Annotated in this window: 99 protein-coding genes, 4 tRNA genes and 6 pseudogenes (2 of these 109 cut by a window edge); 61 read left to right on the forward strand and 48 right to left on the reverse strand. The window is 71.8% G+C overall.

All coding sequences use genetic code 11. The features are described 5' to 3' along the window. The 3 genes from ACWD3O_RS00250 to ACWD3O_RS00260 all read left to right on the forward strand — a co-directional run. A protein-coding gene (locus tag ACWD3O_RS00250) for a DEAD/DEAH box helicase (RefSeq protein ID WP_451414374.1) crosses the window boundary here: on the forward strand, positions 1–4,356 show its 3' portion. It extends 537 nt beyond the left edge of the window; only the last 4,356 of its 4,893 coding nucleotides appear in the window; the start codon falls outside the window, past its left edge; it ends in the stop codon at positions 4,354–4,356. 90 nt (positions 4,357–4,446) lie between these two features. Beyond that, the gene (locus tag ACWD3O_RS00255; RefSeq protein WP_451414634.1) at positions 4,447–6,066 is read left to right on the forward strand and encodes a relaxase/mobilization nuclease domain-containing protein; all 1,620 of its coding nucleotides are present in this window, start codon (positions 4,447–4,449) and stop codon (positions 6,064–6,066) included. Between the two features lie 103 nt (positions 6,067–6,169). After that, a complete protein-coding gene (locus tag ACWD3O_RS00260; protein ID WP_451414375.1) occupies positions 6,170–6,562 on the forward strand; it encodes a hypothetical protein in 393 nt (130 codons plus the stop codon). A 90-nt stretch (positions 6,563–6,652) separates the two neighbouring features. Here the strand turns inward: ACWD3O_RS00260 and ACWD3O_RS00265 are convergent, their stop codons facing one another. The 8 genes from ACWD3O_RS00265 to ACWD3O_RS00300 form a co-directional block, all read right to left on the reverse strand. Next, on the reverse strand, positions 6,653–7,519 hold the full coding sequence (locus ACWD3O_RS00265; RefSeq protein ID WP_451414376.1) for a DUF317 domain-containing protein: 867 nt from the start codon (positions 7,517–7,519) through the stop codon (positions 6,653–6,655). A gap of 75 nt (positions 7,520–7,594) precedes the next feature. After that, complete coding sequence (locus ACWD3O_RS00270; RefSeq protein WP_451414635.1) at positions 7,595–7,948, reverse strand: DUF317 domain-containing protein; 354 nt, start codon at positions 7,946–7,948, stop codon at positions 7,595–7,597. A 177-nt stretch (positions 7,949–8,125) separates the two neighbouring features. After that, the gene (locus ACWD3O_RS00275; protein ID WP_451414377.1) at positions 8,126–8,941 is read right to left on the reverse strand and encodes a hypothetical protein; all 816 of its coding nucleotides are present in this window, start codon (positions 8,939–8,941) and stop codon (positions 8,126–8,128) included. Positions 8,942–9,114: 173 nt separating this feature from the next. Then, on the reverse strand, positions 9,115–10,137 hold the full coding sequence (locus ACWD3O_RS00280) for a glycosyltransferase (protein ID WP_451414378.1): 1,023 nt from the start codon (positions 10,135–10,137) through the stop codon (positions 9,115–9,117). A gap of 1 nt (position 10,138) precedes the next feature. Continuing rightward, on the reverse strand, positions 10,139–11,431 hold the full coding sequence (gene serS, locus ACWD3O_RS00285) for a serine--tRNA ligase (RefSeq protein WP_451413017.1): 1,293 nt from the start codon (positions 11,429–11,431) through the stop codon (positions 10,139–10,141). After that, complete coding sequence (locus ACWD3O_RS00290) at positions 11,424–12,140, reverse strand: histidine phosphatase family protein (RefSeq protein WP_451414379.1); 717 nt, start codon at positions 12,138–12,140, stop codon at positions 11,424–11,426. Before ACWD3O_RS00290 ends, serS (ACWD3O_RS00285) begins: the two co-directional genes overlap by 8 nt. Then, complete coding sequence (locus tag ACWD3O_RS00295; protein ID WP_451414380.1) at positions 12,137–13,018, reverse strand: aminoglycoside phosphotransferase family protein; 882 nt, start codon at positions 13,016–13,018, stop codon at positions 12,137–12,139. Before ACWD3O_RS00295 ends, ACWD3O_RS00290 begins: the two co-directional genes overlap by 4 nt. Before the next feature lie 50 nt (positions 13,019–13,068). Beyond that, the gene (locus tag ACWD3O_RS00300) at positions 13,069–14,319 is read right to left on the reverse strand and encodes a methionine adenosyltransferase (RefSeq protein ID WP_451414381.1); all 1,251 of its coding nucleotides are present in this window, start codon (positions 14,317–14,319) and stop codon (positions 13,069–13,071) included. A gap of 212 nt (positions 14,320–14,531) precedes the next feature. Here ACWD3O_RS00300 and ACWD3O_RS00305 point away from each other — a divergent pair, with 212 nt between their 5' ends. The 5 genes and pseudogenes from ACWD3O_RS00305 to ACWD3O_RS00325 all read left to right on the forward strand — a co-directional run. Beyond that, positions 14,532–15,305: an aminotransferase class IV family protein gene (locus ACWD3O_RS00305; RefSeq protein ID WP_451414382.1), complete on the forward strand. Its 774-nt coding sequence runs from the start codon at positions 14,532–14,534 to the stop codon at positions 15,303–15,305. A gap of 65 nt (positions 15,306–15,370) precedes the next feature. After that, a complete protein-coding gene (locus ACWD3O_RS00310; protein WP_451414383.1) occupies positions 15,371–16,315 on the forward strand; it encodes an SUMF1/EgtB/PvdO family nonheme iron enzyme in 945 nt (314 codons plus the stop codon). 296 nt (positions 16,316–16,611) lie between these two features. Beyond that, entirely contained in the window at positions 16,612–17,967 is a 1,356-nt protein-coding gene (locus ACWD3O_RS00315; RefSeq protein ID WP_451414384.1) for a hypothetical protein, read from the forward strand. Positions 17,968–18,081: 114 nt separating this feature from the next. Then, positions 18,082–18,466 (forward strand): annotated as a pseudogene (locus ACWD3O_RS00320) (XRE family transcriptional regulator); the annotation flags it as partial. Beyond that, a pseudogene (locus tag ACWD3O_RS00325) lies at positions 18,453–18,574 on the forward strand (NUDIX hydrolase); the annotation flags it as partial. The pseudogenes ACWD3O_RS00320 and ACWD3O_RS00325, both read left to right, overlap by 14 nt. Before the next feature lies 1 nt (position 18,575). Here ACWD3O_RS00325 and ACWD3O_RS00330 read toward each other — a convergent pair. From ACWD3O_RS00330 to ACWD3O_RS00340, 3 genes and pseudogenes are all read right to left on the reverse strand, one after another. Then, positions 18,576–18,920: pseudogene (locus tag ACWD3O_RS00330) on the reverse strand (HD domain-containing protein); the annotation flags it as partial. 74 nt (positions 18,921–18,994) lie between these two features. Next, on the reverse strand, positions 18,995–19,552 hold the full coding sequence (locus tag ACWD3O_RS00335) for a hypothetical protein (RefSeq protein WP_451414385.1): 558 nt from the start codon (positions 19,550–19,552) through the stop codon (positions 18,995–18,997). Between the two features lie 25 nt (positions 19,553–19,577). Next, positions 19,578–20,498, reverse strand: coding sequence for a hypothetical protein (locus tag ACWD3O_RS00340; protein ID WP_451414386.1), 921 nt, complete (start codon positions 20,496–20,498; stop codon positions 19,578–19,580). Positions 20,499–21,050: 552 nt separating this feature from the next. On the opposite strand from ACWD3O_RS00340, the gene ACWD3O_RS00345 reads away from it, so the two are divergent. The 6 genes from ACWD3O_RS00345 (at position 21,051) to ACWD3O_RS00370 (ending at position 25,789) form a co-directional block, all read left to right on the forward strand. Beyond that, the gene (locus tag ACWD3O_RS00345; protein WP_451414387.1) at positions 21,051–21,920 is read left to right on the forward strand and encodes an AraC family transcriptional regulator; all 870 of its coding nucleotides are present in this window, start codon (positions 21,051–21,053) and stop codon (positions 21,918–21,920) included. A gap of 174 nt (positions 21,921–22,094) precedes the next feature. Then, positions 22,095–22,580, forward strand: coding sequence for a cation:proton antiporter regulatory subunit (locus tag ACWD3O_RS00350; RefSeq protein ID WP_451413026.1), 486 nt, complete (start codon positions 22,095–22,097; stop codon positions 22,578–22,580). A gap of 4 nt (positions 22,581–22,584) precedes the next feature. Then, positions 22,585–23,850, forward strand: a complete 1,266-nt coding sequence (locus ACWD3O_RS00355) for a cation:proton antiporter (RefSeq protein ID WP_451413027.1) — start codon at positions 22,585–22,587, stop codon at positions 23,848–23,850. A 137-nt stretch (positions 23,851–23,987) separates the two neighbouring features. Continuing rightward, the gene (locus ACWD3O_RS00360) at positions 23,988–24,584 is read left to right on the forward strand and encodes an HhH-GPD-type base excision DNA repair protein (protein ID WP_451414388.1); all 597 of its coding nucleotides are present in this window, start codon (positions 23,988–23,990) and stop codon (positions 24,582–24,584) included. A gap of 147 nt (positions 24,585–24,731) precedes the next feature. After that, positions 24,732–25,028 carry a type II toxin-antitoxin system VapB family antitoxin gene (locus ACWD3O_RS00365; protein ID WP_003949502.1) on the forward strand — a complete coding sequence of 99 codons (297 nt, stop codon included), beginning with the start codon at positions 24,732–24,734 and terminating at the stop codon, positions 25,026–25,028. Between the two features lie 92 nt (positions 25,029–25,120). Further along, positions 25,121–25,789 (forward strand): LytR C-terminal domain-containing protein, encoded by a 669-nt coding sequence (locus tag ACWD3O_RS00370; RefSeq protein ID WP_451414389.1) that lies wholly within the window; start codon positions 25,121–25,123, stop codon positions 25,787–25,789. Between the two features lie 379 nt (positions 25,790–26,168). Here ACWD3O_RS00370 and upp read toward each other — a convergent pair whose 3' ends face one another. Next, positions 26,169–26,804: a uracil phosphoribosyltransferase gene (gene upp, locus ACWD3O_RS00375; RefSeq protein WP_356132399.1), complete on the reverse strand. Its 636-nt coding sequence runs from the start codon at positions 26,802–26,804 to the stop codon at positions 26,169–26,171. Between the two features lie 149 nt (positions 26,805–26,953). Between upp and ACWD3O_RS00380 the strand changes: the two genes are divergently transcribed. The 5 genes from ACWD3O_RS00380 to ACWD3O_RS00400 all read left to right on the forward strand — a co-directional run bounded on the left by ACWD3O_RS00380 (position 26,954) and on the right by ACWD3O_RS00400 (position 29,259). Beyond that, positions 26,954–27,463 carry a response regulator gene (locus tag ACWD3O_RS00380; protein ID WP_451414390.1) on the forward strand — a complete coding sequence of 170 codons (510 nt, stop codon included), beginning with the start codon at positions 26,954–26,956 and terminating at the stop codon, positions 27,461–27,463. Between the two features lie 208 nt (positions 27,464–27,671). Then, on the forward strand, positions 27,672–28,220 hold the full coding sequence (locus ACWD3O_RS00385; RefSeq protein WP_451414636.1) for a tRNA adenosine deaminase-associated protein: 549 nt from the start codon (positions 27,672–27,674) through the stop codon (positions 28,218–28,220). Between the two features lie 96 nt (positions 28,221–28,316). Further along, positions 28,317–28,748, forward strand: coding sequence for a tRNA adenosine(34) deaminase TadA (gene tadA / locus ACWD3O_RS00390; protein WP_451413053.1), 432 nt, complete (start codon positions 28,317–28,319; stop codon positions 28,746–28,748). A gap of 67 nt (positions 28,749–28,815) precedes the next feature. After that, a tRNA-Ser gene (locus ACWD3O_RS00395) sits at positions 28,816–28,900 on the forward strand. Positions 28,901–29,013: 113 nt separating this feature from the next. Then, entirely contained in the window at positions 29,014–29,259 is a 246-nt protein-coding gene (locus ACWD3O_RS00400; protein WP_451414391.1) for a hypothetical protein, read from the forward strand. On the opposite strand, the gene ACWD3O_RS00405 is transcribed toward ACWD3O_RS00400, so the two are convergent. The 3 genes from ACWD3O_RS00405 to ACWD3O_RS00415 are packed head-to-tail and all read right to left on the reverse strand — an operon-like array spanning position 29,210 to position 32,214. Beyond that, positions 29,210–29,743 (reverse strand): hypothetical protein, encoded by a 534-nt coding sequence (locus tag ACWD3O_RS00405; RefSeq protein WP_451414392.1) that lies wholly within the window; start codon positions 29,741–29,743, stop codon positions 29,210–29,212. The genes ACWD3O_RS00400 and ACWD3O_RS00405 overlap by 50 nt on opposite strands. Beyond that, the gene (locus tag ACWD3O_RS00410) at positions 29,740–31,776 is read right to left on the reverse strand and encodes a hypothetical protein (RefSeq protein WP_451414393.1); all 2,037 of its coding nucleotides are present in this window, start codon (positions 31,774–31,776) and stop codon (positions 29,740–29,742) included. The genes ACWD3O_RS00405 and ACWD3O_RS00410 overlap by 4 nt, the downstream gene beginning before the upstream one ends. A 39-nt stretch (positions 31,777–31,815) precedes the next feature. Next, a complete protein-coding gene (locus tag ACWD3O_RS00415) occupies positions 31,816–32,214 on the reverse strand; it encodes a hypothetical protein (RefSeq protein ID WP_451414394.1) in 399 nt (132 codons plus the stop codon). 248 nt (positions 32,215–32,462) lie between these two features. On the opposite strand from ACWD3O_RS00415, the gene ACWD3O_RS00420 reads away from it, so the two are divergent. The 4 genes from ACWD3O_RS00420 (at position 32,463) to ACWD3O_RS00435 (ending at position 35,400) form a co-directional block, all read left to right on the forward strand. Continuing rightward, positions 32,463–32,645, forward strand: coding sequence for a hypothetical protein (locus ACWD3O_RS00420; RefSeq protein WP_451413035.1), 183 nt, complete (start codon positions 32,463–32,465; stop codon positions 32,643–32,645). A 40-nt stretch (positions 32,646–32,685) separates the two neighbouring features. After that, entirely contained in the window at positions 32,686–32,979 is a 294-nt protein-coding gene (locus ACWD3O_RS00425) for a Dabb family protein (protein WP_451413036.1), read from the forward strand. Between the two features lie 483 nt (positions 32,980–33,462). Next, positions 33,463–34,269, forward strand: coding sequence for an RNA polymerase sigma factor SigF (locus tag ACWD3O_RS00430; RefSeq protein WP_451414637.1), 807 nt, complete (start codon positions 33,463–33,465; stop codon positions 34,267–34,269). Between the two features lie 243 nt (positions 34,270–34,512). After that, a complete protein-coding gene (locus ACWD3O_RS00435) occupies positions 34,513–35,400 on the forward strand; it encodes an RNA polymerase sigma factor SigF (RefSeq protein WP_451414395.1) in 888 nt (295 codons plus the stop codon). A gap of 146 nt (positions 35,401–35,546) precedes the next feature. On the opposite strand, the gene ACWD3O_RS00440 is transcribed toward ACWD3O_RS00435, so the two are convergent. Continuing rightward, positions 35,547–35,741 carry a hypothetical protein gene (locus ACWD3O_RS00440; protein ID WP_451413039.1) on the reverse strand — a complete coding sequence of 65 codons (195 nt, stop codon included), beginning with the start codon at positions 35,739–35,741 and terminating at the stop codon, positions 35,547–35,549. A gap of 306 nt (positions 35,742–36,047) precedes the next feature. Here ACWD3O_RS00440 and ACWD3O_RS00445 point away from each other — a divergent pair, with 306 nt between their 5' ends. From ACWD3O_RS00445 to ACWD3O_RS00460, 4 genes are all read left to right on the forward strand, one after another. Further along, positions 36,048–36,497: a MarR family winged helix-turn-helix transcriptional regulator gene (locus ACWD3O_RS00445; RefSeq protein WP_451413040.1), complete on the forward strand. Its 450-nt coding sequence runs from the start codon at positions 36,048–36,050 to the stop codon at positions 36,495–36,497. Between the two features lie 39 nt (positions 36,498–36,536). After that, the gene (locus tag ACWD3O_RS00450; protein WP_451414396.1) at positions 36,537–39,035 is read left to right on the forward strand and encodes an MFS transporter; all 2,499 of its coding nucleotides are present in this window, start codon (positions 36,537–36,539) and stop codon (positions 39,033–39,035) included. 87 nt (positions 39,036–39,122) lie between these two features. Further along, the gene (locus tag ACWD3O_RS00455) at positions 39,123–39,944 is read left to right on the forward strand and encodes a YceI family protein (RefSeq protein ID WP_451413042.1); all 822 of its coding nucleotides are present in this window, start codon (positions 39,123–39,125) and stop codon (positions 39,942–39,944) included. A gap of 134 nt (positions 39,945–40,078) precedes the next feature. Further along, entirely contained in the window at positions 40,079–40,552 is a 474-nt protein-coding gene (locus ACWD3O_RS00460; protein WP_451414397.1) for a PPOX class F420-dependent oxidoreductase, read from the forward strand. Between the two features lie 403 nt (positions 40,553–40,955). Here ACWD3O_RS00460 and ACWD3O_RS00465 read toward each other — a convergent pair whose 3' ends face one another. Both ACWD3O_RS00465 and ACWD3O_RS00470 read right to left on the reverse strand, forming a co-directional pair. Then, positions 40,956–41,801, reverse strand: a complete 846-nt coding sequence (locus tag ACWD3O_RS00465; protein ID WP_451414398.1) for a DUF2797 domain-containing protein — start codon at positions 41,799–41,801, stop codon at positions 40,956–40,958. A 38-nt stretch (positions 41,802–41,839) separates the two neighbouring features. Continuing rightward, positions 41,840–42,751, reverse strand: coding sequence for an NAD(P)-dependent oxidoreductase (locus tag ACWD3O_RS00470; RefSeq protein WP_451413045.1), 912 nt, complete (start codon positions 42,749–42,751; stop codon positions 41,840–41,842). Between the two features lie 129 nt (positions 42,752–42,880). On the opposite strand from ACWD3O_RS00470, the gene ACWD3O_RS00475 reads away from it, so the two are divergent. Next, positions 42,881–43,438, forward strand: a complete 558-nt coding sequence (locus tag ACWD3O_RS00475; protein WP_451414399.1) for a hypothetical protein — start codon at positions 42,881–42,883, stop codon at positions 43,436–43,438. Positions 43,439–43,508: 70 nt separating this feature from the next. Here the strand turns inward: ACWD3O_RS00475 and ACWD3O_RS00480 are convergent. Next, positions 43,509–43,581, reverse strand: a tRNA-Arg gene (locus tag ACWD3O_RS00480). A 300-nt stretch (positions 43,582–43,881) separates the two neighbouring features. Further along, positions 43,882–43,972: transfer RNA gene (locus ACWD3O_RS00485), tRNA-Ser, on the reverse strand. Positions 43,973–44,162: 190 nt separating this feature from the next. Between ACWD3O_RS00485 and ACWD3O_RS00490 the strand changes: the two genes are divergently transcribed. Together ACWD3O_RS00490 and ACWD3O_RS00495 are read left to right on the forward strand one after the other, a co-directional pair. Beyond that, the gene (locus ACWD3O_RS00490) at positions 44,163–44,693 is read left to right on the forward strand and encodes an SSI family serine proteinase inhibitor (RefSeq protein ID WP_451414400.1); all 531 of its coding nucleotides are present in this window, start codon (positions 44,163–44,165) and stop codon (positions 44,691–44,693) included. Positions 44,694–44,863: 170 nt separating this feature from the next. Further along, on the forward strand, positions 44,864–49,594 hold the full coding sequence (locus ACWD3O_RS00495) for a PAS domain-containing protein (protein ID WP_451414401.1): 4,731 nt from the start codon (positions 44,864–44,866) through the stop codon (positions 49,592–49,594). A gap of 106 nt (positions 49,595–49,700) precedes the next feature. Here the strand turns inward: ACWD3O_RS00495 and ACWD3O_RS00500 are convergent, their stop codons facing one another. Beyond that, positions 49,701–51,359 (reverse strand): long-chain fatty acid--CoA ligase, encoded by a 1,659-nt coding sequence (locus ACWD3O_RS00500; RefSeq protein ID WP_451414402.1) that lies wholly within the window; start codon positions 51,357–51,359, stop codon positions 49,701–49,703. Between the two features lie 80 nt (positions 51,360–51,439). After that, positions 51,440–51,979, reverse strand: coding sequence for a SigE family RNA polymerase sigma factor (locus ACWD3O_RS00505; protein ID WP_451411436.1), 540 nt, complete (start codon positions 51,977–51,979; stop codon positions 51,440–51,442). A 760-nt stretch (positions 51,980–52,739) separates the two neighbouring features. Here ACWD3O_RS00505 and ACWD3O_RS00510 point away from each other — a divergent pair. Then, entirely contained in the window at positions 52,740–53,060 is a 321-nt protein-coding gene (locus ACWD3O_RS00510) for a hypothetical protein (protein ID WP_451414403.1), read from the forward strand. A 53-nt stretch (positions 53,061–53,113) separates the two neighbouring features. On the opposite strand, the gene ACWD3O_RS00515 is transcribed toward ACWD3O_RS00510, so the two are convergent. Continuing rightward, positions 53,114–53,527 carry a hypothetical protein gene (locus ACWD3O_RS00515; protein ID WP_451414404.1) on the reverse strand — a complete coding sequence of 138 codons (414 nt, stop codon included), beginning with the start codon at positions 53,525–53,527 and terminating at the stop codon, positions 53,114–53,116. Between the two features lie 481 nt (positions 53,528–54,008). Further along, positions 54,009–54,503: a hypothetical protein gene (locus tag ACWD3O_RS00520; RefSeq protein WP_451414405.1), complete on the reverse strand. Its 495-nt coding sequence runs from the start codon at positions 54,501–54,503 to the stop codon at positions 54,009–54,011. 228 nt (positions 54,504–54,731) lie between these two features. On the opposite strand from ACWD3O_RS00520, the gene ACWD3O_RS00525 reads away from it, so the two are divergent. Then, the gene (locus ACWD3O_RS00525) at positions 54,732–55,073 is read left to right on the forward strand and encodes a hypothetical protein (RefSeq protein ID WP_451414406.1); all 342 of its coding nucleotides are present in this window, start codon (positions 54,732–54,734) and stop codon (positions 55,071–55,073) included. 237 nt (positions 55,074–55,310) lie between these two features. Then, positions 55,311–55,460: pseudogene (locus ACWD3O_RS00530) on the forward strand (transposase); the annotation flags it as partial. Here the strand turns inward: ACWD3O_RS00530 and ACWD3O_RS00535 are convergent. From ACWD3O_RS00535 to ACWD3O_RS00545, 3 genes and pseudogenes are all read right to left on the reverse strand, one after another. Next, a pseudogene (locus ACWD3O_RS00535) lies at positions 55,437–55,539 on the reverse strand (IS481 family transposase); the annotation flags it as partial. The pseudogenes ACWD3O_RS00530 and ACWD3O_RS00535 overlap by 24 nt on opposite strands. A gap of 271 nt (positions 55,540–55,810) precedes the next feature. Beyond that, positions 55,811–55,897, reverse strand: a tRNA-Ser gene (locus ACWD3O_RS00540). Between the two features lie 61 nt (positions 55,898–55,958). Then, positions 55,959–57,530, reverse strand: coding sequence for a S1C family serine protease (locus ACWD3O_RS00545; protein WP_451414407.1), 1,572 nt, complete (start codon positions 57,528–57,530; stop codon positions 55,959–55,961). Positions 57,531–57,753: 223 nt separating this feature from the next. Here ACWD3O_RS00545 and ACWD3O_RS00550 point away from each other — a divergent pair, with 223 nt between their 5' ends. The 3 genes from ACWD3O_RS00550 (at position 57,754) to ACWD3O_RS00560 (ending at position 60,482) form a co-directional block, all read left to right on the forward strand. Further along, positions 57,754–58,581, forward strand: coding sequence for a glycerophosphodiester phosphodiesterase (locus tag ACWD3O_RS00550; RefSeq protein WP_451411461.1), 828 nt, complete (start codon positions 57,754–57,756; stop codon positions 58,579–58,581). Between the two features lie 95 nt (positions 58,582–58,676). Beyond that, positions 58,677–59,324, forward strand: a complete 648-nt coding sequence (locus ACWD3O_RS00555) for an ATP-binding protein (RefSeq protein WP_451414408.1) — start codon at positions 58,677–58,679, stop codon at positions 59,322–59,324. A 174-nt stretch (positions 59,325–59,498) separates the two neighbouring features. After that, the gene (locus ACWD3O_RS00560; protein ID WP_451414409.1) at positions 59,499–60,482 is read left to right on the forward strand and encodes a DUF5926 family protein; all 984 of its coding nucleotides are present in this window, start codon (positions 59,499–59,501) and stop codon (positions 60,480–60,482) included. A 207-nt stretch (positions 60,483–60,689) separates the two neighbouring features. Here ACWD3O_RS00560 and ACWD3O_RS00565 read toward each other — a convergent pair whose 3' ends face one another. Further along, positions 60,690–61,433, reverse strand: a complete 744-nt coding sequence (locus ACWD3O_RS00565; RefSeq protein WP_451414410.1) for a bifunctional DNA primase/polymerase — start codon at positions 61,431–61,433, stop codon at positions 60,690–60,692. Between the two features lie 667 nt (positions 61,434–62,100). On the opposite strand from ACWD3O_RS00565, the gene ACWD3O_RS00570 reads away from it, so the two are divergent. Beyond that, positions 62,101–63,558: a SpoIIE family protein phosphatase gene (locus tag ACWD3O_RS00570; RefSeq protein ID WP_451414411.1), complete on the forward strand. Its 1,458-nt coding sequence runs from the start codon at positions 62,101–62,103 to the stop codon at positions 63,556–63,558. A 149-nt stretch (positions 63,559–63,707) separates the two neighbouring features. Then, positions 63,708–65,198, forward strand: a complete 1,491-nt coding sequence (locus tag ACWD3O_RS00575) for an aminopeptidase P family protein (protein ID WP_451414412.1) — start codon at positions 63,708–63,710, stop codon at positions 65,196–65,198. 138 nt (positions 65,199–65,336) lie between these two features. Here ACWD3O_RS00575 and ACWD3O_RS00580 read toward each other — a convergent pair whose 3' ends face one another. Then, a complete protein-coding gene (locus ACWD3O_RS00580; protein WP_451414413.1) occupies positions 65,337–65,789 on the reverse strand; it encodes an ATP-binding protein in 453 nt (150 codons plus the stop codon). A gap of 180 nt (positions 65,790–65,969) precedes the next feature. On the opposite strand from ACWD3O_RS00580, the gene ACWD3O_RS00585 reads away from it, so the two are divergent. The 9 genes from ACWD3O_RS00585 to ACWD3O_RS00625 all read left to right on the forward strand — a co-directional run bounded on the left by ACWD3O_RS00585 (position 65,970) and on the right by ACWD3O_RS00625 (position 76,086). Then, positions 65,970–66,833 carry a hypothetical protein gene (locus ACWD3O_RS00585; protein WP_451414414.1) on the forward strand — a complete coding sequence of 288 codons (864 nt, stop codon included), beginning with the start codon at positions 65,970–65,972 and terminating at the stop codon, positions 66,831–66,833. A 205-nt stretch (positions 66,834–67,038) separates the two neighbouring features. Further along, on the forward strand, positions 67,039–67,794 hold the full coding sequence (locus ACWD3O_RS00590) for a YcnI family copper-binding membrane protein (protein ID WP_451411469.1): 756 nt from the start codon (positions 67,039–67,041) through the stop codon (positions 67,792–67,794). 89 nt (positions 67,795–67,883) lie between these two features. Then, positions 67,884–68,537: an SCO family protein gene (locus ACWD3O_RS00595; protein WP_451414415.1), complete on the forward strand. Its 654-nt coding sequence runs from the start codon at positions 67,884–67,886 to the stop codon at positions 68,535–68,537. Next, positions 68,534–69,010 carry a copper chaperone PCu(A)C gene (locus tag ACWD3O_RS00600; RefSeq protein WP_451411471.1) on the forward strand — a complete coding sequence of 159 codons (477 nt, stop codon included), beginning with the start codon at positions 68,534–68,536 and terminating at the stop codon, positions 69,008–69,010. The genes ACWD3O_RS00595 and ACWD3O_RS00600 overlap by 4 nt, the downstream gene beginning before the upstream one ends. A gap of 12 nt (positions 69,011–69,022) precedes the next feature. Then, positions 69,023–71,167, forward strand: a complete 2,145-nt coding sequence (locus ACWD3O_RS00605) for a copper resistance CopC/CopD family protein (protein WP_451414416.1) — start codon at positions 69,023–69,025, stop codon at positions 71,165–71,167. Positions 71,168–71,174: 7 nt separating this feature from the next. After that, positions 71,175–72,494, forward strand: coding sequence for an iron uptake transporter deferrochelatase/peroxidase subunit (efeB, locus tag ACWD3O_RS00610; RefSeq protein WP_451414417.1), 1,320 nt, complete (start codon positions 71,175–71,177; stop codon positions 72,492–72,494). 154 nt (positions 72,495–72,648) lie between these two features. Further along, entirely contained in the window at positions 72,649–73,587 is a 939-nt protein-coding gene (gene pheA, locus ACWD3O_RS00615) for a prephenate dehydratase (RefSeq protein ID WP_451411474.1), read from the forward strand. 418 nt (positions 73,588–74,005) lie between these two features. Beyond that, a complete protein-coding gene (gene serS / locus ACWD3O_RS00620; protein ID WP_451411475.1) occupies positions 74,006–75,286 on the forward strand; it encodes a serine--tRNA ligase in 1,281 nt (426 codons plus the stop codon). Then, positions 75,283–76,086, forward strand: a complete 804-nt coding sequence (locus ACWD3O_RS00625) for an HAD family hydrolase (RefSeq protein WP_451411476.1) — start codon at positions 75,283–75,285, stop codon at positions 76,084–76,086. Before serS (ACWD3O_RS00620) ends, ACWD3O_RS00625 begins: the two co-directional genes overlap by 4 nt. Before the next feature lie 698 nt (positions 76,087–76,784). On the opposite strand, the gene ACWD3O_RS00630 is transcribed toward ACWD3O_RS00625, so the two are convergent. From ACWD3O_RS00630 to ACWD3O_RS00650, 5 genes are all read right to left on the reverse strand, one after another. Beyond that, positions 76,785–77,012, reverse strand: a complete 228-nt coding sequence (locus tag ACWD3O_RS00630; RefSeq protein WP_356132517.1) for an SGM_3592 family protein — start codon at positions 77,010–77,012, stop codon at positions 76,785–76,787. Positions 77,013–77,140: 128 nt separating this feature from the next. Next, positions 77,141–77,869: an ABC transporter permease subunit gene (locus ACWD3O_RS00635; RefSeq protein WP_451411477.1), complete on the reverse strand. Its 729-nt coding sequence runs from the start codon at positions 77,867–77,869 to the stop codon at positions 77,141–77,143. Between the two features lie 19 nt (positions 77,870–77,888). Beyond that, positions 77,889–78,800: an ABC transporter ATP-binding protein gene (locus tag ACWD3O_RS00640; RefSeq protein WP_451411478.1), complete on the reverse strand. Its 912-nt coding sequence runs from the start codon at positions 78,798–78,800 to the stop codon at positions 77,889–77,891. Continuing rightward, on the reverse strand, positions 78,797–79,747 hold the full coding sequence (locus ACWD3O_RS00645; protein ID WP_451414418.1) for an ABC transporter permease: 951 nt from the start codon (positions 79,745–79,747) through the stop codon (positions 78,797–78,799). The genes ACWD3O_RS00640 and ACWD3O_RS00645 overlap by 4 nt, the downstream gene beginning before the upstream one ends. Next, a complete protein-coding gene (locus ACWD3O_RS00650; RefSeq protein ID WP_451411570.1) occupies positions 79,734–80,669 on the reverse strand; it encodes an ABC transporter ATP-binding protein in 936 nt (311 codons plus the stop codon). The genes ACWD3O_RS00645 and ACWD3O_RS00650 overlap by 14 nt, the downstream gene beginning before the upstream one ends. A 284-nt stretch (positions 80,670–80,953) precedes the next feature. Between ACWD3O_RS00650 and ACWD3O_RS00655 the strand changes: the two genes are divergently transcribed. The 3 genes from ACWD3O_RS00655 (at position 80,954) to ACWD3O_RS00665 (ending at position 83,488) form a co-directional block, all read left to right on the forward strand. Then, the gene (locus tag ACWD3O_RS00655; protein WP_451414419.1) at positions 80,954–81,526 is read left to right on the forward strand and encodes an RNA 2'-phosphotransferase; all 573 of its coding nucleotides are present in this window, start codon (positions 80,954–80,956) and stop codon (positions 81,524–81,526) included. A gap of 50 nt (positions 81,527–81,576) precedes the next feature. Continuing rightward, complete coding sequence (locus ACWD3O_RS00660; RefSeq protein ID WP_451411481.1) at positions 81,577–82,479, forward strand: LLM class flavin-dependent oxidoreductase; 903 nt, start codon at positions 81,577–81,579, stop codon at positions 82,477–82,479. 118 nt (positions 82,480–82,597) lie between these two features. Next, entirely contained in the window at positions 82,598–83,488 is an 891-nt protein-coding gene (locus ACWD3O_RS00665; protein WP_451411482.1) for an HAD-IIB family hydrolase, read from the forward strand. Between the two features lie 162 nt (positions 83,489–83,650). Here the strand turns inward: ACWD3O_RS00665 and ACWD3O_RS00670 are convergent, their stop codons facing one another. From ACWD3O_RS00670 to hisC, 5 genes are all read right to left on the reverse strand, one after another. Next, positions 83,651–84,715, reverse strand: coding sequence for a peptidoglycan DD-metalloendopeptidase family protein (locus ACWD3O_RS00670; RefSeq protein ID WP_451414420.1), 1,065 nt, complete (start codon positions 84,713–84,715; stop codon positions 83,651–83,653). Between the two features lie 214 nt (positions 84,716–84,929). Continuing rightward, positions 84,930–88,577 (reverse strand): thiol reductant ABC exporter subunit CydD, encoded by a 3,648-nt coding sequence (gene cydD, locus ACWD3O_RS00675; RefSeq protein ID WP_451414421.1) that lies wholly within the window; start codon positions 88,575–88,577, stop codon positions 84,930–84,932. A 15-nt stretch (positions 88,578–88,592) separates the two neighbouring features. Beyond that, on the reverse strand, positions 88,593–89,594 hold the full coding sequence (gene cydB / locus ACWD3O_RS00680) for a cytochrome d ubiquinol oxidase subunit II (RefSeq protein ID WP_451411571.1): 1,002 nt from the start codon (positions 89,592–89,594) through the stop codon (positions 88,593–88,595). A 25-nt stretch (positions 89,595–89,619) separates the two neighbouring features. After that, complete coding sequence (locus tag ACWD3O_RS00685; protein ID WP_451411485.1) at positions 89,620–91,134, reverse strand: cytochrome ubiquinol oxidase subunit I; 1,515 nt, start codon at positions 91,132–91,134, stop codon at positions 89,620–89,622. A 306-nt stretch (positions 91,135–91,440) separates the two neighbouring features. Continuing rightward, positions 91,441–92,520, reverse strand: a complete 1,080-nt coding sequence (gene hisC / locus ACWD3O_RS00690) for a histidinol-phosphate transaminase (RefSeq protein ID WP_451414422.1) — start codon at positions 92,518–92,520, stop codon at positions 91,441–91,443. A 393-nt stretch (positions 92,521–92,913) separates the two neighbouring features. On the opposite strand from hisC, the gene ACWD3O_RS00695 reads away from it, so the two are divergent. The 3 genes from ACWD3O_RS00695 to ACWD3O_RS00705 all read left to right on the forward strand — a co-directional run bounded on the left by ACWD3O_RS00695 (position 92,914) and on the right by ACWD3O_RS00705 (position 97,035). Continuing rightward, complete coding sequence (locus ACWD3O_RS00695) at positions 92,914–94,026, forward strand: LacI family DNA-binding transcriptional regulator (RefSeq protein WP_451411487.1); 1,113 nt, start codon at positions 92,914–92,916, stop codon at positions 94,024–94,026. A 521-nt stretch (positions 94,027–94,547) separates the two neighbouring features. Further along, positions 94,548–95,966, forward strand: a complete 1,419-nt coding sequence (locus tag ACWD3O_RS00700) for a metallophosphoesterase (RefSeq protein WP_451414638.1) — start codon at positions 94,548–94,550, stop codon at positions 95,964–95,966. A gap of 262 nt (positions 95,967–96,228) precedes the next feature. Further along, positions 96,229–97,035 (forward strand): hypothetical protein, encoded by an 807-nt coding sequence (locus ACWD3O_RS00705; RefSeq protein ID WP_451414423.1) that lies wholly within the window; start codon positions 96,229–96,231, stop codon positions 97,033–97,035. A gap of 343 nt (positions 97,036–97,378) precedes the next feature. Here ACWD3O_RS00705 and thiC read toward each other — a convergent pair. Beyond that, positions 97,379–99,136: pseudogene (gene thiC, locus ACWD3O_RS00710) on the reverse strand (phosphomethylpyrimidine synthase ThiC); the annotation flags it as partial. A gap of 249 nt (positions 99,137–99,385) precedes the next feature. On the opposite strand from thiC, the gene ACWD3O_RS00715 reads away from it, so the two are divergent. Then, entirely contained in the window at positions 99,386–100,822 is a 1,437-nt protein-coding gene (locus ACWD3O_RS00715) for a YibE/F family protein (RefSeq protein WP_451414639.1), read from the forward strand. Positions 100,823–100,956: 134 nt separating this feature from the next. On the opposite strand, the gene ACWD3O_RS00720 is transcribed toward ACWD3O_RS00715, so the two are convergent. The 4 genes from ACWD3O_RS00720 to ACWD3O_RS00735 form a co-directional block, all read right to left on the reverse strand. Then, on the reverse strand, positions 100,957–101,394 hold the full coding sequence (locus ACWD3O_RS00720; protein WP_108956397.1) for an SsgA family sporulation/cell division regulator: 438 nt from the start codon (positions 101,392–101,394) through the stop codon (positions 100,957–100,959). 101 nt (positions 101,395–101,495) lie between these two features. Further along, the gene (locus ACWD3O_RS00725; RefSeq protein WP_451411489.1) at positions 101,496–102,389 is read right to left on the reverse strand and encodes an IclR family transcriptional regulator; all 894 of its coding nucleotides are present in this window, start codon (positions 102,387–102,389) and stop codon (positions 101,496–101,498) included. 182 nt (positions 102,390–102,571) lie between these two features. Further along, entirely contained in the window at positions 102,572–102,790 is a 219-nt protein-coding gene (locus tag ACWD3O_RS00730; RefSeq protein ID WP_451411490.1) for a DUF5326 family protein, read from the reverse strand. A gap of 121 nt (positions 102,791–102,911) precedes the next feature. After that, entirely contained in the window at positions 102,912–103,229 is a 318-nt protein-coding gene (locus ACWD3O_RS00735) for a cupin domain-containing protein (RefSeq protein ID WP_451411491.1), read from the reverse strand. Positions 103,230–103,289: 60 nt separating this feature from the next. Between ACWD3O_RS00735 and ACWD3O_RS00740 the strand changes: the two genes are divergently transcribed. From ACWD3O_RS00740 to ACWD3O_RS00760, 5 genes are all read left to right on the forward strand, one after another. Then, entirely contained in the window at positions 103,290–103,667 is a 378-nt protein-coding gene (locus ACWD3O_RS00740; RefSeq protein ID WP_451411492.1) for a phage holin family protein, read from the forward strand. Between the two features lie 170 nt (positions 103,668–103,837). Then, positions 103,838–105,040 carry a cystathionine gamma-lyase gene (locus tag ACWD3O_RS00745; protein WP_451411493.1) on the forward strand — a complete coding sequence of 401 codons (1,203 nt, stop codon included), beginning with the start codon at positions 103,838–103,840 and terminating at the stop codon, positions 105,038–105,040. Between the two features lie 229 nt (positions 105,041–105,269). Beyond that, a complete protein-coding gene (locus tag ACWD3O_RS00750; RefSeq protein WP_451411494.1) occupies positions 105,270–106,226 on the forward strand; it encodes a LysR family transcriptional regulator in 957 nt (318 codons plus the stop codon). Between the two features lie 154 nt (positions 106,227–106,380). Next, entirely contained in the window at positions 106,381–106,863 is a 483-nt protein-coding gene (locus ACWD3O_RS00755; RefSeq protein ID WP_451411495.1) for an NUDIX domain-containing protein, read from the forward strand. A gap of 40 nt (positions 106,864–106,903) precedes the next feature. Further along, positions 106,904–107,356, forward strand: a complete 453-nt coding sequence (locus ACWD3O_RS00760; RefSeq protein WP_451411496.1) for an N-acetyltransferase family protein — start codon at positions 106,904–106,906, stop codon at positions 107,354–107,356. 12 nt (positions 107,357–107,368) lie between these two features. Here ACWD3O_RS00760 and ACWD3O_RS00765 read toward each other — a convergent pair whose 3' ends face one another. After that, positions 107,369–108,763 (reverse strand): serine hydrolase domain-containing protein, encoded by a 1,395-nt coding sequence (locus ACWD3O_RS00765; protein WP_451411497.1) that lies wholly within the window; start codon positions 108,761–108,763, stop codon positions 107,369–107,371. A 148-nt stretch (positions 108,764–108,911) separates the two neighbouring features. Here ACWD3O_RS00765 and ACWD3O_RS00770 point away from each other — a divergent pair, with 148 nt between their 5' ends. Beyond that, positions 108,912–110,132 carry a GNAT family N-acetyltransferase gene (locus ACWD3O_RS00770; RefSeq protein WP_451411498.1) on the forward strand — a complete coding sequence of 407 codons (1,221 nt, stop codon included), beginning with the start codon at positions 108,912–108,914 and terminating at the stop codon, positions 110,130–110,132. Between the two features lie 122 nt (positions 110,133–110,254). On the opposite strand, the gene dnaB is transcribed toward ACWD3O_RS00770, so the two are convergent. Then, positions 110,255–111,736 (reverse strand): replicative DNA helicase, encoded by a 1,482-nt coding sequence (gene dnaB, locus ACWD3O_RS00775; RefSeq protein WP_451411499.1) that lies wholly within the window; start codon positions 111,734–111,736, stop codon positions 110,255–110,257. A 458-nt stretch (positions 111,737–112,194) separates the two neighbouring features. Here dnaB and ACWD3O_RS00780 point away from each other — a divergent pair, with 458 nt between their 5' ends. Beyond that, positions 112,195–113,532 (forward strand): MATE family efflux transporter, encoded by a 1,338-nt coding sequence (locus ACWD3O_RS00780; protein WP_451411500.1) that lies wholly within the window; start codon positions 112,195–112,197, stop codon positions 113,530–113,532. A gap of 120 nt (positions 113,533–113,652) precedes the next feature. Here ACWD3O_RS00780 and rplI read toward each other — a convergent pair whose 3' ends face one another. Next, on the reverse strand, positions 113,653–114,099 hold the full coding sequence (gene rplI, locus ACWD3O_RS00785; protein ID WP_356132570.1) for a 50S ribosomal protein L9: 447 nt from the start codon (positions 114,097–114,099) through the stop codon (positions 113,653–113,655). 18 nt (positions 114,100–114,117) lie between these two features. After that, on the reverse strand, positions 114,118–114,134 hold the end of the coding sequence (gene rpsR / locus ACWD3O_RS00790) for a 30S ribosomal protein S18 (protein ID WP_006381652.1). Its footprint extends 220 nt past the window's final position; the window shows 17 of its 237 coding nt (coding positions 221–237); its start codon lies beyond the right edge, outside the window — the gene reads right to left on this strand; the stop codon is at positions 114,118–114,120.

The following is a 114,134-nucleotide window of genomic DNA, read 5'->3' on the forward strand; positions in this document are numbered from 1 at the left end:
GATGTCTTCGCCGGCTTCGCTGAGCACGACCGTGGCAAGCTGATCATGGCTTGCGGTACCGGCAAAACCTTCACGAGCCTGAAGATCGCCGAGAGGCTGCAGCAGGAGCGCGCTCAGGCAGGCCAAGGTGAGCACACCACGGTGCTCTTCCTGGTGCCCTCTATCGCTCTGCTCTCGCAGACTCTGCGCGAGTGGTCCTCAGAGGCTCAGGTGAAGTTGCGCCCATTCGCCGTCTGTTCCGACGTCAAGGTCGGGAAACAGCAGGCCGCCAACGACAGCGAAGACATGGCGACCCACGACCTGGCATTGCCGGCCACGACCGACCCTGACAAGCTGATCAAACAGATTTCCAGCGTGGAGTCCGGTGCCGGCCTGACCGTGGTCTTCTCCACCTATCAGTCCATCGACACCATCGCCGCTGCCCAGAAGAAGGGCTTGGACCGGTTCGATTTGGTCCTCTGCGACGAGGCCCACCGCACAACGGGTGTCACCATCGCAGGCGCCGACGAGTCTGCGTTCGTGCGCGTCCACGACGACAGCTACATCGGCAGCGATCGTCGGCTGTACATGACCGCCACACCGCGCGTCTACACCGAGGACACCCAGCAGCAGGCCAAGGACTCCAGCGCCACGGTCGCCTCAATGGACGACGAGGAACTCTACGGGCCCGAGTTCCATCGCCTCGGCTTCGGCAAGGCCGTTGAAGAGGGACTCTTGGCGGACTACAAGGTCCTGATCCTTGCCGTGGACGAAGGCGTAGTCGCCAAGACGCTTCAGCAGGGCTTCGCTGGTGGGCAGCCCGAACTGAATCTGGATGATGCCGCAAAGATCATCGGCTGCTGGAACGCCATGGCCAAGCGGACAGGAACCTTCATCGACGGCGTGAGCTTCGGCAAGAACGAAGCTCCGATGAAGCGAGCCGTCGCCTTCGCCCGCTCCATCGCCGACTCCCAGGCCATCGCAGACAACTTCAACGCCATCGTCGATGCCTACGACGAAGGCGATGACGAAGTACTGCACTGCGAAGTCGAGCACGTCGACGGCACGTTCAACACGCTGCAGCGCAACCAGCGACTCGACTGGCTGAAGGAGGACCCCGGGCCCGCGAACGCGCGGATCCTGTCCAACGCCCGCTGCTTGTCCGAGGGAGTTGACGTCCCCAGCCTGGACGCGGTGCTCTTCCTGCACCCCCGCAACTCCGTGGTGGACGTCGTCCAGTCGGTCGGCCGAGTCATGCGTCGCGCCGACGACAAGGCGTACGGGTACATCATCCTGCCGGTCGCCATCCCGGCCGGCATGCCAGCGGCACAGGCGCTCGCCAACAACGACCGCTTCCGCACGGTCTGGCAGGTCCTGCAGGCACTGCGTTCTCACGACGAGCGCTTCAACGCCACCGTCAATCAGATTTCCCTCAACCAGCAGCCCCCTCAGAACATCGGCATCGGGATCGTGGCACCCGGCGATGAAGCTATTGGCGACGAGGACGGCTCCACCACCTCGACAGACGCCCAGAACGTGCAGCAGCAGGAATCCCAGGGTGTGCAGTACGTTCAGGATGAACTGCTCAAGCTCGAGAACTGGCGCGAAGCCATCTACGCCCGCATCGTGGAGAAGGTCGGGCAGCGGCAGTACTGGGAGCTGTGGGCGAAAGACGTTGCAGCCATCGCCCAAGCGCATGTCACTCGGATCAAGGCTGCGCTGGAGCTGAGCGATAAGCGGGCCGCGTTCGATGATTTCCTCAACGAACTCCGGGCGACGATAAACCCCGGCGTTACCGAGAGCGACGCCATCGACATGCTGTCCCAGCACATCGTCACCAAGCCTGTCTTCGACGCTCTCTTCAGCAGCTACGCGTTCGCCGAGCACAACCCGGTGTCCCGAGCCATGCAGAGGATGCTCGATGTCCTCGATGACCAGGGCTTGGAGTCCGAGACCAAGACCCTGGAGGACTTCTACGACTCGGTGCGCGTACGCGCCAAGGGTATTGACAACCACGCGGGCCGCCAGCAGGTCATCGTCGAGTTGTACGACAAGTTCTTCAAGGAGGCGCTGCCGAAGACCGCCGATGCACTCGGCATCGTCTACACCCCGATCGAAGTTGTCGACTTCATTGTCCGATCAACGGAGCAGGCCCTCAACAAGCACTTCGGCCGCTCCTTGACCGATGACGGAGTCCATGTGATCGACCCCTTCGTCGGCACTGGGACCTTTCCGGTCCGGCTCCTTCAGTCCGGTCTGATCCAGCCCGACGATCTGCTACGCAAGTACACCTCCGAACTGCACGCTAACGAGATCGTGCTGCTGGCGTACTACATCGCCGCCGTTAACATCGAGGCCGCCTACCACGAGTTGACTGGCGGTGAAGCCGACTACCAGCCTTTCGAGGGCATTGTCCTGGCCGACACCTTCCAACTGGCAGAAGGTGGGGCCGCGAAGCTCGACGGCATGGATGTCTTGGAGGGCAACAGCGAGCGGGCAAAGAAGCAAAAGGCTCAGCCGATCACGGTGGTCATCGGAAATCCGCCGTACTCGGTGGGGCAAGATAGCGTCAACGATAACAACCAAAACCTCAAGTACGAGACACTTGACCGCCGCATCGCAGAAACGTACGTCGCCAAGTCGACTGTAGGCAACAAGAATAAGCTGTACGACTCTTATATTCGTGCCATTCGTTGGGCATCAGACCGTCTCCAGGACGAAGGAATCGTGGCCTTCGTCTCCAATGGAGGCTACATCGATGGCACTAGTGCAGACGGACTCCGAAAGTCACTTACGGAGGAATTCGACGCCATTTACTGCTACAACCTGCGCGGAAATCAACGAACCGCCGGGGAGCAAGCAAAGAGGGAAGGCGGCAAAATCTTCGGCTCTGGAAGCCGCAGTACCGTCGCGATCCTCCTTCTCGTCAAGAACAGCAAGACAACTGCACCCAAGGCAGGTTGCACGCTGCACTACCGCGACATTGGCGACTACCTCAGTCGCGACGACAAACTCAAGATCCTTAGCTCCAACAGCCTCGACACAATTGAATGGCAAGAACTCACCCCTAACTCAGATGGCGACTGGATCAACCAACGATCGGAGGACTACGCAGCACTCCAGGCTATTGGAGACAAGGACAAGAATGCGGCAGAGAAAGCAGTGTTTGCCACCTACTCCGGCGGCCTGAATTCTGCTCGCGATGCATGGGTGTACAACTCCTCTGCGCAACGCGTGCGAACGAGCATGGAATCGATGATCGACTTCTACAACAGTCAGGTCGCAGGTTTCCATAAGCACTGCAAGGATGAGGGAATTACGACCCCAACGACGCGCGACGTCGATCACTGGATCAATACAGACCCGAAGAAGATCAGCTGGAATGTCGCCGACAAGTCCAGGATGATCAAGGGGCAGACATACAGCTTTGATGCCGACTGCGTGGTCACCTCAACCTATCGACCCTTCACCAAGCAGCGTCTCTATTTCGACCCTGCCTTGATCGAGAGGGTGTATCAACTGCCCCGCGTGTTCCCTACTGCGCAACACAAGAACTTGGGCCTGTACATCGTGGGAAGCGGTTCAGCTGTCCCGTTCTCCGTCCTCGCTCTAGACACTCTGCCCAACCTCCACGTCACGGGCGCAGGTAGCGGTGGCACCTTCTTCCCCCGCTACATCTATCGTGAACTCGGCCAGGGAGATGACCTCTTCGCGGCAGCCGAGGCCGAATCCGGTATTGACTACGAGCGCGTCGACAACATCAACGCCACTACACTCGCCGCCTACCGCGAGGTGTACGAAGACCCTGATATCACCGCGGACGACATCTTCTTTTACACCTACGGCCTACTCCACTCCCCGACGTACCGCGAACAGTTCGCTGCCGACCTCAAGAAGTCCCTGCCGCGCATTCCCAAAGTGCAGGACTTCCGCGGCTTTGCCACTGCCGGCCGCGCTCTCACCGAGCTCCACCTCGCTTACGAGCAAGCAGAACCGTTCCCGGGGATCGTCGAGCAGGTGTTGGGGGCGACATCGGCGACGCCTCCGAGCGAGCTGTACCGAGTCGGCAAGAAGATGAAGTTCCTCCGGGTGAAGAGCAAGGTCGACCGCACCGCCATCGTCTACAACCATCGGGTGACCCTCACCAACATCCCGGAGGAGGCGTACCGCTACCAGCTTGGTGCCCGCTCAGCGATCGAGTGGATCATCGACCGGTACTGGGTAAAGACGGACAAGGACTCGGGCATCGTCAACGATCCGAACGACTGGTCCGAGGATCCCCGCTACATCATTGACCTGCTCAAGCGCATCGTCACAGTGAGTCTTGAGACGATGAAGATCGTCGACGCGCTGCCGCCTCTGGACATCATCGAGTGACCCGAGTGCGTGTGCAGTGGGCGTGATCGCAGGGTCCGGGCCACCCGCGAGGAACACGTTGACCCCCACTTGGTCGCTTCGTTCGACGACATGGCCCCGGATCCCGGCCGCGATGCCTCAGCCACGAAGAAAGACCTCCAGCACCTCCTCGACCAGCCCCTCGCCCTCCTCGCACCCGATCAGCGTCCCGACCGGCACGTCTGGCACTGCTCCGTGCGGGCCGCCCCCGACGATCCGGTCCTGTCCGACGAGCAGTGGGCCGACATCGCCCGCCGCACGGTCGCCGCAACCGGCATCGATCCCGGAGACGGAGCCGGATGTCGCTGGGCGGCGGTACGCCATGCGGACGACCACATCCACATCATCGCGACCCTCGTCCGCGAAGACGGACGCCGCCCTGACCACCATCGCTCCGGACAGCGCGCCCAGGCGGAGTGCCGCCTGATCGAGAAGGAACTCGGCCTGCACCAAGTGGCCCCCGGCGACGGCACCGCCGCCAGGCGAGCCACCAGTGCCGAGCGGTACAAGGCCGAACGCCAGGGCCGCGGGCGTCCGGTGCGCGAGGAACTTCGGGAATCGGTCCGGCAGGAGGTTGCCGGCGCTGCCGGAGAGGAGGAGTTCTTCGACCGGCTGGCGTCCGCTGGTGTGCTGATCCGCAAGCGGATCGCCCCGTCCGGGGACCTGCTGGGCTACAAGGTCGCCCTCCCCGGTGACCGCAACAAGGACGGTGACCCGGTCTACTACTCCGGCTCCACCCTGGCCCCGGACCTGTCGCTGCCTCGCATTCGCATCCGCTGGACACTTCCCGGGGGAACAATTACTTCGTCCCACCGCGACCGGCCGAGGCGCAGAGCCCTGCCGCCCGCAGCAAGTCCCGCGTTCGCAAGGCGTCAGGCTGCCGCCGCGACGTGGCAGGCTCTGTTGATCGTCGACCATGCCGACAACGGCACGGTGGCAGCGCAGATCGCCGCAGCGGGTGAAGTTCTGGACGCACTCGCCCAGTCATCCGCCGCCCATACTCGCGCCGAGCTTCGCGCGGCAGCACTCGCGTTCGAACGGGCAAGCCGCTCCCACGTCAAGGCCGCACACGAGAACGCCCAAGCCCTGCGCCAAGCAGCCCGCGCTCTCGTCACCAGCGGCCCGGCTCTCGGCCGTGGAGAGGACGGGGCCACCACGGCCATGGTCATCGACATGACCTTCTTCTTTGCCTTGGCTGCCGCGAACTGGCACGCCAGACGGCAGCACAGTCAGCAGGCTGCCGCAGCCCGGCAGGCCGCTCAGCACCTCCGGGCCGCACACGAGACCGCCGCGGCAGAGCCCCTTGCCGTTCTTCGACAGCACGGCCAGCTCCTGCCTCCGCACATCAGGCAGCAGCAAACAGACCTGGTCGGCGAAGTGCTGCCCGAACTGGCCGCACGGGTACGGGCCGAAGCCGGTTGGCATGCCCTCGCAGCCACCCTCCACCATGTCGCAAGAGCCGGCCACAACCCGGCCACCCTCCTCGCGGAAGCCGCCCGGCGAGGGGAACTGGGCACCGCCCGTTCCATCAGCGACGTGCTCGTCTGGCGCCTGCGCCGCAGCGCCCATCTACCCGCCCTGGCCGAGATTCCGGCGGGAACGTCTACACGCAGGTCGCTGCGCACGCCCGTGGCAGCCCCCGCCAAGCAGCCGGCTCCCGGGAAGACTGGCCACCCCGGACACCGGCGCTGACGTGAGGAGCGGGGCAATATAGCCGACGATCGCCGGTTAGCCAAACCGGCGATCGTCCGGACCATCGGTGTCTCCACTCACCCACCCCGTGAGGAGCACCCTCATGCCCCAGGCCCGCACCCGCACCCGCACTCGCGCCGAAGCCCTCACCCGCGTCTGCGACGCCGGCGTCAAGCCACGCTCCGATGCCCGCACCTGGAGTCACCTTGACGGTCGCCCGCTCAGCAAGGGCGAGCTGGACCCCGTGTTCTCTGCCGCAGAGGGCGAACCGGAGGACCTGTACGGGCAGATCACCCGCTACGAGGAATACCGGCGTGCCAAGGAGGAAGCGCCCGAGGCCATGACCCGCTTCCTGGCCCCGTTCTCGGAGCGGCTCACCGAGAAGAACCTCAGCAACGCCATCAGCCTCATGAGCCCGGAGGAACGGGCCGAGTTCAACCGGCTCCTCGACCTGTTGCTCGAACCGCTCCGTCCCTACAGCCTGAACGCCTTCTGACGCGGCCGCGCACCGGGCCACCCCTCAGTGCTCAAGCCACGAAGCCGGGCCTCCCTCTGGGGAGACCCGGCTTCGTGGCATGGAGATCGCTCACACGGCTGGTGCGCACAGGAGCCGGTCCCGCGTGGCCTCCGGAAGCACGCGGCGCAACACCGGCGCGGTCGAGCTCAGAGCGCCGGCGAAGACCGCGACGAGATCGTTCGGCACGCTGGAGCTGAACGACGCGGCCCAGAGATAGCCGCCGCCAGGCACCGGCTCGGCCCACGCCTGCCATCCGACCGGACCAGCTTCGCCGGCCTCGGCTACCAGCGTGCGCGGATCCGCGTCCTGAATCAGCGGCGGCAGCTCACCGAGTCGGACGTGGGTGGCGACGGTCGGGTCCAGCGCCCCGGCATCGGGATCGCCGAAGTCGCGGGGCCACCCGTGCGCCCCAACAGCGTCGAGTACCAACTCGGGTTCCCCGCGAGGCTCGGCGGGCTGGTCGCGTGCGTCGAGGGCCGTGAGGAAGTCGACGAGGACCTCCCCAGGCACGTCGGGCGTGAAGTAGGCGGACCACTGGGCGAGCGAGTTGGCCAGCTCTGCACGAGCAGACACCTGCCAGGCGATCGGCAGGCCCCCCAGGTGGAACGGCTCGTCCGGAAGTATCCACTGGACCCACCGGAGCATGTCGGGGCTGATGTGGAGAACGGTGCTCCGTAGAACTTCGCGTTCTCCTTCCGCGTCGCCCAACTCCTGGCGGCCACGAACGATGGTCAGCCCCGTCCAGCCGAGGCTGTCGAGAGCTTCGGCGACGGTTTCGTAGAGCCGGCCGTCGTCGCCGGCCAGGTGCCGAGGGCCGACCCAGCAGGCGGGCCGGGCACCGGCTGCGGCGGGTCGATCGAAGGGATCTTCGGGATACAGGGGCGCCTCCTGAGGCAGAGGAATCGCCGCGAAGCATCGCGGCGCTGAGGAAGACATTGGGATGGTGCGTGTGCGCGTTGAACGCGCGGAGGGGTGCAGCACTGCCCGACGGCACAACGCTGGGCCCTTCGGTCACACCGGCCGGGAGGTCTCCAGCACGCGAGCGACGGTGGCTGCAACAAGATCCGCGGGCGTCTCAACAGCGAACGAGATCTGGTAGCCCGGCACCTTGGCAGTGCCGGTGACCGCGATCTTCCAGCCCTCGCGTGCGCCGCCCGGCCTCCCGTGAGGGAACCAGCCGATGTAGAAGCGGTCGTCCTTGGAGTTCACGTGCACGTCCGCCCGGTCATCGACGACCACATGGAACGCATCGGCCGAGAACTGGTCCATCACGAGCGCGGGCTGTCCTGGGCCCAGCAGCCACTCACGCAGCGGCAGGGCCTCGACAGCGGTTGAGAATCCGGGACGCCGACGCGCCGTAGTCAGGGACGATCACCTCTCTGACCTGGGGTTCTGCAGAAGGTCGTCTACGTTGACATGCGTTGCGGCCGATGGCCACTCGTCCGCGACTCTTCTCCGTCTGCCCCAAGCGAACTGTGGAGCGCCTTGCCGCCCCTCGGTGATCGAATAGCGCTGCCCCACAAGTTGCCGTGAGCCAGCCGGTCACGGAGGGGCTTCTTCCTCTATCGCCTGCGCGATCTCGAACCACGGCGCCTTCAGGGTGCCGAAGAGCGACCAGTAGCCGTAGAACTCTCGGACCAATGATCCAGCACCGAGACCTACCGAACTCCGACTGATGGTTCCGATGACCCGCCGAGTGATGCCGCCCGCCCCCCGGGCGCTTGGGGTGATGCCGTGCCCCAGAAGAAGCGTGGCGGTGCGGATGGCGTCCAGCGTCGACGGTGCGGCCTGCCGGGTGAAGCGGCCGAAGACCAGCGGTAGCCAGCTCGTCCTCGTGCGCGCCCAGGCCAGTCGTTCGAGTCCGGTGCCCAGGTCTACGGCCATCCGCTCCGGGCGGTCCGCGTTCCACAGGAGGACGATGTCGCCCAGGGGGAGATCAAGGTGCCGGAACCGCAGGGTGATGCCTTCGACCTGTCGTCGACGCCACGGCTCGACCGTTCCGTAAACGCTCAGATGACGGGCGTGGAAGCCGAGCTGGGACAGGACCGTCAGCCACCCGTCGAGTATGGAGCCGTACTCCTCCAGCTTGCCGATGGGCTGGACTCGGGAGACGTTGACGAAGGAGGTCAGAAAGCCGTCCTTCAGCCGACCGCCTTCGTCTCGCTCACCGGTGAACCGGACAACCGGCTGCGGAAGAAACCCGCGCCGGTACGGCTGCAGGCGGCCGCTCTTGAGGACGGGATCCAGCGCCTGGACCGCGGAGATCGTCAGCTCGGTCTCCCGGCCCCACCGGATGGGGAGGCAGTCGTCCCTCGGTGCTCCGTCCCGGGCGAAGCCGGCGTCCAGGGACACAAGCATTTCCCTCCACGTGGGAGGTCTTCGCGGCGGTCGGTAAGGGCTGCCCCGGTGCGGATGGAGCACCTCCAGACGTGGGCCGTCGACCGTGAACTGCCAGTGGTGGCCCAGAGTCTTCTTCAGCACTCCGGGTAGTTGCCGGGCCAGGTCGTGGCCGACGCTGCTGGGCGCACGGGTCAGCACGACCGTGCCGCCATCGCCAGGAAGTGGCGCGCGGGATCGAAGCGCTGCATGCCGAGCGCTTGGACCTGCCGATGGTCGAGGGTCTCGGCTTGCTCAATGGCGTCGGCGAGCCTCCGCGCTGCGGCCTCATCGTCCTCGCGCGGGTCGACGACCGTGACAGCGCCCGTCTCCTCGCACAGTGCGGCCTGGGCACATGTGCCCTCGCGCCAGGTCAGGGCCGCCATGGGTGTCCCGGCGCGGAGGGATTCTCCGAAGACCGCTGCGCCGGCCTCGACGTAGGTGCGGGCGTAGGTGTAGACGAAGACGGTGGCGTCGCTGATGGCGGCGGTCTTGGCGGGACCGCCGAGTTCACCGGTCCACTTCACGTGGTCGGAGCTGAGGAGCCTCTCGTGGCGTCGTACGTACGCCTGGTCGAAGACGGGGCCGACGAGCTGGATGCGGCGGCCGAGGATCTGGGCGGCCCGTACCGCGAGGTGCGGTGCCTTCTCCTCGTCGATCCGGCCGAGCCAGACCAGGTCGGTGCCCGCGGTGGCAGGTGGCTCCTCCTCGTCGAGGCCGAGGTGGACGGCGAGTTCGGGGATCGGTTGGTGCTGGGAGTAGCGCTCGGCCATCTCCGGCGAGTAGCAGTACAGCCGCGACCGCCGGCCGTCGAAGGCGGTGGCTCTGTGCTGGAAGACCGGCGAGTGCTGGAAGGTGGCCACGTCGCAGCGGAGCTCGTTCCAGGTGCGTGCCCAGGCCGGGAGCGAGGGGTATTCGTGGCCGACGACCAGGAGGTCGTACCCGCTGTCGCGGAGATCGGCCTCGGCAAGTGAACCGGGGGTGATGTCCTCCAGCCGGACCGGCTTGCGGACCCAGTCGTGCTCCAGGTCCGTGAGCCAGCCCGGCCCGAGGAGGTGTACGTCGGCGCCTGCGGCTCGGGCGCCTATGGCGACCGCCCACAGCCATCGTTCGATCCCGCCGTACCCGGCGGGCGGAAAGGCGTAGCTACCAGGGAAGTCGCAGACGCCGACGAGCACGTTATGCCTCCGGTGTTCCGTCCGCCGAGATCCGGCGGAAGCCGAGGTACGGGAAGAGAGATTCGGGAAGGACGATGGAGCCGTCCTGCTGCTGGCCCTGCTCGAGGAGAGCGGCCAGGGTGCGGCCGACGGGCAGGCCGGAGCCGTTGAGGGTGGCGACCAGCTTGGGCTTGCCGTCCTCGCCTCGGGTCCGGATGTTCGCCCTGCGGGCCTGGAAGGTGCCGAAGTTGGAGACTGAGGAGATCTCCCGGTAGGTCTTCTGGCTCGGGATCCAGACCTCGAGGTCGTAGGTGAGCTGGGCCGAGAAGCCGGTGTCGCCGGCGGGCAGCTTGATAACGCGGTAGGCGAGGCCCAGCTCCTTCAGGCATGCCTCGGCGTGACCGACCATGGTCTCCAGCTCGGCGTCGGCGGTCTCCGGGTCGACGATCTTGACCATCTCGACCTTCGCGAACTGGTGCTGGCGGATCAGCCCGCGGGTGTCCCGCCCGTACGAGCCGGCCTCGGAGCGGAAGCACGGGGTGTGCGCGGTCATGGCCACGGGCAGTTCGGCGGGCGGGATGATCTCGTCCGCGAAGAGGTTGGTCAGCGGGACCTCTGCCGTCGGGATCAGGAAGAGATCACGGTCGGCCACGCCCGTCTTGAACAGGTCCTCCTCGAACTTCGGCAGCTGACCGGTGCCGGTCATGGTCTTGCGGGAGACCAGGTAGGGGACGGCGTACTCGGTGTACCCGTGCCGACGGGTGTGGATGTCGAGGAAGAGCGTCGCCAGGGCCCGCTCCAGAGCCGCGCCGGCTCCCCGGGAGACCGCGAATCGGGGACCGGACAGCTTGGTCGCCCGGCCGAAGTCGAGGATGCCGGTGGCTTCGCCGAGATCGACGTGGTCCTTCGGCTCGAACGGGAACGCGGGAGGCGTGCCGACGCGCCGGATCTCCACTGCGAACTCTTCCGAGTCGCCATCGGGTGCGGAGTCGTCCGGAAGGTTCGGGATGCTCAGGAGCAGGTCACGAAGCTGGGCCTCGATCTCTTCCTGCGCGGCTTCGATGTCGCGCACCTGCTCCTTGATCTCGCGGGCGCGCTCCTTCAGCTTGGTGATGTCGCCACCCTGCTTGGCGGTCTGCTGGACGTCACTCGCCACCCTCTTGGACTCGGCCCGCAGCTCGTCGGCCGAGCGGATGTTCTGGTTGCGACGAGACTGAAGGGATTCCAGCTCGGACAGGTCCAGGGTGTAGCCGCGACGAGCGAGCCGACGAACCGCTTCGGCACCCATTTCGATCAGGGCGCGGGCATCATGCATGAGGAAGATCCTTCTGATCCGGCGAGTGGTGGAATTCGGGACCGACGGTAGCAACCGCGGCCCCTTCACCCACCCGCATTACGTCCCCGTCACCGCATTCAACGGCAGGGCGCTCCAGAACGCCGGTTTCAAGATCCTTGATCAGGGCTCCGACACATCGCGGCAAGTCGTCGTCGGAAATGGCGACCGGCTCGGCGTAAGGAGCCTCGGGGAAGAACAGAGGTGGGGCCTCACCAGGCACCCTGTCGCTGTTCCACAGGAGCACCGAGAGCAGCAGGCCGTGGGAGACCAGAACCCGAGGGCCCTGGTGGTCAAGGGCTGCGAGCACCCCGGTGAGCATTCTGCGGATGCCCTCGGTCTGTGACTCGCGGCTACCGGGCGGACGTCGGTGCGCGCCCTGGCCCTCGAGCCAGGCGGCGTATTCGAGAAAGGGTCCGCCCTCGAATTCGCCGTAGTCGAGTTCGTTCAGCCTCGGCTCGACGACCAGTTCCGGTCCGGGAACTCCCATCAGCAACTGAGCCGTCTGCCGAGCTCGGGGAAACTCGCTGGCCAGCCACGTCTTCACACCGTGGAGAGGAACGCTGCTCCATCCCCCGCCCAGCGACCGCCGGCCCTCTTCGTCCAGCAGGATCGGCTTGGCCGGATCGCCGTTGACCAGGTAGCGACGGCTGTGGTCCGTCTGCCCATGCCGAAGCACGTAGGTGATCATCGCGACTGACTCCTTGAATACGTCGTCTCCGCCAGCCACGTGAGGACGTCGGCCATGGCCGCTGCTCGCGGATCGTCGGTTTCCAGGTAGAAGAGGAGGCCGTCCAAGGCCAGCGCCCGGCACCACGGCACCAGGGCGAGTGCGGGGATGCGGGAGATCCGAGCGGCAGTGGCCAGGCGTGCCGAGGTGCCCCGGCCGAGGTCGTAGTAGACGGTCCAGAACGCCCAGTCGAATGCGGCATCACCCACCATCGGGAGGGGGTCGGCCAGGCAGGGGTGGCCCAACTGGTTGAAGAGGACGTTCTCCCGGTAGAGATCCGCATGCAGGACTGTGGTCCGGTCGCCGTCCTCCTCCAGAGCCGCAAGATCTGGAAGAGCTGCGTCGACAAGACGCAGCCACTCGCCGGCCTCGACCAGCTCCAGGCGGCGGCGCACCCTGGGACGCACCTCTTGGCGCAGGTACGACGTCAGCGAAGGAAGCTCGACCGAGCCGACCTGCCGCCGCCCCGCGGTGTGGACGGCACGAAGAGCGGCAGCGACAGAAGGCAGCTCCCAGGCAGGGCGCCGACAACCGCCGGGGCGGCCCCCGATCATCTCCAGGGCCGCCACCGCCAAGTCGTCCGCCACCTCCACGACTCCTGCTGCCGGACCACCCGCCCACACACGCAGGGCGGTGACTTCGCTACGGAACCGGGCCGGATCGACCCACGCCTTGAGGATGAGCGGACGACCGTCGAAGTCCTCGGCCGTGGCCACCACCGAGGCATGGCCGGTGTCGTGATAGGCCCCGAGTGTGAGCTTCCAGCGTTCGGCCGCCGAGTTCATCCGGCCGGGGACCGAGTCGAGCCACCCGGAGATGTCACTGCCGTAGTGCGTCACCAGCCGGCGTCTGCATGCCGGGGAGACCTCTGCGAGCGCCCGCCTGTTCATCAGCTCAGCACGATCCCGTCGGAGACCAGCTCGTCGGTGAGCGCCGGGAACTCACCGAGCGCCTCCTCCACCAGTGCCCGCGCCTTGTCCACCTCGGCATCCGGGGACGACAGGCGGACGAGGATGCGCCACGGCCGATCCAGGCGCTGCCCGGTCGTGCTCACCAGGTGGACCTCGGCGTGCCCGCCTGTGGCCTCGTGGAGCCGCTGGGCAAGTCGCCGTGCGGCGATGTTGTAGAGCTTGCCCACGTGGTACACCGGGTTCTTGCCGTTGGCTCCTTCCAGGTTCATCGGCCGGAGGGGCGTGATGAGCCCGTTGACGCGGTTCCCGCGGCCGACGACGCCCTCATCGCCGGACTCGATCGAGCTCCCGGAGTAGGTGAGGTACAGCTCGTCCTTCTCCGGCACGTCGCGGGCGTTGAGCCGGAAGCTCGCCTGCGCGCCCGGCAGGCGCAGGCCGGCGAGCCGGTAGCACTCGGCCAGGACGCTCTCCGTGTTCCGGACGTACTCCGCCCGGCTGGCGACGAGCCGTGACTTCTGTGGCACGCAGAGCACGACGTCCGCCCGCTCCCCGTCCCAGTAGCCCATGAGCTTGACGTCCGACCCGCACCAGGGGTTGGAGCGCGTGAAGTCGCTCTCCCCGGAGAAGTGGTCGACCAGGTCCCGGGCGAACGACTCGAAGACGTTCTCCGGCGCCCAGCCCGTGCCCAGCGACGTGTCGTTGGACAGCCTCACCCGCCTCTCCCTCAGGTCCTCGATCGAGCGCGGGTTGAACCAGCGGGTCCGGTCGGGCACCCCGTCGCCCGTGAGAACCGCACCGGGGCTGGAGTTGCTCGTGATGTGGAAGACGATGTCGAGATGGTCGGAGACCTCGGGGAGCCGGCGGGCGAAGAACGCCCGCACCTCGGCCTCCACGAGCTCCTCGACGGGAATCCGCTCCCCGCCGCACATCGGCGCGGCACGGCCGTTGACGAGCACGCGGACCGGAGCGGTCATCCGGCCGGCGCCGTACCGGACCTCGCTCGCTCCGCCGAGCAGGGCGAGCTTGTCGAAGTTGTGATGCAGGACCGCGCCGAAGTGCTCCACGGTGTAGGCGCTGTACGCGCGGGACAGCCCTTCCGCCAGGTGATCGGCGAGGGTGTCCGGATGGCCGAGGCCCTTGCGCTCCACGATGGTCGTGGCGTCCGGGGCGAACCCACCGGTCTCGATGACCAGGTGGCTGTTGTCGATGGTCGTGCTCGTACGGGGCACCACGCACTTCCTCTCGCAGGACAGGAACGGGGCAGAGACGAGCGTCGGCGCACCTGCCGAACAACGGGTCTCGTTCTCACCACAAGGCTGCTGGCCTGGCTCGTTCGCCAGAACGTCCTCCCACCGCCCCAGGACCGAACTTTCACCGAACTTGTGCCCCTGGCCAGGCCGTTCGCGGCTGGACCACGCGAGCGAGGTGGCACTCTGGCCGCATGGCAGAACTCAACGGAGAACCGGTCACGGCGACCCAGCTTCAGAACCTGGCCCTGACCAACTACGGCCACTTCACTTCCATGCGGATGGACGACGGGCGCGTCCGTGGCCTGAGCCTGCACTTGGAGCGCCTCGAACGCGACTGCCGACAGCTCTTCGGCGTTGCCCTCGACCCGGAGCGCGTCCGCGCACTGGTCAGGCGTGTCGCTCCCCCCACAGGATCGACGACGATCCGCGTCACGGTCTTCGATCCCAGCCTCGACCTCGGACAACCGAGCAAGGCAGATGACCCGCACATCCTGGTGACCTCCCGGCCGGCCGGCGCCCTTCCCCTCCCGCCCCTCGCAGTGGGGAGCAGGACCTATGTGCGCGACGTGCCGAGCGTCAAGAGCGTCGGCCTCTTCGCGACGCTGCACCACCGCCGCCAGGCACAATTGCAGGGCTTTGATGACGCGCTCTTCGTCGACCAGGAGGGCGTGATCTCCGAGGGAGGCACCTGGAACATCGGCTTCTTCAACGGGAGCCGTGTGATCTGGCCGAATGCCGACTGCCTGGTCGGGGTGACCATGGAGCTTCTGAAGGCCACCCACGGCCATGAGACCCGCTCGGTCCGGCTGAGCGACCTGACTGACATGGATGCCGCATTCGCGACCAACGCGGCGATCGGTGTCCGTTCCATCCGCTCCATCGACGGCATCCCGCTGCCGGAGTCCCACGCGATCATCGACACGCTCCGGAAGGAGTACACGGAGATCGAAGGCGACTTGCTGTAACGCTCCGAAGCCGGGTGCACACTGGCTAGGCTGAGCAGGGCCGACCCGTAACAAGGAGTCCTGCAGTGGCGACAGTTGAGCGGTGGTCCGGGCTGGAGGTCCGGGCCTTACGCGAGGCATCGCGGATGAGCACCGAGGAGTTCGCAGCCCGTCTCGGCGTCAGCGACCGCATGGTGTCCAAGTGGGAAGCACGCAAGGACACGATCCGGCTCAGGCAGGTGAACCAAGCGGCCCTGGACACTCTCCTCGCCGGCTCACCGCCCGAGGTCCACGAGCGGTTCGCCAGCCTCGCCCGCTCACTGGGCACGGTGCTCCCCACGCAACAGAGCCCAAGCCCCGGGTTCGAGCCGCAACACCACCAGGTCCGCCACCCCCGCGACGGCAAGAAGATGGCATTGGTGGAGGCGGGCACGTTCTTGTACGGCGAGAGGAACGAGCCGGCCTGGCTCCCGTCGTTCTACATCGACGTCTTCCCGGTCACCAACAGCGACTACGCGCGCTTCGTGACGGCTACCGGTCATACTCCGCCTCAGCATTGGAACCGCGGCACGCCTCCCGAGGCCATCCTCGACCATCCCGTCGTCTTCGTGACCTGGCACGACGCCGCCGCGTACGCCGCATGGGCGGGCAAAGAACTGCCGACCGCCCAGCAATGGGAGAAGGCTGCCCGAGGCACACGCGGCGACACTTACCCGTGGGGCAACAACGCCACCCCGGCCAAGTGCAACTCCCGCGAGAGTGGCATCGGCTCCACCACTCCCGTGAGCCGATACCACAGCGGAGTCTCCCCGTACGGGGTCTACGACCTCTGCGGCAACACCTGGGAGTGGTGTTCCACCCGCTCCGGGCCTGGCCGCTACGAGCTCAAGGCCGGCGCCTGGACCAGCCCCTTCGTCCGCGCCACCCCCGCCATGTTCAACGACGCCTCCGCCGAGATGCTCGACGACGACACGGGGTTCCGTTGTTCGGCGCTTGGGACCGTCATCGACGCCGTGATCGGCAAGGTGTGAGGGTCAGTGTCACGACGCTGGGCAGTCAGCTCTGCCAGGGCCGTGCACAGGCCCGTGGTGTCCTCGGGTGCCCGGCGACAGTCCTACACCGCGGCGGCCACCTACCTGGACTGCACCACTCTTGAGATGTGGGTGCCCGACAGGTAGCGGGCCTCCTCATGAGTGAGGGCGGGTTCGTTGCCGTCGGATTTGGTCGAACCCCGGCGTGCGCCTCTCCTGCGTACTTGTTTGCGCCCCCCTGCCCCGTCCTACCGTCCTCCGGCTCACGCCACACGACGTCGACGGAAGGACTGCAGGTGAACGAGGGCGATCCCAAAGCTGTTGCCGAGATCCTCCACGAGCTCAGCACCACCTCCCACGTCCAGGTCCGCTCATCCACCGAACTCGCTGCCCAGGTCACCAAGGCTGCGGCGGAAGAGGACGAAAAGCGCATCGACGATGGGCGTGGTCCGCTGCGCCGACGCACCGACTACCGAGCCGTCGCGAGGGCACCGCGATCACTGGGGCTCACCCCCTGGCAGGTCATCCACGCCATCGGCCTCGGTGCTGCTTCGGCCCGCCAGGGCGCGGGGCGGGGACTCGCCGAGCATTGGGGCTGTCTCCGCTACGTCCAAGCCCTGGAAGCCAACCGAGGCCGCTACCTGCAGCTGTCGTCCGAGGGCCGTGATCTTCTGCGCTTCTACAAGGCCACCCAGTCCGGAGAAATCGGCACCGGCTTCGCCTCGCTGTTGGCCGAGAAAATCGTGAGGTCCCGGTACCCCGACCACTCGGTCTCCGTAATCCCGGCGGACATCGCCCTGAAGGCGGGCTGGGCGCTGACCGGGTCGGGCAACGGCCGGCGTCCGGAGCCTCTCCAGCGACGGCCGCACTTCTTCGTCGAAGCCTGGCAACCGGGGCAGCCGTCCAAGGTCCTCCTCCTCGCCTCGAAGGGCACGCACAGCAGCGCCCATCAGGTACACAAACAGCTGAGCACGGCCAGTGCCCACGTCGAGTCGGTGCACATCGGGCCCTACGGCACCGTCCCGTACCTGCTCATAGGAACCGAGATCCCCGCCACGGAGTCCCTCGCCCTGCACGCCCTCGAGAAGCCAGGCATGTCCCTTCTCCAAACTCCCGGAGAGGAATCCGGAGCCGACCTGGACCTGGTACTGGAGCAGGACAATCGCGTGCCCGACGTCGTGCGATCCACTGACCGCGGCGAGGCGACCGTCCCAGGCTTTCAGGTGCTGCCGAACTCCTACGCGTGGTTCAGCATTGTGCTCGCACGGACGGAAGCAGCCACGCTCACAGCCTTCACCGGAGGCGGCAGGCCCACCGCCCAGTACCTGACCAAGGAACAAGGACACCGCCACTTCCTGCACGACGCCCGCACCGACACGGTGAAACTGCGAGATACGAAGCACGCCATCCACGGCATCGACTTCGTCGGCACCGACCACATCTACCGCCTCAACGGCACCCGTGTGGAGGCGTTCTCCGGCCTCGAGAGGAGTCTGTACGAGCACCTCCACCACGGCCGCGTCAACGAATACCGCCGCGAGGTACACGACCTCCGCGGGCAATGGCCCGATCGCAGCACGTCTGGGCAATGGAACGTGGTGTCCATCCGCGCTGACGGGACCGTGATGGCAATCCGTCTTGTGGAGGAGTGACCCAGGAGATCAGCGGCAGCTGCTGAACGGCTCGGGTAGACGCCTACGCTGGCACGCCCACTCAGCGGCGGGGCGTGCCGGCTGGGCGCTCGTACCCAGGCCGCCCGGGATGTTGTCCGGCTGTGCTTCGGTGCCCCGGTCGGCGGGGCGGTCGCCGTCCGGGGCCGGGAGGAAGGCATCGGAGACACTCTCGCGGCGAAGATCCGCGCGTCCCCTCACCTACTACCGCCCCCTTCTCGGCACTCCGGGATGCGAGGTACGGCTGCACGACGCGACCTTGTACACGTCGCTGTTCCTGTACGACGAGAACCTTCTGGCCAACCCACATGTCTGGGGGCGCCCCGCCAGCGCCAACCCCCTTCTCCACCTCAGGAAGAGCGTCGAAGGCGGCTGGTACGACAACTACGCTCAAAGCTTCGACGCAGTCTGGGCCAGCGCGAAGCCGTGGACGCCCGAGACACCAACCCAGGAGGGGTACGCCACGTATGGGCAGAACTGAGTACTACAACGATCCCGACGCGCCCAAGGCTAACCCCTCATCCCTGCCAGCAACCTGCTGGTGGTCGACGACAGCGGAGCCATCCTCCTCCAGCGCCGCCGCGACACTAGCGGCCCAGGATCTCCGCCACGCGCTCCTGGGCAGTCGTCCTGTCTCCGTCGGGTGTGGTCGTCATGTCGTACACGAGCGCGTCCACCAGAAGCGGCTCATCAAGCAGCGGGAATTCCACCACGAGTTCGTCCTGCAGCCCACGTTCCTCGGACTCCAGCAGGGCGAACGAGTGGTTCGCGACCAACCTCGTGAGCCACTCGTCGGCCTTGTGCTCGTCACGGAGGAACCGTGCCCTGACCAGCGGGTGGAAGCCGGTCACCGCGAGCCGGGGCGCGTAGCCGACGTCGTGCAGCGTGGCCGCGGCGACGAGCAGGTCGGCATCAGCGGAGCGAGCAACTCCCACTCCCGGTGAGTGAGTTCATGACGACGTACCACGACACCATGGTCTATCACCCAGATGATCTTTGAGAACGGACCCTAGATGACATAGCGATTTTGACGCCGCTCAGCCCATCTCGGATCCCGCACTGGCATAGGTGGCGGGTCCGGTTCCGTCAGGTCAGCGTCTGCTAGGCCCATGATGCTGTTGAAGAGCCAGATTAGCCGCGCGAACCTGAGAGCAGCGAAGGCCAGAGTGAACTCGAAGACGAAGCGGACGGACAGTGGGTCACCGTCTCGATCCAACGACAGGGCCATCAGCAGAAGAACGCAGCACAAGGCAGTCGACTGAAGCATGCTGCGCCAGCTACGCCTCAGCTCAGCGTGGTGCTGTATGCGCACCGCACGGAGTCTCTCGCCGTTGGCAGCCGTGTACAGGGAGATGGCGATGGCGCTAAGTCCCCCGATGGCCGACATCACACCAGCCGCTGCCGCGTAGAGATCAGTGCGCTGCGAGGAATCGATCCAGCTCAGCCAGTCTCCTGAGTCCGTGCTCCGTACCACGAGAAGATGGGCACCAAGAGCTGCTCCGGCGACCAGATAGTCCAGCCACAGATGGCTGGCCCAGACGTCCTCGATCGTGTCGCGTACGCTCACGTTGCCCCCATGGTCCGCGCCGCGATCACCTGTCCCCTGCGTCCACCGCCATCCGCAGAGCGTCCTGATGCTCGGCCGCCGCCACAAGGATGGCATCCACTGCTGACACGATCCTGATTGAGTTACCTTCTTCATCCGTTGCAGGTACGCGCTTCTTGGCCGTGATGTTGTGCTCGACCAACTCAACGAGCTGCGTCCGCTCTGGACCGCCTGGATCGCTGTACACGAGCCTCGCGCGTGCCATCTCTGCGCCCGTCACAACGTCCGAGATCTCTTCAAGATCAGCAAGCAGAGCCTGCCGGTTCCCCTCGTGCTTCTTGCCCCGAGGCACCGAAATGATCATCGTCACGTTGATCTCTCCGTAGGACTCGCCAGCAGTACGGAAAGTCCGGGCAAGGCGCCCAGTGCGCTGGCTCAGCGCTCCCATCTTGTTGCCCATCAACTTGATCTCGACGCGGCTGGCGCTCGTGGCGGTCTTCAGACGCTCGATCTCAGCGTGAGCAACGACGGGCCGTACTGCGAACTGAGTATCCGGGAAAATGGCGAGCCCGTTCAGCCACGCCTCCAGCCCTCGGTGACTCGGCGCGGAACGGCTGCCCGGCATGATTCCGACGATGTTGCCGAACGGCAGAAAGCAGATGACCGAGGTGTCCAGGTAGCCCTCCTGAGCATTCTGCTCCAGCTCCCGGAGGTCACCAGTCACCCAATTCACCACCGAGAGCCACTCACCTGCGTCCTTAACCCGGTGCAACAGGAGGTGGTCCTGTTCGTTGTGGGTGGCGATAGTTCCGACCAGACGCGCTTCACCCTCGTAGGTGCGCTCCCCGACAGGCGCCCTGGACAGCTCCGCCAAGGTCGCGTCCCAGTCGAGCTGCTGAGGCAGTCGCCTGCCTTCACCATTCCTGACGACTACCACTTCGTAGAAGTAGACCGTCCGTTCTTTCATGTGCGCAAAAGTGGCCAAAACATACCCCCTCGCAAAAAAATCACCGCTGACCCGCCCAGAAGCCGGCCACTCCACCCTCGGTGAAGAAACGATCGTATGCCCCAGCCCCTGCAAGCGCTGCCGCCTCGGCAAGAGGGGTGGAGATTCACGTCTACTCACCCAGCCGCAGCCGCGCCCCTGGTACGGTTCGCCGCCCTCCAATCGCTGGACCGACTGGTCTCAGTTCTGGTCTCATTCACCCACGTCCGGGCCAGTCCGGACGAGTCCGGACTGAGTACTCCGCCGCAGGTCAGGATTCCTGTGACCTGCCCCGAACCCCCGGACGAACATTTGGAAAGCGTGTTGGGGGCAACCCCTCACGAGTTCGAATCTCGTATCCTCCGCCAGTGCCTCACCGGGCACGATGTCGAAGGGCCCCACCGTTCGCGGTGGGGCCCTTCGACGTTCACCGGCCGGTGGTGGCGCGGAACCGGCAGGCTGATCGGACCGGACCGTAACGATCGGGCGGCGGCCGGGCGCGCACCGGCAGGGTGGTTGCCGGAAGGAGGCCTCGTGATCTCGGCACTCAACAAGCTGGTCGACCTGGTCGAGGAACACCTCACCGAGGACCTCGACGTGACCGCCGTCGCCCGCGGGCTCGGGACGACGGAGTACCACCTGCGCCGGATGTTCTCGTCGCTGGCCGGCATGCCGTTGTCGGAGTACGTCCGGCGCCGCCGCATGACGGTCGCCGCCGCGGACGTGATCCGGGGCGGCGAGGACCTGCTGGGCATCGCCGTCCGGCACGGCTACGGCTCCGCCGAGGCGTTCGGGCGGGCGTTCCGGGCGGTGCACGGCGCCGGTCCCGGTGAGGTCCGCCGCGACGGAGGCCCCCTTCGGACCCAACCCCACCTCAGGTTCCGCCTGACCGTCGAAGGGAGCACCCCCATGGACACCCGCCTCACCGACCGCCCCGCGTTCCGCCTGATCGGCCACGCGGCCCGGGTCCCGCTGATCCACCAGGGCGTCAATCCGCACATCCAGCGCCACATCGCCTCGCTGCCGGTGGAGGAGCACGGGCGGCTCAAGGCCCTCGGCGCCACGGAGCCGGAGGGCCTGTTGCAGGTCACCGCCGACGTCGCCCCGGACGCGGCGGAGGGCAGCGAGCTGACCTACCTGCACGGCGTCGCCGTACCCGAGGACGCCTCCGTCCCCGGAGACCTGGACGTGATCGACGTCCCGGCCGGCACCTGGGCGGTGTTCCGCAGCTCGGGCCCGCACCCGCAGGCGCTGCAGACGACCTGGGCGGCGACCGCGACCGAGTGGTTCCCCTCCAACCCGTGGCGGCTGCGGCCGGGGCCGTCGATCGTCGCCGTGCTGGAGCGGGCGGAGGACTTCTCCACCGCGACCTGCGAGCTGTGGATGCCGGTCGAACCGGCCTGACCCGACGGAACCCCCGCCCCGCGGCCCCGCCCGCGGGGCGGGGGCGGTTCGGCCGCGGCCCGGACCAGACCCGGCTTCGCGTGCGGTCACCTAAGGTGGCTGGGCAGGCTTTACCTGCCTATTACACATACCGTCCGGTACGAAACCGGACGAACGTACGCGAAAGGGACTGCCGTGGGTATTCCACGCCTCAGCAGCACGCCCCTCCCAGGAATCGGGGTGCGGTACGACCTGACCACACGGGAGCACCGCTGCATCTCGGTCGTGGCCCAGCGCGACGGCAGCCGCACGCTCACCGCCTACCGCAAGGACGACCCGGACGCCGCCGAGGTGTCGCTCCACCTCACCCCGGGTGAGTCCACGGCGCTGGTCGACGCGCTCATGCCGACCCACCACAGCCCCAGCCTGCTCTCCGCCAACGACCTCGGCCTGGTCGCCGAGCGCATCGAACTCTCCGGCACCGCCCGGTGGAACGGCCGGTGCCTGGGCGAGACGCAGATGCGGACGCGCACCGGTGCGTCGATCGTCGCGGTGATGCGCAGCACCCAGGCGTACCCCTCGCCCGCCCCGGACTTCCGTCTCGCGGGCGGCGACATCCTGATCGTGATCGGCACCCGCGAGGGCGTGGAAGCCGCCGCGGCGATTCTCGGGCAGGAGTGATCGAGTGCACTCGACCGCGACGTTCCTGATCGAGTTCGGCGCCATCATCCTCGGGCTGGGCCTCCTCGGCCGGTTCGCCGGCCGGTTCCAGTTCTCCCCCATTCCCCTTTATCTCCTGGCGGGCCTCGCCTTCGGCGAGGGCGGGCTGCTGCCGCTCGGCGCGAGCGAGGAGTTCGTGGCGATCGGCGCGGAGATCGGGGTGATCCTGCTCCTGCTGATGCTGGGCTTGGAGTACACCGCGACCGACCTGGTCACCAACCTGAAGACGCAGTACCCGGCCGGTCTGGTCGACATGGCGCTCAACGCGCTGCCGGGCGCCGCGATGGCGCTGCTGCTGGGCTGGGGCCCGGTGGCGGCGGTGGTGCTCGCGGGCGTCACCTGGATCTCGTCCTCCGGCGTCATCGCCAAGGTGCTGAACGACCTCGGACGGGTCGGCAACCGGGAGACCCCGGTGATCCTGAGCATCCTGGTCCTCGAGGACCTGTCGATGGCCGTCTACCTGCCGATCATCACCGCCCTGCTGGCCGGCACCGGCCTCGCCGCGGGCAGCGTGACCCTGGCGATCGCCCTGGGCGTCGCCGGACTGGTGCTCTTCCTGGCGGTCCGGTTCGGGCGGCACATCTCCCGCTTCGTCTCGCACCAGGACCCGGAGAAGCTGCTGCTGGTGGTGCTGGGCCTGACCCTGCTGGTGGCCGGCATCGCCCAGCAGCTCCAGGTGTCGGCGGCGGTCGGCGCGTTCCTCGTCGGCATCGCCCTGTCCGGTGAGGCGGCGGAGGGCGCGCACCATCTGCTCTCGCCGCTGCGGGACCTGTTCGCCGCGGTGTTCTTCGTCTTCTTCGGCCTCCACACCGACCCGGCCGCGATCCCGCCGGTGCTGCTGCCGGCGCTGGCGCTGGCCGTGGTCACCGCCCTCACCAAGATCGCCACCGGCTACTGGGCGGCCCGGCGGGCCGGGATCTCGGTCAACGGCCGCTGGCGGGCCGGCGGCACGCTGGTGGCGCGCGGCGAGTTCTCCATCGTGATCGCCGGGCTCGCGGTGACCTCCGGCATCGAGCCCCGGCTCGGCCCGCTGGCCACGGCGTACGTCCTGATCCTGGTGATCGTCGGTCCCCTCACCGCGCGCTACACCCAGCCGGTGGCGATGGCGCTGTCCCGCGCCGCGGCCCGGCGCCGCGAGGGGTCCGCCACCGCGGCTACGGCGGTGCCGGAGCAGCGGGCGGCCGTGCCGGAGCCGGAGCGGATCGACGGCGACCGCGTCGAGCGGCCCTGATCCCTCCGCCCGCTCCTCCCGGCTCCCCGGCCCCCGCCTCTGCCACCGCCCGGTGACCCGGCTCCCTCCCGCCGGTGGAACCTCAAAGAGCGGGGGGCCGGGGAGCGGGACGGGGTGGGGCGCGGGATCATCGGGGCATGGACGTCACTCTCCACCTCGCCCAGGACCCCCCGGCCGACGAACTGCTCGGCCGCAGCCCCCTCGCCGCGCTGGTCGGCATGCTGCTCGACCAGCAGGTCCCGATGGAGTGGGCGTTCAAGGGGCCGCGCACCATCGCCGACCGGATGGGCGCGGACGACCTGGACGCCCACGACATCGCCGCCCACGACCCGGAGGCCTTCGCCGCGCTGCTCTCCGAGAAGCCGGCCGTGCACCGCTACCCCGGCTCGATGGCCGGGCGCATCCAGCAGCTCTGCCAGTACCTGGTGGAGCACTACGACGGGGATGCCGAGAACGTCTGGCGGGACGTCGCGAGCGGCAAGGAGCTGCTGAAGCGGCTCAAGGAGCTGCCGGGGTTCGGCGCGCAGAAGGCGCAGATCTTCCTCGCCCTGCTCGGCAAGCAGCTCGGCGTCCGTCCCGAGGGCTGGCGCGAGGCGGCCGGCGGGTACGGCGAGGAGGGCTCCTACCGCTCGGTGGCGGACATCACCGGCCCCGACTCGCTGACGAAGGTCCGCGCCCACAAGCAGGAGATGAAGGCCGCCGCCAAGGCCGCGAAGGCGGCCAAGGCCACGTAGCGGAGCGTCCCAGGTGTCCGGCCCCGCGGGGCACCGGGCGTCTCGGGGTGGTCCGGCCCCCCGCGGGGCCGGTCCGTCCGCGCCCGTAAGGGCACGGTTCACCTCCAGTGGCTGCGCCGAGCGCACCATCCCCGGTAGGCTTTCCGTGTGATCTTCAAGCGCATCGGAAACGGCCGGCCGTACCCCGATCACGGCCGGGAGAGCACCCGGCAGTGGGCGGACGTCGCGCCGCGCCCGGTCCGCCTCGATCAGCTCGTGACGACCAAGGGCCAGCTCGACCTCGAGACCCTCCTCGCCGAGGACTCCACCTTCTACGGCGACCTCTTCGCGCACGTCGTGAAGTGGCGGGGCGACCTCTACCTGGAGGACGGCCTGCACCGCGCGGTCCGCGCCGCGCTCCAGCAGCGCCAGGTCCTGCACGCCCGCGTGCTCGAACTGGACTGACCGGCGGCAGCTGTTGCCCCTTTCGGGTTGACTCCCGCCAGGATGATGATCGTCTTGTAGGCATCCCCGGCCGTGCGCACTACGCTGCGCTCATGAGCATGCTGACCCCACCCGGCATGGGTGGCCGGTACCGCGTGACGGGGAAGACCTACCCCCGTATGCGGCGGCCCAAGAAGCGCCGCAGAGTCGTCGCGCTGACCGCGCTCCCCGTCGCCCTGCTCGGGCTGCTCGGCTGGGGCACGCTGCAGCTGATCGACGTCTTCACCGGCGGCGACGAGGCGTCGGCGGCCGGCGCGACGGCCCTGTGCGCCACGCGCCCGAGCCCGTCGCCCACCCCGGCGAAGGCCTATCCCCGGCCCGACGGGATCACCGTCAACGTGCTGAACGCGACCACCCGTGGCGGGCTGGCCAAGAAGACCGCCGACGAGCTGAAGAAGCGCGGCTTCCAGATCGGCGAGGTGGGCAACGCGCCCAAGGAGTACGACAAGAAGGTCAAGAGCGCAGGGCTGCTGCGGGGCGGCCCCGAGACCGCCGACACGGTGCTGCCGGTGCTCGGCACGCAGCTCGCCGGCGCCGAGCTCCGGCCGGACGCGGCGCGTGAGCCGGACGAGAAGGCGAAGACCCCGGTGGTCGACCTGATCATCGGCGACGGGTTCAAGGACCTGGCCGCGCCCGCCGCGGCCGAGAAGGCGCTGGCCGCGTTGACCGCGCCGGAGCCGAAGCCGACGCCGACGCCGAAGGCGTCCCGGCAGGCCTGCTGAGGCGACGACGGCCCGGGCCTCACCACGGCCGGGCCTGGCCTGGCCTGGCCTGGCCTGGCCTGGTCGTGGTGAGGCAGCGCGCGGGGCGGAGCGGGGCGGGGCTGTCGGGCGTGGGGCCACCGAAGCAACCGCTGCCGTTCGGGCACCGAGGCAAGCGCCGGCGTGCCGGCACCGAGGCAACTGCCGGCGTGCCGGCACCAAAGTCGACGCTGGCGTGCGGGCACCGAAGCAGCCGCTGACGTGCGGTGACTCCGGGCGGACATACGCGCGCCCTCCGCGGTGGAACCGGCACCGGGCCGGGTTCCGCCGGGGAGGGCGGTGTCGTGGGGCGGGCCCGCCGAGGACGGGGCGGGAGCGGGGCCGCGCCGGGCGGCTCGGACTACTCGGCCGCGCCGTACATGCGGTCGCCCGCGTCGCCGAGGCCCGGCACGATGTAGCCGTTCTCGTTGAGCCGCTCGTCGATCGAGGCGGTGACCACGGTGACCGGCACGTCCGCCAGGTCCCGCTCCATGACCTCGACGCCCTCCGGCGCGGCCAGCAGCACCACGGCCGTGACGTCGTCGGCGCCGCGGTCGATCAGCTCGCGGATGGCCGCGACCAGCGTGCCGCCCGTGGCCAGCATCGGGTCCAGCACATACACCTGGCGCCCGGAGAGGTCCTCCGGCATGCGGGTGGCGTAGGTGGAAGCGGTCAGCGTCTCCTCGTTGCGCACCATGCCGAGGAAGCCCACCTCGGCGGTCGGCAGCAGCCGGACCATGCCGTCCAGCATGCCCAGGCCGGCCCGGAGGATCGGCACCACCAGGGGGCGCGGGTGGGACAGGCGGGTACCGGTGGTGGTGGCCACCGGGGTCTCGATCTCGACCTGCTCGGTGCGCACGTCACGGGTGGCCTCGTAGGCCAGCAGGGTGACGAGCTCGTCGGCGAGCCGACGGAAGGTCGCGGAATCGGTGCGCCGGTCGCGCAGGGTCGAGAGCTTGTGGGCGACCAGCGGGTGGTCGACGACGTGGAGACGCATTGCTCCACAGTAACCGGGCACGAGGACCCCACCCACCAGCCCGTCCGCTCCTCCGCGGGGAGGCGCCCGGGCGGACGGGGCGGCATCGAATACGCCGCCCGGGGGAAGGCGGAAGGAACACGGACGTAACGGACCGGGGTGGTGACACTGTGCCCGACCGCAGTTCCCGAGAGCAGCAGCCCCGGCGGCAGGCGGCCCGACCGCAGCCGGCGCGCGCACGGACGGCACGGGGCGCGGCGGCACAGGCCGGGGCAGGGGCCGAGTCCCACGCCGAGGAACCGAAGCAGCCGAAGCAGTCGGAGCAGCCGAAGGCGCGCGCCGGCGCCGCAGGGACCTCCCGCTCGCGGGCCGCGGCGGCGTCGCGCACAGGTGCGGAACCCGCGCCCCGGGCCGGCACCGCCTCCCGCTCACGGGCGGACACCACGTCCCGTCCCCGCGCCGGCGCCGCGTCCACCGGCACGCGCCGCACCAGCGAGGAACCGCTGCCCCCGCCCCGGCCGGTCCGGCCCCCCGAGACGGACGAGGAACGGCGCCGCCGCCGGGCCCAGTTCCTGCGTGACCTGGCCGAGGCGCGCGAGCTGCGCGACCGCGTGCAGCCGCGCCGCGCCAAGGCGGCACGCCTGCGCCACGCCCTGCGCATGAGCACCTTCCGCTGGTAGGCGCACCGCGACGCGCCCGGCGCGGAAAGGGTGTCCGCTGCCGGTCACGATCAAAAGAGCCAGACACAGCCGGTCGAAGACATCCCCTGGGCGCGAGGTTTCTGCCACGATTCCGAGTGGGCGGGTCCTCGTACACCTCGGTGCCCCGCCCGCGACCCCGCCGGGGGGACCCCCAACCGGCACGCCTATGACCAGTGGGAGAGTCACGGTGTACTTCGCCGCACTGCTCGCGCGCTCCGAAGACGGGTGGAAAGCGAGCGACACGGAGCTCGACGATGTGGAAACCCTGGCGGACCTGGCCGATCTGGCCCGCGAAGCCTCGCCCGACGACGACACGGTGCTGGTGCTGATCGAGCAGGAGGACGCCTGGTTCGGCGTCGTCCGCGTGGACGGTGAGGACGACCCTCGCATCTACGTGTCGAACGCCGCGGCCGCCCGCCGCAGCTCGTACGGCGAGATCCTGCTCACCGACGACGTGCTCGGCCGCGAGCCGGAGGAGGACGACACCACCGACCTGGACGCGCTGGACCTGGACGGCACCGAGGACGGAGAGCCGCAGGAACTGGCCGACGAAACCGATGACGACGACGGCGTGACCGGTGGCGGCCCCGTGCCGCACGGACCGGTCGGTGACGGCGAGATCCTCGAGGACCTCGGCGTCACCGAGAAGGAGCTGCGCTCGCTGGAGGCGGACGACGCGCTCAACGCCATCGCCGAGACCCTCGGCGCCTCCGAGGTCCTGGAGACGGTCCGCTAACGTCCCCGTGTGACCAACGACCCGACCGCCCCGCGCCCCCTCCCGGGCGCGGGGCGGAGCCGTACCGACCCTGTCCGCGATCCGTGGCGGTCCGTCATGGGCCTCGCGCTGGAACAGGCACGGGCCGCGCTGCCCGGGGGCGACGTCCCCGTGGGCGCGGTCGTGCTCGCCCCCGACGGCGTCACGGTGCTGTCCGCCGCCCACAACGAGCGCGAGGCCACCGGCGACCCCACCGCCCACGCCGAGGTGCTGGCCCTGCGCCGCGCCGCCGCGGCGCGGGGGGAGTGGCGCCTGCCCGGCTGCACGCTGGTGGTGACCCTGGAGCCGTGCGTGATGTGCGCCGGGGCGCTGGTCCAGTCCCGCGTCGACCGGGTCGTCTACGGCGCCCGCGACGACAAGGCGGGCGCCGCCGGCTCCCTGTGGGACCTGGTCCGCGACCGCCGCCTCAACCACCGGCCCGAGGTGATCGAGGGCGTCCTCGCCGACGCGTGCGCGACGCTGCTCACGGACTTCTTCCGCGCCCGCTGACCTGGCCTGGAGCCGGTCGCGGATACGGATTTCTGCGCAGCGCCCAGCGTGCTGTAAAGTCTCCCTCGGTAGCGTGTCCGAGCGGCCGAAGGAGCTCGCCTCGAAAGCGAGTGTGGCGCAAGTCACCGAGGGTTCAAATCCCTCCGCTACCGCTGATAGATGAAGGGCCCGGTCCAATGGACCGGGCCCTTCGTCCTTCACGCACCCTCTGGTGGCACAGACGCCCCCGGGCCCGGACCGTCCGGGAGATCTGTTCTACGAGGACATGAATTACATCGCCAGCGGGGCCTACAAGCGGATCACCGGCGATGAGGACGCCTTCTACGACGCGTGGCGCGACTTCGAGGCAGCGGCACGTCCGGACACGGAGAGGGGCGAGGCGGACATGGGGGAAGACTTCGACTTCGACGACGACCAGGAGATGACCCGTCGGCTCCCCCGCCTGGCCGCGCTGTTCATTGTCAACGGCAGTCCAGCGTCTTCACCGTCGCCGGGAAGTACTCCCGCATGAACCGCTCGATGTCCTCACGGTGACCTGGGTCCCTCACTTCTACTCGCGGCAACTGGAGACCGAGCGTGAAGTAGTCGGTGTCCCTCTTCTCACAGGAAGCCGTGACGATCGCGCCGTCGGCGCCGACCACCGCGTCCTCGGCCAGGTCCACGGGCTGCGGATCGCGCACCCCACTCACCGTCCCAGTACCCGCCAGATACAGGAGGTCCGGCTTGTCCTTCGTCCAGGAGAAGCGGAATTCGAGCACCGGATCGCGCCCGGACAGCAGGACACAGGGCGCTGTCACTGACCTCTTGCGGTCCACCCTGTTGAACTCGTTCCAATCCCCGCCGTCCGCGACCAACGGCTCCACCAGTCCGGCGTTGGCCTTGGTACCGCAGATCTCGGCAGGCAATGCCTCATCGGTCTCATTGCAACCTGTAACAGCAACACCGACCAGCAGGATGACAAGACCGAATACCCGGAAGCGCACGGTGTGCGTCACTGGCCCGAAACCCCCTGCGCGTGATCGATTCCATTGTTCGCAGCGGAATCGATCTCGGTCTGGGTGTCGAACGGTGTGTTCTCGTCCCGCTTGTGCGTCGCCTCCCACTCGGCGGCGAGAGCCATCAACTGGCCGTTGCGTTTTGAGTAATCGGCCACGTTCTGTTCCTTCTTCTCCTCCTCGAGCCGCTTCTGCTCGTCCCCCAGCCACTGTTCCGTGACGTAGTCGACGGCCTGCTGGGTCGGCTCGCTGCCCACCGGGATGTAGCTGATGAGCGTGTCGAGCACCGGCTTGCCCTTGAACTCCGCGACCTCCGGGTCACCCTGGGCCTGTGTGCGGGCCTCCTCGAGGAAACCAACCGTGCGACCGGCTCGGATGAGCGACTCCTTGGACTCCGTCGTACCGTCGTCCCTGATGTCGGACACGATCGCCTGGTTCATCCCGGCGTTCAGCACGCTGTAGGCGTCCTGGTCCTTCGACACCTGCGCGGCGACCTCGACGAGTTGGGTCTGGTCCAGCGGGGACCCGGCGATGTCGACCTCGCTCATCGCCGTGTGCACGGTCTCCCCGTGGTTGACGAGGATCGTCGCCATCGGCTCCCTCATGGATGGCGGGAAATCGTCCCCGCTCTCCGCGAAGTGCTTGAGCGCCGTCCGGAGTACGTCCTTGTTGCTGTCGGTGTGCTCCACCGCACGCGCGTTCGGGTCGGAGGGGTCGATGCCGGTGGCGCCGGCGAGCAGGGCCGCGCCGAAGCCCTTGTGGTCGTCGCCGTCCAGGCCGGGCGCGTAGGTGCTCGCCTTCGCCCCCTCGCGTTCGTGCAGGACGACGTCCCAGTTCCGCTCGGTGACCAGGTACTTCATGCGCTGGTCGTCGCCGAGGTACCGGGCCGCGGTGTCCGGGTCGTGGCTCATGATGCCGAGCATGCCGTCGACCGGGTCGTTGGCGAACCAGCCGTCCCGCGCACCGCTGTACTCGTGCTTGAGCTGCCAGATGTCGGGGTTCTTCTTCTCCGCGGCGATCATGTCGTCGGTCAGGTCCGAGAGCATCCGGGCCGAGTAGCCGTCCCCGTGCTGCATGAGCGTGACAAGGGACTGGTAGCCCACCGCCTTGTCGAGCCGGGCGCCCTGGGCATCCGTTGCATGGCGCTCGACGCCGGCCTCCCGCATGTCCTCGCGCCACTCCCGGTACCACGGCGAGGCGGTGTCCCGGGTGGCGGAGGCCAGCGCGTTCGCCAGGCCGGTCTCGATCGCCCTGTGGTCGGCGACGTGATCGCCGCCGTGGACGTGGATGAGGTCGTTCAGCTCGTTGGTGAGCCTGATCGTGCCGTCGGCGCCGAGGCCGTCCAGGAGCGTGCGGGAGAAGGCCGGGTCGTCCTGGTTGTCGCGGAAGGCGCGGTGGAGGTCGGCGATCTCCTTGTCGGACAGTGTCTCCCCGTTGCCCAGCCGCTCCAGCGCCTCCTCGGCCGTCTCCCCCTCGTACTTCTCGACGTCGCCCTGCGCCTGACCGTTGAAGCCCCTGCCGCCGGACACCGGGTCGGCGTCCACCACCACGGCCCGCAGCGCGATCCGCACCCCCTCGTCGGCGTCCGTCACCTGCCGCACGATCCCCTGCAGGCGCTCCTGCCACGAGCGGGCGGCCTCCGCGTGGCCGGGATCCTGGTGGACCACCCGGCGCTCCTCGTCGGTCAGTCGCGCGGTGTCGAAGCTGACGAATCCCTGTTCGGACACCTTCATGCCTGCGTCGACGGCCTCCTGCCGGGCGGCCTTCAGCTTGCCGCGCAGCTCGACGAACTGGGTGTGCGCGTCGCGCAGCAGCGAGGCCACCGCCTTGGCCTCGGTCTGTGCGGACCCGAACTCCCGCAGGGTGACGTGGAACCTGCCGTTCGCCGCCTCGGCGCTCAGCCCCGACCAGCCCCTACCCATCGAGATGCCGTCCACGTCACGCCGGTAGGCCTTCTCCTGCTCGGTGAACTCCGCGGCCATCGCGTCCCAGCTCCCCGCGGCGGTCGTGAGCGCGGAGAGGTCGGTGGTCATGATCTCGTGGTACGTCGGCATGGTGGTCGCCCGTCGGTCTCAGAACTGGTCGAGGGTGGACATCCGGCGGGCGCTGCCGCCCACCGCCAGGTCGGTGCCGGTGAGGACGTTGTCGGCGGCCCGCAACGAGGCCTTCTCGGAGGCCAGCCGCTCCATCAGGTTCTTCACCTGCGCATCCCACGTGGTCGCGACCTTCCTCAGCCCTTTCGCGGTCACCCAGCCATCGCCGTCCTTGGCACCGAACGCCTTGACCGCGACCTCGGTGTCCTCGTCGGCCCGGCTCCCCGCCTTCCGCGTCCCGGGCTCGATGTGCTGCTCGATCGCCCGCGCGGCGGCCTTCTTCTCCGCGGGCGAGGAGGCCAGATCCGGACCTCCCGGTGCCCCGCCCGGCTCGGCCGGAAGCTGGTTCAGCCGCATCCCGGCGGACTGGTCCACCATCGCTCCACCCTTCGTGACGCGCACTCGACACGCACTCGGCACGCACGGCGCCCCCGCCGCGTGATCCTCTCGCGCACCGTACAACGAACGTCACCAAGCGTGACCACCCGGTGGCCGGAAGTGATCGCCGGGGCACGTGGGCGGCGGTGGGCGCCGGGAGGGCGCGCACACGTTGCGTCGGCACGGGAGCGCACGGATAGACTCCCCGGCGGCAGCAGGTCGGCGGGCGGCACGGGGGAGGGACCGCGGTGGCGGCGAACGCGAAGTCGATAGGACTGGGCATCGTCGTGGTGTTCGCGCTCTACGTGATCATCACCGACCCCCACACCGCTGCCGGCTATGTCGAAATGGGCTTCGAGGGCATCTCCGCGGCCGCCTCCGCCATCGGCGACTTCATGACCTGGGTCGCCCGGGGCGGCGGCAGCGCCTGACGGCAGCGGCCCCGCGGCCCCCGCGCACCCGGGAGCTCCCGTGATCCGCCACCTGGTCCTCTTCAAGCTCAACGACGGTGTCGAGCGGGACGACCCGCGCGTCGTCGAGGGGGCGCGGCTCTTCGCCTCGCTCGGCGGGAAGATCCCGGAGCTGCGCTTCTGGGAGTGCGGCTGGAACGTCAGCGACCGCCCCATCGCCTACGACTTCGCCATCAACTCCGCCGTCGAGGACGCCGAGGCGCTCCGCGTCTACATCGAGCACCCGGAGCACCAGGCGGGCGTCGCGCTCTGGCGTGAGTTCGCCACCTGGGTGATCGCCGACTACGAATTCTGACCGTTTCGGATCGCTTGCCGAGCCCCTCGCCGACCCCGGCGGGGGGCTCCTTCGCGCGCCGGGGACAGGGATCGGGAGGGTTCGGCGGAGCCGGTGGGGCCCGCCGCGGGACCAACACGTCAGGGGGTCAGGTGCTTGCGCCCTCTGTTCCGTCTTGTGATGCTATGACCGCTTTTGACGGATGTGTTGATGGATGACGAGGTGGAGTTGACCGTGCCGGCCAGTACTGCGCCTCCCGTGCCCTCGCAGGAGCCCGCGCCCCGCGCCGAGAGCACCGGGCGCGGGGAACGGCCCGAGCTCACGGCACTCACGGAACGGACCGCGCCCACGGAACGGACCGCCCTGACGGAACGGACCGCGCACACGGACCGCGCCACCGTCGGGGACCGCACCACCGTTGGGGACCGCGCCGCCGTCGGGGACCGCACCACCGTCGGGGACCGCGCCGTCGTCGCGGAACGCACCACGGTCGCGGAACGCACCGTGGTCGCGGAGCAGCCCGACCGCCCCGAGCGCGCCCGCACCACCCGCGGCGCGGACACCAGGGCCCTGACCCAGATGCTCTTCGGGCAGCTCAAGCACCTCCAGCCGGGCACCCCCGAGCACGACCGCGTCCGCGGCGCCCTGATCGAGGCCAACCTCCCCCTGGTCCGGTACGCCGCCGCCCGCTTCCGCAGCCGCAACGAGCCGATGGAGGACGTGGTCCAGGTCGGCACCATCGGCCTGATCAACGCCATCGACCGCTTCGACCCCGATCGCGGCGTGCAGTTCCCCACCTTCGCCATGCCCACCGTCGTCGGCGAGATCAAGCGCTACTTCCGGGACAACGTCCGCACCGTGCACGTCCCGCGCCGGCTGCACGAACTGTGGGTGCAGGTGAACGCCGCCACCGAGGACCTCACCACCGCCTTCGGCCGCTCCCCGACCACCGCCGAGATCGCCGAGCGGCTGCGGATCTCCGAGGAGGAGGTCCTGACCTGCATCGAGGCCGGCCGCTCGTACCACGCGACCTCGCTGGAGGCCGCGCAGGAGGGCGACGGGATGCCCGGCCTGCTGGACCGGCTCGGCTACGAGGACCCCGCACTGGACGGCGTCGAGCACCGCGACCTGGTCCGCCACCTGCTGGTCCAGCTCCCCGAGCGCGAGCAGCGCATCCTGCTGCTGCGCTACTACAACAACCTCACGCAGTCGCAGATCAGCGCGGAGCTGGGCGTCTCCCAGATGCACGTGTCGCGGCTGCTCGCCCGTTCCTTCCAGCGACTGAGGTCCGCAAACAGGATCGAGGCATAACCCCCACGAGGGAATCGACGGTGCGCCCCCCTGTGCCCCGTTGAGCCGTGACGTGCCGTCATACGGCCTCTGTGCTGCGCCTATTCGCCGGTCACATGTCGACAAGTCACTACAGCGCGTTGCCGACTTGTGACATTCTTCGGGAAGCGTGTTTGCCGGGACTCAGGCTCCGGTATTCAGGTGAAGGCTGCGCTCCCCGACGGAGCGCCGGCCGCGACCGTCCGCGACCCAAAAGGGGGTGGCATGTCCGCAGACCAGGGCAGCTCGAAGGTGCTCACGCTCACGAAGAGCGCGTCCGCGCCCGACGCGCTCGACCATGTCCCGGGCCTCGACGAAGCGCCGGTTCCGGCGCCCGCCGCCGCCCCGGCGGCCATCGACACCCGCACGCTGTCCCGCTCCCTGTTCCTGCGGCTCGCCTCGCTCGACGCGAACAGCCCGGAGCGCGCCTACGTCCGGGACACCCTGATCGAGCTCAACCTCCCCCTCGTCCGGTACGCGGCGGCCCGCTTCCGCAGCCGCAACGAGCCGATGGAGGACATCGTCCAGGTCGGCACCATCGGCCTGATCAAGGCGATCGACCGGTTCGACTGCGAGCGCGGGGTGGAGTTCCCGACCTTCGCGATGCCGACGGTCGTGGGCGAGATCAAGCGCTTCTTCCGCGACACCTCGTGGTCGGTGCGGGTCCCGCGCCGCCTCCAGGAGCTCCGGCTGGCCCTCACCAAGGCCAGCGACGAGCTCTCGCAGAAGCTGGACCGCTCGCCCACCGTCTCGGAGCTCGCCGCGGTGCTCGGCGTCTCCGAGGAGGACGTGGTCGACGGCCTCGCGGTGGGCAACGCGTACACCGCCTCCTCGCTGGACTCCCCCGCTCCCGAGGACGACGGCGGCGAGGGCTCGCTGGCCGACCGCCTCGGCTACGAGGACACCGCGCTGGAGGGCGTGGAGTACCGGGAGTCGCTGAAGCCGCTGCTGGCCAAGCTGCCGCCGCGGGAGCGCCGCATCATCACGCTGCGGTTCTTCGCCAACATGACCCAGTCGCAGATCGGCGAGGAGGTCGGCATCTCCCAGATGCACGTCTCCCGGCTGCTCACCCGCACGCTGGCGCAGCTCCGCGAGGGACTGATCGCGGACTGATCCATCCCGCGCCGCGCGCGCCGGACCGACGAAACGCCAGGCCGCCGGCCCCCGAGGAGGGGGTCCGGCGGCCTGGCGTCATCTCGGTGCGTTCCGGGGCGGGGCCCCGGGCGGCGTCGTGCGCGTCCGGTCGCGCTGGTCCGGCCCTAGGCGAGCGCCAGCCACGCCACCGCGGCGACGACCACCACAACGGCGACGATGCCGAGGATCACGCCGATCCGGGGTCCCGCGGAAGCCGTCTGCGGCTGACGCGCCTGCGGCGACTCGTCGACGAACGCGCGGAACATCTGGGTGCTGCCGGCCGGGTCGTAATTGCCCTGGGGGCCCTGGGTGTTAGCCATGGTCCAGGACCCTAGCGAATCCAGGTGGCCCGGCCCAAGTGCGGTCCGCCACCGGGTCTCCGGGCGGGACCCGGCGGGTGACAGGACGGGCGGCAGGACGGGCAGCGGGGCCCGTGAGGGCCGCACGCCCCCGCGACGACGGCCCGCACCGCGCTGACCTGCGCTCTTACCTAACCTTCACTTTCGCAATACTTGCCTTTGCCAAGTTTTGGTGTGCCATACATCGTTTTCATTTGCCTACTGCAACCAACTTTCCCTACGGTTGCTTTAAGCAACGAATCGGTAGGGCGTCCCCAGGAGGGCCGGATGGCCAGGCAGGCGCAGCTCGAGGAGCTGCTGAGGCAGCTCAGTGGCGTCGGCGCCGTCAAGCGGGAACTGGGGCGGCAGCTGCCCCCCGAGTGCCCCGCGGGCTCCGCCGCCGTCCTGACCGTGCTGCACCGGCACGGGGAGATGCGCCTGAGCCGGCTCGCCGAGCTGCTCGCGGTGGACATGTCCGTGTGCAGCCGGCACGTCTCCCACGTCGCCGACCGGGGGTGGGTGGAACGCCTCCCCGACCCGGACGACCGGCGCTCGCGGATCCTGCGGCTCAGCGACGCCGGCCTGGAGCAGCTCGCGGAGCTGTCCCGCCGTTCGACCGCGCTGCTCTCCGAGCGGCTCGGCGACTGGAGCGACGAGGACGTCGCCCGGTTCTCGTTGCTGATGAAGCGCTTCCGGCAGAGCTTCGGCGACTGCCGTCGCACCACGACCACCCAGTAGTCGGATCCACCCGGCAGACACACCAGACAGAGGAAACGCATGGCAACCACCACACCGGCCGGTGTGCGGGCCGACGCCGAAAGCGGGGGAGGTACCTCCGGCGGCGTCCGGATGACGCACCGGGAGATCCTGGAAGCCCTGTCGGGCCTGATGCTCGGCATGTTCGTGGCGATGATCTCGTCCACCATCGTGGGCAACGCGATGCCGCGGATCATCGCCGACCTGGGGGGCGGCCAGTCCGCCTACACCTGGGTGGTGACCTCCTCGCTGCTGGCGATGACGGCCTCCACCCCGCTGTGGGGCAAGCTGGCCGACCTGTTCAGCAAGAAGCTGCTGATCCAGATAGCCCTGGTGCTCTTCGTCGTCGCCTCGGCCGGCGCGGGCTTCTCGCAGAACCCGGAGACGCTGATCGCCTTCCGCGTCTTCCAGGGCATCGGCGGCGGCGGTCTCGCCGCCCTGTCCCAAGTCATCCTGGCCTCGATCATTTCGCCGCGGGAACGCGGCAAGTACGCCGGCTACCTCGGCGCGGTGTTCGCGGTCGCAACCGTGGGCGGTCCGCTGCTGGGCGGCGTCATCACCGACACCGAGTCCCTCGGCTGGCGCTGGTGCTTCTACGTGGGCATCCCGTTCGCCGTGATCGCCCTGATCGTGCTGCAGAAGACGCTGCACCTGCCCGTGGTCCGGCGCAAGGTCAAGGTCGACTGGCTGGGCGCCACCCTGGTCGCCGCCGCGACCTGCCTGATCCTGCTCTGGGTCACCTTCGCCGGTGACAAGTACGAGTGGATCTCCTGGCAGACCTACGCCATGGTCGGCGGCTCGATCGCGCTGACCCTGCTCTTCCTGCTGGTCGAGACCAAGGCGTCGGAGCCGATCATCCCGCTGCGGCTGTTCCGCAACCGCACCGTCACGCTCTCCGCGTTCGCCTCGCTCTTCGTGGGCATCGGCATGTTCGCCGGCACCATCTTCTTCGCCCAGTACTTCCAGCTGGCGCGCGGTGAGTCGCCGACCATGTCCGGCGTCCTGACCATCCCGATGATCGGCGGCCTGTTCGTCTCCTCCACCGTCTCCGGCAACCTGATCACCCGCACCGGCAAGTGGAAGGCCTGGCTGGTCGCCGGCGGCTTCCTGCTCGCCGCGGGCCTCGGCCTGCTGGGCACCATCCGCTACGACACCCCGTACTGGCACGTCGCGGTCTTCATGGCCGTGATGGGCGTCGGCGTCGGCATGATGATGCAGAACCTGCTGCTGGCGGCGCAGAACCAGGTCGCCCCCAGCGACCTCGGCGCGGCCAGCTCGGTGGCCAACTTCTTCCGCTCCCTGGGCGGTGCGGTCGGCGTCTCCGCCTTCGGCGCGGTGCTGGCCAACCGGGTCAGCGAGTACGTCAAGGAGGGCGCGGCCGACCTGCCGCCGAAGTACGCCCAGGCGCTGGGCTCCGGCGACGCCAGCGACAGCATCCCGGACGTCTCCGCGCTGCCCGGCCCGCTGCGCCAGCTGATGGAGAGCGCCTACGGCCACGGCATCGCCGACATCTTCCTGATCTCGGCGCCGATCGCCCTGCTGGCCTTCGTCCTGACGATCTTCATCAAGGAAGTCCCGCTGAAGACGCACTCCGCGCTGCAGGAGGCGTCGGGCCCGGTCCCCGCCGACGGCGAGGCCGCGGCCTCTACCGCCCCGGCCGCACCGGCTGTCCCGACCGGTCCGAAGCACGCCGCCCCGTCCGCCGGCGACGTCACCGCCACCGCAGCCGACGCGGTGGCCGCCACGGCCGCCGTGGAGCGCACCGGCCTCCCGGTGCACGGGTTCGTGCGCAACGCCGAGAGCGCCCCGCTGCCGCACGCGGCGGTCACGCTGATCTCGCTGGAGGGCCGCCAGCTCGGCCGGGCCATCGCGCAGGCCGACGGCGCCTACGCGGTCGACGCCCCCGGCGTCGGGTCGTACGTGCTGATCGCCTCCGCCGACGGCTTCCAGCCGCAGGCCTCCACCATCACCGTCAACGGCGAGCCCCTGTCGTACGACATCCTGCTGAGCGGCACCAGCGGCCTGACCGGCCTGGTCCGGTCGGCGGCCACCGGTGAGCCGGTGGCGGGCGCCATGGTGATCGTCACGGACGTGCGCGGCGACCTGGTCGCCACCGGCGCCACCGACGCGCAGGGCGAGTTCGCCTTCGACGCGGTGGTCCCGGGCGACGTCACCGTCGCGGTCAACGCGGGCGGCTTCCGGCCGAGCGCGCTGCCGGTCCGGGTCGGCACCACCGGGGTCACCCGCGTGGAGGCCGCCCTGGAGGCGGGCTCCCAGCTCAAGGGCGTGGTGCGCTCGCCGTACGGCCCGCTGCCGGACGCCCGGGTCACCCTCCTGGACGCGGCGGGCAACGTGATCGGCACCGCCACCACCGGCGAGGACGGCGTGTACGCCTTCGCCGACCTGGACAGCGGCGACTACACCGTCATCGCGACGGGCTACCCGCCGGTGGCCACCACCCTGACCGTCCGCCAGGACGTCGAGGACCACACCGTCGAACTCGCCCACCCCGGCGCATAGACGGCCGCGGCCCGTGGCAGGGCTCCTCCGGGAGCCCGTCACGGGCCGTTCCCTTTTTCCACGCCATGCCTTCGAGGGAGACATCGGATGGCCTTGACCGCACGAGTCCGGACGCGGGACGGATGGGCCGTGTCGCACGCGGTCGTCACGCTGACCGACGCCCACGGCGTCCAGGTGCTGCGCGCCGAAGCCGACGCGGAGGGCCAGGTCCGTGACCTGACCGACCTCGCGCCCGGCGCCTACACGGTGATCGTCACCGCCGTCGGCTACGCCCCGGTGGCCGCCAGCGCCATCGTCACCGCCTCCGGGCAGGCCGAGGTCGGCGTCGTCACCCTGGCCCGCCAGGGCGGGGAGGAGCTTCCGCCGCCCGGCCCCTGGACCGTCGACCCGGTGCACTCCACGGTCGGGGCGGTCGCCCAGCACCTGGGCATCTCCAGCGTGCGCGGACGGTTCACCGAGTTCGCCGGCGTCATCGAGGTCGCCCCCGACGACGTCGTCCACTCGCGGGTGGACGCGGTGATCCGCGCCGACTCCATCGACACCGGCAACCGCACCCGGGACGAGCACCTGCGCTCCGAGGACTTCCTCTTCGTCGACAAGTACCCGGAGATCACCTACCGGTCGCACGCCCTCACGCCCTCCGGCACCGACCGGTGGACCGTGCACGGCGAGCTGACCATGCGCGGCCTGGTCCGCCCCGTGGACCTCTCCCTCAGCTACCTCGGCACCGGCGCGGACCCCTGGGGCGGCACCCGTGCCGCCTTCCGGGCCACCGCGGAGCTGCGGCGGGAAGACTTCGCGATGAACTACAACCAGATCGTGCAGGCGGGCATCGCCGCCATCGGCACCACGCTGCGGGTGGAGCTGGACGTCCAGGCGGTCCGGGGCACGGAGCTCCCGGCCGTCTGACGGCCCCGTGCCTCCGATGGGGCGGCGCGGCACACGGGCCGCGCCGCCCCATGCGTGTCACGTCTTCCGCGTGCCTACCCGTTCTTCCACACGTCCCGTGGAGCCGGGCCGGGACGGCCCCTAGGCTGCGGACCATGGCACCGAAGAACATCGCGACCAACACCGCCGTCTCGCGCGAGGAACTGCTGGACTTCGTCCGCCCCCGTCACCGCGCGATCCTGCTCACCCGCCGCTCCGACGGAAGCCCCCAGGCCTCGCCGCTGACCTGCGGCGTCGACGACGCGGGGCGCATCGTCGTCTCGACCTATCCGGAGCGTGCCAAGACCCGCAACGCCCAGCGGGACGAGCGGGTCTCGGTCCTCGTCCTCAGCGACGACTGGAACGGCCCCTGGGTCCAGGTCAACGGCACCGCGAAGGTAATCCACGCCCCCGACTCGGTGGAACCGCTGGTCGAGTACTACCGGAACATCGCCGGGGAGCACCCCGACTGGGACGAGTACCGGGCCGCCATGGTCAAGCAGGGCAAGTCCCTGATCCGCGTCACCCCGGTGACCTGGGGTCCGGTCGCCACGGGGGGCTTCCCCGCCCACCTGGCCGACGAGGACTGACCTCGGGGTGAGGGGCGCCGCCACGGGGTCTCCTGCGGGGGCGGTCCCGCAGGGGCGGCTCTGCGGGGGCGGCTCTGCGGGGGGCTTTGCGGGGGGCTTTGCGGGGGCGGGCCCGCGGCGACGGCTCTGCGAAGGCGGTGGTTCCACGGCGACGGGCCCCCGGCGGCGGGCCAGCAGTGGCGAGCCAGCGACAGCGGTTCCACGGCATCGGCCCCCGGCGGCGGCCCAGCGACCGCGAGCCAGCGGCGGCGAGCCAGCGGTGGCGAGCCCTCGCCCGGCCGCCCTGCCCGGCCTCGGCCGGGGGCACGCTGCGGCCCGGTCCCGAGGCCGGGCGGCCGTGGGCAGGGGGCAGGGCAGCCGGCGGCCGGGGAGGTGCCCGCGCGGTGGGTGCCTCCGGCGACGTTCAGAAAAGCCCCGGCTGGTCAGGAGCCCGCCGCACCGGCGCCCGCAGCGGCAGCGGCAGCGCGAGGCCCCCGCCGCCCTCCGGCGCGGCGGTGAGCGGCCACCCCGGCAGCAGCCGCGTGTCCAGCACCACCACCCCCTGACCGGTCCGCAGGTGCAGGTCGGGCCCCGCGGCGGCCAGCAGCCGCCCCTCGACCAGGCCGCCGGGCACCAGTTCCCGCACCGTCCCCGCGGCCGGCGGCAGCCCGTCCAGCCCGAACACCCCGGCGTGGTCCACCACCTCCAGCGGCATCCGCTCCAGCGCCTCCGGCCACCCCGACAGCGCCGCCACCCGCGCGTGCAGCGCGGCCACCTCCGCGCCCCGTTCCCCCGCGTCGCGCGGGAGCCCGGACCGCACGGCCCGTTTGGCGTCGTACGGGATCCGGTCCGGCACCCCGAGCGCCGCCCGCAGCACCTCCTCGGCCCGCCGCGCCGCCATCAGCGGCCCGCGCCCCAGCCAGGTGAACGCCACCGCGCCCTGTTCCAGCAGCCGGGCCGGCCCGCGCCGCACCGCGGTGATGCCCACCTTGGTCATCCCGGGCCCGAACCAGGCCAGATAGACGTGGTACGGCCGCGGGTCGTCGGCCAGCGTGTCGGCGGCCACCGAGTGCGCCCGCTCCAGCCGCGCGCACTCCTCGCACCGCGCCGACGCCGACCGCCCCGGCACCTCCGCCCCCAGCGGGCACGGGTTGCCGCGCGCTCCGACACAGCGGCGCACCGCGTCACCCGGCACCGCGAGCACCACCCGTTTCCCGCAGGGCAGCGCGCTCTCCCGGCCGCCCCGCCACCGCAGCAGCGGGCCGTCCACCGTCCAGCGCAGCCCCTCGCTGTGCCATCCGCGCGTGGTCAGGACGCCCCGCCCCCGGAGCCGGTCCCCCGCTCCTCGTCGAAACTCGCCCAGTACGCGGCGGCCATGTCCTCCCGGCCGCGCCCCTGCTCCTCGGCCCGCCGGAACCGCTCGGCGGTCGCCGCCGCCACGTCCATCCGCACTCCGTTCCGCCGACCCGCGTCCACGATCAGCCGCGCGTCCTTGCCCGCGGTCTCCACGGCGAACGCGGCGGGCGTCAGCCGGTCCTCGAGGATCAGCTCGGCCTTGGCCCGCAGGTAGCCCATGTCGAGCGGGCCACCGGCGATGACGTCCAGGAACGCCTCCGCCTCGACGCCCAGGCCCTTCGCCAGCGCCAGCGTCTCCCCGGCCGCGCCGGTGACCGCCAGCACCCAGCTGTTGGCCACCAGCTTCAGCCGGGTGGCCCCGCCCCGCGCACCGTCCTCGCCGGCCCACACCGTCCGCGCGCCGACGGCGTCGAACACCGGCGTCACCAGCTCCCGCCCGGCGGCCGGTCCCGCCGCCAGCACGGTGAGCTGCCCCGCCTCCGCGGGCTGCCGGGTGCCGAGCACCGGCGCGTCGTAGAACACCAGCCCGTGCTCCCCGGCGAAGTCCGCCAGCTCCGGCAGGGCCTCCAGCCCGGCCGTGGTGCACTGGGCCCACGCCGCGCCCGGACGCAGCCCCGGCGCGGCCTGCCGCATCACCTCCAGCGCGGCGGGCCCGTCGCGCAGCATCGTGAGGACCACGTCGGCGCCCTCCACCGCCCCGGCCGGTGTCGAGGCGACGCGCGCCCCCTCGGCGGCCAGCGGCTCCGCCTTCTCCCGGCTGCGGTTCCACACCGTCAGCCCGTGCCCGGCTCCGGCGATGTTGCGGGCCATCGCGGCCCCCATGATCCCGGTGCCCAGCACGGCCACGGTCAGCGTCTCGGTCATCCCTCGGCCTCCTGTGCGGTGAACCCCTGCGTCGGTACCGCTCCCCACTATGACGCGGGCCCGGCCCCTGCTCCGGCCGACCGCGCGAGAACCGTTGACCTCGTGGAGGACGCCCGCGACGATCACCCGATGATCTCCGTCACCGGCCCGCCGACGTACCTCGCCGCCCTCTTCCTGGTGGCCGGCCTGGCCCTCGCCGCCTTCGGCGTGCCGGCCCTGCGCCCCCGGACCGCGGCCCGGCTCCCCCGGGCGGCCGGCGGCCCGCCGCCCCGGCCGTCCCGTGCCCTCGCCCTCACCGCGCTGATCGCGGGAACCGTCCTCACCGTCGGCGGTCTCGCCGGGCTGCTCCTCACCGACGACCCGGCCAGGAGCAGTTGGGAGTCCCGTACCCCCTTCGCCAGCTGCGGCGCGGTGACCCTCTCCCACGGCGACGAGATGCGCACCCACGCCACGACCGAGATCGACTGCCTCCGCCGCGCCCTGGACCAGCACAAGGGAGCCGAACTGGACGTGCGGTACCGCACCGTCGAGGGCGACCCGGTCCGCGACCACTACCGCCTGACGCCCCGGGGCGCCCTCGAGGTCTACACCGACAGCACGGAGGACCGGTACTCCGACGGCACGTGGTCCTTCGCACCGTGCCACCGCCCGGACTGGCTGCCGGAGATCACCTGCCCCCGACCCTGACCCTGCCGCTACCCCTGACCGGACACAACGCGAAAGGCCCCGGACTCTCGTCCGGGGCCTCTCACCTGTGTGCACTCGGCAGGATTCGAACCTGCAACCTTCTGATCCGTAGTCAGATGCTCTATCCGTTAAGCTACGAGTGCTTGTTCTGTTGTCGTCTCCGTTTCGGCCCTTTCGGCCCGTCCCGGCGACAGGAAGAACATTACATGACTGCCGCCGACATGTGAAATCCATTCGGCACACCCTGCCTGACCTGCGGAAACGTCGAAACGGTGGATCCGAGGGCGGAGGGGGCCGGGGCGGCTTCGCGGGGAAGATCGTCGTCGTGGCGCGGCGGCCGGCTCGCGGCGTAGGGGCACGTGGAGTGGCGCGTGCAGTGGCGCACGGAGGGGGCCGGACAAACACCTCGGGCCCCCGTCCGAAGAACGGGGGCCCGAGCGGGGCGGAGGCGGAGGGATTTGAACCCTCGATGGGCTTGAAGGCCCAAACCGCATTAGCAGTGCGGCGCCATAGACCGGACTAGGCGACGCCTCCAGCACAGCTCTCGCGCAAGCGCGAGCGGTGTGTGCAGATGATGACACAGACGAGCGCCGCGTCACCAATTGGCCCCCACGGTACTAGGCCGCAGGCCCGCAGGGCAAAGGGCTTTCGGCGTGCCGGACGGAATCGGAGAGACCCGCGCGGCGCCCGCTACCGGGAGGCCCCGTTCCGCGTTGAGCAGGGCATGTCGCACCTCACCTCTCGCATCGCCGCCGCCCGCAGTGCCGCCCCTCGCGGCGGCGCCTCCCGCACCGCCGCCCTGGCCGCCGTGGCCGCCCTGGGAGCCCTCGCCGTCGCCCCGGCGCCCGCCGCAGGAGCCCCGCTCGACGATCACCGGCTGCGGGACCGGCTCACCGTCACCGTGCGGGACGCCGGCCGGGCCCTGGACGGCACGTACCGGCTCCGCTGCCACCCGGCCGGCGGCGACCACCCCGACGCGGCCGCCGCCTGCGCCCGGCTCGACGGCCCGGCGCGCGCCACGGCCGGTGACCCGTTCGCCCCGCCGGCCCCGCAGATGTTCTGCACGATGGTGGACGGCGGTCCCGCGACGGCGCGGATCACCGGATGGTGGGACGGCCGGCGGGTGAACGCCTCCTACGACCGGCGGGACGGCTGCGGCACCGCGCGGTGGGACACGATGGTGCCGGTCCTCCCGGAGATCCGGGCCGTGGGCGGTCCGGACCGGACCACGGAGGACACCCGAAACGGAGGGTAGAACTCCACATTTCCCCCGCACTCGGCGTCAACCTCTCGTGCGACCTCCCTCTCATCCGGGGCCGCCGCGTCGCCCGGTGCCCGTAGACTCTGCCCGTGACACGTGCCGGGCCGGTTGGCAAGATGGCCCTCACGGTCAGCACGGTGCGGTAACAGGGAGGAATGCGTCTCGTGAGCAGCAGGCCATCCCGAGGCGCTGCTCGCCTCGCAGCCATACTGGACGCGCTTCCCGATGCGTTGGTCCTGGTCAACGCCAACGGCACCGTCGTCAACGCGAACACCATCGCGCTCAACACGTTCGAGACGCCCGGCACGGCCCTGGTAGGGCGCGGACTGCTCGATCTGCTCCCGGAGTTCGACTCCCGGCTGATCCCCGGCTCGATGCGGCGCCCGGGCGACTCGCTGCAGCCCGGCGTGCGGACCAGGCCGACCCGGATGACCGCCCGCCGCACCGACGGCAGCGAGTTCCCGGTCGAGGTCACCAGCGCCAACCTGGAGAACGGCGGCCAGGCCCACGACGGCCACAGCCCCGCCTACACGGGTGACGAGCTGCTGATGCTGGTCGTCCGCGACCTCACCGGCACGGTGGACACCGAGGCCGAACTGGCGCGTTCCCAGCGGCAGACCGAGATGATCCTGCGGGCCGCCGCGGAGGGCGTCGTCGGCACCGACACCGACGGCCGGGTGGTCCTGGTCAACCCGGCGGCCGCGCAGATCCTGGGCCACCGGGCCAGCGACCTCGGCGGCCGCGAACTGCACGACCTGATCCTCCACTCCCGGCCCGACGGCACCCCCTTCCCGTACGCCGAGTCCCCGCTCGCCGACACCCTGCGCTCCGGGCGCAAGCACCGGGTGCGCGGCCAGGTGCTGTGGTCCAAGGGCGGCGAGAAGGTCCCGGTCGACCTGACCACGGCGCCGGTGCGCGACGGGGACCAGCTGGTGGGCGCGGTGATGACGTTCACCGACCGCCGGCCCTTCGACAACCTGGTCAAGGAGCGGGAGGACGCCGAGAAGCGGCACGAGGAGGAGCTGGAGAAGCTCTCCGAGGAGCACGCCTCGGAGCTGACCTCCCTGCGCCAGCAGCACGTCGGCGAGGTCGAGGAGCTGACCGAGGCGCACGCCGAGGAGCTCCGCAGGCTCACCGAGGCGCACGCCGAGCAGGTGCGTGAGCTGACCGAGGCCCGCACGGAGGAGGTCCGCGAACTCGCCGAGCAGCTCACCGAGGCCTCGGCCGCGGCCGACGAGCGGTACGCCTCGCTCGCGGAGCGGGAGAAGGACCGCTACGACGAACTGGCCGCCCGCCACGAGCAGTTGCTGATGCTGCTCGGCCGCTCGCTGCGCGGGCCGCTGGACGAGCTGCGCCGTGAGCTGTCCGTCCTCGCGGCGGACGACGCCGGGCAGCTGTGGCCGGAGGCCAACCAGGTGCTGCACCACCTGTCGGCCGGCTACTCCCGGATCACCCAGCTCATCGACAACGTGCTGGGCTACCAGTCGCTGGCCACGGGCGGCGAGAAGCTGGACCGTGTCAAGGTCATGCTGGACGCGGTGGTCGCGGCCGGTGTGGACGGCGCCGTGGAGCTCATCGGTCCGGGACGGGTGCAGTTCGCCGTGCACGCGCCGCCCATCGAGGCGGAGGTCGACCCGCAGCGCCTGGCCACCGCGCTGGCGCACCTGGTGGCGGACGTCGCCGGGGTGGACGCCACCGGCAACTCGCCCGTCTCCACGGGCGGTTACATGGACAACACGGTGGTCGTGGCGGCGGCGCAGCGCGGTGAGGTGGTGCGCATCGAGGTGCGCGGCCCCTACTCCGGCGGCGATCCGGTCCACGGTCCGGTCGTGCAGGGCATCGTGCGCGCCCACGGGGGTGTGCTGCAGACGCACGAGGTGCCCGGGATGAGCGGCAGCGCGTTCGTGCTGGAGGTGCCGCTGGGGTCGGGCGCGGGGGTCGTCGAGGTCCCCGCCCCGGCTCCGGAGCCCGCCCCCGCGCCGGTTCCGGCCCCCGAGGCCGCCCCGGGTGGCGGGTCCGGCCGTCGGCGTGCGCGGCGGTCCTCGGTGGACGCGTTCCTCGACGACGCGCACGCGCCGGTGGAGAACGCGGAGGCCGCGCCGGTGGAGACCGCGCCCGCCGCGGTGGCCGCGGTGTCCGAGCAGGCGCCGGCCGCCGCGCCCACGGGTCGGCGCAGGCGGCGTGCGGGTGCCGCGGCGGACGAGTCCGCCGACGTCCGGCTGCCCGCGCAGGACGCCCCGACGGGCGCGGAGGCTCCCGGCGTCGCTGCCGGGGCCACCACCGGCACGGGACGTCGTCGGCGGGGCCGGCCGAGCGCGGAGGAGGCCGGGGCCGCGGCCCCGGCGGTGCAGGCCGGTGCGGTCGAGGCCGTGGCGACCGGTGCGGTCGTGACGGCGGCCGAGCACGCGGCGGGGGCCGCGGCCACCGCCGAGGGACTGGGCGGGACGGTGCCGCCGCAGGGCGTTCCGGTGCCCGCCGGGGGCCGTGCGCCCGAGGGGCAGGCCGCCGGTGCCCTGCCCGCGGCGCTGCCCGCGGGGGGCGGTGACGCGGGCCAGGACGCGCAGGCGGCCGTGGCGCAGCCGTCCGGGCGACGGCGCCGTGCCGCGGCGGCCGCGGCCGCGCAGGCCGACGCCGCCGCGCAGGAGGCCGCGCCGCGCACGCCGTTCGCGCTGCCGCCGGCGGACGCGGACCGCACGACCGAGGGTGCGGGGGTGAACCTGGCCGCGGCGAACGTGGCGGGGGTCGCCCAGGCGGGTGCGCAGCCGGTGCCTCAGCCGGTGCCTCAGCCGCGGCCTGCCGCCCAGGGTGTTCCGCGGGCCGGGGCTCAGCAGCCCGTGCAGCCGGGTGGTGTGCCGCGGCCCGTGCCGCTGCAGGTGGCCGGGCAGCCGGGGGTTCAGCCCGGTGCGAGCGCGCAGCCGGTGCCGCCGGTGCAGCCCGGTGCCGTCGCGCAGCCCGCGCCGCCGGTGCAGCCCGGTACGGTCGCGCAGCCGGTGCCGCCGGTGCAGCCCGCGCCGCCGGTGCAGCCGCCGGCCCAGCCTGGGGTCGCGGCGCAGCCCGCGCAGCCCGCGCAGCCGGTGGCCCAGCCTGGGGTCGCGGCGCAGCCCGCGCAGCCCGCGCAGCCGGTGGCCCAGCCCGGTGCCGTCGCGCAGCCCGCGCAGGCGGGACAGCCGGCACAGGCCCCGCAGCCCGCGCAGGCCCCGCAGCCCGTGGCCGGGCAGCAGCCGGTGGTGGGGCAGCAGCCCGTGCCCGTCCCCGCGCAGGGAACCGCTCCCGGCGCCCCGGCCCAGCCCGTGCCCGCCGCCGGCGGACAGCCCGTGCCGGTTCCGGCGCAGCAGCCGCCCGCCGGGCAGCCCGCGCCCCCGCAGATGACCACCGTGCCGCCGCAGGGCGGGCCGCAGAACGTCGCTCAGCCGGTGCCCGCGCAGGCCCCGGCAGGTGCGGGCACGGCGCAGGTGCCTCCGCCCGCGCCGGTCTGGCCGGGCGCTGCCGTGCCCGGTGGCGCTCCCGCCCAGGCCGCCCCTCAGGGCGCCCCGGCGCAGCCGGCCCCGCCCGCCGGTGCCGCACTGCCCCCGGCGCAGCCCGCGCCGCCGCCGCAGCCGCGGCTCGCCCAGCCGCTGCCCGCCGAGTCCGCCGCCGCGCCCCCGGCACCCCCGGCTCCGGCCCAGCCGGCCCAGCCGGCCCCGGCCACCGCGCCCGGGCAGCCCGCCGCGCCCGCCGCGCCCGCCGGCCAGCCGGCCCCCGGCGACAGCACCAGCAGCACTCAGGGCCGCGCGTTCAGCGTCCGCACCCTCGGCACTCTCGGCCAGGGCGTGCCGTTCGCGCGTCGTCCGGGACAGGGCCAGCCCACGCCACCGCCGGCCAACCCGGCCTCGAACGGCCGCCGTCGCAAGCTGGGCACCCGTGCCGCCGAGGGGACCGATTCCGCGACGCCCGCGCAGCCCACGCCCGTGCCGGGCGCCGCTCCCGCGCTGCCCCCGGTGCCCTCCGTCGGGCTCCCCCGGCCGCAGGCTCCCGCCGCGCGGCCGGGCCCGGCGCCGGACAACACCGTGGGCCGGTCGTACGCCATCGGCGCGCCGGACGCGGACGCCGCCGAGGGCCCGGAGCCGCTGGACGGCCCGGGCGGGGCGGTGGAGGTATCGGACCAGCCGCAGCCGCGCCCGATGGACGACGAACTGCCGCCGGAGCCGCTGGACAACCCGCGCCGGCTGCTGGTCTGGCCCGCCCCGGACCCGACCACGCAGCACGCCCTCAACCAGCGCGGCTACCGCCCGGTGGTGGTCAACTCCCGCGAGGAGGTGGACGCCCAGATCGCGGCGTTCCCCGCCGCGCTCTTCGTCGACCCGCTGACCGGCCCGATCACCCGGACCGCGCTGCAGTCGCTGCGGGAGGCCGCGGTGGCCGCCGAGGTCCCGGTGATGGTGACCGCGGGCCTCGCGCACGCGTCCCGCGAGGAGGCGTACGGCGCGGACCCGGCGGTGCTCTTCAAGGCGCTGGCGCCGCGGGACAGCGAGCAGCACCCGCCGCGGGTGCTGCTGATCGAGGGGCGTGACGAGATCGCCGCGGCGATGACCGCGTCGCTGGAGCGGCGCGGCATGCAGGTCGGGCGGGCCGCCGACGACGCCCAGGCGGTGGCGCTCGCCCCGCAGGTGCTGCCCAACCTGGTGGTGACGGACCTGATGCGGATGGACCGGCGCCGGGCCGGCATCCTCGACTGGCTGCGCGCCAACGGCCGGCTCAACCGCACCCCGCTGGTCGTCTACACGGCGCCCGTGGAGCCGGGGGCGCTGCCGGCGCTGGCCTCGGGGGAGTCGGTGCTGTTCCTGTCCGAGCGGTCCACCGAGGACGAGGTCCAGGAGCGCCTGGTGGACCTGCTGGCGCGCATCGGCACCAACTGATCCCGCCGGTCCGGTCCCGGCAGACGTGCGCAGAGGGCGCCCCGCGGCCAACCGCGGGGCGCCCTTTCCGTGAGGTCCGGGAGGTCCCGGAGGTCCCAAAGGTCCGTCAGAGGGTGGTCACGTCCAGCTCACCCTCCGCGTACTGCCTGCGGAGGACCTTCTTGTCGAACTTGCCGACGCTGGTCTTCGGGACCGCCGATATCCGCGTCCAGCGCTCGGGGAGCTGCCACTTGGCGATGCCGCCCTCCTCGGCGAGGAAGGCGCGCAGGTCCGCGAACTCCGCCTCCGCGCCCTCCTTGAGGACGACGGCGGCCAGCGGCCGCTCGTCCCACTTGGGGTCCGGCACGGCCACCACGGCCGCCTCGGCGACGGCGGGGTGCGCCATCAGGGCGTTCTCCAGCTCCACCGAGGAGATCCACTCGCCGCCGGACTTGATGACGTCCTTGGCCCGGTCGGTGAGGGTGAGGAAGCCGTCCGGGCTGATCACGCCGACGTCGCCGGTCTTCAGCCAGCCGTCCTCGCTGAACTTGTCCTCCGGGCGCAGCGGTTCGGCGTCGGGGCCGTTGTAGTAGGCGCCCGCGATCCACGGGCCGCGCACCTCCAGCTCGCCGGCGGACTCGCCGTCCCAGGGCAGCCGCTCGCCGCCGGGGCCGGTGAGGCGGGCCTCCACGCCGGCCGGGAAGCGGCCCTGGGTGGTGCGGTAGGCGAACTCCTCGTCGCTGCCGGGCTCGACGTGGGCCGGCGGGCGGGCCACGGTGCCCAGCGGGGAGGTCTCGGTCATGCCCCAGGCGTGCACCACGCGCATGCCGAGCGAGTCGAAGGACTTCATCAGCGCGGGCGGGCAGGCGGCGCCGCCGATGGTGACCTGCCGCAGCGAGGAGACGTCGCGCGGCTTGGCGTCGAGCTCGGCCAGCAGTCCCTGCCAGATGGTGGGCACGGCGGCGGCATGGGTGGGCCGCACCGTCTCGATCATCTCGGCCAGCGGGGCGGGCTGCAGGAAGCGGTCCGGCATCAGCATGTTGACGCCGGTCATGAAGGTGGCATGCGGGATGCCCCAGGCGTTGACGTGGAACTGGGGCACGACCACGAGGGAGGTGTCGCTGTCCGTGAGCCCCATCGACTGGCTCATGTTCACCTGCATCGAGTGCAGGTAGACGGAGCGGTGGGAGTAGACGACGCCCTTGGGGTCCCCGGTGGTGCCGGACGTGTAACACATGGCGGCGGCCTGGCGCTCGTCCAGCTCGGGCCACGGGTAGCTCTCGGACCTGCCCGCGATCAGCGCCTCGTACTCGTGCACGCGGGCGCTCGCGCCCTCCAGCACGGAGGTGTCGCCCGGGCCGGCCACCACGACGTGCTCGACGGTCGGCAGGTGCGGCAGCAGCGGGGCGAGCAGCGGCAGCAGCGAGCCGTTGACGATGATCACCTTGTCCGCGGCGTGGTTGACGATCCACGCGAGCTGCTCGGCGGGCAGGCGGAGGTTGAGGGTGTGGAGGACCGCGCCCATCGACGGGATGGCGAAGTACGCCTCCACGTGCTCGCCGTTGTTCCACATCAGCGTCGCCACACGGTCGTCGCCGGTGACCCCGAGGTCGTCCCTCAGGGCGTGGGCGAGCTGCGCCACCCGGCGGCCGACCTCGGCGAAGGTGCGGCGCTGCGGCGCACCCTCGCCCGTCCAGGTGATGACCTCCGAACGACCGTGCACGGTCGTGCCGTGGGACAGGATTCGCGAGACCGTCAGCTCGACGTCCTGCATCGTGCTCTGCACCGGTGCCTCCCCGAGGAACGCGCGTCATTACGCGTGGGTAAGTTTCCGGAGATTCTGCACAGGCGAAGGCGCTCACGTCACTACTTCACGGGTTGCAATTCCTGGTCCTTCCGCAGCTTGACCAGTGCACGGGACAGCGAGGACTTCACGGTGCCCACCGAGACGCCGAGCAGTTCGGCCGTGCCGGCCTCGCTGAGGTCCTCGTAGTAGCGGAGCACCACGATGGCGCGCTGGCGGTCGGGGAGGCGGAGGACGGCACGCCACAGGGCGTCGCGCAGCGCCTGGTGCTCGGCCGGGTCGACGGGGCCCGCGCCGGCGTCGCGGGGCTCGGGGAGGATGTCGCTGGGGAGCTCGTCGACGCGGCGACGGCGCCACTGGGAGGTCCGGGTGTTGACCAGGGCGCGGCGGACGTAGCCGTCGAGGGCACCGTGGTCGGCGATCCGGTCCCAGTGGAGGTAGATGCGGGCGAGGACGGTCTGGAGCAGGTCCTCCGCGTCCCCGGGGTCGTTGGTCAGCGACCGGGCGGTGCGCAGCAGCACCGGCCTGCGGGCCTGGACGTACGACGTGAAGGAGGCATAGGAGGTCGCGCGCGGCGGGGGCGGTGACGTCCTGAGGGTCATGTCCTCACGCTAGGAGCGACCGGGCCTCGCGCGGATCGGCCGGACGGCCCGAACGGGGTCCATCGCAGGTCGGACGCGAGGGACGGCCCGACCTCCTCCAGACGGAGGGCGGCGTCGGGGTTCCCCCGGGTTCCCCCGAGTCCCCCTCGGGTTCCCCGAGGGGCGGGGCCGGGTCGTGCGGGACGGAGCGTGAGCGCACGCGTGTGCGCGACGGCGGAAGGCCCGCCGTCGCGCACACGCGAATCCCCATGAAGCACGCTCCGTCCCGCGGACGCCGGAAGCCCTAGCGCTCCGGCGGCCGCGGCCCCCTCACCACAGACCTCCCCGGCCCGCCTCGTATCCCCCCGCGGGCAGCGCGCCCACCGGGGGACCGCCGCCGCGCGCCACCGCGCCGCCGGCGCGGTTCGTGCGGATGGATGCCATCTGGTTCCTCCTTGGTGGTGGGCGGACACGGACAAGAACACCGAGTGGCGAAAAGGGCTTTTCCCTCCGGGGCGGCGAACCGCCCCGTCGGACGGGGCGGTTGACCGGACCGCCCCGCTGCGTCCTCGCCCCAGACATGCCCACCCGCTCCTGGGCAAACCGCACCGGACCACCGGTTCGCTCGCAAGCGTGATGGTTCGCCGATAAACACCCGATCATGGACTTCTCCGGGGAAGAGGGCTCCCGCGACGCCCCCCGCTCCGCTACCGTGCCCGCCAACCCCGCGACGCGCCGCGTGACTTCGCGGCCCGCGCCGCCCCACGGACCGGAGATCACCATGCCGCGATGGGCCGTCCTGCGAGCCAAGAGCCAGACCGAGTCGTTCCGGTACACCGTCCAGCGCGAGTTCGAGGGGACGGAGGACGAGGCGATGGCGGAGATGCTGCGGATCGTCGACACCTACGAGGAGGCCGCCAGCGAGGCGGGGCGGCGACGCCAGCGGCGCCGGGTCTTCCGCCTCGGCGGGCGCAGCTACTTCGTGGCGGTCGACAACCTGCTGACCAGCAGGGAAGCGGTCTTCACCCTCGCCGAGATCGTCGCCGACACACACGACGACGACCTCCCGGACACCGCCCTGCCGGACACAGCCACCGGCTGACGCGCCGCAGCGCCTGGTACCCCCGCCCGCCGGTACCCCCGTCCGCCGGAGCCTCACTCCGCCGGACGGGACCGGTCCGCCGCGATCACCGGCAGGGAGCGCCCGAACGAGTCGAGACTCTTGAACTCCTCGCCGCTGAGCACCTTGTGCGCGATGCCGAACGGGAAGCCGGTCACCCCGAGCGCCGCCACGGCCGGTGCGCCCGGCGACTGCTCGTGGGTGATCCAGCGGCCCCCGTACGCCCGGACCAGCACCTCACCCGTGTAGGCCCCGACCAGCTTCCACCAGAGCTCCATCCGCTCCTCGGCGAGCGGCCCCTCCGCCAGCAACGCGTCGCAGGCGCCGTCCAGTTCACCCAGGCTGTCCAGACTCCAGTCCAACCGGCGCCCGAACCGCTCCTCCACGAGCTCCACGCACTGCGTCGCGATGAACTCCAGGCCGACCGTCTCGTTCTCCTCACGACTCATGCCACCGATCCTCCCGGCACCGGGGCACCGCCGGCCACGCATTTGTCCCGCGCCGCTGAACCACAACTCGACCTACGCTGACGCCCCTTGGTGCCGACGAGGGCGGAGGAAGGGTGATGGCGGGAACCTGGGACGGTGTGCGGGAGCGCGTCCTCGCCCTGCGGGAGGCTCCGCACCGGAGGGCGGTCTTCGGCGCCGACTTCCAGGGCTCCGGCCACCGGTTCGAGCTCCTTCCCGTCCTGACCGACTGCGAGCTCCGGACGGCCGAGCGGCGACTCGGCACGGAACTCCCCGCCGAGTACCGCACGTTCCTCCAAGAGGTCGGTGCCGGTGGCGCCGGCCCCGACTACGGCCTGTTCCCCCTCCGACCGGAAGAGCGTGACGAGGGACGACCGGACACCGGGCACTGCGCCCGCCCCTTCGCCCCGAAGCGCCCGGCCGAACTCGCCCGGCAGGAGGCCGATGAGCCCAGCCACCCGGATCAGTGCACCAAGGATCGCCTCATGCCGTCGATCGTCCGCAGGACCTCGGCGCGGTTCTTGGCCAGCTTGACCCAGGTGGGCAACCTGCCGATCACCGTCATCCTCCGCACGGCGAGGTGCCAGGAGGCGTGCTCCCGCAAGGTCGCGTGCACGAACTTGTCGATCAGCCGCAGGTGTTCGAGGTTGTAGGCCCACAACCGGCCGTGACGGGTCTCGCTCTGCAGCCACAGGGGAAGGCCGAGGTACGGGTCGTGAACCTGGCCCGGTCCTCGGTGAAGGGACAGCACGTTGCCGTCGGACTCACGGGAGAAGGCGCAGACGCGGCAGACGACCCGACGCCTGGTCCAGATCGAGGCGCCGGCTCCGCCGTCGTCCAGGGGAGCCGGTACGACCCGGGCGACGCCTTCGCACTGCGGGCAGCGGACGAGGATCAGGTCGAGGAAGTCGTACTTCGTCCGCCGGTGATCGAAGAACCTGGTGGGCCCGGACGGCATGAGCATCCTCCCGGTCGGTGACGGGGAAGGGGCGCCCCCGGTGGGGGCGCCCCCTGATCGGCAGCACGCTCCGCCGCAGGTCGGACGAGTGTGAGCACCCCGGCAGAGCCGTCACTCTTGTCGTCGTGCCCCCTCGGTGCCCCTGGTCTCGGTCGTGCCCGTTGAGCCAAAAGTCCATAGCATCTGTTCAGCCGCTCGGCAGGCTTCCGCCCAGGTACGTTGTTCGGCATGGCCACTCAAATCATTACCTTGGTCGGCGTCCTCATCGGCGCTCTAACGTCCTTCTTTGCCACGACCATGATCGAGCGGACAAAGCTACGGCATCTGCTGGCCACTCGGTGGGACGAACGAAAGCTTGACACCTACATTGAGTACGTGTCGTGCATCAAGGAAATCCAGCGGGCCGCCATGGACGCCGGACGGGCCCGTGACCAGGGAAAGGACGCCTCTGACTCGCTGACCGAGATGGAGAGGAGCGAGAACAGAAGATCCATCCTCTTCGAGACTTTCGTCCTACTGAGCGACGACAAGGCTGCTACGGCCGCCCACGCTGTCAACCAGCGAACTTAGGATCTCCTCAGGATGGCACGACTTCCCTCAAGCGGAATAGCAGAACTTCGCCCGATTCCATTGGTAGAAGCCCTGAATGTTCTCCATGAAGCGGCAAGGGCCGACCTGACGATATCCAGCAACGGCCCCATCCAGCCCTAAAAGGTCCCAACAGAAGTCGGCTGATGGTGTGACTGTCGGCGCAGATGCTCGCTGGTCCGTGCGCGGGGAAGAGGGACTCTCGGCCGTGGGTCGCGCGGGATCCTGTTGGTCCTGCACACCGGCGTCCAGCGGGAGTACCTGCTCCAGGAGATCCGCTTCGGCTCCGGCATGACGTGCTGGCGTCTGCTCGCCGCCTGGAACGAGGCCGGCGTACGGGACCGGCTCCACGTCGTGCTGCTGCAGCGGCCTCCGGCCGGCCGGAGGCGACGCGTTCGATCAGGATCCGTCTGCCGTGAACGGTCAGCCGGGCGATACGGTGGGACATGAAGACCTCCGCTGTGCGTGAAGCCTAGACACCTCCACCACACCGGAGGTCTTCGTCATGAGCAAGACCCGGCACCGTCAACCACGCTCGTGAGCAATACGCCTGGCCGCTGACGGCAGTTACCGGCTGAACGCGCATCTACCAGTCACGCCCCACCCGTGCCCCTGCGAAGGGGGAGTCAGAGGGAAGCAAGGTCAGTCACCGGCGTTGGGTGCGGTACGGCCCCCGACCCGAACACCCGGGTCAGGGGCCGTTCTCACTGCTCTCAGCGCGGAGGCGGTGGGATTTGAACCCACGGTGACATCGCTGCCACGACGGTTTTCAAGACCGTTCCCTTCGGCCGCTCGGGCACGCCTCCCCGCGTCGGGCGAGCCCGGCGCGGGGACAAGAGTAACGGGTCCCCGAGGCGCCGTGTCAGCTCAGTTGTCGCCGACGCGGGAGCCGAGGGTGAGTTCCACCGTGCGCTCCTTGCCGTCGCGCTCGAAGGTCAGCTCGACCTTGTCGCCCGGCTTGTGGGTCCAGATCTCGCCGATGAGGGCCGGGCCGCTGTCGATGGCCTTGTCGTCGAAGCGGGTGATCAGGTCGCCCGGCTCCAGGCCCGCCTTGTCGGCGGGGCCGCCGGACTCCACCGCGGTGGCGCCGTCGCCGATGATGCGGGCGCCGCCCTCGCCCTCCGTCATGGTGACCGAGGCGCCGATCTTGGCGTACACCGGCTTGCCGGTCTTGATGAGCTCCTGGGCGACGAACTTGGCCTGGTTGATCGGGATGGCGAAGCCGAGGCCGATGGAGCCGGCCTGGCCGGTGCCGAAGCCGTCACCGGCCGACTGGATGGCGGAGTTGATGCCGATCACCGCGCCGTCCGCGTTGAGCAGCGGGCCGCCGGAGTTGCCGGGGTTGATGGAGGCGTCGGTCTGCAGGGCGCTCATGTAGGAGGCCTTGCTGCCCGCGCCGCCGTCGCTGGAGGCCACCGGGCGGTTCTTGGCGCTGATGATGCCGGTGGTGACCGTGTTGGACAGGCCGAACGGGGCGCCGATGGCGATGGTCGGGTCGCCGACCGCCACCTTGTCGGAGTCGCCCAGCGGCAGCGGCTTGAGGTTGGCGGGCGCGTTCTTCAGCTTGATGACCGCGACGTCGTATCCCTGCGCGTGGCCGACCACTTCGGCGTCGTACTTCTTGCCGTCGGGGAACGTGGCGGTGACCTTGCCGCTCTCCACGGCCTCGGCCACCACGTGGTTGTTGGTGACGATGTGGCCCTCGGTGTCGAAGACGAAGCCGGTGCCGGTGCCGCCCTCGCCGCCGGAGTTCTGGGCGTCGATGGTGACGGTGCTGGGCAGGGCCGCGGAGGCCACGCCGGCCACCGAGTCGGGGGCGCGCTGCACGCTGGCACCGCCCGCGGAGACCACGGTGGAGGCGCCGGAGTCGGAGTCGGCCAGGCCGAAGCCGATGGCGCCGCCGATGCCGCCGGCCACCAGGGCGGCCGCGACCACGGCGGCGATCAGGCCGCCGCGGCCCTTCTTGCGGGGCGGCACGGCCGACGGCTGCAGCGGGGCGGCGCTGCCCCAGCCGCCGCCCTGGGCGGGCGCGGTCGGCGGGGGCCAGGCGCCGGCGCCCTGCGGGGCGTGCGCGTCGTACGGCTGAGCGGCCTGGGCGTCGTACGCCGGCGCGGCGTGGGGCTGCGCGGCGTGGGCCTGCGCGGGCTGCGCGGGCTGCGCGGGCTGCGCGGGCTGCGCGGGCTGCGCGGGCTGCGCGGCGAACGGCTGCGCGGGCTGCGCCGTGTCCGTAGCGGCGGCCGGTGCCGCGGCGGGGGCAGGGGCTGGGGCCGGGGCGTCGGCGGGGACCGGCGGCAGCTGCTCCGTCGGGGCGGCGGCCGCGGGCGGGGTCGACGGGACGGGCGGCGCCGCTGCTGCCGGAGGAGCAGCGGGAGTCTCCCCCGACGCCGGCGGGGCGGACGGAACCGGCGGAACCGCAGTGCCCTCGTTCTCGCTGCTCACAGCTTTTCTCCTCGATCCATGCTGGTGTGCGGACGGGATGTTCGGCATCCGTCCATCAGCTTTTCCCACAGGGCGTCAGAGCACGATAAGCCGTGCTGCATCCGGCCCGGACATTGTTTACTACGGACATTCGCGACATCCGCGACAGATGTCGCGAAGGGCGGCGGTTCAAGGTGCTCCGACCGGTTCCCCGACCGCCACCCGGGGGTGGCACCATGACGCGGTGACGAACGCATCGCAGCAGCGCATCCAGGTCGTCGCCCACCGCGGCGCCTCCGAGGACGCGCCGGAGCACACCCTGGCCGCCTACCGTAAGGCCATCGAGGACGGAGCGGACGCGCTCGAGTGCGATGTGCGTCTCACCGCCGACGGTCATCTGGTCTGCGTGCACGACCGCCGCGTCAATCGCACCAGCAACGGCCGCGGCGCGGTCTCCGCCCTGGAGCTCGCCGACCTGGCCGCGCTGGACTTCGGGTCGTGGAAGCACCCCGAGCAGTGGCACGGCCGCCAGGAGGCGCCCGAGTGGGAGCACCGGCCGGAGGACCGTGAGGCGACCTCGGTGCTCACCCTGGAGCGGCTGCTGGAGCTGGTGAGCGACGCCGGACGGCGGGTGGAGCTGGCCGTCGAGACCAAGCACCCCACCCGCTGGGCGGGCCAGGTCGAGGAGCGGCTGATGCTGCTGCTCAAGCGGTTCGGGCTGGAGGCGCCGGCCTCGCCCGAGGAGTCCCCGGTGCGGGTGATGAGCTTCTCCGCCCGGTCGCTGCACCGCATCCAGGCCGCCTCGCCGACGCTGCCGACCGTCTACCTGATGCAGTTCGTCTCCCCCCGGCTCCGCGACGGGCGGCTGCCCGCCGGGGTGGGGATCGCCGGACCGTCCATCCGGATCGTCCGCTCCCACCCCTCCTACGTGGAGCGGCTGCGGCGGGCCGGGCACCGGGTGCACGTGTGGACCGTGGACGACCCCGCGGACGTCGCGCTCTGCGCGGAACTCGGAGTGGACGCGGTGATCACCAACCGGCCGAGCGCCGTGCTGCGGCAGCTCGGCCGCTGACCTGCGCCGGGGCCCGGGAACACGCCCGTGAGGGAGGTCTCGGGCCCCTTCGCGGGTGTGCACCGGCGCAGTCGGCGTGTCGCCGATGGGGGTGAATGCGTCGTCCTGGCCGTACCGGGCGGTTTCCGCCGCAGATCAAGGGGGCATCCACACCCTGGCGTGGGGCGAAGGAGGTCTCGGGGGTGGCGTTGATGGTGGCACAGGAGGTGCCCACGTCGTCGAGCATGGCCGTTCCGTACGGGCCGGCCGGCGTGGGCAGGGCAAGACACCGGGTGCGGGACCAGCTGCGCAGCGGCGGCGTCCCCGAACCGGTGATCGACGACACGGTGCTGATCCTGTCGGAACTGCTGAGCAACGCCTGCAAGCACGGGCGCCCGCTGGACGACGGCGCCGACGGGCAGGTACGGGTCGCCTGGCGGATCGAGCCGACCGGCAGGCTGACGGTGGAGGTCACGGACGGCGGCGGCCCGACCCGCCCCCGCGCGGCCACCCCCTCGGTCACGGCGCACGGCGGACGCGGGCTGAACATCATCACCTCGCTCGCCGACGACTGGGGCGTCCGCGACGGGATGGCCGGCGAGGTCACGGTCTGGGTGATCGTCCACCGGGACGTGCACGACCCCGACGCGGGGCGGCACCGCGAGGACTTCGCCGCGCGGGTCGTCGCACCGCGGCTGCCGGCGGCCACCGGGCTCGCCGACCTGGAACTCGCCTTTCCCGACCCGTTCGGCGACCTGTCCTGAGTGCGCGTGCCACGGCCGGGCGCTACGCGCGTCGACCTCCGGCGGGTGGTCCCGGCCGCCGCCGGCGGGGCCCGCGGCCCGGGCTGACGTGCCGTCGGGAACGGCGCGGGAGCGGGGAACGGCTAGGCTCGCGGCCGAAGCTCGAGCAGACCAGCCGTACCCGGGAGACACCCCATGGCCAAGAAGCGTCCCCAGACGAAGGGCGCGCGCCCGCAGCGCGCGGCCGGATCCCAGGTCGACGACGGGAACGTCCCGGTCGTCGGCGCCCGTGAGCCCTGCCCGTGCGGCAGCGGCCGCCGCTACAAGGCCTGCCACGGCCGGGCCGCCGCGCACGCGGTGACCGAGCTGGTGCAGCGTCCGTTCGAGGGGCTGCCCGGTGAGTGCGACTGGGTGGCGCTGCGTGAGCTGGTGCCCGCCGCCACCGCCGAACTGACCCTCAAGGGCGGCCTGCCGGAGGGCGTTCCCTCCGTCACGCTGGCCACCGTGCTGCCGATGGCCTGGCCCGCGCTGCGCCGTGACGACGGCTCCGTGCTGGTCGGCCTGCAGAACGACACCTCCTCCGGCGACCTCAGCCGCGACCTGGCCGACGTGCTGAGCCAGGCCCTGGAGACCGAGCCGGGCAACCCGGTCACCGGCCGCCGCGCCCCCGCCGACGCCCCGCGCCTGCAGGACCTGCTGGCCCCGGACGCCCCGTTCGAGCCGGTCGTCCACTCCGGCTTCGAGTTCTGGGTCCCGGACGCGTCCACCGCCACCGCCGAGGTCAAGGCCTCCCTGGAGCGGGCCAACGAAGCGGCCGTCCCCACCGTCAAGCTGGAGGGCGTGGACGCCGCGTACTGGTGCGAGACGCCGGAGAAGAACCACCTGCGCTGGGTCATGCCGCACGAGGAGGAGCGTCTGCTGGACGCCCTGGCCCGGCTGCACGCGGCACGCCGCACGGACCTCGGCGAGGGCACCCGCCTGGTCGGGTCGTTCCGCGCCCACGGCCTGGTCGTCCCGGTGTGGGACCTGCCGACCGGGGTCACCGCTGCGGACGTCGAGAAGCCGGCCGCCGAGTTCGCCGAGCGACTGGCCGAGGCCCTCGCCGACACCTCCCCGCTGACCGCCGACGAGCGCCGGGCCCGCGGTGGACTGACGAATCGTCAGGTCACGCTGAGCTGACGCCTGCCGGGCCGGCGTGGCACCGCTCCGCAGGGGACTTTCGGCCGCGGCCGAAAGGCTCACGACCGAGTTTGCCAACGACGGATCTCTTGTTAACGTGCAAGTAGCCCGGTTGCTGGTGCATCCCCCGTCGCCAGCAACCGGGTCTTCGCGTGTACGGGCCCGGTGGCCCGCGGCGCGGGCGCCGAGGGCCCCGCGCACACACCGTCAGGCGTCGGGCGCGCCGACTCCCGGGCGGGTGAGCGCGGTGACCGCGGCGCCGACCACCCGCTCCACCTCGGGCAGCCACGGCGCGGCGTCGCCGGGCTCCGGCTCCCGCACCCAGCGCACCCGGCCCTGACCGGTGACCGAGGGCGGCAGCACCAGATAGCCGCCCTGGCCGTGGAAGCGCAGCGAGCCCGGCACCATGTCCTGCGCGTGCAGGAGTTCACCCAGCCGCTCCAGGGAGTACGGCCGCACCAGCAGCGCCCACCGGGTCGGCGAGGCGACGACCGGGCCGAGCCGCACGCCCTCGCGCTCCAGCTCCGCCACCGCCCGCGCGGCCGCCACCGCGGGAAGGCTCACCGCGCACGGCGCCGCGCCCTCCCCGGTGGCCAGCAGCACCGGCGCGCTCGGCCGGTTGGCCCACCACCAGCGGACCATCCGCGCGTCGGCGGTGGCGGCCAGCAGTTCGGGGTCGAAGGGGTGCGCGCCGGGGAACCGGCATTCGGGATCAGGACAGGCGCAGCCGCCCCGGCCCCCGGGGCCGGGCGCCGCACCGGGAAGAACCGGCCAGCCCCACCGGGCGAAACCGGCGGCCGCGTCGGCCGTCCCACCGCCTCCGGCCGGCCGGCCGGCCACGGTCCCGCCCCTGTCGTCCGGTCGCCGGCCCGAGCGGGCCGGCCCGCTCCGGTGGAGCAGACCGGTCAGGAGCGACAGAAGCCTGCGTCGCTTTCCGAGGATCTCGCGCATGGGCGCTCGTTCCTTTCCGTTGCACGCTGGCAACACCGAGGACCACATCACACCATGTGTCGATCACTGCACTGCGTACGTACTGCGGCGCCCGCACCCGCCCTGAGGGCAGGGAACACCGCCCGGGCGCCTGCTGTTCCGCGGCCGATGGAGCGCCCATGAACAGCATGGGCATGGCGCGGGGTGGCGAAGTTCGGTTTCGCCGTTCCTCATCACATCGGTACGTCGGTACGGAGGTACGTAGGTCGCGCACGTACGGGTGTTACTCCGCGGCGACGGGCGCCACGGCAACGCCACTTCCGGACACCGGTTCCAGCCGTCGATCATCGGACGCACAGCGGCGGTCACCGGGTTCCACGCGGCCCGCTCCGCACCTACGGCTCTCCCACCAGTAGGTACCCCGCCAATCCGAGGTGACGCGCCGCGGGGCGCATCCCTATACGAGCGCACCCCCGGACGGCCACGGCGTTTTCCGGACAGACTCCCAGGGCGCACCCGGTCACCACTGCCGTCACTCCCGCACCAGGGACACCGACGCTCCGGGCGGGACAATACTGGACATCTCGTGATGAGTCCGTTAGTTGTGGGGGGATCGTCGGCTGCGCGGAACCACATGGGGGTTTGCGATGCTTCTGCACGCTACGCACCGGCCCGGAAGCCGGATGCCATGAGCGCCCCTCATCTGCCGAAAGTGGCCGGAATCGATTCACCCGAGGCCACGACCGCCCTCGCGTCCTCCACGGTTCCCGCCGTGGCAGGGGCGCCGGGCACCGCCCCTGCCCCACGCCCCTCCTCCGCCCCCGCCGGCCCCCTCGACCCCGTGGACGAGGCACCGCCGTACGCCGCGCCCGCGCACGTCCTGGAGGGCGAGCTGGCCGGCCGGCTCGCCGACCTCACCTCGCTGCACGAGTCCACCGGGCGGCTGCTGCGCACCGGAACCGTCGCCGAGGCGCTGCACGAGATCCTGCGCACCGGTGCGGGGCTGCTGGGCGCCCGGCGCGGCCTGGCCGTGCCGGACCCCGCGGGCGGCACCGGCCCGCGCCGCCCGATCGCGCTGGGGCTGGGCCACGACGAACTCGGTGAGCTCGACACCGTGCCCCTCGCCGACCGGCCCCAGGCCGCGCTGACCGACGACCCCGCCCTCACCGAGGTGGTCCGCCCCGACCTCCCCGCCGAGCCCGGGCTCACCCCGCGCCACCGCGAGGTGGCCGCCCGGCTCGGGTACGCCGCCGCCTACGCGCACGCCCTGGACCCGCACGACGGCGCCCGGCTGGGGGCCGTCGTCTGGCTGTACGACGCCCCCACCGCCCCCGGCCGTGCCGCGCGGGCCCTGGTGACCCACTACCTCGGGCTCGCCGCCGACCATCTGGCCCGCCTGGTCGAGGTGGAACGGGCCCGTGCCCGGCTGGCCTCCCTCACCGACGGCCTCCGCCCGTCGCGCCTGCCCCGGGCGCCCGGCGTGCGCCTCGCCGTCGCCCACCGCACCGGCCCGCTCGGCGGCGGCGACTGGTACGACGCGCTGCCACTGCCCGAGGGGGCACTGGGGCTGGCGGTCGGCCAGGTCACCGGCTCCGGGCCGCAGGCCGTGGCGGCGACCGGCCGGCTGCGGGCCGCGCTGCGCGCCTACGCCGTGATGGAGGGCGAGGACCCGGTCGCCGTCCTCTCCGACCTGGAGCTGATGCTCCGTCTCACCGAGCCCGGCCTCCCCGCCCGCGCCCTGTTCGCCCACTGCCGGCCCGCCACGCGGCGGATCACCCTGGCCGGGGCGGGCCACAACCCGCCGCTGGTGATCGGCGACCGGCGCGCCGACTTCGTCGAGACCGGGCTCTCCGCTCCGCTGGGCATGCTCGGCTGCTGGGAGGCGCCCGGCGCGGAGGTCCGCCTCGACCCCGGCGAGACACTGCTGCTCTGGACCGACGGGCTGCTGCGCCGCACCGGCGTCCCCACCGACCGCGCCTTCGCCCGGCTCCACCGCGCCGCCGCGGCCGTCCCCCGCCGGCTGCGCGACGATCCCGAGGCGCTCGTCGGGCACGTGCTGGAGACCGTGCTGCCGGACGGTGCGGACCGGGCGGATCAGGGGGACAGCCCCGACGACGTGGTGCTGCTGGCCGCCCGCTTCGACTGAGTGGCGCCCGGTTCACGGGGCGTGGTTCCGGGGGCGTGGTTCCGCCGGGCGCGGTTCCGGGCCGCGTGACCCGCCCGTGGCCCGCTGCCCGTGCTCGGCCGGGGTGGTACGCCTCACGCCCCTGGGCGGCGTTTCCCTCGATACGTACGATGGTGAATACATCTGTACCTGAGGAGGACGTCGTGGCGGAAGAGCTGCCGGAGACCCCGGACACCGAAGCCGAAGAGCCGATCAAGCAGCGCAAGAACGGCCTGTACCCGGGCGTGTCCGACGAGCTCGCCGAGAACATGCGGACCGGCTGGGCCGACACGGAGCTGCGCGACCTGGAGCCGATCGCCCAGGCCGGGGAGACCGCCCGCCGCCGTGCCGCGCTCTCGGCCCGCTTCCCGGGCGAGCGCCTGGTCGTCCCCGCCGGCAACCTCAAGACGCGCTCCAACGACACCGAGTACGCCTTCCGCGCCTCCGTGGAGTACGCCTACCTGACCGGCAACCAGACCGAGGACGGCGTCCTGGTCATGGAGCCGGCCACCGACGGCCACCGCGCCACCCTCTACCTGCTGCCGCGCTCGGACCGCGAGAACGGCGAGTTCTGGCTCTCCGGCCAGGGCGAGCTGTGGGTCGGCCGCCGCCACTCCCTCTCCGAGGCCGAGCTGCTGTACGGCATCCCCTGCTCCGACGTGCGGGAACTGGCCGGCGCGCTGCGCGAGGCCACCGGCCCGGTGCGCCAGGTGCGCGGCTACGACGCGGGCGTCGAGGCCGCCCTGACCGACAAGGTCACCGCCGAGCGCGACGAGGAGCTGCGGGTCTTCCTCTCCGAGATGCGCCTGGTCAAGGACGACTTCGAGGTCGGCGAGCTGCAGAAGGCCGTCGACTCCACGGTCCGCGGCTTCGAGGACGTGGTGAAGGTCCTCGACCAGGCCAAGGCCACCTCCGAGCGCTACGTCGAGGGCACCTTCTTCCTGCGCGCCCGCGTCGAGGGCAACGACGTCGGCTACGGCACCATCGCCGCCTCCGGCCCGCACGCCTGCACCCTGCACTGGGTCCGCAACGACGGCCCGGTCCGCTCCGGCGACCTGCTGCTGCTCGACGCCGGTGTGGAGACGCACACCTACTACACGGCCGACGTCACCCGGACCCTGCCGGTGGACGGCCGCTTCAGCGACGTCCAGCGCAAGATCTACGACGCGGTGTACGAGGCCCAGGAGGCCGGCATCGCCGCGGTGAAGCCGGGCGCCAAGTTCCGCGACTTCCACGACGCCGCGCAGCGGGTGCTGGCGGAGAAGCTGGTCGAGTGGGGTCTCGTCGAGGGCCCGGTGGAGCGCGTCCTCGAGCTCGGCCTCCAGCGCCGCTGGACCCTGCACGGCACCGGCCACATGCTCGGCATGGACGTGCACGACTGCGCGGCCGCCCGCACCGAGACCTACGTCGCGGGCACGCTGGAGCCGGGCATGTGCCTCACCGTGGAGCCGGGCCTCTACTTCCAGGCCGACGACCTCACGGTGCCGGAGGAGTACCGGGGCATCGGCGTGCGGATCGAGGACGACATCCTGGTCACCGAGGACGGCAACCGGAACCTGTCCGCCGGGCTGCCGCGCCGCTCCGCGGACGTCGAGGCGTGGATGGCCGAGCTGAACGGCTGACGTTCCTCGACCGCGGGGCGCGCCGCCGCCCCGCTGCCGCGGACGGGGGTGCCCCGCCGCCCTGCTGCCGCGGACGCGTGAGGAGGCCCCGGACCGCTACGGTCCGGGGCCTTCGCCGTGGGCGGCGCGGTGGGCCGGTCAGACGGCCGCGGTCAGCGGGGCGTTGTCGCGCAGCTTCAGCAGCTTGTCGAAGCTGACGACGGCGCCGCCCGCGCCCGGGAGGTTGTCCACGCGCACGTGGTCGGCGAGCTTCTGGATCAGCATCAGGCCCCGGCCGCTCTCCGCCTCCGCGCCCGGCTCCGCGGCGAAGGGGCACAGCGGCGCGCTCGCGAAGCCCGGACCGGAGTCCGACACCTCGATCCGGCAGCGCTCGCCGTCGAGGTAGGCGGTCACCTGGTACGCGGCCCCCGGGCCGGCGCCCTTCCCACCGTGCTCCACCGCGTTCGCACAGGCCTCGCTCAGCGCCACGCACAGGTCGTAACAGATGTCGGGGTCGACCCCCGCGGTCTCCATCGCCCCCAGCAGCAGCCGCCGGGCGAAGGGCACGCTGGCAGCCTCACGCCGCAATTGGAGTGACCACAAGATGCTCATGCTCCTGCCTCCAGGCCGCGGCTCGGCTCGACATACCGTTACGTATTGCCCTGCCTTCGGGTGCGTAAGCGCCTGTTCGGCGTGAGAGCGCCCATACGGCGGCGGCCCATATGGCGTCACTCGGCGCAATACGGACCTGGTCTGTGATGCGGAAGCGGTGAGTGGGATGATGGGGCCGCCATGACTGCCCTCCACCAGCGCGCGGCGCACACCGGGGACGACCTCCGGTACCCGAGGGCCGCGGCCTTCGCCGCGGTCTGCGTCGTGCTGGCCGGGGGAGGCCACGTCCTGGCGTCCTCGGCGTCGCACCCGGCGGTACCGCCGTGGTGGACGTGGAGCGCGGGCTTCCTGCTCGTGCTGGCGGCGGCGCTGCCGTTCGCCGGGGAGGGCCGCAGCCGGTCGCTGCCGGGCATCGCCGGGCTGCTGATCGTCTGCCAGCTCGCCCTGCACACCCTCTTCGTCCTCGGCCCGCAGGCCATGGCCGCCGCGGGCGGTAGTTCCGGCGCGGCCGGGCCGGGAGGGTCCGACGCCGCCGTGGTGGAGCGGGCCTCCGAGATCGTCTGCGGCGCCCCCCTGCTGAGCGCCGAGCAGGCCCGGCAGATCCTGATCGACGCCGGCCTGCGGAGCGACCTCCAGGAGCTCACGCGGCTGAGCGACACCGGCGGTGCCGGTCACGTCCACCAGCACGTCGTCACCGGCGGCCTGGCCTCCGTGCTGCCGTCGCTGTCCATGCTGCTCGGCCACGCCCTCGCCGGGATCGCGGCCGGCTGGCTGCTGCGCCGGGGCGACCTGGCGCTGCTGCGGCTGGTGCGGCTCGCCGGTCAGGACCTGGCCGCCGAACCCGCGGTGCTGCGCCCGCTGCGCGGCGCGCTGTCCCTGGTGCGGGCGCTGTCCGCGGGTCTGCCCGGTGCTCCCGGCCGTCTGCCGGTTCCGCCCGGCGCCGCGTTCGGCGACGTCCCGGTGCCGCCGACCGCTCCGCTCCAGCACACGGTGATCCGGCGCGGCCCGCCCTGCCCGGACCGCACCCTCGCTCTCGCCGCCTGACGCGACGCCCCTCCGTTCCCGTTCCGCACCGGCCCGCCCGACCCGCGCCCCGACGCGCGCTCGGCAGCGGCCCGCGCACGCGATCACGGAACCGGACCCGGACGCCGCCGTCACGCGGCCCGGCGCGCCCTGCGCGCCTGCCACCGAGTCCATCGTTCACCGTGTTCACCGTGATCGCCGTGATCACCGGAAATGGAGTGTCCCCATGAAGGCATCCCGCATCGCCGCCGCCGTCGCCGCGGCCGGCGCCTCCGTCCTCCTCCTCTCGTCCCCCTCCTTCGCGCACGTCAGCGTGCAGCCTGAGGGCGCCGCGGCCAAGGGCGGCTACGCCACCGTGGCCTTCAAGGTCCCCAACGAGCGCGACAACGCCTCGACCACCAAGCTGGAGATCAACTTCCCGGCCGACCACCCGCTGGCCTCCGTGATGCCGCAGCCCGTCGAGGGCTGGGACGTCGAGGTGACGCGCGGCAAGCTGGACAAGCCGCTCGAGCTCCACGGCCGCCAGGTCGACGAGGCGGTCACCAAGGTCGTCTGGACCGCCGAGGACGAGAAGAAGGGCGGCATCCAGCCGGGCTTCTTCCAGAAGTTCCCGGTCTCGGTCGGCCCGCTGCCCGAGGACGCCGACGAGCTCGTCTTCAAGGCGCTGCAGACGTACTCCAACGGCGAGGTCGTACGCTGGATCGAGCTCCAGGAGGGCGAGGAGGAGCCGGAGGCCCCCGCCCCGGTCCTGGCGCTGTCCGCCCCCGCGGAGGACGGCCACGGCCACGGTTCCGGCACCGAGGCCGAGGCCGATGACAAGGCCGAAGCCGGGAAGGACGACGGCGAGGGCCACGACGACGGCCACGGGACGACGGCCGCCGGAACGACGGACACCGCCGCCCGCGTGCTCGGCGTGATCGGCATCGTCGTCGGCGCCGCCGGTGTGGCCTTCGGCGTCCTCGCCCGCCGCCGTACCGCCTGACCGACCCCTCAACCAGCCCTACGGCCGTCGCCGGGGCGCGTCCTCACGCGCCCCGGCGGCGTCCGGGTCCACCCGGGACACGAAAACTGATGCGCAACAAGATCTGGACCGCGGCCGCCCTGCTCGCCGCCACCCTCACGCTCTCCGCCTGCACCTCCGGCGAGTCCGCTCCCGATAAACCGGCCTCCGCGGTGACCGAGGTGACGCCCGACGACAAGGCGGCCACCGTCCTGGACACGCCGTTCGAGAAGCCCGACCTGGTACTGACCGACACCGACGGCGAGGAGTTCGACCTGCGCGAGCAGACGCAGGGCAGGCCGACGCTGGTCTACTTCGGCTACACCAACTGCCCCGACGTCTGCCCGCTGACGATGAACAACATCGCCGTGGCCAAGAAGCAGCTCCCCCAGGAGCAGCAGGACGAGCTGCGGGTCGTCTTCGTCACCACCGACCCCGAGCGGGACACCGCCGAGGAGCTCGGCTCCTGGCTCAAGGGCATCGACACCGACATCGTCGGCCTGACCGGCGACTTCGCCACCATCCAGGCCGGGGCCCGCACGCTCGGGATCACCATCGAGGAGCCCGTGAAGGAGAAGGACGGCACCGTCGTCTCCACCCACGGCACCCAGGTCGTCGCCTTCTCGCCGAAGACGGACGAGGGGTACGTGCTCTACGGCGAGGAGACCACGGTCGACGACTACACCGCCGACCTGCCCAAGCTGATCAAGGGCGAGAACCCGTGAGCCGCCCGGCCTGCAGGGGCCGTCTCCGCACACCGGCGACCCTGGCGGCCCTGGCCGCGCTCGCCGTGCCGCTCGCCGCCTGCGGCGGAGCGGAGGAGCCCGAGCTGTCGGTGGAGGGCGCCTACATGCCGCAGCCGGTCTCCGGCTCGCTGGCGGCCGGCTTCCTCACCGTCGTCAACGCCGGCGACGCCCCCGCCGAGCTGACCGGCGCCTCCAGCGACCTGGCCGGCAAGGTCACGGTCCACCAGACGGTCGACGGCGCGATGCGTCCCGCCGCCGCGGTGGCCGTGCCCGCCGAGGGGCGGCTGACGCTGAAGTCGGGCGGCACGCACCTCATGTTCGAGAACCTCACCCGTCGGCCCGCGAAGGGCGAGACGGTCACCGTCGAGCTCCGCTTCAAGGGCGCCGATCCGGTCACCGTCGACATGCCGGTCGAATCGGCCACCTACACACCGTCGCACCACCGGCACTAGGGAGGGACCACCGTGACGCCGACCATCGCGCCCCACGCGGCGAGCACCGCGCGCACGCGCACCGCACGTGTCCTGGCACTGCTGCTGCTGACCGTGGCCGGGCTGCTGTTCGCCGGCGCCGGGCCGGCGTCGGCGCACGCCGCGCTCACCGGCAGCGACCCGCAGCAGGGGTCGGTGGTCGACGTCGCCCCCGAGCGGGTGACGCTGACCTTCTCCGAGAAGGTCGCCGTCTCCGCCGACTCCGTCCGGGTCCTCGACCCCAAGGGCAACCGCGTCGACACCGGCAAGGTGCCCGGCGTCGACGGGACCGCGCTGCGGGCCGAGCTCCACAAGGGGCTGCCGTTCGGCACCTTCACGGTGGCCTACCAGGTGGTGTCCGAGGACAGCCACCCCGTCGCCGGGGCCTTCACCTTCTCGGTGGGCGCGCCCTCCGAGACCTCCGTGGCCCTCCCGGAGGAGTCCGCCGGCGGCGGGGCCGTCGGCACGCTCTACGGCATCGCACGGTACGTCTCCTACGCCGGGTTCACGGTGCTGGTGGGCGGCGCCGCGTTCGTGCTGGTCTGCTGGCGGCGCGGCGCGGAGATCCGCGCGCTGCAGCGGCTGGTGGTCGGCGGCTGGCTGGCCCTGACCACGGGCACGCTGGCGCTGCTCCTCCTGCGGGGCGCGTACATCGCGTCCGGGAAGCTGGGCGACGTCCTCGACATGGGCCGGCTCGCGGAGGTGCTGCAGAGCCGTACCGGGGCCGCGCTGGTCTGCCGGCTGCTGCTGCTCGCGGTGGCCGCGCTGTTCGTGGCGGTGCTGTTCGGCACGTACCAGCGGCGCGAGGACGGTGCGGAGAAGCGGGACCTGTCCTTCGGTCTCGCGCTCGGCGGCGCGGTGGTCGCGACGGGGCTGGCGGCGACCTGGGCGCTCTCGGAGCACGCCTCGGCCGGCCTCCAGCCGGGCATCGCCATGCCGGTGGACGTGGTGCACCTGCTGGCCGTGGCGCTGTGGCTGGGCGGACTCGCCGCCCTGCTGACGGCGCTGTACCGGGGCCCCGCCGCGGGGATCACGGTCGACCGCGGTGCGGTGCGGCGGTTCTCCCGGGTGGCGTTCCTCTCCGTGGTGGCGCTCGCCGTGACCGGCCTCTACCAGTCCTGGCGGCAGGTCGGTTCCTGGGACGCGCTCACCGGCACCTCGTACGGCCGCCTGCTGATCGTCAAGGCGGGGCTGGTCGCGCTGCTGGTGGGCATCGCGTGGATATCCCGCCGCTGGACCCAGCGGCTGGACGAGCCGGGGCGCGGCGACACGGCGTCCACGCCCGCCGTGGAGACCGCGGCCGAGCTGGGGGCGGCGAGCACCATGGGCTCCGTCGGCGCCGCAGGTGCGGGTGCCGCCGTGGGGTCCGCCGGTGCGGCCGCCGCGGTGGCCCACCTGTCCGGCGAGGGCTCCGCCCAGAAGACGGGCGACGGTGACGAGCCCGCGGACACCGTTGAACCCGTCGGCACCACCGTCGCCGCCGACACTGCCGTCGCCGCCGGCACCACCGTCCCCACCGACACTGCCGTCCCCACCGACGCTGGCGAGCCCGCCGACACCGCCGATCCGCGCCGCGCGGCCCAGCTGGCGCGGCAGCGGGCCGCCGTGGAGACCGCCCGTCGCCGCAAGGAACGCGACGCCGACGCCCCCCGCTCCGGACTGCGCCGCTCCGTGCTCACCGAGGCCGCCGTCGCCGTCCTGGTCCTGGCCGTCACCACCGCGCTGACCGGTACCGAGCCCGCCCGCACCGAGCAGCAGGCCCAGGCGGCGTCCGCCGCACTGCCCGCGCCCGCCGGGACGCCGGTCGACGTGAAGCTCCCGTTCGACACCGGCGGCGAGGACGGCAAGGGCGTGGTGCGCCTGGAGTTCGTCCCCGGCCGAGTCGGCGAGAACACCCTCCACGTCTACGCCGAGCACTCCTACGGCGCCCCGTACGACCTCCCGGAGCTCAAGGTGGCGCTCACCCTGGAGGCCAAGGACATCGGCCCCCTGCCGGTGACCCCCAAGCACCTGTCCGAGGGGCACTGGTCCACCGCCGGTGTCCAGATCCCGATGGCCGGCAACTGGAAGGTCTCCGTCACCGTACGGACCTCGGACATCGACCAGGTGACCGTCCACAAGAACGTGAAGATCGGCTGACGTTCAGATGCACGACCCTACTCCCGACCTCCTGCCCGGTCAGCGGACCCGGCCCGGCGACACCGGCCCCGAGGCCGATGCCGCCGATGCTCCCGCGGGGACCGTCTCGCGCCGCCGCCTGCTCGGCACCGCCGGAGCCACCGGCCTGGTGCTGGGCGCCGGTGGCGTGGCGGCCGGCTACACCGCCGGCCGCGCGACGGCACCGGAGAGCACCCCCGTCACCCCGCTGACCGCGCTGGGGACGAACCGGGCGAAGTTTCACGTGAAACATCAGCCGGGAATCCTCCAGCCCGCCCAGGCGCATGGCCATCTGGCCGCCTTCGACCTCGCGCCCGGCGCGGGCCGCCGGGAAGCCGCGGCCCTGCTGCGCCGCTGGTCGACGGCGGCCGAGCGCCTGATGGCCGGGGAGCCCGCCCCGCACGAGGACACCGCGGTGTCCCGTGACGCGGGCCCCTCCGGCCTGACCGTCACCTTCGGTTTCGGTCACGGCTTCTTCTCCCGGACAGGTCTGGAGAAGCAGCGCCCGGTCGCGCTGGACCCGCTGCCCGAGTTCTCCTCCGACCGGCTGGACAAGGACCGCAGCGACGGCGACCTCTGGGTGCAGATCGGTGCCGACGACGGCCCGGTGGCGTTCCACGCCCTGCGCGCCCTGCAGAAGGAGGCCGGAGCGGCGGCCCGCCTGCGCTGGCACATGAGCGGCTTCAACCGCTCGCCGGGCGCCGCCGCCCGCCCCGTGACGGCCCGGAACCTGATGGGCCAAGTGGACGGAACCAACAACCCCAAGCCCTCCGAACCCGACTTCGACCAGCGGGTCTTCGTCCCCGCCGACGGCGAGCCCGCGTGGATGGCCCACGGCTCCTACGCCGTGGTGCGGCGCATCCGCATGCTGCTGGACGACTGGGAGCGCCTGCCGCTCGGTGACCAGGAGGCGGTGATCGGTCGCCGCAAGGCCGACGGAGCCCCGCTCAGCGGCGGCACCGAGACGACCGAGATGGACCTGGAGAAGCTGAACGCCTCGGGGAAGCCGGTGGTGCCGATGAACGCGCACGCCCGGATCACCCGCCCCGACCAGAACGGCGGCGCCGCCATGCTGCGCCGCCCCTTCTCCTACCACGACGGCTTCACCGACGACGGCGCTCCGGACGCCGGGCTGCTCTTCGTAAGCTGGCAGGCCGATCCGCTGCGCGGCTTCGTGCCGGTGCAACGGAAGCTGGACCGCGGGGACGCCCTGTCGGCGTTCATCCGTCACGAGGCGAGCGGCCTGTTCGCCGTGCCGGGCGGTGCGGCGCGCGGCGAGTACGTGGGGCAGGCGTTGCTGGAGGGGTGACTGTGACGGCTCGGCCGGCGGCGCGGGGGCCGTTCCTCGCGCCGCGCGCCGCGGGCCGTGTGCCGCACGCCTCGCGCCGGTGGCCGGTGGCCGGTGGCAGTCCGCGATCCGGACCCGGCCGGACGGAGGCCGCGCGGGGACTACTGTGGGCAGCATGCCAGCGAGTTACGCCTACCTCGGCCCCGAAGGCACATTCACCGAAGTCGCCCTGCGCACCCTGCCCGAGACGGCCACCCGGGAGCTGATCCCGATGGTCTCCGTGCCGGCGGCCCTGGACGCCGTACGCGCCGGGGAGGTCGAGGCGGCGTTCGTCCCGATCGAAAACTCCGTCGAGGGCGGGGTCACCACCACCCTGGACCAGCTGGTCGCGGGCGAGCCCCTGATGATCTACCGCGAGGTGCTGCTCTCCATCACCTTCGCGCTGCTGGTCAGGCCGGGCACCCGGCTGGAGGACGTCAAGACGGTGACCGCCCACCCGGTGGCCCAGCCGCAGGTCAGGAACTGGATGAAGGCGCACCTCCCGGACGCCCTCTGGGAGTCCGCCGCCTCCAACGCCGACGGCGCGCGGCTGGTGCAGGAGGGCCGGTACGACGCGGCCTTCGCCGGTGAGTTCGCCGCCGCCCGGTACGGCCTGGTGCCGCTGGAGACGGGCATCCACGACGCGGAGAACGCGCAGACCCGCTTCGTGCTGGTCGGCCGCCCCGCCCGGCCCGCCGCGCCCACCGGGACGGACAAGACCTCCGTGGTCATCTGGCAGCGCGACGACCACCCGGGCGGTCTGCGGGACCTGCTGGGGGAGTTTGCGGTACGGGGCGTCAACCTGATGCTGCTCCAGTCCCGCCCCACCGGTGAGGGAATCGGCAACTACTGCTTCGCCATCGACGCGGAAGGTCATATTTCCGACCGCCGCGTGGCGGAAACGCTGATGGGGCTCAAGCGGTCCTGCCTGAAGGTGCGCTATCTCGGCTCCTATCCGCGGGCGGACATCGCCCCCGGCGGGCAGCGGCAGACCCTGCCCGGAACCTCGGACGCGGAGTTCGTCACGGCGGCGGAGTGGGTGGCCCGCTGCCAGGACGGCCGTTTCGTCGACTAGCCGAAGTTATCCACAGCCCTTGTCCACAGGCGGGCCGCGCTCCGGCGGACCGCACTGGGGACAAGTCGTCGTCAATGCGGGATGCCGTCGACAAATCGCCCTTCCCGGATCTTCCTCCGGAGTTACGGGCAACCATCCCTCATTCACTCTTTTCCATGGAAACTCTCATTGGCGCGTCCCCTTTTCACTCGAAAGGGGATGCAATACTCCGCCGTCCCGCCTTTTCGCCCGGGCTCCGGCCCTGAGGAGCGGCCATTCGGAGGGATCGGCTCCCTTGTCCACAGAGCCGCCGTCAAGCCTGTGGATAACCGATGACCGATGCTGTGCATTTCTGTGGACAACCCGACGCTCCGGCTCCACTCGCAGGCCGTCGAATACTGGGTCGTGACCGCTTGGCGCGCACCGGTAGCCTGGTTCCGTGATTGACCTTCGCCTGCTCCGTGAGGACCCTGACCGAGTGCGCGCTTCCCAGCGCGCCCGTGGAGAGGACGTCGCCCTCGTCGACGCCCTCCTCTCCGCCGACGAGCGGCGCAGGTCGTCCGGCGTCCGCTACGACGAACTGCGCAACGAGCAGAAGTCGCTCGGCAAGCTGATCGGCAAGGCCTCCGGCGAGGAGAAGGCCGAACTGCTGAAGAAGGCCGGCACGCTCGCCGCCGAGGTGAAGGCCGCCGACGCCGAGCGCGACGAGGCCGCCGCCGAGACGCAGCGCCTCCTGCTCCAGCTCGGCAACCTGGTGCACCCCGAGGTCCCGGTCGGCGGCGAGGAGGACTTCGTCACCCGCGAGACCCACGGCACCATCCGCGACTTCGCCGCCGAGGGCTTCGAGCCCCGCGACCACCTGGAGCTCGGCCAGCTCCTCGGCGCCATCGACGTCGAGCGCGGCGCCAAGGTCTCCGGCTCGCGCTTCTACTTCCTGACCGGCGTCGGCGCCCTGCTGGAGCTGGCCCTGGTCAACGCGGCGATGGCCCAGGCCACCGCGGCCGGCTTCACGCCGATGCTGACCCCGGCGCTGGTGCGCCCGCAGTCCATGGCCGGCACGGGCTACCTCAACCAGGGGTCCGGGCAGGACGTCTACCACCTGCAGGACGACGACCTGTACCTGGTCGGCACCTCCGAGGTGGCGCTCGCCGCGTACCACATGGACGAGATCCTGGACGCCGACCGCCTCCCGCTGCGCTACGCCGGCTTCTCGCCCTGCTTCCGCCGCGAGGCCGGTTCGCACGGCAAGGACACCCGCGGCATCTTCCGGGTCCACCAGTTCGACAAGGTGGAGATGTTCTCGTACGTCGCGCCGGAGGACTCCCAGGCCGAGCACCAGCGCCTCCTCGAGTGGGAGCGGCAGTGGCTGACCTCGCTCGAGCTGCCGTTCCGGGTGATCGACGTCGCCACCGGCGACCTCGGCTCCTCCGCGGCCCGCAAGTACGACTGCGAGGCGTGGATCCCGACCCAGGGCAAGTACCGCGAGCTGACCTCGACCTCGGACTGCACGGAGTTCCAGGCCCGACGCCTGCAGATCCGCATGCGGGACGAGAAGGGCACCCGCCCGCTGGCCACGCTCAACGGCACGCTCTGCGCGGTGCCGCGCACCATCGTCGCCATCCTGGAGAACCACCAGCAGGCGGACGGGTCGGTGCGGGTGCCGGAGGTCCTGCGCCCCTACCTCGGCGGTCGCGAGGTCCTCGAGCCGGTGGCCAAGTGACGGGGTCGTTCCCGTACCGGCTGGTCGCCACCGACCTCGACGGGACGCTGCTGCGCTCCGACGACACCATCTCCGCGCGCACCCGTGACGCGCTCGCCGCGGCCACCGCGGCGGGCGCGGCCCACATCGTGGTGACCGGGCGCGGGGTGCCGTGGACGCGTGACGTGCTGGACGACCTCGGGTACCAGGGCATCGCCGTGTGCAGCCAGGGCGGGCAGGTCTACGACGCCAAGGAGCACCGGCTGCTGACCTCGGTGACTCTGGACCGGCGGATCGCGGAGCTGGCGCTGGCCAAGATCGAGGCGGAGACCGGGCCGCTGTTCGTCGCCGCCGCCCGGGACGGCCTCGACGGCAACGTCCTGGTCTCCCCCGGCTACCGGTCGGTGGGGCACCTGCCGGCCGAGCCGCTCCGCGACCCGGCCGACCTGTGGACGGCGCCGCTGAGCAAGCTCTACATCCAGCACCCGACCATGACCGACGACGAGCTCACCGAGGCGGCCGGGCGGATCGCCGGCGGGTTCGTCACGGTGGTGATGGCCGGCGCGGGCATCGTCGAGCTGCTCCCGCTGGGCCTGAGCAAGGCCACCGGCCTGTCGCTGGCCGCCCGGCGGCTGGGCGTGAAGGCCGACGAGACCATCGCGTTCGGGGACATGCCGAACGACATACCGATGTTCCGGTGGGCGTCCTGGGGTGTGGCGATGGCCGACGCGCACGACGAGGTGAAGGCGATCGCGGACGAGGTGACCACGTCCAACGACGCGGACGGCATCGCCCTCGTTCTCGAACGCCTCCTCGGCTGAATCCTCCGCCGACTCGAAACCCCCGCAGGGACCAACCGTCCCGGCGGGGGCCGACGCCTTCAGCGGTGACCGACCCTTGCGCCGGGTGCGGCCGTTCCGGCGGTAGGGGCGGCCGGCCACGCGGTCCGCAGTCCGCCGTGGGCCGGGCTCCCGGCGGTGGGCAGCAGCCCTCGGATGGCGGCACACAGACGGCGTACCGCTGTGCCGGCGGCGAAGGCGGCGTCGGTCAGGGTCGGTCAGGGGCAGCCTCGAGGCACGGGCCGCGCTCCGGCGGCGTTCCGGCGTACCGATGGCGGAGGCGGCGGCTCCGGGTGGGAGCGGCAGGGCGGCGTTCCGTGCGGCAAGGGGGGTGGTCCCGGGTGGGGCGGCCCGCGCGGGGCTGTGCAACCCGCGCGCTCGAAGCGGCCGCCCCCGGGCGGCTCCCGGCGGCACATGCGCGGTGGGGTAACGAATCCCACCGGCGCCGGCGCGGGCCTGCCCCGTCGGGGGCCGGGGCCTTTCCTCCCCGTCCCCGCTCCCGGACCACGTCACGCCGGACATGTCCGGCGTGCCATCGCTCACTGTGCCCGCACAGGCCGCGGCACCGCCACCGAATTAGGGGGTGGAGGTGCCGATGTGGCGGACGGTGCGCACGGGGCGCACTCCCCGAACTCCGCGAACTCCGCGAACTCCGCGGACGCCGGCTGTTCCGCGCACTTCTACTTGCGCCGCCACTTGCGGCGGCGGGCCTTGCTGAAGAACCACCCGGCCGGCGGCCGGTCCGACCGCCAGGGCTCCGGCTCCGGCGGCTCCCGCCGCCACCGCGCCGCCAGCATCCTGGCCCGCCCCGACGGCTCCTGGACCGAGGCCCCGCGGACGAAGTCCTCGTCCAGGACGAGCTCGTCCCAGTCCTCCGGCCCGGCCGTCCCTTCCGGCTCCGTTGCCATCTCCCCGTACCTCCCGGTATCCCCTCACGCCCCAGTGTGCCGGGGCGCAGGGGATACCGGAATCGAGTTCGAGGGATCGGCAGCGGATTCGACGACCGGAGCGGGCGGATCCGGGGCGGCCGCCCCCGTCACTCCTCCGTGGCGGGCGTGAGGGTCCGCAGCCGGCGAGCCCCGTACCAGGCGGCCAGCACCGTGACCGCCACGAGCAGCACCGCACCGGTGGCCGTGCCGACCTCCGCGGTGACGAGCTTGCCCTCCGCGAGGTCGCCGCCGACCGCCAGCGCCCACTGCTGGACGCTGAGCGACCGCGCACCCGGCACGTAGGAGCCGAGCAGCGCCTCCCAGACCAGCGCGTACACCAGGCCGACGACCACCGCGTGCCGGGTGACGGTCCCCAGCATCAGGAAGAAGGAGGCGTAGGCCACCGAGGCGACCATCGCCGCGACGGTGTAGGCGAGGGCGATGCCGTCCTCGGTGCCGGTGAGGACCAGGGCCGCGATCAGGGTCGGCACGGCCGAGAAGACCATCGTCACGGCGATCGCGACGACCAGCTTGGTGACCAGCACGGTCCGCCGCTTCACCGGCTTGGCCAGCAGGTACATGACCGAGCCGTCGTCGATCTCCGGGCCGATGGCGCCCGTGCCGGCGATGACACCGATGATCGGCACCATGGCCGCCAGCGCGAACCCGCCGAGCACGTCGACGGCGGTGTCCGGGCCGGAGCCGGCCAGCAGCCGCACGACGACCGAGATCACCACCAGCAGCAGCGGCAGGATGCCCAGGACGAGAGCGCGGCGCCGCCCGAGCAGGGCCCGGTAGGTGAGGCGGGCCACCGTGGGATGGAACGTTGTGGACATCGTGAGGCCTCCTACGCCGCTACGCCGCGACAAGGTACGAGAAGACGGACTCGAGCGACTCGTCCGACGGCGAGACCGTGTACAGCCGGATGCCGTGCTCGCGGGCCACCCTGGGCAGCAGCTCGGTGAAGCGGCCGAAGTCGGCCGCCTGGATCAGCAGCGCGTCCTCGGCGGCGTCCACCTCGATGCCCGAGGTCGACGGATCGCCGATCAGGGCCGCCGCCAGCGCCCGGTCGTCGCTGGAGCGCACCAGGTAGCGGTGGGGTCGGTCGGTCATCAGCCGGCGGATGGAACGGAAGTCGCCGCTGGCCGCGTGGCGTCCGGCGACCACCACCTCGATGTGCGAGGCCACCTGCTCGACCTCCTCCAGGATGTGGGAGGAGAACAGGACCGTGCGGCCCTCCTCGCCCATCCGGCGCAGCAGCTCCATGAGCTGCATCCGCTGGCGCGGGTCCATGCCGTTGAAGGGCTCGTCCAGCAGCAGTACGGAGGGGCCGTGGACCAGGGCGGAGGCCATCTTCACGCGCTGCCGCATGCCCTTGGAGTAGGTGCCGATCTTGCGGTCCTGCGCGTACTCCATCTCCACGACGGCCAGCGCGCGCTGCGCCTCGGCGGCGCCCAGACCGTGGAGCTCGGCGTTGGCGAGGACGAACTCGCGGCCGGTCAGGAAGTCGTACATCGCCTCGCGTTCGGGGACGATGCCGATCTCCCGGTAGATCTCCTCGTTGCGCCAGACCGTCTGCCCGTCGAGGGTGACGGTTCCGGCGGACGGCGGGAGGAAGCCCGCCATCATGTTGATCAGGGTCGACTTGCCGGCGCCGTTGGGGCCGAGCAGGCCGGTGACGCCGGGGCCGACGTCCATGGTGATGTCGTTGACGGCGACCACGTTGCCGAACCAGCGGGAGACGTGGTCGAGCTTGAGGGTGGTCACAGCCCGGCCTTTCGGTAGCGGCGGATCAGGAGGCCGTAGCAGCCGGCCACGAGCGCGGCGACGACCAGCAGGTAGACGGCACCCTGGGCGGCGGACGTGGTGACGCTGCCCGGGAAGAAACTGTCGGCGCCGAGGAAGGCGTCCTGGAGCCCGTAGATCAGGCTGCTCGGCGAGAGCAGGCCGAGCCACGGCACCGCGTCCGTGGCGTCGTTCTCCGTGGCGACCAGCTGCAGCGTGGACACCGCCGCGTAGGACAGCATCAGCACGGCGATCACCGCGGCGACGCCGAAGCCGCGGCGCGGCGTGAGGGCGGCGACCACCAGTCCGATGCCCGCGTAGAGCACCGCGAGCACGGCCGCACCGGCCAGGCCCTGGGCGAAGGCGGTGGTCTGGTCGACGAAGTCCAGCTTGGCCAGGAGGGCGCCGATGTAGAGGATCACCAGCGGCAGCGCGGTGAGCGAGAAGACCGCGACGGCCATCGCCGTGTACTTGGCGCGGACGTAGTCGCCCGTCTCGATCGGACGGGAGAAGTACAGCGGCATGGTCCGGAAGCGCAGGTCCAGGGAGACCGCCTGCGGCGCCTGGGAGGCCAGGAACAGGGCGATCACCATGTCGAGGGTCGCGCCGTACTCGACGTAGGCGACGGGTAGTTCCTCGGCGCCGCTGATCATGGTGACCGCCACCATGATCAGCGCGGGCAGGGCCATCACCGTGGCGATGAGCACTGGCATGGCCTTGGAGCGGGCCGACCGGCCGAGGCCGAAGGCGCCGCGCAGCGACTGCACGAAGAGCGAGCGGCGGGCGTAGGCGCGGCCCAGGCGGGGGCCGTCGTAGCCGCGGTAGCCGATGTCGTGGATCCGGCTCTCGGGGGCGGTGCCGTTCCCGGACCGCGCGGGCCCGCCGGGCCCACCGGGCCCACCGGAGGGCGAGAGGCTATCGGTCGTCATGGCGGAAGACCTCCGAGATGTGGTGCCGGCGCTGTTCCATGCGCACCAGGCCGAGGCCGAGGCCGGCGACGGTGTCGCGGATCAGGTCGTACGTGTCGTCGCCGTCGGCGGTGAGCAGCATGATGCGGCCCGCTCCCGGGAGTCCGGCGCCGCCGTCCTCGGTGCGCACCCCGTGCGTCTCGAGGGCCTTGCGGAGCGCCTCGATGCCGTTCGGGTGCTCGTCGGAGTCGGTGACCTCCACGGCCACGGTGGCGGTGGAGCGGGTGAAGTCGGTGGTGGAGCTGGCGCGCAGCAGGGCGCCGCCGTCGATGACGACCACGTGGTCGCAGGTGCGCTCGAGCTCGCCCAGCAGGTGGGAGGTGACCAGCACCGAGATCCCGAAGTCCGTGTGGATGCGGCGGATCAGGCCCAGCATGTCGTCCCGGCCGGCCGGGTCCAGACCGTTGGTGGGCTCGTCCAGCAGGACCAGGTCCGGGTCGTGGACCAGCGCCTGGGCCAGCTTCACGCGCTGCTTCATGCCGGTGGAGTAGCCGCCGATGGGCCGGTAGCGCTCCTCGTACAGGCCGACGTGGCGCAGGGTGTCGGCGGTGCGCTCACGCGCCGCCGCCGGCGGCAGGCCGGACATCCGCGCCATGTGGACGACGAACTCGGTGGCCGAGACGTCCGGCGGCAGGCAGTCGTGCTCGGGCATGTAGCCGACCCTGGCCCGGATGGCGGGCCCCTCGGTCGCCACGTCTAGGCCGAGCACCGCGGCGCGCCCCTCGGAGGCCGGGGCCAGCCCCAGCAGAATCTTGATCAGCGTCGATTTGCCGGCGCCGTTCGCACCGACCAGGCCGGTCACGCCGGACCCGATGTCCAGGGTGAGCCGGTCGAGTGCGGTCACCCGCGGGAACCGCTTGCTCAGGCTTTCGGTCAGGATCACAGTCACGTTCATGACAGTAGGGCCGGGACCGGTGGGTGGTCGTCCTCCCGAGGGGCCCTCCCCGGTCAGCCTCCAGATGTAGGGGATGCGTAAGGGTCAGCCCCGAAGGGGAGCCGGAGAGAAGCCGAAGGGGAGCGGCGTCCGGCACCTCGAGGGCGCAGGAGTCCGGATGTCGTGCAGAGGTGTCCGCATCACGGCGCAGTTGTCCACAGGATGGTCGCAAAATCTGTGGAGAACCGTAATTCGCTGTGGATCAAACCTTCGATACCTGAGACTTGGGCCACATGAGCACTCAGCAGAAGGGCGCCGGCACCGACGACCGACGCATGGTCACGGTGTCCAAGTACCTGTCCCGGCACCTGCGCCACCAGCCGGACCGGATCGGCATCACCCTCGACCCCGCCGGCTGGGTGGAGATCGACACCTTGCTCTCCGCCGCCGCGGCCCACGGCTTCCCGATCAGCCGGGCGGAGCTCGACCATGCGGTGGCGAACAACGACAAGCGCCGCTTCGCCGTGGAGGGCGACCGGATCCGCGCCAGCCAGGGCCACACCGTCGAGGTGGACCTCGGCCTGGAGCCGGCCGAGCCCCCGCCGTTCCTCTACCACGGCACGGTGGCCGGCAGCCTGGACGCGATCCGGGCCGAGGGACTGCGCCCCATGGCCCGCCACGACGTCCACCTCTCGGCGGACCGCGAGACGGCCACCCGGGTCGGAGCGCGGCGGGGACGGCCCCTGGTGCTGACGGTCGACGCGGGGGCGATGCACCGGGACGGCCATGTCTTCCACCTCAGCGCCAACGGGGTCTGGCTGACCGCCTCGGTACCGCCCGAGTACCTGCGGCTCCGGCAGGGCTGAGGGGGAGGTGGGTTGTTTCACGTGAAACGTCCCGGCCGTAGGCTCGCCCCATGAGCTTGCGTCTGAGCACCGTGATCCTGCCGTACCGCCGCTGGCACGAGGGCGGGCGAGCCGCCTGGGAACGGGCCGAGGAACTCGGCTTCCACACGGCGTACACCTACGACCACCTGTCCTGGCGCTCCTTCCGTGACGGCCCGTGGTTCGGTGCGGTGCCCACCCTGACGGCCGCCGCCTCGGTCACCTCCCGGATGCGCCTGGGCACCCTGGTCACCTCGCCCAACTTCCGCCATCCGGTGCCCTTCGCCAAGGAGCTCATCTCCCTGGACGACATCTCCGGCGGTCGCATCACCCTGGGCGTCGGTGCGGGAGGTACCGGCTTCGACGCCACCGCGCTGGGCCAGGAGCCGTGGACGCCGCGCGAGCGGGCCGATCACTTCGCCGAGTTCGTGCTGCTGCTCGACCGCCTCCTCACCCAGGACACGGTCTCCTTCACCGGCGACCACTACGCCGCCCACGAGGCGCGCACCATCCCCGGCTGCGTACAGCGCCCCCGGCTGCCCTTCGCCGTGGCCGCCACCGGCCCCCGCGGCATGAAGCTGGTCGCCCGCCACGGCCAGGCCTGGGTCACCACCGGCGACCCGACGATCTTCGAGACCGGCACGCCGGAGGAGTCCGTGGCGGCCATCCGCCGCCAGATCGAGCGGCTGACGGACGCCTGCACCGGGATCGGCCGGGACGTGAAGGAGCTCGACAAGGTCCTGCTCACCGGCTTCACCCCGGACCGCAACGCCCCGCTCACCTCCGTCGACGCCTTCGTCGACTTCGCCGGCCGGCACGCCGAGCTCGGTTTCACCGAGCTGGTCATCCACATGCCGATCCCGGACTCGGACTTCGACGTGGACGAGCGGGTCTTCGAGCGGATCGCCATCGAGGCACCGGCGCAATTGAGCTGACGCCTGCCGTGAGGGGGTGCCACGGCGCCCCCTCCAACCCGGCATATCGGGCGGAACCAGCGATTCGAGCGTCGATTCTCACTCAGATGTGCGGGCACCCGCACGCACGTGCTGGCATATGCGGGAGAATGGGCGGGTGACCTCAGCTCTCGAAGCGCCCGCGACCCGGGCCCACGCTGCAGTTCCGCCCCGGCTGATCGCCACCGACCTTGACGGCACGCTGCTGCGGGACGACAAGTCGGTCTCGCCGCGGACCGTCGCCGCGCTGGCCGCGGCCGAGAAGGCCGGGATCGAGGTCTTCTTCGTCACCGGCCGCCCGGCCCGCTGGATGGAGGTCGTCAGCGACCACCTGCACGGCCACGGGCTGGCCATCTGCGGCAACGGCGCCGCCGTGGTCGACCTCCGCGAGGGACCGGGCCGCCACCGCTTCGCCACCATCCGCGAGGTGGGCCACGCGAACGCACGGGAGACCGTCCGACTGCTGCGGGAGGCCGCCCCCGGCACCCTCTTCGCCGTCGAGCAGACCTACGCCTTCCACCAGGAGCTGGCCTATCCGAAGCTCTTCGTGGAGACACCCGACTCCTACGGGGACGCCGACGAGCTGCTGGCCCCCGGGGGCATCACCGCCTCGCTGCCGGTGCTGAAGCTGCTCGCCTTCCACCCCGAGCTGGCCCCGGACGCCTTCCTGGCGCTGGCCCGCGCCGCGGTCGGCGACCGGGTCGGCGTCACCCGCTCCAGCCCCAGTGCCCTGCTGGAGATCAGCGGGCCCGGAGTCTCCAAGGCCAGCACCCTCGCCCTGTGCTGCGAGGAGCGGGGCATCTCCCCCGCGGAGGTGGTCGCCTTCGGCGACATGCCCAACGACGTGGAGATGCTGACCTGGTCCGGCCAGGCCTACGCCATGGGCAACGCCCACCCCGACGCCCTGCGTGCCGCCGGCCGGCAGACCGCGGGCAACAACGAGGACGGCGTGGCGATCGTCATCGAGAAGATCCTGGCCGAGCTGCCGTAGGCGACACGGCGCCCACGGCGACACCGGCACCGGCACCGGCACCGGGCCTTCTCGGCGCCGCCTCGACCGGGCCCTTCCGGCGAGACCTTCACCGTGCCCTTCCGGCGACGCCTCGCCCGGGCCGACCCGGCATCGCCTCGACCGGGCCCGCGGGGCGGCGGCTCAGCCCAGCGGTACTCCTCGGGCGGACAGCCACGGCACGGGGTCCAGCGCCGAGCCGGATCCGGGCGTGACCCGCACCTCGAAGTGCAGGTGGGGACCGGTGGAGTTCCCGCTGGTGCCCGACTGCGCGATCAGCTGCCCCGGGCCCACCTGCTGCCCCTGGTCGACGGTGACCGCGGCCAGGTGGGCGTACTGGGTGTAGTGGCCCCCGGGGTGCTCGATCACCACCTCGATGCCGAACGGGCCGCCGCAGGCGACCCGGGTCACCCGCCCCTCGCCCACCGCCCGCACCGGGGTGCCGATCGGCACCGCGAAGTCCTGCCCGGTGTGCCGGCTCGCCCAGCGTGCCCCGCCCTGCCCGAACCCGGCCGACAGCGTGTATCCGTCCACCGGCGCCACCCACGGCCCGGCCGCCGGCAGCTCGGGCTCCTCCAGGCGGACCGTCCCGCGGCAGGAGCCCGCGGCGACCGAGGCGTCCGCCCGGCCCTGCAGCAGCCCCTGCGCCTCCTCCAGGGTGCTCTGGATCTCCTGGCGGATCCCGGCCAGCTCCGTGGACCGCTGCTCCATCAGCCGGCTGCGATCCTCGGCCTTCCGACGTTCCTCGGTGAGCCGCCGCTCGGCCCGGCGGCTCTTCTCGATCACGTTGTGCACGGCGAGGTCCGCCCGCCAGACCGCGCGGTGACTGGTCATCAGCGCCTCCGGGTCGTCGGCCAGCAGCAGTTGGGCGGTGACCGGCAGCCCGCCGCCCGCCCGGTACTGCGCCCTGGCGTACCGGCCCAGGTCCTCCCGGAGCGCCTTCGCCTCCTGCCGCTTCTCGGCCAGCATCCGGTTCAGCTCCCCGGCCCGGACCCGCTCCGCCTCCAGGCGCCGCGCGCCCGCCTCGTACCGTCGGGTGGCCCGTTCCGCCTCCTGATGGAGGCGCGCCACCCGGGTACTGAGGCCGCCGTCGTCCGGCGGGCCGGAGAGAGCCTGTTCCCCCTCGGCGGCCGCGGGGTGAACGGTGAACGCGGCCAGGAGGCACAGCAGGACGGGAACGAGCGGGCGCGAGCAACGAGGTGAGGGCATGTCAGCGATCGTCGTTCCGCGGTCGCCGCTCGGCCCGTCGAGGACGTACGGCCGGGGGAACCCCTGCGGCAGCCGGGTGAGGCCGCGACCACCTCACGAGGGATCCCCTCCCCGCCGCGGGGCCGGGGGCACCCCCTGTCCCGGCACCAGCGCCCGGGCCCCCTGCCGCGGCGATACCGCGGCAGGGGGAGCGGCCCCGGCGCCCCACCGAGGCCTAGGCGGCGAGCAGCGCCCCCGCCTCCTCGCGTTCCACCATGGCGCGGAACGGACCGTCGGCCACGGCGAGGTCCGCGTACGGTCCGCGTTGCACCACCCGTCCGCCGTCCAGGACCAGCACCTCGTCCACCGCCTCCAGCCCCGCGGTGCGGTGGGTGATCAGCAGGGTGGTGCGCCCCTCGGTGGCCGCCAGCAGGTCGGTGGTGAGGGCGTCGGCGGTCGGCAGGTCCAAGTGCTCGGTGGGCTCGTCGAGCACCAGGACGGGGAAGTCCGCGAGCAGCGCCCGGGCCAGCGCGAGGCGCCGGTGCTGTCCGCCGGAGATCCGCGCGCCGTGCTCGCCGATCAGCGTGTCCAGGCCGTCGGGCAGGGCGTCCGTCCACTCCAGCAGCCGCACCCGGTCCAGCACCGCCCGGAGCTCCGCGTCGGTGGCATCCCTGCGGGCGATCAGCAGGTTCTCCCGGACGCTGGTGTCGAAGAGGTGGGCGTCCTGGGCGCAGAGCCCGACCACCCGGCGCACCTGGTCGCCGTCCAGCTCACGGACGTCCACCCCGCCAAGGGTGCAGGAGCCCGCCTCCGGGTCGAGGAACCGGAGCAGCACCTGGGCGAGGGTCGTCTTGCCCGCCCCGGACGGCCCCACCACCGCGACCCTGCGGCCCGGCCGCAGGGTGAGGTCCACGCCGTTCAACGCGGGCCGGTGCTGCCCCGGGTGACGCGCCGACAGCCCGCGCACCGCGAGCGGGAAGGGCGACGCCGGGACCGGCCGGGGCCGTTCGGGCTCCCGCACCGGGTCCGGCGCGTCCAGCACGTCGAAGACCCGCTCGGCGCCCCGCCGGGCCCGCTGCCGGTACTGCGCGGCGAGTGGCAGACCGAGCACCGCCTCGAAGGCGGCGAGCGGGGTCAGCACCACCACGGCGGTGAGGATGCCGTCCAGTCGTCCGGCGGCCACCGCGGGTACCGCGACCAGCGCGGTGGCGGTCACGGTGAGGCCGCCGATCAGGGCGGTCAGGCCGTCGCCCAGGGCGCTGGCGGACGCGGTGCGGGCGGCGATCCGGGTCAGCGTGGTGTCGGCGGCGCGGGCCGCGGCGAGCCGGGCGGGCAGGGCGCCGGCCACGTCCGCCTCGGCGGTTCCGGTCAGCAGGTCGGTCACCCGGGTCGCCAGCGCGCCCCGCGCGGGCGCGAGCCGTGCCTCGGCCCGCCGGGCCACCGCCGCCGTCAGCAGGGGGACGCCGACCCCGGCCGCCAGCAGCCCCACGGCCAGCACCGCCCCCGCCTCGGGAAGCAGCCACGCGGCGAACCCCACCGAACCCGCGGAGACGGCCAGCGCCGCTCCGGCGGGCAGCAGCCACCGCAGCCAGTAGTCCTGCAGCGCGTCGACGTCGGTGACCAGCCGGGACAGCAGGTCGCCGCGGCGCGCGGTGCGCAGCCCGGCGGGAGCCAGCCGCTCCAGTCGCGCGAAGACGGCCACCCGGGTGTCGGCCAGCATCCGCAGCACGGCGTCGTGCGAGACCAGCCGCTCGGCGTACCGGAACACGGCGCGGCCGATGCCGAAGGCGCGGGTGGCGGTCACCGCGATCATCAGATAGAGCACCGGAGGCATCTCCGAGGCCCGCGAGATCAGCCAGCCGGAGGTGGCCATCAGCCCCACCGCGCTGCCCAGCGCGAGCGTCGCCAGCACCAGCGCGGACCCCAGCCGCCCGGCCCGCGCACCGGACAGCGCCCGGACCCGTCCCAGCACGTCGGGGGAGCCGCCGCGGCCGAACCGCGGCGCCGGGCCTGCCTCGTGCACCAGGTCCGCGGCGGGCTCCACCGCCCCGGACACCTCCACCAGGCCCTCGCCGGTGCCGCCGCCGGCCCGCACACCCGCACGCCGCGCCCCGGGGACCTTTTCCGCGACCATGTCGGCACCGGACGCGCCGTCCGCCCGTCCGGCGGCGGAGCCCGTCCCGAGGGCGTCCGCCAGGGGTGCCGCCTCTCCCCCCGCGTCCGCCGTGACCCCGGTCGCCGTCCCGCCCGAGGCGCCCCGCAGCCGGATCACCCGGTCCGCGACGGAGAGCAGCGCGGGGCGGTGGACCACCAGCAGCACCGTCCTCCCCGACGCCAGCCTCCGCACCGCCTCGGTGACCTCCGCCTCCGTCGCCCCGTCCAGTGCCGCCGTGGGCTCGTCGAGCAGCACCAGCGGACGGTCGGCGAGGAACGCGCGGGCCAGGGCGATCCGCTGCCGCTGCCCCGCCGACAGCCCGGCGCCGTCCTCCCCCAGCACCGTGCCGGTCCCCTCCGGCAGCGCCTCCACGAACTCCAGCGCTCCCGCGTCCGCCAGCGCCCGCCGCACCTCGGCCTCGCCGGCGTCCGGCCGCGCGAGGCGGACGTTCTCCGCGACGCTCGCCGCGAAGAGGTGCGGCCGCTGCGGCACCCAGGCGATCCGTGACCGCCAGGCCTCCGGGTCGATCTCCGCGAGGTCGACGCCGCCCACCCGGACCCGCCCCCGCGTCGGCCGGACGTGTCCGAGCAGCACCCGCAGCAGCGTGGACTTCCCCACTCCGCTGGGCCCCGTGAACGCCACGACCGCCCCGGGCTCCACCGTGAACGAGACGTCCCCGACCGCGTCCTGGGTCCGGCCGCCGTACCGCACGGCGACGCCCTCGAAGGTGATCGTCCCGTCCGCCGGGACCGGCCGGCGGCCCGCCTCCGGCAGCGGCGTCTCCAGCACCGCGAACACCTCTTCCGCTGCCGCCAGGCCCTCCGCAGCCGCGTGGTACTGGGTCCCCACCTGCCGCAGCGGCAGATAGGCCTCCGGGGCCAGGATCAGCACCACCAGGCCGGTGAAGAGGTCCATCTCCCCGTGGACCAGCCGCATGCCGATCGTCACCGCGACCAGCGCCACCGAGAGGGTGGACAGCAGCTCCAGCGCGAACGACGAGAGGAAGGCGATCCGCAGCGTCCGCAGCGTGGCCCGCCGGTACTCCGTGGTGATCCGCCGGATCGACTCGGCCTGCGCCTTGGCGCGCCCGAACACCTTCAGCGTCGGCAGGCCGGCGACGACGTCGAGGAAGTGCCCGGAGAGCCGGGACAGCAGGCGCCACTGGCGCTGGGTGTGGGCCTCGGTGGCCCAGCCGATCAGCGCCATGAAGAGCGGGATCAGGGGCAGCGTGCCCACGATGATCGCCGCGGAGACCCAGTCCCCGGTGACGATCCGCGCCAGCACCACCACCGGGACCACCACGGCGAGGCCGAGCTGGGGAAGGTACCGGGCGAAGTAGTCGTCCAGCGCGTCCACACCCCGGGTGGCCAGGTTCACCAGTGACCCGGTGCGCTGCCCGTCCAGCCAGGAGGGACCGAGGGCGGCTGTCCGTGCCAGCAGCCGCCCCCGGAGTTCGGACTTGACCGCCGCGCTCGCCCGATGGGCCGCGAGCCCGGTCAGCCAGCCGACCAGACCCCGCCCGCAGGCGACGGCGGCCAGCAGCACCAGGGGAGTTCCCAGTTCCCCGAGCGCCAGCCCTCGCTGGAAGGCGCCGACCACCACGCCGGCGATCAGCGTGGCCTGGGCGACGAGCAGTCCGGCGCCGGCCAGGCCCAGGGCCACCACCGCGGCCAGGAAGAAGCGCGTGGTGCGCGCGTACCGCACCAGCCGGGGGTCCACCGGTTTCACGTGAAACCTCGTTCGTCAGTGGCCCACGGCGATGTGCCGCGTGCCGATCCGCTTGCGGAACACCCAGTACGTCCACGCCTGGTACAGCAGCACCACCGGCGTGGCCGCCAGCGCGCACCAGGTCATGATCTTCAGGGTGTAGGGGCTGGACGAGGCGTTGGTGACCGTCAGGCTCCAGCTCTCGTCCAGCGTCGAGGGCATGACCGCCGGGAACAGGGAGAGGAAGAACACCGCGACCAGCGCCACCACGGTCAGGCCGGAGAGGACGAACGACCAGCCCTCCCGTCCGGCCCGCCCGGCGAGCACCGCGCCGCCCAGCGCGGTCGTCGTCACCACCGCCGCCACCAGGCTCGGGGTACCGCCCCGCGTGAGCAGGGTCCACACCAGGAAGCCGGCCATCGGCACCGCGGTGACCGCACCGAGCCGCACCGCCAGCCGGCGCGCCCGGTCCCGGATCTCCCCCTCGGTCTTCAGCGCCGCGAAGACCGCGCCGTGGAAGGTGAAGAGGGCCAGCGTCACCACACCGCCCAGCAGGGCGTACGGGTTGAGCAGGTCGCCCAGGGTTCCCACGTACTCCAGGTCGCGGTCGATCCGCATCCCGCGCACGATGTTGCCGAAGATCACGCCCCAGAGGACCGCGAGCAGCAGGGAGGTCCAGAAGATGGCCGCCTCCCAGTTCCGCTGCCACCGTTCGCCGGAGCGCTTCACGCGGTACTCGAACGCCACACCGCGCAGGATCAGGCAGAGCAGGACCACCAGCAGCGGCAGGTAGAACCCGGAGAAGAGGGTGGCGTACCACTCGGGGAAGGCGGCGAAGGTGGCGCCGGCGGCGGTCACCAGCCAGACCTCGTTGCCGTCCCAGACCGGCCCGATGGTGTTGATCAGCACCCGCTTCTCCACGCGGTCGCGGGCCAGCAGCCGGGTGAGCACGCCTATCCCGAAGTCGAAGCCCTCCAGGAAGAAGTAGCCGGTCCACAGGACGGCGATCAGGACGAACCAGACGTCGTGCAGTTGCAGTTCCATGCGAGCGACTCCCTGCCGGTCAGTACGAGAAGGCCATCGGCTTGTCGGCGTCGCGCGGGTCGCCGCCGATCTTCGTGGGCGGGTTGAGGTCGGCCTCGGTGAGCTCCGGCGGTCCGGCCTTCACGTACTTCACGAGCAGCTTGACCTCGACGACCGCGAGGGCCGCATAGACCACCGTGAAGAGCGCCATCGAGGCGAGGACCTCGCCCTGGCCTACACCGGGGGAGACCGCGTCGCGGGTCTGGAAGACCCCGAACACCACCCAGGGCTGGCGGCCCATCTCGGTGAAGATCCATCCCCAGGCGTTGGCGATCAGGGGGAAGGCCATGGTCCAGGTGGCGACCCGCCAGTAGAGCTGGGTCGTGCGCGGGCCGAGTGCGGCCTTGCCGCGCGGCAGCAGGACCAGGTTCGGGACCTCGTCCTCACCGGTCCGCAGGTGCTGGGGGAGCAGGAACCGCTTGCGCGTCAGCCAGAGCCCGAGCATGCCGATCGTCAGCGAGGCCATGCCGAACCCGATCATCCAGCGGAAGCTCCAGAAGGCCACCGGAATGTTGGGGCGGTAGTCGCCCGGCCCGTACGTCTCCTGCATCTGCTTGTTGAGGTCATTGATGCCGGGCACGTAGTGGTCGAGGTCGTTGGAGGCGAGGTAGGAGAGCAGACCGGGGATCTCGACGGCGACGGTGTTGTGGCCCTCGTCGACGTCCCCGTAGGCGAAGAGCGAGAAGGGGGCGCCGCGCTGGCCCTCCCAGAGCGCCTCCGCCGCGGCCATCTTCATCGGCTGCTGCTCGAACATCACCTTGCCCAGCAGGTCACCGCTGACCGCGGTCAGCAGACCGCCCACCGCCACGGTCACCAGGCCCAGGCGCAGCGAGGTCCGCATCTCCGCGATGTGACGGCCGCGGGCCAGGTGGTAGGCGGCGATGCCGACCATGAAGGCACCACCGGTCAGGAAGGCGGCGGTCAGGCTGTGGAAGACCTGGGTGAGGGTGGTGTTCTGCGTCAGCACCAGCCAGAAGTCGGTGAGCTCGGCGCGGCCCTTCTCCTCGTTGATCCGGTAGCCGACCGGGTGCTGCATCCAGGAGTTGGCCGCCAGGATGAAGTAGGCCGAGAGGATCGTGCCGATCGAGACCATCCAGATGCAGGCCAGGTGGATCTTCTGGGGCAGCTTGTCCCAGCCGAAGATCCACAGCCCGATGAAGGTGGACTCGAAGAAGAAGGCGATCAGCGCCTCGAAGGCCAGCGGGGCCCCGAAGACGTCGCCCACGAAGCGGGAGTAGGCGGACCAGTTCATGCCGAACTGGAACTCCTGCACCAGGCCGGTGACGACCCCCAGAGCGATGTTGATCAGGAAGAGCTTGCCCCAGAACTTGGTGGCCCGGAGGTACTTCTCCTTGCCGGAGCGGACCCAGGCCGTCTGGAGCCCGGCCGTGAGCGCGGCCAGCGAGATCGTGAGCGGGACGAAGAGGAAGTGGTAGACGGTCGTGATGCCGAACTGCCAGCGCGCGAGCGTCTCGGGTGCCAGGGCGAGGTCCACGTGGTCTCCTTCACAGCGGTGCCTCGAGGCGGAGGTTTGTTCCGCCAGATCCGCACATGGGGGGATGAACATGCGCGCTTGTGAAAGCGTTCACATTCACAAGCTATTATCAGCATGTAGGTCCAACGGCCGTACAGGGGGGTCCCCCTTCGGTCCCGGATCGGCCGAAACCCGGCCCTTCCGCCCGGCCCCTGCCCTGCCTGCCCCCCGTCCCCGTCCCCGTCCCCGGGCATGAGGACGGCCCGGCAGCCCCCCTCGGGGGCCACCGGGCCGTGCCGGTCCGGGCGCGCAGGGCCCGGTCGGAGGTCAGAGGGAGCGGCGGAACTCCCCCGCGGCCTTGAGGAACAGGTCGTTGGCCTCGGTCTCGCCCACGGTGACCCGCACGCCCTCCCCGGCGAACGGCCGGACCACCACACCCGCCTGCTCACAGGCCGCGGCGAAGTCCATGGTCCGCTCGCCGAGCCGCAGCCAGACGAAGTTGGCCTCGGTGTCCGGCACGGTCCACCCCTGCTCACGCAGGGCCGCGACCGCGCGGGCGCGCTCGCCCACCAGGTTCCCGACCCGCCCGAGCAGCTCCTCCTCCGCCCGCAGCGAGGCGACCGCCGCGTCCTGCGCCAGCTGGCTGACGCCGAACGGCACGGCCGTCTTGCGCAGCGCGGCCGCCACCGGCTCGTGGGCGATCGCGAAGCCGACCCGCAGACCCGCCAGGCCGTACGCCTTGGAGAAGGTGCGCAGCACACAGACGTTGGGGCGGTCCCGGTACAGCTCCACGCCGTCCGGGACGTCCAGGTCCCGCACGAACTCCCGGTACGCCTCGTCCAGCACCACCAGCACGTCACGGGGCACCCGGTCGAGGAAGCGCTCCAGCTCGGCCCGGCGGACCACCGTGCCGGTCGGGTTGTTGGGGTTGCAGACGAAGATCAGCCGGGTCCGGTCGGTGATCGCGTCGGCCATCGCGTCGAGGTCGTGGACGTCGCCGGAGGTCAGCGGCACCTGCACGGGCGTGGCGCCGCTGATGCGGGTGATGATCGGGTACGCCTCGAAGGAGCGCCAGGCGTAGATCACCTCGTCGCCGGGGCCACTGGTGGACTGCAGCAGCTGCTGGGCGACACCCACCGAACCGGTGCCGGTGGCCACGTGCGAGGCCGGCACCCCGAAGCGCTCCGCCAGTTCCTCGGTCAGACCGGTGCAGGCCATGTCCGGGTAGCGGTTGAAGGACGCGGCCGCGGCCACCACGCTCTCCATCACACCCGGCAGCGGCGGGTACGGGTTCTCGTTGGAGGACAGCTTGTAGGCGACCGGGCCCGACCCCGAGGCCGGGCGGCCGGGCTTGTAGGAGGGCACGGCCTCCAGCGCGGCGCGCAGTGTGGGGATCGTCTCGCTCACCGAAGTCCTCCTCATGACGGCCGGCGGCACACGCGCCGACGGCACCGATGGCTATCAGCCTAAGAGCCCCACGCCGTCGCGGAACCGGCCCGGCCGGAGCGCACCGACCGGCCGGAGCCGCCCTGGGGACGGTGAGGGGCGCAAGCGGCGACATCACGCGCGCCGGTGGCCCGCGCCGTGGCGCGCATCACCCGTGAAGGTGAGTTGCACCCGTTCCGGAGCCGTTTCCATGCACTCGACACGCACACATCACTACATGCGCAGCCACGACAGATGGTTCTGATGCCCTTACTTTCCAAGGCTCAGCTGTCACATGACCATGGAGAAACGTGTCTGTCAACGGTCGGGAAGCCCCCGGCCACCCCCCTCTCCGGGCCCTACTATCGGCTCGCCATGACAGCAGCAGGGAAGCACCAGGTGAACCGGGCGGAGATCACCCGGCGGGGCGGACGTCCGGGCCGGGCGGGCATCCGGGACGTGGCCGCAGCGGCCGGAGTCTCCATCACGACCGTCTCCGACGCCCTCAACGGCAAGGGCCGACTGCCCGATGCCACGCGACGCCATGTCCGGGAGGTGGCCGACCGTCTCGGTTACCGCCCCTCGGCCGCGGCCCGGACCCTCCGTACCGGGAAGTCGGGCCTCATCGGCCTGACGGTGACCACGTACGGGGATGAACCTTTCACCTTCACCGAGTTCGCCTACTTCGCCGAGATGGCCCGGGCGGCCTCCTCGGCGGCACTGGACCGCGGCTACGCCCTGGTGATCCTGCCGGCGACCTCACGGCACGACGTGTGGTCCAACGTCGCCCTGGACGGCACGGTGGTCATCGACCCGTCGGACCACGACCCGGTGGTCGCCGAACTGGCCCGGCAGGGTTTACCAGTGGTCTCCGACGGCCGCCCGAACGGCACGCTCCCGGTGACCGCCTGGGTGGACAACGACCACGAGGCCGCGGTGCTGGGCATCCTGGACCACCTGGCCGCGGCCGGCGCGCGCCGCATCGGACTCCTCACCGGCACCAGCACGGACACGTACACCCGCCTGTCCACCACCGCCTACCTGCGCTGGTGCGAGAACGTCGGCCAGGACCCGGTCTACGAGTCCTACCCGGCGCACGACCCCTGCGCGGGCGCCGTCGCCGCCGACCGGCTGCTGGCCCGCCCGGACCGGCCGGACGCGGTGTACGGCCTCTTCGACCCCAACGGCACCGACCTGCTCGCCGCCGCCCGGCGGTACGGGCTCCGGGTACCGGAGGACCTGCTGCTGGTGTGCTGCAGCGAGTCCTCGGTGTACGCCAGCACCGAGCCGCCGATCACCACGCTCTCCCTGAAGCCGCGCCGCATCGGCACGGCGGTGGTCCAGCTGCTGATCGACGCGATCGAAGGGGTCGCGTCGGACCAGCCGGTCGAGCAGGTCATGCCGACGGAGCTGATCGTCCGCGCCTCCTCCCAGCGCCGCCCCACCCGCACCACCGTGAGTCCTCCGCGCACCCCGAACTCCACCTGAGCGAGGGTGCCGTGCCGTGGGGGGCGGCCCGGGTGGGTGACGCCGGCCCGGGTCGTGGCGGCCGTGGCGCCGGCCCGGATGCGGTTCCGGGCGACGGCGTCGGCCGCGCCCCGGAGGAGGCGGGCCGGGGGTCAGGGGGGTCAGGGGTCCGCTCCCGGTCACGCGGGCGGACCCTCGCCCGCGCCCACCGACACCGCCGGCCGGCGCCGGACGGTGCCGGACGGTGCCGGTGGCCGCCGGTTCGCACGTCCGCGGGCCCCGGGCCGTCGTGCGCGCCCGTGCCGACGCGCGCGCAAAGGGCCCGCAACAGTGACATCCGTCCCGGCGGCGACGTCCCGCAAAGGGCGGCGTCAACCCGTGCACACCGTGCGATTCGACCGAAATCCCGCACGCCAAGGCCTGTTGCCGCAGGATTCACCACCCCTGGGTCGTCCCACGGCACGATCCGCGTTCCTATGATGGGCGCACGACACCGCGGGCCGCTGCCACCAGGCAGTCCGATGCGGTGCAGACGCGGCGCGATGGTGGAGGGGTCGATGACTCAGGGGGCCGGTCGGGGACCCGAGGTGGAGCGCACGGCGACACTGCGCGACTTCCGGGTGCCCGCATACGTCCACGAACCCGCACCGCACCCCGCGGCGGGACAACCTCCGGCGCCCCCGGTCCCACCCGTTCACCTGGCCCCTCCGGCTCACCCGGCCCCTCCGGCGCACCCCGCGGCTCCGGCTCACCCGGCGGCTCCGGCGCCTTCGGCACAGCCGGTTCATCCGGCACGCCCGGCGCATCCGGCCGCTCCCGGGCACCCGGCTCCTTCTGCGCACCCGGTCCACCCGGCCGCCCCCGGGCATCCGCCCGTCCCCGGACATCAGGCTGCGTCGGCGGCCCACCCGGCCCCTCGGGCTCACCTGGTGCCGCCCTCGCCCGCGGGCCAGGCCGCGCCCCCCGCCGAGCCGCACCCCGGCTCCGTGCCCCCGGAGGCCTTCCCGGACGGGATGCCCGAGGAGTACACGCCGACCGAGCGCGACCTGCCGGTGATCCGCCGGGGCGACACGCTCCAGCTCGGCCCGTCCGTGGCCGCCGCCGCGGAGCCCGCCGAGTCCCCCGCCCCCGGCAAGCCCGCCCCCGGACCGCTCTACGTGGTGGGCGACGTCCACGGCTACCTCGACGAACTCCTCGACGCCCTGCGGGAGCAGGGGATCGTCGACGAGAACGGCAACTGGTCGGCCGGCACCACCCGCCTGTGGTTCCTCGGCGACTTCACCGACCGCGGCCCGGACGGCGTCGGCGTGATCGAGCTGGTGATGCGGCTGTCGGCCGAGGCCGCGGCCGCGGGCGGTTACTGCAAGGCCCTGCTGGGCAACCACGAACTGCTCCTGCTCGGCGCCAAGCGGTACGGCGACACCCCCGTCAACTCGAGCGCCGGCACGGCCACCTTCCAGGCGGCCTGGCTGCTCAACGGCGGGCAGAAGGCCGACATGGAGCGCCTCCAGGACCACCACCTGCAGTGGATGTCCCGGCTCGCCGCCATGGAGGAGGTCGACGGCCACCTGCTGCTGCACTCCGACACCACCGCGTACCTGGAGTTCGGCAACTCCACCGAGGAGGTCAACGACACCGTCCGGGAGACGCTGACCCGCAACGACCCGGACGAGGTCTGGGACCTCTTCCGCAAGTTCACCAAGCGGTTCGCCTTCCGCGACGCCGGTGGCGCCGAGGCGGCCCGCGAGCTCCTCGACGCCTACGGCGGCACCCGGATCGTGCACGGCCACAGCCCGATCCCCTACCTCACCGGCGAGGCCGGTGGGGAGGACGGTGAGGGCGGCTCGGGCCGCCCGACGATCGACGGCCCGCACGTCTACGCCGACGGACTCGCCATCGCCATGGACGGCGGGGTCACCATGGCCGGCACCCTCCTGGTCCGCCGCCTGCCGATCACCTGACCCGCCCGGTCGAACCGTCCGGGCGGCGTGACGCGGTGAGGCGTCAAGTCCCTTGTGTCACAGGGGTGTTCAGCCGCCCCAGCGCCCGTCCGAACCGGGCGGATTCCGGCGGGGAAACCGTGAAACTCCCCGTAATCCCCTTGTCATCACCCGCCGCCGCGGCACTACCATCGGACTATCCGTAGCAGGCTCCCCTCCGTCCCAGCCAGACGGCTCGTCGGCATGCCGAGCCACCAGCCCTACGGAGCATCGGGGGATGCACATGACCAGCCACCCGCGGCACCTGCGGAACGAGGACCGCCCCGATTTCGAGCGAGCCCTGGACGAGGCCCTCCGCTCGACCTCGCGCTACGACCACCCGGCGGCCCTTTCCGCCCGGCCCACCACCGAGCAGCTGCGCTCGCACGCCCTCTCCTGCGCGGACGAGATCCTGCAGGAGGCGGCGCCCGAGTACGACCACTACGTCGACCTGCGCGAAGGCCTCCGGAGCCTGGCCGCCGTGGAGCAGGAACCGGGATCCGAGGGGGACGACCTCCGCACGCTGCGGGAGGCCGACGACTCCGGGCCCGGGGCCGCCGCCGTGACGGTCGTCCTGGCCCCGCTGCTGGCGGGTGCGTCCGCGGTCGTCCTGCTGCTGATCGGCTACCTGCTGAAAATGCTCACGCCGGAGCCGGCGATGGCGGGAAAGCTGCTGACCGCCGGCTGGGTGTTCGGCGCGCTGGCCGCAGCCGGGCTGCTGGCCGCGGCGGCCGGGCTGCTGGTCACCGCCCTGCGCAACGGGTCCCGTGCCTACCACGTGGAACCGCGGGGCCGGCGGGACGCGGACCTCGAGCGGGCCCGTGCGGAATGGCTGGACGCCCTGCGTGAGCGCGGCATCCAGCCGTTCCTGGACCGGGCGTCGACCTCGTCCCCGCAGGTCTCCCCGGCCGGCGCGCCACTGCCGGACCCGGGCGACCGCGACGGCTACCCCGGTCCCGGCCGGGAGCCCAACCGGATCACCAGCCCGCGCTTCAGCAGCCCCGGGTACAGCAGCCCGGACTTCTCCAGCCACAACCGCCGCCCCAGGTAGTGGTCCCCGCGCCTCACGGCGCGGGGGCACACCCGGGTCGGCAGTGCCGCACGCCAGTGCCGAAGCACCGGACGGAACACCGGGGCAGGCCAGGTCGCACACCCCGGACCCGGCCTGCCCCGGCCGAACCGGCGGCACCTGACGGCGTCGACCGCACACACCACACCGACCGACCGAGGACGCGGAACGGACCGACGGACGCGGAACGGACCGCGGCGGGCCGCCGCGGTCTCACCCACCGCGGCGGTCCGCCCAGGAGACGCCGCGACCCGTCAACCCGTCAGGCCCGGCCCGCCCCCTCCGGCTGCCCGGGAAGAGCCGCCCGGTCCGCCCGGTCCGGCCGTTCCGTCAGCGGCACGTAGACCCGGTTGCCGCCCGCCGCGAACTCCTTGGACTTCTGGAGCATCCCCTCGGCGACCTCCTCCGCCGAGGCGGCCGCCCCGGCGTCACCGCCGAACCGCTCGTTGATGTCCCGGCTGATCCGCATGGAGCAGAACTTCGGCCCGCACATGGAGCAGAAGTGCGCCGTCTTCGCCGGTTCGGCCGGCAAGGTCTCGTCGTGGAACGCCCGTGCCGTGTCCGGGTCCAGGGAGAGGTCGAACTGGTCCTCCCACCGGAACTCGAACCGCGCGTCGGAGAGCGCGTCGTCCCACTCCTGCGCGCCCGGATGCCCCTTGGCCAGGTCCGCCGCGTGCGCGGCGATCCGGTAGGTGATCACGCCGGTCTTCACGTCGTCCCGGTCGGGCAGCCCCAGGTGCTCCTTGGGGGTGACGTAGCACAGCATCGCCGTGCCCCACCAGGCGATCATCGCGGCGCCGATGCCGGAGGTGATGTGGTCGTACCCCGGAGCGATGTCCGTGGTCAGCGGGCCGAGCGTATAGAACGGAGCCTCATCGCAGATCTCCTGCTGAAGGTCGATGTTCTCCTTGATCTTGTGCATCGGGACGTGTCCCGGGCCCTCGATCATCGTCTGCACACCACAACGCCTGGCGACGCGGCCGAGTTCCCCGAGCGTGTGCAACTCGGCGAACTGCGCCTCGTCGTTGGCGTCGGCGATCGACCCGGGCCGCAGACCGTCGCCCAGCGAGTAGGTGACGTCGTAGGCGGCCAGGATCTCGCTCAGTTCCTCGAAGTTCTCGTAGAGGAAGCTCTCCTTGTGGTGCGCGAGACACCAGGCGGCCATGATCGACCCGCCCCGGGAGACGATGCCCGTCTTCCGCCCGGCCGTCAGCGGCACGTACGCCAGCCGCACACCGGCGTGCACGGTCATGTAGTCCACGCCCTGCTCCGCCTGTTCGATCACCGTGTCCCGGTAGATCTCCCAGGTGAGCTCCTCCGCCTTGCCGTCGACCTTCTCCAGCGCCTGGTAGAGCGGCACGGTGCCGATGGGGACGGGGGAGTTGCGCAGCACCCACTCACGGGTGGTGTGGATGTTCCGCCCGGTGGAGAGGTCCATGACCGTGTCGGCGCCCCAGCGGGTCGCCCAGGTCATCTTCTCCACCTCCTCCTCGATCGAGGAGGTCACCGCCGAATTGCCGATGTTGGCGTTGACCTTCACCAGGAACCGCTTGCCGATGATCATCGGCTCGATCTCCGGGTGGTTCACGTTGGCCGGCAGCACCGCCCGTCCCGCGGCGATCTCCTCGCGCACGACCTCCGGCGGGACGTCCTCCCGGATGGCCACGAACTCCATCTCGGGCGTGATCTCGCCCCGTCGCGCGTAGGCGAGCTGGGTGACGGGTCCGCCGTCCCGGCCGCGGCGCGGTCGCCGCGGCTGGCCCGGGAAGACCGCGTCCAGGTTGCGCAGTCCGCCGCGCGGTGCGGTGTGGCGGATGCCGTCGTCCTCGGGGCGGACCGGGCGGCCCGGATACTCCTCGGTGTCCCCGCGGGCGATGATCCAGTTCTGCCGCAACGGCGACAGGCCCCGGCGGACGTCGGTGTCCACCGCCGGATCGGTGTACGGGCCGGAGGTGTCGTAGAGCGACACCGTGCGGCCGTTGGTGAGGTGGACCCGTCGTACCGGCACGCGGATGTCGGGGCGGGAACCCTCGACATGGCCCTTGTGCCAACGAGCAGGCGTGCGTGCTTCCTTGTCGGTCATGAGACCTACTCCCTACGCCGGCATTACCCGGTAACAGGTTCGGCGGTCGACGCAGCGGTCTCCGGCACGATGTTTCCCGTGAAACATCGCCTGTGCGCCCTGTGAACCAGGGCGGAACGGAGGTCAGCGTCCTCTCAGCCCGGTGCTCCGAGCTCCCGCGTGTGCAAAGGTGACCCCACGCTAGCGTCCCGCCGGGCGCGGTGAACAGTAGGCCACTGTCACTCTTGGGATGATCTGTCCGTGAGCACCATGCAACCGCCTCCCGAACCGCAGCGTCCCTCCTCCGACGCACACGTGCCTCACGGCCATGCGCAGCACGGCGCCCGCCCCGACCACGGTCGCGGCCCCGGCCCGGCACCCGATCCCGCCGCCCCCGCACATGGGCATGGGCACGGCCACAGCCATGCCCATGGACCGGCCGCACCGGCCTCCCGCCGGCTCCGGCGGATCATCGCCGCCGTCCTGGTGCCGTTCGCCGCCGCCGTGGCGGTGGGCCTGCTGGCCCTCTGGCCCGGTGGCGCCCCGGACCACGAGCGTTCCGGCGTGGGCTTCGACCGGCACACCGAGCAGGGCACCGTGACCCGCGTCGAGAAGACGGCCTGCGGACAGCAGCCGGACCAGAAGCAGGAATGCACGCTGGCCACGGTGCGCATCGACACCGGCAAGGACGAGGGCCGCACCTTCGTCGAGACGGTCCAGCGCGACCAGTCACGGCAGTTGGCGAAGGGCGACTCGGTGATCGTCGCCTACGAGCCGACCGCGCCCAAGGAACTGCAGTACTCCGTGATGGACATGGACCGGAAGTTCCCGCTGACGCTGCTGGCGGGCATCTTCGCGGTGGCGGTCGTGATCGTGGGCCGGCTGCGCGGCCTGATGGCGCTGATCGCGCTGGCGGTGAGCTTCATGGTGCTCACCCTCTTCATCCTTCCGGCCATCCTGCAGGGCTCGAACCCCCTGCTGGTGGCGGTGGTCGGCTCCAGCGCCATCATGCTGATCGCGCTCTACCTGTGCCACGGACTCTCGGCCCGGACATCGGTGGCGGTCCTGGGCACCCTGGTGTCGCTGCTGCTGATCGGCGTCCTGGGCTCGGTGTTCATCGGCTGGGGCGACCTCACGGGCAACACCGACGACAACACGGGCCTGATCCACGGCCTCTACCCGCAGCTCGACATGAGCGGTCTGCTCCTGGCCGGCGTCATCATCGGTTCGCTCGGTGTCCTCGACGACGTCACCGTCACCCAGACCTCCGCGGTGTGGGAGCTCCACGAGGCCAATCCCTCGCTCGGGCCGCGCGGGCTCTACCGGGCCGGTCTGCGCATCGGCCGGGATCACATCGCCTCGGTGGTCAACACCCTGGTCCTCGCCTACGCGGGTGCGGCGCTGCCGCTGCTGCTGCTCTTCTCCATCGCCCAGAGCAGCGTGGGGTCGGTGGCCAACAGCGAGCTGGTCGCCCAGGAGATCGTGCGCACCCTGATCGGTTCCATCGGCCTGGTGGCCTCGGTGCCGGTGACCACCGCGCTGGCCGCCCTGGTGGTCTCCGCCGACCGCCCCGGGCCGGACGGCTCCGGCGCTCCCCGGACGGCCGGCCGGGGAGTCGGGCGTTCCGCCGGGCAGTCCTCCGGCCGAAGCTCCGGCGGGCGGGGGACCGGCGGGCGGGGGACCCGGGGACGTCGCCGCCGCCGCTGATCACCCGCGCGTCTCCCCGTGTCGAGAGCCGGCGCGGACGCCGGCCGCCGACGGGGCGGAGGAGGCCCGGCCGCCCTCGGGCCGCCGGGCGGAAGCGTTCCTTCACGGGAGCGACGCGGGCCACGGCGACGGGGTCAGCCGGCGCTCTGTTCCTCGGCCAGGATGCGGTCCAGCGCCTCGTCCAGGTGCGCGTCGAAATCGGCGAGCGCCCCCTCCTGGCCGAGCGGCACCAGCTTGTCCGTCCGGTCCAGGAAGGCAACCAGGGGGGCGGCTCCGGAGCGGAACAGCGCCTGGTCACGGCCCACCTGGAGCCTGATCAGCACCTCGCCCAGCATGTCCGGGTCGGCGGGCGACACCCGGACGTCACCGTCCCCGCACGGCCGCCCCACCCCGTCGATCAGCAGCTCCCGACCGAAGGCCCAGGTCACCGGTGCGTCACCAGGAAGGTGAAAGGTCAGTCGCACGGCGAACGGATCAGAGGTCTCGTAGCGCAGCTCGACCGGAATGCGGAACGAGAGCTCGTCCGAGACGAGAAAGTTCATCATGACCTCTGCCTGCACCGACTCGCGCATCGCCTACCCCGTCTTTTGTCCTCGGGTTGTCCGGGACTCATCCTGCTGACCCTGCGCGCCATCTTGCTGAACGTACACGGCGAATCACAAGGAGTGATTTTTCAGATACTGAAAGACAGGGCCAGGACACCGGGCTGACGCCCGATCTCGGCCTGCAGCCGACGGGCCGCGGGAAGCAGGTGATCGGCCTGCTGGACGGGCAGCGAGACCGCCACCGTGGCGACGAGCGTGCCGATCCGGATGGGGATCGCGGCGCACACCGTGCCGAGCGCGTACTCCTGACGCTCGATCACTGGCTCCCCATGGCGACCGGCCGCCAAACGCCGCAGCAGGACCCGTTCGTCCTCGACGGTGTACCGCGTGAGCGGCTGCACCGGGTGGCGGGCCAGATGGTCCCGCCGGGCGTCCTCGTCGAGCTGGGACAGGAGGCACTGCCCGATGGCGTGCGCGTGCCCGGTGGCCCGGAAGTCGGCCCACTCGTCGACGGCGGGGGTCTCCGGGGAGTCCGCGACACCGAGCACCTCGATCTCGCCGTCGCGGTAGCGGGCGCAGTACAGCGGCGCGCCGATGGTGTCGTGCCAGTGCGCCAGCGCGTCGGCGACGACGCGACGTTTCTGCCGGGCCAGCCTGCGGCCCAGCCGCTCGGAGGCGTCCCCGAGGTGGAAGAGCCCGCTGTCGCGCCGCAGATAGCCCTCGTGGACCAGGGTGCGCAGCAGGTGGTACGTCGTCGGCAGCGCCACTCCCGTCTGCCGGGCGAGCTGCTTGGCGGGCGCGCCGCCCTCGTGCTCGGCCACGGTCTCCAGCAGCCGCATGGCCCGCTGGACGGAACCGATCAGCGTCGCCGGCCGGCCCTGCGCCGCGCCACCCGTGGACCCGCCCCTTCTGCCTCTCGCGGAGCCCTCCTCGGCGGGGGCGGCCGCGTGGCCCGCCTGGGTGGGCTGGACGGGCACGGAGGGGGCGCGTCGTGCGGCGGACGCAGTGTCGGCCGTGGCCAAGGGTCACTCCCGGAGCGCGAGGGGGCTGCCCGTGCCGGGGAAACACGGGGACTGTGCGGGCCGCCCGCGGGGGCTCTGACTCCCCCGCGACGAGTTCCGGACTCTAACGGTCCGTCACCTGCGGGATACACCCCGCGGACCACACTTCCCTCTCACGAGGGATCCACCCCTTGCGCTCCTGGCTACCACTTCTCGTCGGACGACGAGGACGAGGACCCCGTGAACTTCCGCACCACGAAGATGAGGCCGCCCACCAGTGCGACGAAGAGCAGCACCTTGAACAGCAGCCCCACGAGGAAGCCCAGCACGTTCGCTATCAGGCCTCCGAAGACCACCAGGGCGATCACCGGGATCGCGACCCACTTCACCCACCACGGCACGTCCGCGAGGATCTCACGCATCGCCCAGCCCCTTCTCCCAGCACGTCTTCCGGTACGTCTTCGATGCTAGGCGCGGAAGGGGCCCGGCAGGCGCCTCGGGCACCCTCGTTCGTCCCTGATCGCTCCCCTAAGGGTTGGCGGGTCAGCCCTCGGGGGGCGAGAAGACCACCATGACCCGCAGGTCCTCGCTGATGTGGTGGAACTTGTGGGGCACCCCGGCCGGCACGTAGACCACGCTGCCCCGCGCCACCTCCGTGGTCTCGGCCCCCACCGTCAACCAACCGCGTCCGCTCACCACGAGGTACACCTCGTCCTGATGGTGCGGCTGCTGCGGGTCCTGCGCGCCCGCGTCCAGGGCGTAGAGCCCCACCGACATGTTCCGCTCACGCAGGAACTGCAGGTACGCGCCGTCGTTGGCGGCCCGCTCCGCCTCCAGTTCGTCCAGCCGGAATGCCTTCATCGCCCCGCTCGCCCCTTGAGGTCAGCACCGAAATCGATCTCGTCTGCCACGATCAGACCCATGATGAACTTCTTGGTCAAGACGCTCGCCAACGCGGGCGCACTGGCGGTCGCCGTATGGCTGATCGACAAGATCAGTCTCGAGGGCGGCAGCACCGGCAAGAAGGCCGGCACCCTGATCGTGGTGGCGCTGATCTTCGGTCTCGTCAACCTGCTGGTGAAGCCGGTCGTGCAGCTGCTCACGCTGCCGCTCTTCATCCTCACCCTCGGCCTGATCACCCTGGTGGTCAACGCCCTGATGCTGATGCTCACCTCCTGGATCGCCGGGAAGCTGGACCTGAGCTTCCACGTCGACGGCTTCTGGACCGCGGTCCTCGGCGGCCTCGTCGTCGCGGTGGTCTCCTGGGCCCTGAACCTGGTGCTGCCCGACAAGGACTGACCCGGCCTACTCCGGCCTCCCGCCGCTCCGACGACCCTCCCGTCCGCCGCGGCCCGCCCCGGGGTCGTGACGCACACCCGTCCGCCCGCCGGCCCGACCGTCCTGAGACAGTGGGGGCCGGTGGGCGCGGCAGGCCGCACCGGACGTGAGCAGCAGGAAGGACGGGCCGCATGAACTACGACTCCCCGGCGAACGCGGCGGGCGACGCCGACGGCACGGAGGCCATCCCTCCGCGGAAGGGCGACGGGACGCGCGCCGTGCGCGCCGGTCTGCCGGAGCCCCTCAAGCACGAGCCGACCCTCCCCGGCCCCGTCTTCGCCGCCCACTTCCACCTGCCGGGCGAGCCCACCGGTCCGTACACCTACGGCCGGGACGAGAACCCGACCTGGACGCTGCTGGAGAACGCCATCGGCGAACTCGAGGCGCCCGGCCGGGACGACGTCGAGACGCTGGTCTTCCCCTCCGGCATGGGCGCGATCTCCGCGGTCCTGTTCTCCCAGCTGAGGACCGGTGACGCCGTCGTCCTGCCCAGCGACGGCTACCAGGTCTTCCCCCTGGTGCGCGCCCAGCTGGAGGCCTTCGGCGTGGAGGTGCGCACCGCGCCCACCGGCGGGGACGCGCAGCTGGAGGTGCTCGACGGCGCCAGGCTGCTGTGGATCGAGACGCCCTCCAACCCCGGCCTGGACGTCTGCGACGTGCGCCGGCTCGCCGAGGAGGCGCACGCGCGGGGGATCGCGGTAGCCGTCGACAACACGCTGGCCACCCCGCTCGGCCAGCGGCCGCTGGAGCTGGGCGCGGACTTCTCGGTGGCCAGCGGCACCAAGCAGCTCACCGGCCACGGAGACGTGCTCCTGGGCTATGTGACGGGCGCGCGCGGCGAGGCGATGGACGCGGTCCGGCGCTGGCGGAAGATCGTCGGCGTGATCCCCGGCCCGATGGAGGCCTGGCTGGCCCACCGCTCCCTCTCCACCCTGCAGCTGCGGGTGGACCGGCAGGCGGCCACCGCCCTCACCCTGGCCAGGACCCTCAAGGAGCGGCCCGAGGTGGCCGACCTGCGCTACCCGGGACTCCCCGACGACCCGTCGCACGCCGTGGCCTCGCGTCAGATGCGCCGCTTCGGCTGCGTCGTCTCCTTCACCCTCCCCGACCGCGAGCACGCGGAGCGCTTCCTGGAGTCGCTGCGGCTGGTCGACGAGGCGACCAGCTTCGGCGGGGTGCGGTCCAGCGCCGAGCGGCGCGGCCGCTGGGGCGGGGACGCGGTGCCGGCGGGCTTCATCCGGCTCTCGGTGGGCGCCGAGGATCCGGAGGACCTGGTGGCGGACGTCCTGCGCGCCCTGGACGAGGCCGCGCGGCCGGCCGTCTCCGGCGGCTGATCCCGTACGACGCGAACGCCCGGTCCGAGCCTCCCCCCTCGTGGCTCGGACCGGGCCGTCCGCACGCCGTGCGACCGTGCTGTCGCACCGCGCCACCAAGGCTAGTTGACTCTGTGTCAGTGTCCAATCACCGTAGCGACAGGGGCCTATCGACATATTTATAGTTGAACGCGGCCGACGGGCCGTCAGGGGCGGACCCGCACCGCCCCGGCAGCCGAGGGGGCGCCCCATGGACCTGGCCTTGCTCCGCACCTTCGTGGCGGTGTACCGGGCCGGATCCTTCACGCGCGCCGCCGCACTGCTCGGCCTCTCCCAGCCGGCCGTGACCTCCCAGATCCGCACCCTGGAACGGCAGCTCGGCCGTCCGCTCTTCCTGAGACAGGCCCGCGGCGTCGTCCCCACCACCGTCGGCGACGAACTGGCCCACAAGGCCGCACCCCACCTCGACGCACTGGTGGAGATCGCCGAAACCGGCCTCGAGGCCGGCGGACCCGGCACCCTCCACCTCTCCGGGCCCCCCGAGTTCCTGGCGGAGCGAGCCCTTCCCGCCCTCGCCACCCTGGCCGCCGAGAAGGGCCGGCCCCTCTCCCTACGCGCCTCCTTCGGCAACGACCAGGAGAACCTCGACGGCCTGGCCGCCGGGCACTGCGACCTGGCCGTCGCGACGGCCCGCCCGCGCGGCTCGCTGCTGAGCTCCACCCCGCTCTGCGACGAGGAGCACGTCCTGGTCGCCGCCCCCGCCGTGGCGGCCTCGGCAGGGCTGCCCGTCGGCGCCCCCGCCGATCCCACCGATCCCACCGGCCGCACGGGCGCACCGGACCGCCCGGACGAACTCCGGACCCGGCTGGATCCGCTGCCCGTGCTAGAGGTGCACGAGTCGCTCCCCTTCGTGTCCCGGTACTGGTCCTCCGTCTTCGGCGCGCGGCCCGCCGTGACCTCGGGCGCGGTGGTGGTCCCGGACCTGCGGGCGGTGCTCACCTGCGCCCTCCACGGCGCCGGGATCGCCGTCCTGCCGCGCTACCTCTGCGCCTCCGCGCTGGAACGGGGCTCGCTGGTGGCCCTGTACGAGCCCGACGTGCCCCCGCTGCGGACCTACTTCCTGGTGGTACGCACCGGCACCCTCGCCCTCCCGCACATCGGCCGCGCCCATGAGCGGCTCCAACGGGCCGCGGCCTCCTGGGCCTGACCCGCGCGGGGCACCCGCCTGGCCCTGACCCGCGGGGGTCAACCGTCTGGCCCTGACCCGCGCCGTGCACGGGAGCACGGCCGGGGCCGCGCGCGGCACGGTGAATGGCCGGGGCCGATGTTTCACGTGGAACATCACGGGCCAGATTCCCCCCATGACCGTCCGCCCCGTGGTCAAGCGCACTGCCCGCGCCGTCCTCCTGGACGGCGACGACCTGATCCTGATCAAGCGCACCAAGCCCGGCGTCGATCCCTACTGGGTCACCCCCGGCGGCGGTGTGGAGCCCGAGGACGCCACCGTCGTGGACGCGCTCCACCGCGAGGTGCACGAAGAACTGGGCGCCAAGATCACCGGCGTCATCCCCTGCTTCGTGGACACCGTGGAGCACATCGGCCCGGACGAGGCCTCGACCGGTGTGAAGGTGCAGCACTTCTTCGTCTGCCGGCTGGAGTCCATGGACCCCTCGCTGCGCCACGGCCCCGAGGTCGAGGAACCGTCGGGTGAGTACGAGATCGTCCGGGTGCCGTTCACCCGGGTCGGGATCGCCGGCGTCCATCTGGTGCCGCTCTCCCTGCGGCACTACCTGGACGGCAACATCGAAGGCGTCCGCGCGCTCCACGCGTCGGACCTCGTCTGACCGTCGCGTGGCGGGCGGCGCCGCGCCCTAGGGTGCCCCCATGGACGATCTTCTGATACGCCGCGCCACCGCCGAGGACGTGCCCGCTCTCGTCGCGATGTACGCCGACGACCCCCTGGGTGCCGACCGTGAGACGCCGGACGACCTGGCCCCCTACCTGGAGGCCTACCGACGGCTGGCGGAGGACCCGAACCAGCACCTGATGGTGGCCGAGCGGTCCGGGAAGGTCGTCGGCACGCTGCAGCTGACCGTGATCCCGGGTCTGTCCCGCCGTGGCACCACCCGCTCGGTCATCGAGGGCGTCCGGGTGCACTCCGACGAGCGGGGCGGCGGCCTCGGCTCCCGTCTCGTCCGGTGGGCCGTCGAGGAGTCCGGGCGGCAGGGGTGCCGGCTGGTGCAGCTGACCTCCGACGCCACCCGGACCGACGCCCGCCGGTTCTACGAGCGTCTCGGCTTCACCGCCTCGCACATCGGCTTCAAGCTCCAGCTCTGAACCCGCCCCGCATCACTGCGGCAGCCCCCGCCAGCCGCCCTCGTCGACGCCGCCCGGCACGGGCGCGGTGGGGTCGTAGGGGGTGCGGGTGAAGAAGAAGGAACCGAGGTCGAGGTGGCTCACCGTGCCGTCCGGGCGGCGGACGGCACGCAGGGTCTCCCCGGCGTAGTAGCCCTCCAGGCCGGTCCAGGTGCCGTCGTCGGCGGCCCGGAAGCGGGACCGGCGGCCGGAGGCGCCCATCGGGTCCAGGGAGATCCCGCCGTCGGGGAGCAGGCGCAGCACATAGGCCTGGGTGCCCCAGTACCAGGGCCCGGTCAACGCCAGCACCGCCTGATCGACCTCCGGAAGAGGACGCCACGGCTCGGGGATGCGCGGCTCGGCCTCGGCCACGATGCGCACCAGATCCGGGCCCACGCTCCAGAAGGGCGCGCTGGAGGTGCAGTTCGCCAGGACCACGGCGGCCACGTCGTCCTCCACGCCGATGGCCAGGTTGGCGAGGAAGCCGGGGACCGAGCCGGAGTGGCCGACCAGTCGCCGCGGGCCCCAGTGCTGGATCTGCAGCCCCAGCCCGTAGCCCGACCCGGCCGCCAGGTCGCCGGGCTCCGGGGGCGCCGCCGGGGCCCGCATCTCGGCGACCGAGTCGGCGCTCAGCACCCGGTCGTCGCCGCGCATCAGGAAGGCGGCGAAGCGGGCCAGGTCGGCCGTGGTGGACCACAGCTGCCCGGCGGGGGCCATCCGGCCGAGATCCTCCACCTGCTCGGGCAGCAGCACGTCGGCCCACGGATGGACCGCCCAGCCTCCCGCGGCCGGGGCGACCGGGTCCGTGCCGGTGCGGTGCAGTCCGAGCGGCTCCAGGACCTCCCGGCGCAGCACCTGGTCCCACGGCTCCTGGCGCACTTCCTCCACCAGCGCGCCGAGCAGCGCGAAGCCGGGGTTGGAGTAGTGGAACCGGCGTCCGCCCGGATGCAGCACGGGGTTCTCCCCCAGGACGTCGGTGAGCTCGGGCCGCAGCGCTCCCGGCGTCCGCTCCCACCACGGCCCGGGTGTCTCGGCCGCCAGCCCCGCGCTGTGGGCGAGCAGCTGGGCGATGGTGGCCCGTCCCGCCGAGGTGCCGGGCAGGTGCTTGTCCAGGGGGTCCTCGAGAGAGAGCCGGCCCTCGTCCCGCAGCCGCAGCACCAGGACGGCGACGAAGGTCTTGGTGATCGAACCGATCCGGTACTGGACGTCTCCGTCGGGCGCGTGCCCGTCCACCGAGGTACGCGACCCGCTCCAGACGAGCTCTCCGCCCCGGACGACCGCCGCGGTGAGCGAGGGTGCCCGGCCGTCGGCCTGGCCCACCGCGATCCGATGCAGGAGCGCCCGCCGGGTGGCGGGGAGGAGGACGTTCTCTTCCTGAGGTGTCGTCATGGGGTCAGTGCACCAGACCCGGTCCGGGCGGAGCGAACCGGATTCCGGGTCGCGCGGAAATTCGTTTGACCGCGCCGGTGCCGCGGACTGCACTGGGGCGGGACGCCACGGAGTCGTGGCGCCGTGAGCCGGGGAGGCAGCGCCAGCGATGGAGATCCGTTCCACGACCGACCAGGACTTCGAGGTCTTCCTCGACACGCTCCATTGCGCGTTCGGGAGCTTCCGGGACACCCCGCCCGAGGGCAGCGAGGGCTGGTGGGCCGGGTACGAGATGGACCGTGGCCTGTTCGCGCTGGCGGACGACGGGCGGCCGATCGGCACCGCCGGCGCCTACTCCTTCGAACTCACGCTGCCCGGGGGCGCCGTGGTCCCCGCGCCGGGAGTGACCGCGGTGGGCGTCCTGCCCACCCACCGGCGCCAGGGCGTGCTCAGCGCCCTGATGCGGCGCCAGCTCCAGGACTTCCGGGAGCGCGGTGAGGTGCTCTCGGTGCTCCTGGCGTCCGAGGCCCTGATCTACCGCAGGTTCGGCTACGGGCCGGCGACGTACACGCAGCGGCTGACCGTCCGGCGACGCCGGGACGACTTCGCGCCCTTCCGGGCACACGGCGCGGCCGAGGCCGCGGCGAGCGGCTCGGTCGAGGTGCTGCGCCGTTCGGAGTGCACCGACCTCCTCGAGGAGATCTACGACCGGTACCGCCGTGCCCAGCCCGGCGCCCTGTCCCGGCCGCACCACTTGTGGAGCCGCGGAGCGGGGCACGCCCCGATCTCCACCGAACCGCGCTACGTCGCCGTCCACCGGGACGCCGACGGCGTCCCGGACGGATACGCCAGTTATGTGCGCGACCGGGACAGCACGCTGACGGTCGACGAGACGATCGCCGTCGACGACACGGTCTTCACGGCGCTGGCCCGCTTCCTCCTCGGCCACGACCTGGTCAAGCAGGTCGTCTTCAAGCACTTCCCGCCGGAGCACCCGCTGCGGTGGCAGCTCGCCGACTTCCGCGCCGGTGAGGTGAGCGACGCCACGGACTGGCTCTGGGTGCGTCTGGTGGACGTCCCCCGCGCCCTGACCCGCAGGGGCTGGTTCACGGACGGCGAGCTGGTGCTCGACGTCGACGACCCGTTCCTCGGCGAGCGGAACCGGTACCTGCTGACCGTCCGCGACGGCAAGGCCGAGTGCGTGCCGACGGACCGGGAGCCCGATCTGACCCTGGACGTGAGCGATCTCGGCTCGGTGTACCTCGGTGGCACCACGCCGAGCACGCTGGTGCGCGCCGGGCATGTCCAGGCACACCGGCCGGACGCCGCGGCTCTCGCCGACGCGCTCTTCCGCGCCGAACGTCCGGCGCACTGCCTGCACTTCTTCTAGGCCGCGGCGGGGCTCCGTCAGGGCGGTCGTGCTTCCGGCCTGACCCCGGCGGAGCCCGCCGGGGTCAGGCGGGCACGCGGGGGTCAGGCGTGCCCCGCTGCAGGCAGGCGGGCACGCCGGGGTCAGCTCTGGGCCATGTCCACGAAGCGCGAGTAGTGGCCCTGGAAGGCCACGGTGATGGTGGCCGTCGGGCCGTTACGGTGCTTGGCGACGATCAGGTCCGCCTCACCCGCGCGCGGGGACTCCTTCTCGTAGGCGTCCTCGCGGTGCAGCAGGATCACCATGTCGGCGTCCTGCTCGATGGAACCGGACTCACGCAGGTCGGAGACCATCGGCTTCTTGTCGGTGCGCTGCTCGGGGCCTCGGTTCAGCTGGGAGAGCGCGATCACCGGGATCTCCAGCTCCTTGGCCAGCAGCTTGAGGTTACGGGACATGTCCGAGACCTCCTGCTGGCGGTTCTCGGCGCGCTTGGAGCCACCGGACTGCATGAGCTGGAGGTAGTCGATGACGACCAGCTTGATGTCGTTGCGCTGCTTGAGCCGACGGCACTTGGCCCGGATCTCCATCATCGACAGGTTCGGCGAGTCGTCGATGTAGAGCGGCGCCGCCGAGACGTCCGGCATCCGGCGCGCGAGCCGGGTCCAGTCGTCGTCCGTCATGGTCCCGGAGCGCATGTGGTGCAGCGCCACCCGGGCCTCCGCGGAGAGCAGGCGCATGGCGATCTCGTTGCGGCCCATCTCCAGGGAGAAGATCACGCTGGGCAGCTGGTGCTTGATCGACGCCGCCCGCGCGAAGTCCAGCGCCAGGGTCGACTTACCCATGGCCGGACGGGCAGCGATGACGATCATCTGACCGGGGTGGAGCCCGTTGGTCAGGGCGTCGAAGTCGGTGAAACCGGTGGGGACGCCGGTCATCTCGCCGCTGCGGGAGCCGATGGCCTCGATCTCGTCGAGGGCGCCCTCCATGATGTCGCCGAGCGGCAGGTAGTCCTCGCTGGTGCGCTGCTCGGTGACGGCGTAGATCTCGGCCTGGGCGCGGTTGACGATCTCGTCGACGTCGTCGTCCGCCGCGTATCCCATCTGGGTGATCCGGGTGCCGGCCTCCACCAGACGCCGCAGCACGGCCCGTTCGTGGACGATCTGGGCGTAGTACTCGGCGTTGGCCGCGGTGGGGACCGTCTGGACCAGGGTGTGCAGGTAGGCGGCGCCGCCCACCTTGTTGATCTCGCCGCGCTTGGTGAGCTCCGCGGCGATGGTGATCGGGTCGGCCGGCTCGCCCTTGGCGTAGACGTCGAGGATCGCCTGGTAGATCAGTTCGTGCGCGGGCTTGTAGAAGTCGTGGCCCTTGAGCACCTCGACCACGTCGGCGATGGCGTCCTTGGAGAGGAGCATGCCGCCGAGCACGGACTGCTCGGCGTCGAGGTCCTGGGGCGGGACACGCTCGAAGGGGGAGACCTCCTGATCGCCCCACCTGCCGTCTCCCGAACGGTCGCCGCGGCCGCCGGAGCGACCCGGGCCCATGTCCTCACGACGGCGCGACGCGGGGAGACGATCACTGGGACCGCTCTCGGCCCAGGGGTCGTCCAAGGGCTCGGAAATGCTCACCGAGCGACCCTCCTCCCGTCCGCCGCGCGGACCTCGCCGTGCCTCTCCGTTCTACGGCACAGCTCTGACAGATCGAGCTTCCCGCACCCCTCCGAGCTCCCGTTTCGCGGTGCATTTGCGCACGGTGGAGGGGGCGGGCACCGCACCACGCTAAGCCCGTGGGCACCTGCAGCCAATCTGGTTATCCACAGGCCATGTGGAAGACCGCCCGTATGCTGTGGACAACCCCCGGAATCCTGTGCACGAGTCGGTGGACAGGGCTGTGAACAAGCCCGCAGCCGCTTCACCGCCACCTCGCTGACCTGCGGCGACGCCGCCCACGGGTTGTGCAGAAGAAAAAAATCGGCCGCCCGGCCAAGAACTACCGGAACGCTGTGCGAGAACACACGCCGACCCGCCAGAAGTAAGAGCTCAATCGGCGTTGCACCTCTTACCTGTGGAAGATTAGATTGGTGCTTATGACACAGGCTTCCGCGACCGGCCGGGCAGGCCGCCGCCGACACGACCGCGAGATCATCGCGCTGGCCGTTCCGGCCTTCGGCGCCCTGGTCGCCGAGCCCTTGTTCATCCTCGCGGACAGCGCGATCGTCGGACATCTGGGGACCGCTCAACTGGCTGGGCTCGGTGTGGCCTCGGCCCTCCTCACCACCGCGGTCAGCGTCTTCGTCTTCCTCGCCTACGCGACCACCGCCGCGGTGGCCCGGCGGGTCGGCGCCGGTGATCTCGGTGCCGCCATCCGCCAGGGCATGGACGGCATCTGGCTGGCGATCCTCCTGGGAAGCGCCGTCATCGCCGTCGTGCTGCCCACCGCTCCTGCCTTGATCGACCTGTTCGGGGCCTCCGAGACCGCGGCTCCCTATGCGGTCACCTACCTGCGCATCTCCTCGCTCGGCATCCCCGCGATGCTGATCGTTCTGGCGGCGACCGGAGTGCTCCGAGGACTGCAGGACACCAAGACCCCCCTCCGTGTAGCCGTCGCCGGCTTCGTCGCCAACGGAGTTCTCAATGTGCTCCTGGTCTACGGGTTCGGCTGGGGGATCGCGGGGTCGGCCTGGGGAACGGTCATCGCCCAGTGCGGCATGGCGGCCGTCTACCTGGTGGTGGTCGTCCGCGGTGCCCGGCGGCACGGCGCCTCCCTGCGGCCCGACGCCGCCGGCATCCGGGCGTCCGCCCAGGCCGGCGTCCCGCTCCTGGTCCGCACCCTCTCCCTGCGGGCGATCCTGATGATCGCCACCGCCGTCGCCGCCCGCCTGGGCGACGCGGACGTGGCCGCCCACCAAATCGTGCTCTCGCTCTGGAGCCTGCTGGCCTTCGCCCTGGACGCCATCGCCATCGCCGGCCAGGCGATCATCGGACGGTATCTGGGAGCCGGCGACGAAAAGGGGGCGCGGGAAGCCTGCCGCCGCATGGTGGAGTGGGGGATCGCCGTGGGTATAGCCCTGGGCCTCCTGGTGGTGCTGGCCCGACCGCTGCTCCTGCCACTCTTCACCGGTGACGCCACCGTGAAGGACGCCGCACTCCCGGCACTGATCGTCATCGCGCTGTCGCAGCCGCTCTGTGGAGTTGTCTTCGTGCTCGACGGCGTCCTGATGGGTGCCGGAGACGGCCCCTACCTGGCGTGGGCGATGCTGATCACGCTGGCCGTCTTCGCCCCGGTCGCGCTACTGGTCCCCGCGGCGGGCGGCGGCCTCACGGCCCTCTGGGGTGCGATGACCTTGATGATGGCGGTGCGGCTGGTGACGCTGTGGTGGCGGGCCCGGTCCGGACGGTGGATCGTCACCGGCGCCATCCGCTGAGCCGTGCTGCGGCTCGTTTCACGTGAAACACGCCGCCGACGGGCAGCAAGAAGGGCCGCATCCATCGGATGCGGCCCTTCTCAGAAGTCGCTGAGCCGAAGCTCAGACCCGAGCCGGAGCTCAGGCAGCGACGACCTCGACGCTGACCTTGGCAGAAACCTCGGGGTGCAGACGCACCGAGGTCTCGTGGGCGCCCAGGGTCTTGATCGGCGCGCCCAGCTCGATGCGGCGCTTGTCGACCTCGGGGCCACCGGACGCCTTGATCGCGGACGCGACGTCGGCGGGGGTAACGGAACCGAAGAGACGACCGGCGTCGCCGGAGCGAACGGCCAGACGGACCTTGGTGCCCTCGAGCTGCGCCTTGATGGCGTTGGCCTGCTCGATGGTCTGGATCTCGTGGATCTTGCGGGCGCGGCGGATCTGCGCCACGTCCTTCTCGCCACCCTTGGTCCAGCGGATCGCGAAGTTCCGCGGGATCAGGTAGTTGCGAGCGTAGCCGTCCTTGACGTCGACGACGTCGCCGGCGGCGCCGAGGCCGGAGACCTCGTGGGTGAGGATGATCTTCATTTTTCGGTCACCCTTCCCTTATCGCGCGGTGGACG

It is taken from the genome of Streptomyces sp. NPDC002640 (assembly GCF_053592575.1).

Bases quoted from the DNA above. Each gene is read 5' to 3' on its own strand.
- ACWD3O_RS00645 (WP_451414418.1), bottom strand. From the start codon at position 79,747: ATGACGACCGATAGCCTCTCGCCCTCCGGTGGGCCCGGTGGGCCCGGC.
- ACWD3O_RS00490 (WP_451414400.1), top strand. From the start codon at position 44,163: ATGTCGCACCTCACCTCTCGCATCGCCGCCGCCCGCAGTGCCGCCCCT.
- ACWD3O_RS00255 (WP_451414634.1), top strand. From the start codon at position 4,447: ATGGCCCCGGATCCCGGCCGCGATGCCTCAGCCACGAAGAAAGACCTC.
- ACWD3O_RS00770 (WP_451411498.1), top strand. From the start codon at position 108,912: ATGGAGATCCGTTCCACGACCGACCAGGACTTCGAGGTCTTCCTCGAC.
- ACWD3O_RS00740 (WP_451411492.1), top strand. From the start codon at position 103,290: ATGATGAACTTCTTGGTCAAGACGCTCGCCAACGCGGGCGCACTGGCG.
- ACWD3O_RS00415 (WP_451414394.1), bottom strand. From the start codon at position 32,214: ATGGTGGACCAGTCCGCCGGGATGCGGCTGAACCAGCTTCCGGCCGAG.
- ACWD3O_RS00445 (WP_451413040.1), top strand. From the start codon at position 36,048: ATGGCCAGGCAGGCGCAGCTCGAGGAGCTGCTGAGGCAGCTCAGTGGC.
- ACWD3O_RS00720 (WP_108956397.1), bottom strand. From the start codon at position 101,394: ATGCGCGAGTCGGTGCAGGCAGAGGTCATGATGAACTTTCTCGTCTCG.
- ACWD3O_RS00435 (WP_451414395.1), top strand. From the start codon at position 34,513: ATGTCCGCAGACCAGGGCAGCTCGAAGGTGCTCACGCTCACGAAGAGC.
- ACWD3O_RS00765 (WP_451411497.1), bottom strand. From the start codon at position 108,763: ATGACGACACCTCAGGAAGAGAACGTCCTCCTCCCCGCCACCCGGCGG.
- ACWD3O_RS00440 (WP_451413039.1), bottom strand. From the start codon at position 35,741: ATGGCTAACACCCAGGGCCCCCAGGGCAATTACGACCCGGCCGGCAGC.
- ACWD3O_RS00750 (WP_451411494.1), top strand. From the start codon at position 105,270: ATGGACCTGGCCTTGCTCCGCACCTTCGTGGCGGTGTACCGGGCCGGA.
- ACWD3O_RS00455 (WP_451413042.1), top strand. From the start codon at position 39,123: ATGGCCTTGACCGCACGAGTCCGGACGCGGGACGGATGGGCCGTGTCG.
- ACWD3O_RS00525 (WP_451414406.1), top strand. From the start codon at position 54,732: ATGGCCACTCAAATCATTACCTTGGTCGGCGTCCTCATCGGCGCTCTA.
- ACWD3O_RS00745 (WP_451411493.1), top strand. From the start codon at position 103,838: ATGAACTACGACTCCCCGGCGAACGCGGCGGGCGACGCCGACGGCACG.
- ACWD3O_RS00565 (WP_451414410.1), bottom strand. From the start codon at position 61,433: ATGCGCGAGATCCTCGGAAAGCGACGCAGGCTTCTGTCGCTCCTGACC.
- ACWD3O_RS00665 (WP_451411482.1), top strand. From the start codon at position 82,598: ATGCGGGAGAATGGGCGGGTGACCTCAGCTCTCGAAGCGCCCGCGACC.
- ACWD3O_RS00505 (WP_451411436.1), bottom strand. From the start codon at position 51,979: ATGACCCTCAGGACGTCACCGCCCCCGCCGCGCGCGACCTCCTATGCC.
- ACWD3O_RS00560 (WP_451414409.1), top strand. From the start codon at position 59,499: ATGGCCAAGAAGCGTCCCCAGACGAAGGGCGCGCGCCCGCAGCGCGCG.
- ACWD3O_RS00410 (WP_451414393.1), bottom strand. From the start codon at position 31,776: ATGACCACCGACCTCTCCGCGCTCACGACCGCCGCGGGGAGCTGGGAC.
- ACWD3O_RS00715 (WP_451414639.1), top strand. From the start codon at position 99,386: ATGCAACCGCCTCCCGAACCGCAGCGTCCCTCCTCCGACGCACACGTG.
- ACWD3O_RS00470 (WP_451413045.1), bottom strand. From the start codon at position 42,751: ATGACCGAGACGCTGACCGTGGCCGTGCTGGGCACCGGGATCATGGGG.
- serS (WP_451413017.1), bottom strand. From the start codon at position 11,431: ATGCATGATGCCCGCGCCCTGATCGAAATGGGTGCCGAAGCGGTTCGT.
- ACWD3O_RS00290 (WP_451414379.1), bottom strand. From the start codon at position 12,140: ATGATCACCTACGTGCTTCGGCATGGGCAGACGGACCACAGCCGTCGC.
- ACWD3O_RS00695 (WP_451411487.1), top strand. From the start codon at position 92,914: ATGACAGCAGCAGGGAAGCACCAGGTGAACCGGGCGGAGATCACCCGG.
- ACWD3O_RS00585 (WP_451414414.1), top strand. From the start codon at position 65,970: ATGACTGCCCTCCACCAGCGCGCGGCGCACACCGGGGACGACCTCCGG.
- ACWD3O_RS00460 (WP_451414397.1), top strand. From the start codon at position 40,079: ATGGCACCGAAGAACATCGCGACCAACACCGCCGTCTCGCGCGAGGAA.
- ACWD3O_RS00595 (WP_451414415.1), top strand. From the start codon at position 67,884: ATGCGCAACAAGATCTGGACCGCGGCCGCCCTGCTCGCCGCCACCCTC.
- ACWD3O_RS00400 (WP_451414391.1), top strand. From the start codon at position 29,014: ATGAATTACATCGCCAGCGGGGCCTACAAGCGGATCACCGGCGATGAG.
- ACWD3O_RS00735 (WP_451411491.1), bottom strand. From the start codon at position 103,229: ATGAAGGCATTCCGGCTGGACGAACTGGAGGCGGAGCGGGCCGCCAAC.
- ACWD3O_RS00760 (WP_451411496.1), top strand. From the start codon at position 106,904: ATGGACGATCTTCTGATACGCCGCGCCACCGCCGAGGACGTGCCCGCT.
- ACWD3O_RS00275 (WP_451414377.1), bottom strand. From the start codon at position 8,941: ATGCTTGTGTCCCTGGACGCCGGCTTCGCCCGGGACGGAGCACCGAGG.
- ACWD3O_RS00780 (WP_451411500.1), top strand. From the start codon at position 112,195: ATGACACAGGCTTCCGCGACCGGCCGGGCAGGCCGCCGCCGACACGAC.
- ACWD3O_RS00260 (WP_451414375.1), top strand. From the start codon at position 6,170: ATGCCCCAGGCCCGCACCCGCACCCGCACTCGCGCCGAAGCCCTCACC.
- ACWD3O_RS00555 (WP_451414408.1), top strand. From the start codon at position 58,677: ATGCGTCGTCCTGGCCGTACCGGGCGGTTTCCGCCGCAGATCAAGGGG.
- ACWD3O_RS00515 (WP_451414404.1), bottom strand. From the start codon at position 53,527: ATGAGTCGTGAGGAGAACGAGACGGTCGGCCTGGAGTTCATCGCGACG.
- rplI (WP_356132570.1), bottom strand. From the start codon at position 114,099: ATGAAGATCATCCTCACCCACGAGGTCTCCGGCCTCGGCGCCGCCGGC.
- ACWD3O_RS00705 (WP_451414423.1), top strand. From the start codon at position 96,229: ATGACCAGCCACCCGCGGCACCTGCGGAACGAGGACCGCCCCGATTTC.
- ACWD3O_RS00590 (WP_451411469.1), top strand. From the start codon at position 67,039: ATGAAGGCATCCCGCATCGCCGCCGCCGTCGCCGCGGCCGGCGCCTCC.
- ACWD3O_RS00450 (WP_451414396.1), top strand. From the start codon at position 36,537: ATGGCAACCACCACACCGGCCGGTGTGCGGGCCGACGCCGAAAGCGGG.
- efeB (WP_451414417.1), top strand. From the start codon at position 71,175: ATGCACGACCCTACTCCCGACCTCCTGCCCGGTCAGCGGACCCGGCCC.
- ACWD3O_RS00570 (WP_451414411.1), top strand. From the start codon at position 62,101: ATGAGCGCCCCTCATCTGCCGAAAGTGGCCGGAATCGATTCACCCGAG.
- ACWD3O_RS00340 (WP_451414386.1), bottom strand. From the start codon at position 20,498: ATGAAAGAACGGACGGTCTACTTCTACGAAGTGGTAGTCGTCAGGAAT.
- ACWD3O_RS00360 (WP_451414388.1), top strand. From the start codon at position 23,988: ATGGACGTCACTCTCCACCTCGCCCAGGACCCCCCGGCCGACGAACTG.
- ACWD3O_RS00660 (WP_451411481.1), top strand. From the start codon at position 81,577: ATGAGCTTGCGTCTGAGCACCGTGATCCTGCCGTACCGCCGCTGGCAC.
- ACWD3O_RS00700 (WP_451414638.1), top strand. From the start codon at position 94,548: ATGGTGGAGGGGTCGATGACTCAGGGGGCCGGTCGGGGACCCGAGGTG.
- ACWD3O_RS00755 (WP_451411495.1), top strand. From the start codon at position 106,381: ATGACCGTCCGCCCCGTGGTCAAGCGCACTGCCCGCGCCGTCCTCCTG.
- ACWD3O_RS00265 (WP_451414376.1), bottom strand. From the start codon at position 7,519: ATGTCTTCCTCAGCGCCGCGATGCTTCGCGGCGATTCCTCTGCCTCAG.
- upp (WP_356132399.1), bottom strand. From the start codon at position 26,804: ATGCGTCTCCACGTCGTCGACCACCCGCTGGTCGCCCACAAGCTCTCG.
- ACWD3O_RS00370 (WP_451414389.1), top strand. From the start codon at position 25,121: ATGAGCATGCTGACCCCACCCGGCATGGGTGGCCGGTACCGCGTGACG.
- ACWD3O_RS00670 (WP_451414420.1), bottom strand. From the start codon at position 84,715: ATGCCCTCACCTCGTTGCTCGCGCCCGCTCGTTCCCGTCCTGCTGTGC.
- ACWD3O_RS00305 (WP_451414382.1), top strand. From the start codon at position 14,532: ATGGCAGAACTCAACGGAGAACCGGTCACGGCGACCCAGCTTCAGAAC.
- ACWD3O_RS00575 (WP_451414412.1), top strand. From the start codon at position 63,708: ATGGTGAATACATCTGTACCTGAGGAGGACGTCGTGGCGGAAGAGCTG.
- pheA (WP_451411474.1), top strand. From the start codon at position 72,649: ATGCCAGCGAGTTACGCCTACCTCGGCCCCGAAGGCACATTCACCGAA.
- ACWD3O_RS00520 (WP_451414405.1), bottom strand. From the start codon at position 54,503: ATGCCGTCCGGGCCCACCAGGTTCTTCGATCACCGGCGGACGAAGTAC.
- ACWD3O_RS00655 (WP_451414419.1), top strand. From the start codon at position 80,954: ATGAGCACTCAGCAGAAGGGCGCCGGCACCGACGACCGACGCATGGTC.
- ACWD3O_RS00730 (WP_451411490.1), bottom strand. From the start codon at position 102,790: ATGCGTGAGATCCTCGCGGACGTGCCGTGGTGGGTGAAGTGGGTCGCG.
- ACWD3O_RS00580 (WP_451414413.1), bottom strand. From the start codon at position 65,789: ATGAGCATCTTGTGGTCACTCCAATTGCGGCGTGAGGCTGCCAGCGTG.
- ACWD3O_RS00635 (WP_451411477.1), bottom strand. From the start codon at position 77,869: ATGTCCACAACGTTCCATCCCACGGTGGCCCGCCTCACCTACCGGGCC.
- ACWD3O_RS00475 (WP_451414399.1), top strand. From the start codon at position 42,881: ATGATCTCCGTCACCGGCCCGCCGACGTACCTCGCCGCCCTCTTCCTG.
- tadA (WP_451413053.1), top strand. From the start codon at position 28,317: ATGGGCCTCGCGCTGGAACAGGCACGGGCCGCGCTGCCCGGGGGCGAC.
- ACWD3O_RS00630 (WP_356132517.1), bottom strand. From the start codon at position 77,012: ATGGCAACGGAGCCGGAAGGGACGGCCGGGCCGGAGGACTGGGACGAG.
- ACWD3O_RS00510 (WP_451414403.1), top strand. From the start codon at position 52,740: ATGCCGCGATGGGCCGTCCTGCGAGCCAAGAGCCAGACCGAGTCGTTC.